Source organism: Streptomyces kronopolitis (assembly GCF_050953795.1).
Taxonomy (GTDB): Bacteria; Actinomycetota; Actinomycetes; order Streptomycetales; family Streptomycetaceae; genus Streptomyces; species Streptomyces kronopolitis_A.
On the sequence record NZ_CP191854.1, the window covers coordinates 1 to 107,138 of the forward strand.

Sequence of the window (107,138 nt, forward strand, 5' to 3'; positions counted from 1 at the left end):
ATGAGCGCTACTGATCTGTACGACGAGCTGACGCAGCACCTGTCCCAGGCCAAAGAGCGGTTCGCCGTCGAGGCAGAGGGCGCGGCCATGACCGTACTCAAGGGGGACGGGGTCTACCGGCACGTGCGCTGGGACTTCCCCACGGCGTCGTGGTCCTGGTGTGAGATCGTCACCTGGCCCCACGTGCTCGTCCTGCGCGGCGGCCTGGGCAGTTGGATGTTCACCGACACCGAGGACGTGACCGAGCTGTTCCGGCCGACGTCGACCTCGGAGCGGATCAACCCGCTGTACTGGGAGGGCAAGCTCGCCCCGGGCAGCGGCACGGCGCGCGTGTACTCGCCGGAACGAGCTGTCGCCCACATCCGCCAGACCGTCGCCGACCTGTCTGAAGCCTTCCCTGGTCTGGCCAGCGACGTCGACAGCGACCTTCTCGGTGGCAGGCCTGCGTGCGACCTCAGCAGCGAGGGTGGCCTACGAGCGGCTATCGCCGCGTTCGAGGAGATGCACGGATGCTCCTACGAAGGGCTGCATTTTGACGTGGAGAGCTGGGACCTCAAGCGGTTCGACCCCTGGTTCCTGCTGGCCTGCGTCGTGCTGCCCTGGGCCGTTGAACAGCTCGACGCTGCGCTCGTGCCCGCACGGTGACTATCGGGCCGGGCGGGAGACGCCGGACACGTAAGCGCCGATGCCCCGTCGCTGGATCACACCGCCGGGGATGACCTTCGCGTTCGAGGGTAGCTCGGGCACCTTGCGCTTGGCCCGCTGTGTCTGGTCACCGCCGATGAGGTGCCGGTTGTCGAGCAGCGCCTCGCAGTCCTGGTCGGCGACATCCTCGTACGGTCGGCGGCACGAGCGGCAGTACACCTCCAGGGCGTCAACGCGGGTGCCCTGCACGGTCGTGAACGAGCCGCGGAAGTCGGCGAGCTTCGCCACGCGGTCCTCGACCTTGATCTCGGCGGCGACGATCCAGACGTGCGCGAAGGAGTCTTCCGGCTCGTCGACGACAGCCGCCGACTCGCCAGATTCCTGCGGCAGGGCGAAGAGGTCGGCGAAGGGTTCCCATTCCAGTTGGTCGCAGACTAGTGGAGTCGAGGTCAGCACAGTGCGGGTCCTCCCGGCAGCGGTACATCAAATCGCGGCCGACCGTCAACGGCTGGCCTCGCTCTATGGACGGTTCCGCCGCGCCAGGCGTTACACCTCAGTCGTCTCCTGCCCGTTTGCCTACGACTGTTCGCAGGTGACGCTTGCCCGGATCACCTCGTCGCTGAGGCGGAGGGCCTTCGTCAAGCGTGCGGCCTGGGCTGCGGGAAGTTCACCGCTTTCCAACGCGCAGGCGCGGACGAGGTCCTGGGCCGCTTGGGTTTGCCGGGGCCTCAGTAGGTGGGTGAACCCAGGGACAGCCAGGCACTCGCGTGCGGCGTACCCGTCGGACGCCGTGATGGTTCGGCGGTGCAGCTCCTCGGCGACGCGATGTGCCGCTGGACCGTCGGACGTGTCGAGGAGGGTGAGGATGGTCAGGCCGAGGCGGGTGTCGAAGACGGTTGTCCCGGGGTCAGGCTGACGCTGGACGTAGTCGTCCACCATCTCTGAAAGGAGATCCGCGACGGGCCGGCGAATGGCCCTAAGGCACATGACTGCCAGGCAGGAGGTGACGGCTTGTTCCCAGGGTTCGCCGGGTGCTGTCTGGAACACGAGGTCGGCGGCACTGGCCGGCTCGCAGGCGAGCGTGGCGAGAACTGCGACTTGGCGGCCGTCGAGCATCCGCTGCCCGATGCCGCGGTGTTCTTCGATGTGGACCAAGGCGTCCGCCCAGCGGCCGGCGGTGGTCAGGGTGCGGGTGCCGTCGGCCAGGATGACCCGCCATAGCCAGGCGCGTACCTCATGGCGGTCGGTGTCGCTGGTGGTCAGGTCATGGGGGACGTGGATGTCCTCGAACTGGGCGTCGGCATCGTTGCTGATGGCGTCGTAGAGCGCGAGCAGGCGGTGACGGCCGTCGTCGGAATTGCCCGCTCGGATTTGCAGGCGGGCGAGGTTGACCACGGGTTCGAGCGCCCGGATCGCGGTCATGCCGGGAAGGGGGGCGGCGTGGAGGTAGGCGGCGGCGTGCTGGTGGCACATCTGCCGTGCGAGGTCGGGGAGCCCGATGTCGGAGGCGATGAGCGCAGCCTGGTTGTAGACCGCGGATGCCAGGCCCTGGTTCGCCTTGGTCACGGCGGTGTCGACGAGTTGGGCCAAGGCGTCCACGCGCTGGGGGAGGGGCAGGCAGGCGGGACGGAATCGGGAGATGAGTGGGAAGCGCTGAGCTATGTGGCCGTGCAGAGCCATGAGGTCCCCCGGGTGGTCGGATGGCGAGGTGCGAGCTGTGTGGGGTGCCCACCGGCGGGCGGCGGGCACCCCACACGCGACGGCTACTGCCAGGTGGCGAGGACCCGGTTCAGCGGGGTGTCGAGGAGGAAGGCCCCAGGCTGCTGCTCGACCGCGGGTCCGTCGAGCGGAAGGATCTGGAAGGTCGCTTCACGCCCGCGGTACTCGCGGTCCCAGGTGCGGATGGCGTCGGCGACCTTCGCGGCCAGTTCCTCGCTGCCGAGCCCGTGGCCGATGACGCCGAACTCCCAGAGCTTGCCGCCTTCCGGGGTCTTCTCATCCAGAAGGCGCCGCGCGAGGTAGGTGACCGCGCCCTTGTCCACGGCCGCCGTGGAGGATGGGTACGGGTCCTCGGCAAGCACCGTGCCCTTGGCGGCCTGCGGGAACAGCATCCGGATCAGGCCGGAGGGCAGAGAGCAGGAGACGAACAGCTCCATCCACTCGGGGCTTTCCATGGCGCGGACCTTCATGCCGGTCCACTCCTCGGTCCGCGGCTGGTCCAGAACCCCGGCGAGGGCGTCGGCGTCGATCTGCTGCCCGGCCGGGGCCTGGAGCCGTACGGTGCCGTCCGCGGTGAGAGGGACGATGCGCCGGTCATCGTCGGCGATGCCGCGCCGCAGCGGCATGAAGGTGTTCATCTGCGAGCCCGATGACACCCACCGGCCGTCGCGCTCCTCGTAGACGATGGAGCGCGAGACGCTGCCCTTGAGCCGCTGCGGGGTGACCAGCCGGCCGCCGGGAGCGAGTTGTTCGAGCCAGGCGTGCGGGATGCCGTGCGCGCCGACGGTGGCGATGATCCGGTCATACGGTGCGCCCTCGGCGTGGCCCAAGGCGCCGTCGCGGGTCACAGCCTCGACATTGGAGAAGCCGGCGGCGGCGAGGTGGGCGCGGGCTCCCTCGACCAGGTCGTCATCGACGTCGATGGTCGTGACGTGCCCGTCGGGGCCGACGAGGTGCCCGATCAGGGCGGCGTTGTAGCCGGTGCCGGCCCCGAGTTCGAGGATGCGTTCACCGGGCTGGGCCTGGAGCTGGTCCAGCATGAGGGCGACGACGCCGGGCTGCGAGGCGCAGGAGATCGACGTGCCGTCGGTGTCGTACTTGATGTTCACCGGCGCGTTGGCGTAGGCGTCGGCGAGCGGTGCGTCAGGGACGAACAGGTGCCGGGGCACGGTGCGCAGGGCGGCTTCGACCGCGGGAGTCCGGGCGTGGCCATCGCCCTGAATCTGGTCTACCAGGGCATTACGGAGCCGTTCGGCGTCGGCCTCGTGGGTGGTGAGCGTGTCAGTGTTCACCGCGCTGACGCTATCGGCCTCAGAGCCGGTTGCCGCTGCTGACGCGGTGTTGTCACTCGATCCCATGACTACCTCTCGTGCGATGTGGGACAGGGCGTGCTGGTCCTCGGTAGGCAGACCGGCACGGTTGGCGTGGAAGATCACGTGGTGCGCGATGACGGCGCGCAGACCGCGGGTCAGGTCGCCGTGGGCGGCGAGGTAGGCGAGGGTCGTTCCGGCCCGTTCGAAGGCGGCCACCCACTCGGTGCGACCATCGAGCGGGCCGCCCGTGCGGCACAGGCTGCGAGCCTCGGTGGACATCAGCGTCCGCATCGCCGGCGCCAGGTCGGCGGACCGGTCAGGGGCGAGAAGTCCGGCGCCGGGGCGCAGTGCGGATACCTTGGCCCATACGTCGCCCTGCTCGAACCAGTCGAGGTTCGCGGCTCGCATCAGGCTGCTCATCAGCAGGACGGCGGTCTCCCGACGACCCAGTCGTTTGGAGCCCGGCTGGTAGCCGAGGAGATGGCGGCAGTCCTCGTGGAAGAGGGCGTGCGCGGCGGCCATGGCGTCCGCACCACCGAATGCCTCGGTCTCCGGCTCGTAGATCCCGGTCGTCCAGGACTGCGCGATGCCTTCGGCGACAAGGTCGTCCAACAGTGCGTCCACGGTCGGTGACGAGCCGTCCGCCAGGTATCGCAGGGGCCAGGGCTGCTTGTTCATGAACCACCAGGCGGTGAGCTGCCCGTCCGCCTCGGCAGCGAGCAGCGCCGGGGCGACACGGTCGGTGATGGCGCGCTGGGCGGTCTGCCGGTCGGTGAACGTGATGTTGTGCTGGTGCCAGCGGTCGGGCGGCATCCGGTTCCTTTCGAGTCAGGCGATGAGCAGGCAGGCGTCCCAGGCGGTGCGGGGAGGCTCGGCGCTGCTCGCGGCGAGCAGTCCCAGGGCGGTTCCGGCGGCGCCATCGAGCAGGCCGGCTCCCGCTTCGCCGTCCACGAGCGAACCGGCTACCGCTTGCGGCGCTGCCCTGGATGGCAGCAATGCGGCCAGGAGAGCCGGGAGGGCGGCCCGGAGCTGGCCCGCGGTCGCAGGATCGGCGTCGGCGGCGGCGCGGACGGCTATGTGCGCGAGGCCGGCGAAGCCGTGGCAGAGCCCGTTGTCCGTGGTGGCGTGGACCTGGGCGGGATCGGTGAGAGCGGCCAGCAGGGCCGTCTCGGCCTCGGTCCGGCGGTCGGCGTCGTCCAGGACGAGTGCGGCGAGCTGCTGGGCGCGCGCCAGGCCCGCGGTGCCGTAGCACCATGAGGGTCGGCGGGGTGCGGTGGGCGAGAGTCGTCCGGCCCGCAGGTCATCCCGGGTGATCCAGTACGGCCACGCCGGGCCGCGCCCGGCATTCGTCTTCCACCGGTCGAGCCAGTCCAGGAGTGTGCGCATTGCCTGGTGGTGGCCGGTGACGATGGTGCCGCGGCGGGCGGCGAGCGCCAGCAGCGCGAGGACCGCGCCGACGCCGTGCGCCATACCGTGGTTGGCGTGCCCGCCGGGGAAGCGGTCGTCCGGTCGGCCGGACGGCCCGGTCGTCGCCCACCAGCCCGGCAGGCGCTCGCCGTCGTGGGTAACCGGGGCGGTCAGGCGCACGCAGTAGTCGAGGACGGCCCGCGTCACCGGGCCGGCCGGGTCGCGGCGCAGAAGGTAGGCGCCGTAGCCGCTCAGGCCCCGGATGGCGTCGAACTCGGCGAGCGCCGGAAGGTGCCCGGCGTCGATCCGGCGGTGTGCGGCGTCCAGCCGCCGCCGGACATCGGCGGTCACCTGCCGGTCCAGCAGGCGAAGCCCCCGCCGGTAGGAGCCTGGCAGACGATCGGCTGCGCAGGACAGAACGTGGGCAAGGGCCGGTGCTCCGTAGAAGGGGTGGCTGTCGGGGCCGCTGGTGAACGGCTGGCGGGTGGCGACGGTCAGCCAGTCGTGCGCGCGTTGCCAGGGACCGAGGTCCGCGGCGGCGCGCTCGATGTGCAGCAGGGCGATACCGGTTGGACCGAGGGCCAGATGTTGCCGGACGCCGTCGGAGGCGACTACTTCGGGTGCAGTGGCGGGGCAGGCGAGACGGTCGGCGATGGCGGAGGAGAGGGTGAGGGCGTGGTGGTCGTTCACCGTTGCCTCCCGGATCGGGCATTGAAGGCCAGGGCGGCGGCGCGGGCGAGGTAGAGGCAGATCTCTTCCTCGGGGAAGTTCACCGCGACGTGCCGGACGAAGTGGACGTGCAGCAGGGAGGTCAGCACGTCGTCCACGGCGATGCCTTCGGTGTGCGGCCCCGGCAGGTGGGGCCGGTATGCGGTGAGCGCGGCGGCGCGGTCCGCCCAGCCCGAGACGATCGCCTCGCCCCCGGGGACCGCGCGGAGGGCATCCCAGTTGCCGCTGGGGTCGGCGAGTTGCACGGCTTCGGCGAACTGCGGGCGAGGAACCGCCCCCGGCGCGGCCGGGGGGACGTGGTCGATCAGCCAGCGTGCGCCGGCCTGCGGGCTGCCGAGGAACGCGGAGACGATGGAGAGTGTGTGGGCGGCTACCAACGTGCGCTGCTGCGGACGGTTCGGCTGGGCGAGCTGATCGACGACGGCACGGGAGTCCGCCCGGAACACCTGCTCGGCGGCGTCCCAGGCGGGGCCAGCACCCCAGCGGCCCATCTCGCGGTAGGAGGTCGGGTAGCGCAAGTCCGCAAGCAGGCCGGCGGCACGCAGTTCGTCGGCCCACGCGCTCACCGTGCGGGCGGTGTCGGCGAAGCCGTCCGGGCTCGGCAGGGCGATGCGCAGCCGGAGGTGCTGGGCAGGATCGCGGAAGCGGATGAACCACCACTGCGGGCCGCCGAGGCGGCGGATGAGGTCAGGTACATGCCGGGTGAGCACGGCGTCCTGGCGCCGCAGGTCCCCGTACAGGGCCGCCAGCAGTACCGAGGAGACGGCGGGCGTCTGCATCTGGACCCGGGACAGCCTGCGGGCCGTGGTCGGCTCGGGAAGCGCCGGCCACGCAGTGGGCCGGACCGCTTTCAGGGGGACCACGATCTCGTGGCCCCGGCCCTCGCTCCATCCGTTCGCTTCCGGCAGGGCCGCCTCGGTGAGCACCGCGGAGGGAGTGCGGTCGAGGTGCTGGCGCAGCAGGCTCCGGTGAGCGGACTGGTCGAGATCGAGAAGGAGCCGCCGGTCGTCATGGACGAGGTGAACGTGCTGGGGCAGCCGACGACGGTCTCTCCACCCGCACAGCGCGGTGTCCCATTCGGCACCGGGACAGTCCCGGGCGGGCAGATCAGCCGTCTCCAGCCGCCAGCGCGCCGGAGCCAGCACGATGCGGCCGTAGCGCAGACGGGGCAGGAACGGCATCGCCGCCGCGACGCCCCAGTCGAAGACGGTCATCTGGGCGTACTGGGCACGGGAGATCTCGGTGAGGAACCGGGCCAGCGGCGGCGTGTGCAAAGTGAGGTTCAGCGCGTGCATCCCGACGGCTTCGACGCGGTGCCCGAGGCGCGGAGCGGCGAGGTACATGCGCCGGCCGTCGCAGGCCACCGCCAGGTCCGCCGGTGTGAGCACTGCGGCATCGGGGGCAGCACGGTGCTCTTGCAGGCTGATCACGAGCGGCAGGACGCGCGGGGCCCGGGTGACGTGGGCGCTGTCGGGAAGCAGCGGGGGAAAGGAGAGCTGGGCTGGGACCGTACCGTCGTCGGCCGTGGGCAGACCGGCTAACTCCCGGCTCAGCGCCTCACGGTCGGCCGGAGCGAGGACACTGAGGAAGCGGCCACAGGCCACCCCGGCGCCCCGCGTCACGCTCACGACTTCCACCATGAACTGCCCGCGCCGGACCGACTCCAGACTGGCGGAACGCAGTCGCAGACCTACCTCCAAGTGCGGCGGCACCCGTGGCATCTCCGGTCCCACGTCCAGCGCGGCCACGATCTCGTCGGTGAGCAGCACCTCGTCGTTTCCGTCGAGCGCGGCAGACTGTGCGAGCCGGACCAGCACGTCATCTCGGGGAGAGACCCGCCGCCGGCCGGCGCCCGTCGGAGCCCCGGGGTAGCCGTCGGGGTATCCGATGCCGCTGTCCGCGACGACCTCCAGCAGCGGCACCATCGTTCCGATGCCGTACCGCTCGTAGAACCGCTGGTGATACTCCCCCCATGCCCGCGGGCCGTACGGGCGGGCGCTGAGCCGGGCCAGGATCGTCGCGGCGCGCTCTGCCTCACGCGCCACCGACTCCGGAAGCGCCAGATGGGCGTCCAGGCGGAGATCGAGGGCGAGCGGGTGACGGCGGAGCCCCGGCATCATCTCCCTCATCCGAAGTGTTACGGCCTCCCGCCCGGCAGGAGTGCCGCACTCCTCCAGGCCGGAGCGGACGGTACGCAGCTCCTGCATCGTCTGAGCGAGGGGTGCAAGGGCACCCGCCTCGACTGCCTCAAGCTGCGTGAGGACGTGGCCGAGAGCGTCCGTCTCGGTGGCCGGCGCCTGGAGGTTGGTGATCAGTACGCGGCGCTGGACCAGACCGGCCAGCAGCCCGTGGACTCGCTCGGGCGCCACGGCCGGGAACTCGGACGCTAGCTTCTCGGCCAGCTCCCCGAACCGCACCGGTGCACCGGCTGAGCTGAGGACGAACCGCACCGGGGCCGTCAGCGCAATGGATGCCTCGACGGCTCGGCGTGCGTCGGGCGGCCCGTCGTCCTGGTAGGGGACGACCAGATGACCGTCGCGCTCGAAGGTCGCGTGGTTGGCGACGCCCGACAGGAGCGGCAGCAGCACACCGCTCTTCTCCAACTGGTCGACCAGCCGTGACAGCCACTCCGCGCTGGCACTTGCGACGGCCACGTGGTCCTCGCCCCAGACAGCACGGGGCTGGGCGCTGAAGGTGGCGGTGGCGACGCCTGCGAACAGGCCGAAGGGGGTGGGCCGGTGTCCCGCGCGCAGGAGATAGCGCGCGAGCGAGAGGCCGACTCGGCGTACGTCGCGCGCGGAGGGAGCGGCAGTCGCGCGCAGGGCCTCGGCCTGTTCGGCGAGGGCCGGACTGGCGTGACGCACTGCCTCAGCAAGCTCAGCGTCGTGCCAGAGCGCGCGAATCCAGGCAATGCGGCCGGCGGTGACCTCGGCCTGTTCATCGGCCATGAAGGACCGGTCGTCGAAGTCCGGGAAGGGGGCCTGGGCCACGGCCGGCCGGGCGACGGTGCGCACCAAGGCGGTCGCGCTGGCCCGGAACGCTGGGGTTAAAGCCACGGTTTACCTCTACCTCCTTGAACCGGTGACGGAGGGCGGCCGGTGCCGCCACGCCAACAGCGCGTGGCGGCACCGGCTCCCGGTCAGGACCAGACGGATTAGGCGACGTTGGTGGTGCAGGCGCCGCACGTGGTGCCGCAGTTGTCGTCGGTCAGATTGGTCAGACCGGCGGCGTCGGAGACCTCCAGCAGAGAGACATTCAGGTCGAACCCGTCCGACTTGGGTGCCGGCTCCTGGACCTGGGTGGTGCTCTGGGCGACGGGCTTCGTCATGACAACTCCAGTTGGCTCGTTGGATGTTGCGGACTGTGTGGTGCTGCCAGCACCCCAAAGGACGGAGCGTAGCCAGAGGGCTACACGCGTCGTTCAGGTTCTGGCCAACCCAGCTCTCTGATCGAGCTGGGAAGTTCTGTGGGCAGGTGCCGGACGACGGGACTGGCTCTCGTTGACTTCGAGGTCAGTCCCGTCGTCCGGCGCCGGGCCTTGGTCCAGGCCCGGCGCCGGGTGGTGCACCCGCCCGTCATCAGGGCCGTCACACACCATCTGACGGGCGGGCGGTTGAGCGGGCCGGCCGCGGCTCACCCACGAGTACGACCGGGGCGCGGTCAGGCGCCGCCTCCTCCTCCGCGGGGTGGTCTCAGATCTCGTGCACGGCACGGTGATCCTCATGACCAGGAGAAGGCCCCCGTCTCGGCACCGCGAGCCGATAGGCGCGCGGTGCAGGGGGTGCTGGTCAGACGCTCGCGGGCTGGGCCTTCGGGTGTGCCATGTACGCGTCGTTCATGGCCTCGTTGAATTCCGCGGCGTCTGAGTCATCCATCGTCTCCTCCGCCCGGAGGGAGCCGAACCGCTCCCAGTACCGTCGGCCGACCTCATGATCCATGATCCACTCGGCGACGAAGCGCAGCCGCCTCCCCGTGGTGATGCCCAACTTGTGCCGCAAGCTGAGGGCACAGAGCTGCTGGTTGGCATCCAGGATCTTCACGTACTCCTTGGTGTCCATGCCCGTCGGCGCCCATGATGCCGCGAGTTCGGGGTGGGAGGTCAGGTGCGTGAGACGGTTGATCTGGATCTGTGCGACAGCCACTTCGTTCAGCTGCCGCTGGTGCCGCTCCCTCTGCACAAGGCGGAGTGCGCCTACGGCGGCGACGGCGAAGATGGCGGTGGTCGAGAGCTTCATCGTGGTCCTTCCCTATGGTGTGTGACTGCTGGCGCGGTGGTGCGCGCCTTCTGGCCGTTCGCTTAGGCGGCCGGGAGCATTGCGCTGACGGGGCGAGCGAGGATGTCGGTCAACACGTCACCGTCGAGTTCGAGTCGGACGATGTGGTGGTCCGACTCCGTGAGCGGCACCTCGATCACATCGACGTCGAGCACCGCGGGGAGCAGGTCCCCTGTCGCGTAGATGCGGTCGACTCGTGCGTCAGGTCCGTGCGAAGCGCAGCCATTAACGGTGCGTGCCACGGCGGCAGCACAGCCCCCGCTGGCTGTGGACCAGTACCGGGCTACGTCCTCCAGCCCTGCCGTCCGCAGGGCCTCGTCCGGGCGGGTGTCCATCCGTCGCCGACCGTCCGGGCCGACGTACGATCGGTGGAGCCGGTGCGGCCGGTCCTGAATTTCGTCCAGCTTGGGCAGCGCGGGGTCCTTCGGGAGGCCCGGCTCCGGGTAGCTGTTGGTGTCGCCACCAAGCAGGGCCGGCAGCCGGTACGCCTCCCCATCGACGGCTGTCTGGTACTTGTCGGCCCAGGTTGAGAGCCATTCGGCCTCGGCCATCCGGTTGGTGGGCGAGGCGTAGTTGAGGTGGTAGGAGGCCACGGCCAGGGGCATGGAGTCGACGGGCGCCGGCCGGTAGCGGAGGGTGAGAGCTGTGGGCGGCTGCACCCACATCGGGCCGGTGTCCCAGGTCCGCACCGGCTGGAAGACGGCGGGGTCGGTGAAAATTGCGGTGCTCGACCTCGGGCCGAGCCAGCCGCGCATGCCCAGGATGCTCTCCAGCTCGTACAAGATCCGTTGCCCATCGGCGTCGGAGCCCCACATCTCCTGCCGCAGCACGAGGTGCGGGTTGAGCGAGCGCAGCCTTTCGTGCGCCTGAAACCGTGCGATGTGGCTGCCGCCGTTATGTTCAAGGTTCCAGCACAGGATGGTGATCTGCATGGGCGGTTCTCCAATTGTCGGGGATGGGCGAGGTCAAGCCGAGAGGAGCGCCGCGGCGGCGTCAGCCGGGCGGCTGAAGTCGACGGTTGCCAGCAGGTCGTCCACGGCCGTGGCCAGGCATGCTGTGTGCCACACCCGCAACGCGTAGTCGGGGCGGTGCACTGCCGCGGCTAGGACGGCCGTGCGCGCGATGAGGCTCGATATCTGTTGATGCGTGCTCGTAGGGGGAAGGGGGCCGGATCGGGTTCCTTCGACCAGGTGGTGTGCTGCCGCGACCAGCTGGTCGATCACCTTGTCCAGCGCCTCAGGCGTCGGCGTGAGGCGTGATTTCCACCAACTGCGGGCCCTGCGCACAGCTTCTCGGACCTCGTCGGTATGTAGGGACGGGTCCGATGCCAGCCGGGGAAGCTCCGTAGGCCTCTTCAGTCGCTGCACGGCTCCCCAGCGAGCCGTCAGCCGTTGGAACTCTCCGTGCTCCAGCAACCCCTCGTCAAACAGGGTGCGCATCGCGACAGCGAGCGGCGGCTGCGTGGTCACCAGGATGCGGCACAGCTCCTGCCGCCCCGGCAACGCGACACCGGGCGGGAAGACCCCCTTCCGAATGAACTCACGCACTGTTTCCGCTAGTTGGAATGGTCGGTCATCTCGGAGATCCCCGCCTGGAACTCGCACCCGGCGGTTGGCCTTCTGCTCGACAACGCTCGCCGCCGCGAGGTCGCTCAGGGCCAGGCGGATACTCGGGAGGGGGAGAGCGAGGTCTGCTGCGATCCGGCCCGGGGCCAGGACGGCGCCAGGGGGGTACGAGCCGTCCGTGATGCGCTTCTTGATTTGCTCTGCGACATCGGCGATCGACACCCACGGGGGCAGCGTTTCCGCCAGGGCACGAAGCAGCTCTCGTGCGTAGCCCGCCCGCACAACCAGCCCTTCGTACGACACCGCCGGCGCCTCAGGACGAGCAGTCGCCTTGATCAGCTCGGCCCACCGAGCCCGGTCTGCCGGAGAACCTGTCGCCGCTTCCTGGCGCCGCTCAGCATGCGGCACCCACACAGCGGCGTACTTGTCGAGGTCGGCGTGACCGTTCAACACGGACCCCGCAGAGGCCGCCGACTTCGCGCCGGCCACCCTTCCAAGCCGCAGCAGGTCATTGCGCAGCGCACGACGGGTGGCCGCAGTGTCCTCCGCCGACGAGCTGGGCTCGACTGCCTGATCCTTCTGCTCCAGCCCCTGGTGGCTCATGCTGCTGCCACCTGCGCACGGCGCTGCGCCGGGTCGATGGCTTGGCCGTCAGGCAGCAGTTCGCCGGTGTCGTCGAAGAGCAGAACCCCGTTGCACAACAGGCTCCAGCCCTGCTCCGGGTGGGGCGCCACGACGCGAGCGGCCTCCCGATTGGGCGATTCGGGCGGCGGGCACTGGGGCCGATGCTGGCACATAGAAGAACTCCGGGATCGGGGGTGTGGTTACGCCTTCGGGGTTGTCGCTGCCGGCCGACCCGCTTCAGGGCAGGGAGTGGCGGGTCGGCCAGCGCGCCGGGCACCCGGGGGTGGGGGCGCCGGTCTGGTTCCTCCCGACGGCCGGCCACCGGCCGGAGCCAGGAGGAAGGAGGTGCGCCGTTGTCTCCATCGGAGGCGACGACGAGGCGTGGTCTGGCTAGTCACCAGGAGCCGGTGCGCGGAGTAAACGAGGATGCGCAGCCGTCGTCGAGCTGGGTAACCGTGGCTGACGTGGGTGCCGTCGATGAGAGCGCGGGCGTGGGCGACCACAGCCATGGTCAGCGGGCACCGCCTAGCCCGATCCGTACAGATCGGCAGGAGATTGGCGATCACCGCTTCGACTGCCGCCATCTGGGAGCTGGCGTACAGGCCGCCGCCATCGTCCAGGGATTCGCGCGCCGCGAGGATCACTCGTCGAGCGTCCTCGAACACCATCTCGCGCTCATCGCCATGCACCGCGGCGGTAATGGCCTCCAGCAGGGTCGTCATTCCTCGTCGTCCCCCATCAGGTCGAGCACGGCGACGATCGCGAGGGCGTATTGACGCAAGTAGCGCAGCATCTGGTCCGGCGCCGGCCGTAGGTCTCGGAGAACGATCAGCCGCCGCAGCTCGTCGGTGGGGTAGATCGCGATGCGGTGCGGGGCGATTTGCAGGAGCAGGCGTGTGGCCCGGCGGAACCGTTCGGCGATCCGCGTCGCATCCTCGGGGGACAGCGGCGTAGTCCTGGGCGACCGTTGGCGGGGGGTGGGCAGACCCATCCTGGCTAAGAGGTTGTCGAGCTTCCTGCCCCCCGGCCCAGCGGGGCCAGGGCGGTCGCTGAGGACTTCTTCCACCATGGTGATCAGGTCTTCGGGGATGGCCTCGCAGGCGAGGGACCGGGACAGGGCGTGGGCGAGCCTGCGCTTCTTCACGTCATTCGCGGTGACCGGCCGCCTCTTCGGCGCGGTGGTCGGGACTCCGCCAGCGACGGCCATCAGGCCCTCCCAACATGGAGGATCGCCCACGTCGTCGTGCCGTGGTCACTCACGCCCCAGTCGCGTGCGATGACCGCGACGATGAACAGACCGCGGCCGGATTCGTCAGTGTCGTCCGCAAAGGCCATTTGAGCCGGTTCCGGGTTGCCGTCGGTCACCTCGACCCGCAGCTCCTCGTCGACGAGGACAACCGTCAGCGCGATGTTGTCCCCGCTGGCGTGCTGGATGGCATTGGTGACCAGTTCGGAGACGGTGAGCAAGGTGTCCGCTGCCGTGGGCCCGGCGATTTTCCACAGCCGCAGGTGAGCCGAGGTGATCCGGCGCATGCCTCCGACCCGGGCTTTGTCCGGCGCGAAGGACACCGTGAAACGGCGGGCAGCCTGGTGCTGCCGGTCCGCAGCGATCGATGCGACGGCGGCCGTGGCGGGGGTCATCGGTGACCTCCAGAGTGGGTGGCGTTGGGCGACACCCAGCCCGGAGCCCTGCTCGTGGTGCTCTGGCGCATTCCTGGCCTCGGCTCGTCGGAGGGTCTTGGGACTTTGCCGGCGCGGCCCGACTCCGGAGGTTTCCTGGGCTGGCCCTCGCAGGAGCCGGGACCGCGCACGAGTTCGGGGACACACGCCCCCAGTGGCCGACGGAGACAGGTTCCGGATCGGCTTCCGCAACTAGCTTGCCGCGCGCGCCAGTTAACATTCAATGGAATCCCCGAACGGGTACTCATTGGCAAGTGCCAGTTAGCGGGCAGGGGGTGTTGCAGAGGGGACAGGCCGTGCCAGACTCCCGACAGCGCCCTCTTTCTGACGGACAGGCACCCTGTTTGCAGGGACGTGGGCTTCGATCTAACGGACAGCGCACCGAAGTGAGGGGACAGGTGGCGGCGAGGCGAGGACCGACGTATCTGCGGGTCATGCTTGGCGAGGAGCTGCGTGAACTGCGTGAGCGGAAGAAGAGGCATGCCGAAGAATCGGCGGGGCCCGACGACGAGGTGGACTCCTACACCGCCGAGTCCGTCTCCACGAAGCTGGGCTTCTCTCGATCGAAGCTCAGTCGCGTGGAGGCCGGGGAGATCCCGTTGCCCAAGCTGGCGGACCTCGAAGCGCTACTGGACCAGTACGACGTCATAGAGCCCAATGACCGCGATGTCCTGCTCCAGATGCAGCGCGATTCGCTCAAGAGCGAACCCCTGACGACCTTCAGGAATGTGCTTCCATCCGGGATGCCGCGGTATCTCGGCCTTGAGCGTGAGTCCATCCGCATCCGGGGCTTCGAAAACAACGTGGTGCACGGCCTGCTCCAGGACAAGGGGTACGCGAACGCGCTCATGGATTCCGCCAAGATTGTGGAAGAGCGGACGACCGACGCGGTAGAGCGCAGCGTGCTGGCCCGCATGACGCGCAAGACCCTGTTGGACGGTGATCGCGAGGTACACATCATCCTGACCGAGAACACGCTGCGCACGAAGATCGGCAGCTCCGAGGTGATGCGCGCCCAGTACGCGGAGATCATTCGCCTCTGCGAGCGAGACAACGTCGAGGTGCAGATCATCCCCGAAACCCTGTCCACCTACCGTTCGGGATTCAGCTTCACGGTGTTGGAGTTCGATGAACTGGGTTCGGTCGTCCAGAGCGACGGCCACCGATCCATCACCATGTGGTCGAAGCCCTCCGATGTTGGGCAGTACCAGCGGCAGTTCGATGCCATGGTAAAGGCGGCGCCGGGGCCCTCCCAGACGCCGTCAATCCTGATGGAACTCGAAGAGAAACTGTGGAAATGACCCATCACACGAAGCCCGTTCCCTCCACGGAGTTCGCACCGGAAGGGTCGTGGTTCAAGTCGACCTACAGCGACCAGGGCGGTGGCAACTGCCTGGAGGTTGCCGACCGAGGTGCCAAGGTTGGCGTCCGTGACTCCAAGGACAAGAAGGGCCCGGCCCTGAGCTTTCCCCGCGCCACCTACACGGCGTTCATCGGCATGGTGAAGTCTGGCGATGCCGACGGCGTGGCCGACTAGCGGCCCCGTTCCTGTATCAAACGGATTGTGGCGTGGCCCTCCCCAGGGGTTTTGGGGAGGGCCACGCCACAATCCATTCATCGTGCCGCCCTGGTCACGGAGTCACAAGGGCGCACCCCGAGCATACGTGCGAAACGGATGTTGCCCCTTCGCCACGCGGAACGGGCGGTCGGAGATGGCTGGATCACCGCTCATCCGGCGTCGTGGCTCGGGCCTCCGCGACCGCTGCTCGGGCGGGGCCGCCGTACTGCGGGACCGTATCGAGCGGGTCGCTCGTCCCTACACCGTGGCGACGGTCATAGACCGTGTCGGCGGTATGGGAGCCGTCCGCCCACCGGCCGGCTCGGTTCCGCTCGGCGAGCGGAACGCCCTTCTCGGCCATGTCGGTGTTCGCACCGGCCCGCCAGGAGTGGGAGGTGACCTTCTTGCCGTCGATGTACGGCACCCCTGCCTGCTCAGCGATAAGTTGAAGGCGCTCATTGAGCGAGCCCGGCCGCATCCGGGTACCGCGCTTGCGGTTCGCCGGATAGGAACGGAGACCGCCCTTCACGGTCAGGGCCCGGAAGGTCGGCTGGTCGGGGCCATCCGCGCCGAGCTCGCGCAGCACAGCGAACCAGGCGCGGGCGCGGCGCACGAGCTGGAGGTCGGCGCGGTCGTTGATGAAGCGGCCGGCCCCCTTGCCCGCCTGGTCCGTCTTGGACGTGGCGGTGGTGACATGGATGCCGGTGTCGTAGATCCGCAGCCGCTTGTTGAGCTGGTCGGCCAGCTCGGACTCCCGGTGCAGGTTGGCGTAGGCGAGCACCACCAGGAACGCGTCCCGCTTGCCGATGTTCGTGCTCTCATCGATCGAGTCGAGAATCCGGACGGTGTACTCGATCGTGGCCGCAGCCGCCCGTTCAACCTCGCCGCCGGCCTTCACCCATTCCTTCTTCCAGGCGCGCAGGCGGCCCTTGAAGCGGCTGGGGTCGGGCCGGTAGTCCATCGGCTGATCGTTCCAGATGCGGGACATGTACTGACCGACGCTGTCCGGCTTGAACTCCCCGGCCTTACCCCGGCGGATGAGGTGCAGCCCGTACGAGGTGTACGTCGCAGTGGTGCACGGGTTGGCCAGCCTCGGCGGGTCCTGAGCCGCGCACCACTCCTCGAAGGCGCGGATCGTGGAGTCGCGGTTGACGATGGTGTTCTCTGCGAGGTCGGGCTCGTCCAGGTCGGCGACGTCCTCGGCGGACAGCCGGAAGTCCGCATCCGTCCAGGCGGGCCGCTGGTTCGCGAGGGGCGGCAGCTCGTTGGGCCCGAGCATGGTGTGCTGGGTGATCAGGTAGCGAGGTCCCCGTTCGGCCGCGGCCGGTCCGGCCTCGCCGTCCCGCACCAGCTCAGCGCGTACGACCTCGACCTCCGTACTCACATCTCCTCCGGCGGCTCGTACTCCGGGTGGTCGGGGTGGTCGATAAACGGCGTGGCGAACTGCTGCACGACCATGCGGAGCGGCCCCACCAGCGGGGCCTTCTCGTCGGCGATCTGCGCCTTGAGCAGGTTGACCAGCATCAGCTTGGCCAGGAGATCATCACGTGTGCGCTGCGGCTGGTTGCGGACGATGTGCATGGCCGTGGCCTGGTCCACGAAGTGCCCGGAGCCGGTCAGGATCGGCGCGAACACCCGGCCGCCCATCCCCTGCACGCCGAACCGGCGCGCGCCCGGCTCGGTCAGCTCCCACCAGCCGTGGGGGGCGAGGGCGCCGGCGGCCTCCAACTCCTCGGTGACGCGGGCCTCCAGGAAGGACGCCCACTCCGCGGCCGTCACCTCACCTTCGGCGGTCGGTCGCTCGGGTCGCTGCTCGGTCACCGCCGGGCCTCCGCGGGGAAGTCCGGGTGGTCCGCCCACCGCTTCGCCTCGTTGCGCATCCACTCCAGCTTGCGCACGGCACCGACGATGTCCTGCTTCTCCATGCACGCCTCGGCGTACCCCATCGCGTAGCCCAGGGCCTCGTGGAACAGCGGGGTCACCACCGGCGTCTCCGCCGCGCGCGCCCGCAAGAAGGAGTGCAGGGCGGCCAGTTGAGCGCTCATGTCCGCGTATGCATCGACGTTCGGCCGCTCGGGCGGCGAGAGGGGGGAGGGCGTGGCGGGGGCTGTCGTCGGCTCGGGCCGGTGGCCTTGGGGGCTGTATCCACGGCCGTTCACGCCTGCTGCTCCTGGTGGTTGACGGGGTTGGCGCACTCCGGCGAGGGCTCGCCCACGGGGGTGAGGCACGTGCGGCACAGGTCGAGCCCGAGGCCACCCAGCGGCGTGGCCGCGTCGCCCTGCGGGTCGAGGTCCGTGACCTTGATGCGGGTGCTGGTCTTCCCGTCGCCGCCGGGCAGATTCCCGTCGGCCATGACTCGGCCGAACGCCGCGACCCACTCTTCCGCGTCGGCCGGTTCCGGCAGGCTGTTCGGCACCGGCTTCATGACCGCGTACATCTCGACGGGGTGCTCGATGTGGCCGAGGTGTGCGAGGCGGTCGGCGGGCGGGACCGGCTGCTCCTGCCGGGCGACGCGTCCGTCGCGCTGCTCCGGCGTGGCCGGCCGCCAGGACGTCGGCGGGTGCTCCCACTCGCTCGCCCGGCCGGTGTTCATGCCCGTACCCATCGGCCGCTCCGCACGGTCATGCTCAGACCCGACATGCTCGTTCTCGCTCACGCGTTCCCCTCCCAGCAGGTACCGGTTATTCCAGGGAGAATACCCGGTAAGGGTGCCCTAAGTGATCTCTAGTCACCCCACCCTATCGGCCACCAGTGACATCCCGCGACCGAAACGCCTTACGACGTAACTCACCCTTACACCTACCCGATGACATAGGCTGGGATCAGTTCATCGGGTGAGTTCTGTCGGAAGGATCAGGATGCGATTGGTCATCGAGGGCGGATCGGCCGCTTTCGAGGAGAAGCTGCTCGCGCTCTTCGCCGAGCACCGCGACGAGCTGACCGTCGAGGCCGACCGGGAGTGGACCGTCGAGCGCGCGAAGGACTTCGTCCGCATCGCCACGCCGCCCGTCCGCACGCTCGTCAACGACGTGCTGTACGGCGGGGGATACCGCGCGGCGAGCGACCTGCGCGACATGGGCCGCGACCTCGCGGGCCCCTCCATCTCCCTGTCGAAAACCCTGACTAAGGGCGTGGTCGACGGGCTGTGGCCCAGCGGGATGCCCGCTCCCGTCACGGCGGACTACGGCCGCGAGAAGCCCCAGAACAAGAAGGTCGAGGGGTACCGGATGGCGGCCGAACTCGTCCCCGTCTTCACCGCCGCAGTGGAAGGCTGACCCCATGCAACAGGAGCACGAGCAGAGCAGCACCCCTTGGCGTTGCGAGGTGCCGTGGCACTCCCACACCGGGGCCGAGCGCGGCCCAACTTGCCGCCCAGACAGTGCCCTTCACCCCGAGCAAGAGCGAGACGAGCAGTGAACGACGACGACACCCTGAGCCACTTCGAGTACGACACGAAGCCGTTCACCACGACCGAGCTGGCCGCCATCATGGACTACCGAAAGGCCATCGACGGCATCCCCGAAGCGATCACGGAGACGGACCGGGCGGCGCTCGACACGGTGACGAAGGCGTTCGGCTCGGAGGCGTTCCGCAGCCTGGCCGCAGACCACTGCGACGCCCTCAACACCTGGTACCTCGCGCTCGACCAGGCCCTGGCGGAACTGCTTACCTGTACCACCGAGTCCACCACGTACAGCACCGCCGCCGCGCGGTTCCTGAAGGCCGCGGCCGAGGAGTACCACCCAGGCTCGGCGCCACTTCGAGCACACGCTGACAGTCTTCCTCCTCGCCCGGGACACCAGCCCTCTCACCGGGAACTACCCTCCGGCCACCAGCACCCTGAACCTGTCGATGCAGGCCCTGGAAGGCCCGGCGTGAGCTGACGTCCGCGCCCCCTGACCTGCAACTTCACACTCCAGCCCGCCGTGCGAGCAGCGGCGGGCTGACAACGCTCCGAAGGAACCAGACGCATGACGGACAACCTGCCGCACTACACCGACGACCCGCTGATGGACGAGCCGCGTCGCGAGCACCAATTGATCCTCGAACCGGTCGCCACGGGGAAGACGCTGTTCGGCGCCGACTCCAAGCGGTTCGCCGCCGGCTGCAAGGCGGGGGACTGGATGGACCCCAAGCACTACGACTACAACGGCCCCGCCGAGGGCTTCGACCTGCACATGCAGGACGTCCAGGCGAAGGTCCACGCGGAGACCGAAGCCGCGCGGGCCGGTGAGGATGAGCGCCCCAACGACAGCCCGGAGGCGTGACGTGGTCCGAATGAGCGAGGTAGAGGCCAGGCGCTACCCGAGCCTCCGAGCGCGCTTGGACGCTGCACGGAAGCCGGTGCAGCTCCCCAGCCAGCCGAGGAAGAGCGCACCCCGCAAGGCTCCGGCCAGCGCCCCGTCCACGTACGTGGTGTGGGACCAGGCGAAGGAGGTCGGCGGCACCGCCCACTGGGTGCTGAAGCTGCCCGCGATGGACCTCATCAACGCCAACGAGGTGAGGCGGTGGCACTGGGGGAAGGAGCGCCGGGTGGCCGCGAAGATACGAGAGGTCGCCGCCGTGCTGGCCCGGAAGGAAGGCGTCCCGCGGCTGGAGCGGGCGCGCGTCGTGTATGTCGTGCACCCGAAGGCCGGCACCCGGGTCTTCGACCCGTCGAACTGGTCCCTGACGGCGAAGGCCGCCGTGGACGGCCTCCAGGACGCCGGGGTGTTCGAGGACGATAACGCCGCGGTGGTCACAGGAGTTGACCCCCGTGCAGGGGAGCGCCAGAGCGGTGCACACATCATGATGTCGCTGGTCATCATCGACCAGGGGGAGGAGAACGCAGGTGCTTGACGAGAAGACCGCCTGGCAGCGCGCAGCAGGGGTGTTCGAGGAGTCGGGGCTCCGCACGCAGTTGGTACCCACGTACGCGGACGCACTTCTGGCGCTGCGGGATACGGAGATCGCATCGCGCCTGCGCGAGGCTGGGTTCACTGAGGCTGCGGCCCTGATCCAGCCGGACCCAGATCTGGTGGACGCCGCGTGGGGTGAGGAACCCGGCGAGGAACTGCCCGCGGACGATGCCACCGACGGGCCGCCCCCGCGTATCCGGATCTACGTCGGCATGGCCTCCATCGCGGGCAGCACGGAGACGTACGAGCTGGCCCCGGAGGAGGTACCCCCGGGGTGGCACCGCATGTCGGACGACCAGAAGGAGGCCGTCATGCAGCCGATCGTGAAAGGCCACATGGACAACGTGATCCAGGCCGGATGGGGAGAGGGCGAATGAGCACGTTGTCGCCGATGCAGCGACGCCCGGCGCCCGTAGACAACGGCGCGAAGTCCGCCGTGCCGCACGGTTCCCCGGCACTGTGGGGTGGGGAGCTGGCCGCCCTCTACCGGGACGCGTCGTTTCTCCGGAGCCCCAACACTCGTACGGACAAGCAGGCGCACGTTGCGGTGTTCTCCACGGGGCTGACCACCCGTGGGGGCGGGTCGTTGGGCGGCCTCGGGGCAGCCTGCGACCCGGGCAGGATCATGCTGAACGAGGACTTGTACTTCGAGGCGTGCCAGGTCGGGAAGCTGGCGCGCTGCCGGCGTCGGGCATGCCAGTCATTGTTCGCGGCGGCCGACCGGCAGCGGTCCGACCTGGAGCACATCCGGTCCTACTACCGGCTGGAGCAGCGGATCGGCGTGCGCGTAGACCTTGGTCTACGCATCCGCCACGACGGCCGCCCGGGAACCATCATCGACACCGACGGGCAGTACCTCGTCCTGCGTCGGGACGAGGAGAGCTACCCGGTCAAGGCCCACGCGACGTCAAGCATGGAGTACGAGGGCCCGGACGGCTGGGTGCCGGCCGTGCCGCTTCCCGACCCCTACGCCGCGGTGTAACGCTCCTGCGGGCCACTCCGTCTATCCCGTGCACGGCCCCCTGCGTCGGCGCCCGCCGACCCGTTGTTCATGCAGGGGGCTGTGCTCTGGGGAGACGATGAGCACAGCCACCGATACGCGCGCCGCTGTCCTGCGCGAGGCGTCCCTGACGATCTGCGGGCGCCGCGAGGGCAAGACGAAGGCCTGCACCTCCTGCCTGCGGAAGGCCGACGCCGCGGTCCGCATGGCCACCCGGCCGGACCTGAACACCGCCCTCCTTCCGCGGCTCGCTGACGTCATATGTGGGTCCGCCGGCCACCCGTGCCCTGACTGCTGGGAGAAGGCCACCACGCTCCTCCTGGAGCTGCGCCCGTGACGTTCGAGTTCGGCCCGCTGGTCCGCGCCCGTGTCGTGGTCGGCGACCGCGAGTTCACGGCGCAGAAGGCCATCGTCGGGGCCACGTGGGAGGACTTCCCCCTTGAGCTTCGAAGGACCGTCGTTCGCTGGCTCAAGGCCATGCTTCACAGCCACGACGCCGTGTGCATGTGGTGCGCGGGCCTCTCGATCAGTGAGCCGGTCGCCCCGTGCCGTACGTGCCCGCCTATCCGGTTGACCGTGTGGGACGGCGAGCGGGAGACCGAGTTCACCGACGATCAACTCTGTGGTTCTACCGATCAAGCCGGGTAGGCTTCAGCCACAACTACATCCCGGGTATCGGCCCGGACCCGCCGCGGCGCACGAGCAAGCGCCCTGGCGAACGCTCCGAATTCGACCAGAAGGGCATAGCTATGCCTCGCGCCTCCGTGATCTCTTCCGGCATCGGCATCTCCGTCTCGACGTGACGTGACGACCCCTCGACCTGGGGTTTTCGCCGTCATCCACGTCACGTCACTTCCCGGGAGACTGCTGTGCCTCCGCACGACTCGAAATTGGCGCGCGCCGCGCTGGGAGCCGCGAGCGCGTTCGGCTCGGCCTGCCGCTGGTGCTCGCGCCGCCGCTACGAGGTCGCCCCTGGGGCCGCGTCGGCGACCGTGACCGGCCTGTCGTGGCTTCATCACCTCGACGGCGTCAGCATCCCTGAGCACATCGTCTACGGGGCGGCCACGGTCGCCGCGGGCGCGCTCACTGCCGGGGGGCTGAAGTACAAGCACAAGGGCATCGCGACTGCCGGAGCCAGCGGCGCCGTCGTGATGGCCGACGCGTGGATCGGCGCCGGCCTCGGCCCGTCGGTGCCGTCCCTCCTCGCGAGCGCGCTGGTGACCGGCGGCGCGTACGTGCCGTACGTGCGCTGGCTGGTGAAGTCGCGTCAGGACCGGCTCGCGCTCCAGGTGAAGGCCGCCAAGGCGGGCGTCCTCGCCGAAGGCCTGGGCGACAACGTCCTCGCGCCCGGCCTCACGGGCTCGACGGCGGAGGAGACCGCGCTCCTGCGGGCCCTGGTCGCCCTGCTGTCCGTGCCCGCGGTCGACGTGACGTCCCTGGACTACACCCCGTTCGGGTGGCGGGCGGTCGTCGTTCTTCCCGCCGGCCGGAACACCTCCCCGCAGAAGGTCATCGCGCGCAAGGACCAGCTCGCGACGAACCTCGGGCTCGGCGGGAAGCTGCGCCTGGCGAAGGGGGAGAAGGACAACGAACTGATCGTCTCGCTGTACGAGTCCGACCCGCTCGCCGCGCCCATCCCGTGGCCCGGCCCGTCGACCAAGACGTGCCTGGACCCCGCGGTCCTCGGCATGGACGCGTTCGGACAGCCCGTGCTGGCCCCGCTCCTCTACAACCACGTCCTCATCGGCGGGTCGACGGACAACGGCAAGTCGGGCGTCCAGAGCGTGCTCATCGCCTACGCGGTCGCCTGCGAGGACGCCGAAGCGCTGCTCATCGACATGAAGCCCGGCGCCGTGGAGTTCGGGCCGTGGCGGGACAGTGCCCTCGCCCTCGCGGACACCCCGAGCCGGGCCATGCAGGTACTCAAGGGGGTGTGGTCCGAGGTCGAGCGCCGCGGTGCGCTGCTCGCCTCGCTGGGCGAGAAGAAGTGGATACCCGGCAAGCACGGCCCGGCGTGGTTCGTCTTCATCGACGAGCTGGCCGAGCTGGTCCGCCGCGTGCCGCAGGCCGCCAAGCTGATCGAGTCGCTGCTCCAGGTCGCTCGGTTCGTGGGCATCACCCTGGTGTGCGCCACTCAGTCGCCGTCGAACCGCGTGTTCGGCGGGTCCACCGACGGCCGCCAGCAGTACCAGCTCCGCATCGGGCTCGGCGCGAAGGAGTCCACCACCTCGAACCTAATCTTCGGCCCGGGGGCGTACGGCGACGGCTGGTGCCTCGACGAGTTGGACGCGCCCGGCAAGTTCCTGCGCTGGGACCGCGAGCACCAGGTCCCGGTCGAGGCCCGCGCGTTCTGGATGACCGAAGAGGACGTCGCGGCGACGAACCACCGCTACGCCCCGGCGGTGGAGAGCGAGGCCAGAGAGCACCCGGAGCACTCGCCGGACCCCGAGGACGACCCGACGCCTCCGAGGCCGCCCTCTGGCGGTCCTGGGGGCGGTCGCCCGGCGCCCCGCCCGGTGCTGCGTGCCGTGCCGACCTTCCCGGACGGTTCGGAGATCAGCGACGAGCGGCACCTCGCCCTGTGGCAGGCGATCGAGAAGGCGGGCCCGAAGGGCATCACGGTCGACGACCTGGTGGCGCTCGACCTGCCGCAGTTCGCTGCGCGTACGTCCGTGAACGGGCCGATGAGCCAGTGGAGGAAGAAGGGGTGGGTCGAGGAGGCGGGGAAGCAGGGCCGGGCGATGGCGTTCCGGACGGTGCCGCGGCGGCCGGTCGCGGAGCTGTCGACGGCGGAGGAGGAGGCCGAGCCGGTCAAGGTCGGCGGCTGAGCCGAAGCCCGTGACGCTATCCGTGCTCTGCGCGTAGAGACGGCCATACCGCCGGCCACGGGTGCAGACGTCCCCGCGGCCGGTGGCCTAGAAGCCTGGTGGGCGCAGTTGGTAGTCCGAGCACTTGCCGGGGTCTCCCCACGATGTCGTGTGCGCCTCCGTGCTCCCGCACCAGGGGCACGGGAGCACAGGGCGGCCCTGGGCGCCGTCGATGCCGCAGTGCCCGGCATCGCCGAACTCGGCACTGCTGTAGACGACGATGGCCTGGCGTCCGCAGGTACACAACTCCCCGGATGCGGCGCTGCGTTCCGTCGAGTCGGTCATGCCGGAAGTCTGCCAGAGGAGAGGGCAGTTCCTGCTCAGCGCCGTTGACGTCGTGGCATGATCTCGCCATGACCAAGGGGTGGGGAACAGGCGTGGCGTCCGCGCTGCTCGTGGGCGCGGCGGCGGTCAGCGTGACCGGGTGCGGCGGACAGGCCGACGCGGAGACCACGCAGCCGGCCGCGAGCGCGAGCCCGGCGAAGAAGGCCGCGAAGCCGGTGAAGGCGCAGTGGGACGAGACGATGGCCTGGTGGGAGACCCACGACATCGGGTGTCTCGGGGGAGCGGACGTCGAGGGCAACCCCGACGGCTGCGCGGTCCGCGTCCAGGACTTCGTGGACGACGTACGGAAGATCCGCAAGGCGATGAACCGGGATGCCGCGGCGCCGAAGGGTTTCTACACGGACGCGTACGTGATCGTCGACAAGCTGGAGACGTACGCGGGTACGCCGAGCGGGGAGGACGACACCGAAGGGTGGCTCGCCGCCCGGCCGTTGATCTGGATGCAGGGGCAGGCCCTCGATAAGTGGATCACGGCGCACCCGTTGCTGTAGCTCGGTCGTTAGGCAGCGCAGGGTCGTTAGGCAGCGCAGGGCGCGCCTGCGCCGCTCTTCCTATCAACCTTGAAAGAAGGTGTATCAACCTTGAAAGAAGAGATTGAAAAGCCCGAGGAGCGCAAAGCCGAGCGCAAAACCTATTCATTCGCTATTGACGTTCAGCACGCGTCCCGCTTTACGGCAATTCGCAAGAAACAGCGTCGAGCAATGGCGGACTGGGCGTCTGAATTGGCCCACAACAGCAAAGGGAAGATCACCCGCGCGACGGCCCGCCTGGAGGCGCGCCGTCGGCGGCCGGAGCTGTGGCCCACGCTGGACGAGTACGTGGAGCGTGCAGTGCGGCAGCGGCTGGCCGAGGACGACTTGGCCGGCCCGTGGGAGCCACTGACCCCTGCTGAGGTAGAGGCGGCGACGCTGTCCGGGCGGGGGATCGGCAAGAACTACCCGGGCTACCTGATCACCCGCGCCTACGATCTCCCTCCTTCGCTGGTCAGAGCGTTGCGGACGGCAGCAATCAGGGTGAGTGAAGGGCCGTTGGCGGAGCTGGAGGAGCTGGGCCTGCTGTACAACTCCCTCGACTACACGATGGAGGAGCAGGAGCAGCGGACCGAGCTGGTGGAGAAGGTGTTCTCCGCCCCGCGGATCGTTCGCCAGGCGCTGGAACGGTACGGTCCGTGGCCGCCGGACGAGAGGCCTCCCTCCGCACCTCCGGAAGACCCCAAGCCCTCGGCCGGGTGAGGGCCCTTCGGGGCAATTCTATCAACCTTGATACAAAGAACGGCGCAGCGCGCGCACAGATATAGGGGTCTCTAATTCGCTTCACTAACCCGCTCGTGTGCATTCTTTGATACGACTTGAATAGCGTCTCTCGTGAGGCTAAAAATGGTTTCAGGAATGCACCAGAGGAGGCGTCCCCCTTGCCTAGTTCCGTCCCGCCGCTCCCCAACCTCATCCGATACACCCGCTGGGACCAGGTCCCGGACGGCCTGCACACCAGGACCCAGCTCGGCCGGATGGACCCGCCGCTCAAGCCCGGCGCCGACCCGGTAGGTCAGGTGCTCTACCACGGCAACAGCTACGCCCCGTTGTACGAGGAGAGCGCCGCCGTGCCGAAGCGCCGCACCTCGCCCGCGCAGCGCGCCGTTCTCGACCGGGCGCGCGAGTTGCAGTACCAGTGCCGGCGGTGCGGCGTCATCGAGGAGGACCCGCTCGGCAAGGGCAGGTTCTGCGACCCGTGCCGGTACGCGATGACGATGTGGGGCCAGCACGAGCAGGCGCAGGCCCTTGCACGCGAGCTGGTCGCCGACCCGGCCGCTGTGCTCCTGGTCGTGGACGTCGAGCCCGACTCTCTCCCGGAGGCGCAGAGCGTCGCCGTGGTCTCTGTGTACGACAGCCAGGTCCTGTACGCCGCCTCGGCGGGGGAGGACGGCAGCCCCGAGCGCGCCGCGGTCCTCGACCGGCTCGATGCGCTCCTGGCGGGCCGCCGGGTGGTCGAGGAGCCCGACTTCATGGGTCCGTCCAGCCGCTACCCGCACGCCCTGCTGCGCCTGCCGAACTCCGGGCCGGTCACCTCAGGCCGGGACCCGCTGCACCCGTGGGCCGCGCCCTCCTCGGCGGCCAACGACTCCGTCACCCGGATCTGGGCCGGGTGGTTCGGCTGGACGGACCGCCACTCGTCAACGACCGCGTGCGCCCCCTGGGAGTGGAGCGGCGACCTGCCCATGCCGTGGTCGCGCTCCCTCGACCCGGCGGCCGACGGGCTGTCGATGGCCGGCCTGCTGCACCGGATCGCGGACGGCACCGAACCGGTGTGGGAGCGGGCCGCGTGGACGGTCGACGGCTACGGCGTCGGCCTGCCGGAGGTGAGCGCCTGATGTCGTCGCTTCGCATCATGGACTCCGACCCGGGCAAGGCCCGGCGCACGGCCGCCGCGGTGCAGCGGGCGCTGGAGGCGTCCCCCGAGGTCGTCGTCGGCAACGTCTCGGAGAGCCCCAACCACAGGGACGGCGGGCTCCGGGTCTTCATGGAGGTGCTGCTCCTGGAGGCCCCGGCCGCGCGCGGCAACGTGGACCAGGAGGTGACCGTCGAACGCACCGACCGGCCCCGGCGGCGCGCCTCCCGGCGCGAGTTGCCGCGCGGCTGACCGGGAGCCCGGGACGCAAGCACTGCTGGCCCCGCACTCTTCCCCGGCTCGCCACTCCCGGCGGGCGTTCCCCGAGGGAAAGAAGTGCACGCGCATGACCAACTGGACCCCGAAGCTCACCAACGTCGCCGGTGTCGACGGGACCTCCGGCACCGGTCGGTACGTCTCCGCCAACGGCATCTGTGTCTTCACCGCGCAGATCGTCGCGAAGAAGGAGACCGCGGCGGCCGACGCCGGCGGCTTCGGCCTGACCCTGCCCGTCCCGGCCGCGGCCGGCTGCCGCTACGTCTTCTCGGCCAGCCTCGACGGCCGAGACGCGGACAACGGCGTCTGGACCGGCGAGGCGCAGATCTACGCCGGATCGGACGGCACGAAGATCGACCGCATCCGGGTCACCGGCACCTCGAACGGCGCCGCAGTGCAGAACGTCGGCCACCTCTACGGTGACGCCGAGGGCGCGACCGAGGCGGAGATCATCACGGTGACGGGCTCGTACCCGACTGCCTGATCCCCCACGAGCGGCGGGGCCGACGGAGAAGTCTTCCGTCGGCCCCGCGGCCGTTTCAGGACTGGGGGGCGCGGCCGGCGGCGATGACGGTCGCGGTGAGGTCGTGGCACTCCTGATCGGTGAGGGTGAACCCCACCATCGGCCCGTGCTCGGGGAGTTGCGGCGCGGCAGGGATGCCCAGCTCGACCAGGCGCCGGGCATTGCTGGGGGAGAACCACGCGGTGAAGAGGCCATCGGGGTGCTGCGCCCACGTCGCCGTGGTGTAGAGGATGCCCGCGCGCCGCTCCAGGGCGAGGAGCAGCCGTTCGCTCGCCGCCTGGGGACCGTCCTTGACCGTGCGGCCGTCGATGATCGCGTCCTGACGGGCGTGAATGGCGTCCCAGTCCGGTTCGACGACGGTGGGCTTCGGCTCGGCCCAGTGGCAACGGATGCCGCGCGTCCACCGCAGTCGGCTGTCGCAGTCGGCGACGGACACCTTGATCTGGGACTCCTTGGACAGCTCCTCGGCGAAGCGGGCGCCGGTGCGCGCGTGGAGCAGGTCGTGGATGCCGCGGCTGCTGACGTACAGGGCGAGGAAGCAGCCGGCGGGGGTCGCGTCCAGGCCTTCCACGTGGATGTTCAGCATGAGGCGGTGGAGTGCCGGGTCCGTGTGCCGGTTCTCGGCGGCGCGCGCCTTCACGGTGTTCCAAGCCGCTTCGACGCTCGCCGCGGTGACGCGGCACGTCACCTCGATCGCGTCGGGGTCGCCGTACTCGGCCGCGGGCAGATGCCACCGCACGGCCTCCGGGGTCAGCGGCGTCAGCAGGTGCGGCGGCACGGTGTCGAGCATCGGGAGGGCCCTCTCAGGACGGCGGTGCACCAGCCTACGGAGGAGAAGACCGGATTGTGTACTCGGTCCGGATCGTGCGTGGAAGACTGGCCGTTCCACCGGACAGCAGCAGTGAAGGGCCCGCGATGACCGATCAGCCCCGTCTCTCCGAACTCCTGGGCGCCACGGACCGGGAGGCCGTGCTTGCCGAGGACTTCGCTTACGTCCTCGACCGGATCTCCGCGCTGGTCGGGTACGCCGAGGACGGGAACTGGCGCAGCGTGCACGAGAAGATCGGCTCCCTGAAGTCGGCGCTCGACACCTTCGACTACAAGATCAGCGAGCCAGTGACGTACGAGGACGGCGAAAAGGGCTCGGTGTACCGCGAGCCGATCGTGGACACGCACCGGACCGTGCAGCTCATCACCGCGTTCGCGCAGCGCAGCGGCGGGCGGCTCGGACCGACGCTGTTCCCCATCGCCAAGTTGGAGAACGAGCAGGCCGTCGCGCAGATCCGCGCCGACGAGGAGCGCAACCGCCGCTTCAAGCAGGACCTGTTCGGAGACGACGCCTGATGGCAGCGGTCCCGCGCCGGGCGGAGCGGCTGCGCAAGGTCGCCTGGAAGCTCACCGAGCAGTACGGACTGCCGCACAACGGGCAGATCGAAGCCGAGCTGGACGAGTACGCGCGGCCGAAGCGGTGGACGTTCTTCTGGCGGGACGGCCCTACCGAGACGCAGGTCCGGCGGGCGGCGGCGAAGCTCGACAAGGAGGCCCTGGACGAAGTCGGCTACCGGCGCGAGTACAGCGACACGGCGTACGCGGTCGCCGCGATCCGGTTCCTGCGCGAGGGCGAGCCTGGGGAGGACGCGTTCCACGCGGGCGTCAGCGTGTACGACGCCCGCTGGCTCCTGGACACGTTGAAGAACCCCGACCCGAGCGACGACCGTGAACGCGCCATGGCCGCGCGCCTGGTGAAAGCCTCCGAGCGTCACTCCTCGGCGTTCGGCGACGGTGACTCGATCTGTCGCGAGGCCACGGAGAAGGGGCTGTCACCGCTGCTGCGGGGCGAGGACGCGCCGCCTCTGTCGCCGATCGAGTTGCTGACCGATCGGTACGCCAGTGGCCGAGCGAGCGCCTTGTGGATGCGCAGGCTCATCCCGATGACCGCCCTGGAGGCGTTCGCTGCCGTCCAGGCGGACGAGAAGGCGTCGTCCGAGCACGTTACCGCCGCCCTTTCCCTGCTGCCCGAGCTGCACGCGGCGCTCGACACGGCGGCTGCGTCTCTTCAGGCCCGACTCTCTCCAGAAGAGCAGTGATCGCGCCGTAGAGTGACCGCAGGCCCGGTACCGCATCCCCCGTCGGTACCGGGCCACTTGCGTCGTTGAGCCTGGACCGAGGTGTAAGGCACGGCGGAAGGTGGGTTGAGCCTACTCGTCGCTGGTCTGCGTCACGGCTGCCGGCACGGCGCCGGTCGCGGCGATCCCCTCAGCGAGAGTGGCACCGAGGAACCCCCGGAACTTGGCCGGCGGGAGCACGTCGTCACGGACGAGTGCCCGTATGTGTGCGAAGCACTCTTGCGGGTCCGTCTCCAAGTACGCTTCGAACGCGGCGACGTCCACCTCGCTCTGCCACTGACGGATGTAGTCCAGGTAGCGGTCCGGCTCGGCGACGGCGGCCTCGGCGGGTTCTGCTTCGGCGAGCGCGGTGGTGACGGTGGCTACCATCCACCTGGCCGCGGCCTCGTCGATGGTGTCGGGCTTGAGCAGGGCGCCGGTGTTGGTGTAGTCGACGTAGAGACCGCGGAACTTCACGGCGTTGGTCCGGCGGGCGGACGTGATCACGGCCTCTGCAAGCTCTTCGAGGCTGGCCGGTACCTCTTCGGCGGTCATTGCCAGGACCAGGTGCGCGAACATCGCCTTCGCCTGGTGGTTGGTGAACGCCTTCTCAAAGTCGGGGCGGAACTCTTCGCGTTCGGTGGGGGACATGATGAGCAGCGTCATGCACAGAGCCGCTTTGCCGATCTCTTCGAGGGCCAGGGCGCCGATGGCAAACGACGTCGGCCACTGGTGCCCGTTGAGGACGGCCTGGGCGCTGGCGAGAAGGGCGCGCGCGTTCGTGAAGGACGCGGACGCGATGTCGACGACCGTGCGTGCCATCAGGTCCGGGTCGTCGGGGAGCTTCGCCATTCGGCAACTGTTGCAGGTGAGGGCCGATCGCAGCACCTCTTTTGCCAATTATGGTCGAGGGTGGCCAGTTGGCCCGAGAACCTGCCTACCGGCCCGGACGGGGCCACTACGCTGCCGCCATGACGCACCAGGACGACACTTTCGACGCGACCGACGAGGCCCCGGCGCGGCCCGGCGCGGCCCAGATGATTGGCAACGCGCTACGGGCGCTCCACATCGACCCTGACGGAGGCGGCGCCATCGAGCGCCCCGCCATCGCGGCCGGACGCCTCCTTGCCGCAGCCGAAATCCTCGCCCACACAACCGTGTCCGTCCCGGGCGACCCGGACGGCCAGCAGAGTACGGACGACCTGATGCACGGCTTCTACGGCACGCTCGTTGCGTTCAGTGCCGGGATGCCTGCGGGTGCCTCCGCGGCCCTGCGCGGCGCGCTCCTGGAGGACCGGCTCCGCCGCGCCGAGAAGCAGGCCGACCTCACCGGCGAAGAGGCCGACCAACTCGGCTCTGCGCTGAGCATCGCCCTCGCGGAGACCCGGCGGCTCCGTGCAAAGGGCGGCGTCCTCTGAGTCCCGCACGGATAGGGCCGATCACCGCCATTTGTGGCTGGTGACAGGGTTCTTGCCGGCGCCCCCAGTTGCTGCTCTACGGGACCGGATCGGTGCGCAGGGCGCTGGGGCGTACGGGGCGGCCGAGCAGGTTGAGGACCAGGCGGCGGTGCGCGGAGTGCAGGGTGCGCACCGCGGCGGGGCGCAGGCCGGGTGGGGGAGTGTTCTCGCCGTCACGGGGGCGGCCGGGCTGAGTGGGAATCCACAGGTGCCCGGGGTCGGTGCCCTGGAGGGAGGAGGCGATGATGCCGGCGCGCTGGCGCATCCATCGGCTCAGCACGCGGGCGGTGTCGGCGGACAGTGGGTGGGGGCCCTCGTCGAGGAGGATGCGCGGGGGGTTGTGCTGGAGCTGGACATCGTCGGTGTGGAGCTGTGCGAGCTGGGCGACGGTGTGGCTGGTGTCGGCGACGAGTGCGGCGAGGGCGGCGGTGCGCACGGCAACGGGGGCGGTGACGCCGCGGCGTTCGACGGCGAGGCGGCGGACGACCTGGTCGGCCTCGTCGGGGTCGAGGTGTTCGCCGGTGGTGTTCGGGGGGACTTCCAGGCGCCAGGGGGCGCCCAGGTACTCGGCGAAGACGTTGTAGGTGATGATCCGGACCCGGTCGGAGGCGGCGGCGGAGCGGGCGTTGGGGCCGGAGAGGGTGTTGCGGCGCCGTGTGCGCCCGGCTGCGGCGTCTTCGAGCCAGGCGTGGGCGCGGGGAAGTTCCATCAGCTCATCGGCGCTCAGCGTGACCCTTGCGCCCTCGGCGTTCTGGGCGTGCTCCAGGTACTCGGTGAGGAAGGTGCCGCGCACGCGCCGGGTCTCGTACGCGAACTGGCGGGAGCGCAGGTGTTCCAGGAAGGCGTCGATGGCGGCGAGGGCGGTCCTGGGCTGGGTCACGTCGGTCAGCGTACGCAGAGAGAGGCCTGGATGTTTTTGGTAACAGCAAACTAGCACCCGTCAGCCGCACGAAGGGCCCGTCGTCCGGGTGCGGCGTGAGCCATGGTTCGTGTCGGACCAATCCGGTCCAACTTGGTCCGGTACGGTCCGTCCCGGACCCTGAACCGGCCCGCAGGGAGGGGTAGGCCCGGCGGGTGTTTAGGCGCTAAGTTTGCTGTTACCAAAATCTGTGTGCACGCCCTGTGCCAGAGAAGAAGGCCCTCCGGTCGGGGGGCCTTCTTCGTGTCCGGGTCAGCGCAGAGCGGCGCGCGCCTTCTCCAGCTCGTCCGTGGTCACGGTGCCGGCGTCGCGCAGTCCCGCGGCCTCCCACGCGGCCTTCGCCTTCTCGGCGTTTCCGCCGGCGGCGTCCAGGAGGACGCCCTTGGCGATGTTCACCGCGATGACACCTTCGCCCACGTCCATGAGGTGGGCGACCATCCGCACGGTCTTCTGGCGGCCGACGGACTCGTTGTACCGGTACACCAGCACCCAGCGGCCGGTCAGCGACCGGGCCCGCTCGATCATCTGTCGGCCCCGGTCGGTCTCCTGCTGCTCGGTGCGGATCTCCTCGGCGCCGTCGGCTGTGCGCAGCGTCAGCAGACCGCGGCGGCTGGACTCCTCGATCTCGACCTTCTCCAGGAAGGCGACGAACTTCGCCGCGCTCTCCAAGCGCGCCACCTCCTGGGCGGCCTGGGCAGCGATCAGGTGCAGGTCCACGGCCAGGCCCTGCACCCGGCGGGCCCAGGGGGCTTCTTCTCCGGGCGGGCAGGGGCCGGCGGCCTGGGCGGCGGCGGTCACGAGGCTGTAGTCCACGCCTCCATCATCGCCGCTGCTGCGCGGCGCCGGCCGCGGCTTCCTCGTACCGGCACGCCGGGCAGACCGGGCGGGCGTTCGTGCCGTAGCGGGCGGTGAGCCCGCCGCAGGCCCGCACGCACGGGCCGACCTGCTTGGAGTAGCAGCCGAGTTGCGCTGCTGCGGATGCCGCGGGCGTTGAAAGGGGCACGCGCTTGGAGGCCTCGGTCATGCACTTGAATCTACGCCGAGGGTCTGACAGTGCCGCTCGACACAGCCCTGTTATCCGCGGCGACGAAGCCCCGGAGAGTACAAACAAAGGCGTTGGGGATCGGGCAGTCGGAAGCGCCTGGCGAAGCGATATCGCCAGACGCTTGGGTGGTGCCTGCGGAAGGGGGAAAGATCCTCCCGCAGGCCGGTCACTTCGAACTGGCGGCCAGAGCTATCCGGAGGCTTCTCCGGCTCCCCCTTCCTCCGTCGGCGTGATCCGCTTCGGCTTGGCTGGCTTGCTCCGCTTCGGCTTGGCCCGTTTCTTCCGGGGAACGAAGTTCACGCTGCGTATGCCGCGTCCAACGTTCCGCCAGAAGGCCCTTGCGATCTTGGCGGCTCCATCACTCCAGTTGGCGTGCTTGCGTGCCAGCTGGGAGCAGAAGAAGAGGTAGGCCAGCCAGGCGATCACCATCAGAGCAGCTAGGAGCACGACGGCCGAAAAGACGTTCATCGGGGGTCCGTCCGCTGCGACAGCCCCCGGCGTACGGCCGCGCAGCATCGTTAAGTGTTGCTCGCGGTCGAGACAAAGTTCGAGGCTTGTCTCGGAGGGCATCTGTCGACTCACTGAGCCCGATCGGCGGCCAGCGCCGGGAACCGGCGCGCCCTACCCCTCGTCGTCTTCACCTCTGCCACCGCCGCCAACCGCTGCTGTAACCCGTACCGAGGTGGAGCCGTCGTACTCGCAGACTGGGTGCTGCGCCTCGTTGGCTCGGATGCCCGGTGGGCCCTTGGCAACACGATCCGCACAGGTGGCTGGTTACAGCCTACCCCCGGGAGACGAATTTCCGGAGGGAAATCCTCCGCTTTTTCAGATGATCAGGCGATCAGTCCGCGGCGGCGGATACCGGGCTCGTAGACGGCCAGGAGGATGCCCTCCGCGCGGTCCGGAGACTTCATCCCGCGGGCCTTCATCTGCTTCTTGCTCTCCACGACGGAGTGCCCGCCGGCGTTGTTGCCGAGGTTCGGGGTGGTGAGCTGGATGCCGGCCTCGCGGTCGACGCGCAGGCGCAGGCGTCCGGAGCCGGTGGCGGGGTCGGGCTGGAGCAGCGCTCGCGTAGCGAGCCACATCTCATCCCTTTTGCGCCAGGGCCTCATGACGGCGCCCGGGTCGTCGCGGTCGGGGGCCTCGGAGACCATCACGCCGATGATCTCCGAGTCGTGCTTGCCGTTCTGGCCCCAGACTTCGAGCATCCCGACGGCGCCGTGGCCGAGGCCGTTCTTGTCCACCTTGACGTGCACCTTCGCGGTGGAGCCGAGGGCCTGCGCCAGACGCTCGGCGGCGTGGATCTCCTCCAGGATCTTCTTGGCGACCTTGACCTGGTTGTCGTTGGCGGCGCCGCTGGAGTGGTGGCGATGCTCGATGGCGTCGCCGACGATCCGGTAGATCGTGAATTCGTCGCCGCCATCAGCCGCAACGTCCACGCCGAGGCGGACCCAGGAGCCGCGCTTGACTGTGTGGGTGGCCTTCTCGCCTTCCAGACCGAGGTCGCACAGGCGCACCCAGCCGGGCCCGTTCGGGTCGTCGTTCTTCTGGGCGTCCTCGACCCAGGTGACGGGGATGACCTTGCCGCCGCCGCCCTTCGGGAAGCGCGCGAACACCTTCGCTTCGACGTACGGGTGGTCCTCCCCGTACTCCCGGATCGTGCGGTCCACCCAGTCCATGTCCGGCAGGTGGAGCGCGAGGGAGTGCTTCGGTACGCCCGCAGGGCAGTCGTTGCAGTAGGGGACGCGTTCCTTCGTGATGGCCGGGGAGTCGAACGTCGCGATCGGCACGGTGACGGTGGTCGGCTCCTCGGGGCTGTCCCCTTCGTCGCACAGGCCCTCGAACCAGGAGCGCGGGTCGTCCGCCGGCGGGTTGCCGATCGCGAGCAGCCTCGCGTCGCCCGTCAACAAGTTGTTCGTGCCGTTGCCGATGCCCCGCGCGATACCACCGGCCTCGTCCACGACGATCAAGAGCTTCGGCGTGCCGTGGATGCCCTGCATGGCCGCTTCGTCGCCCTCGGGCGCGGTGAATCCATACGCGACCACCACGTCGTTGCCGTAGTTGTCGGGCATCTTCCACTGGGTGGTGTCACACCATCCGGGCAGGCCAGCGCGGGCGACCGTCTTCCTGATGTGGGGCCACAACTGGTTCCTGACCTGCCGAAACCGGGTCGCGGTGGTGACGATGACCATCGTCCCGGCGGGGTTCACAGCCCCGGCCCACGCGACCAATCTTCCAGCGATCCAGGTCTTCCCGACGCCGAAACCCGCGGGGACCGCGATCCGCTTGTAGAAGGGGACCGCGTCCACGATCTCGCGCTGCTTGCTCCAGATCGACTCCCCCAACACGTCCTCGATGAACCCGGAGGGCGTGTCGTGCCACAGGCCGTACATGGTGCCGGTCTCGCGCTCGACCTCGGTGAGTACGTGCGCCAGGTCCGAGGGGTCGAGCGTCTTGATCGCTGCTCGGCGGGCCGGGACGGGTGCGCGGAGCAGCATGTCGGCGATGCTGGCGGCGTCGTTGGAGCGCACACCCTGGCGCTGCTCCTTGGAGGCGTGGGCGGCGGCCACGACGGGCGTGTGGGTGTTCGGGGCAGCCATGGAGGCACGGTGCACGGGTTTGGGCGTTACCGTCCCGGGGCGTGGGTCGGGGCTCGATCATGTGGCCATGGATTGGATATCCCCGGTCTCGGGTCTGGTCGGTGCTCTCATCGGCGGTGGGGTTTCGATGTACGGGACCCGGATGACGTTGAGCACGCAGTTGGACGCGCAGTATCGCCAGACGCATCTGGACTTGGAGAAGGCGGCTGCGGCGGAGCGGGGCCGCATCACGGATCTGCTGGCGCCACGCCTGGTGGCTCTCATCGATCATCTGCGGGAGTGGCAGGAGCGGCCCGCCACGGACCCCGAGAGACCGCACGCTCCTGAGTACGCGGGCTTTAACGCCGAGTGGCGTAGACGGTTGATGGATGCGCAGTTGGCAGCGCTGGAGATTCCTCGGGATGACGTCCGCGACCTGTTCACCGAGGCGTTCGAGAGTTTCCGGTGGTGGCGATCGAGCACCGCGGCGATCGATCCCCTCCACGGGCCTTTGGAGTCGATGGAGGACGTGATCGAGTACCTGGTCATGTGCTTGTTCGCGTTTCGGCGAGACGTTCCGGTGCCAGAGCCCACGGACGGGATGAAGATCGCCCGCAGAAGCTGGGAGGCATGGCGAGCTGAGATGCAGTAGCGGCTGCTGGAAGGCCTGCGGCCCCCGTCCGGTCTCGTGCCTCCGCTGCGGCCACCGGGGGGAGTTCGGTGGGAGCGACGCACGATCAGGGACGGGGGCCGGCGGTTGGAGGTGGGGCGGCCCCCGGGGGGGATGGGGGCCGCCCCGTGTGGGGTGGTGACCTACCTCGTGAGGGGTGACTGAAGTCCCTCACCGCCATAGACGGAGTGGCGCCTCCAGGCGTTACAGGTCTTCCGGAAGATTCTTCAGCGGGGGTTCACGACGCGGTGCACGACCGACACGTCGCGGTCGATGAACTCGGCGATCCGCGTGTATCCCCACTCGTACGGCGTGGCGTTGAGGACCAGGATCGCAGCGTCGCGGATCTCGACGGCCGCGGAGTGCCGGGCCTCTGCCGCCTCGTACGCCGCGGCGATCTGCGGCAGCTCCTCAGCGGCGCCCTTCAGGAACGGGACACCCGCGTCGCGGGCCGCGGCTGGCTGCTGGGGCCGCGGCGGAAGGTTGGCGTCCCGGGCGAGCCCGAGCGCTCGCTGCTGCACTCGCACCAGGCCCTGGCGGGAGATGCCGGCGGAGGCGTAGACGGCGCGAGCGGTGGTGTAGAAGGCGAGGCTGTTCAGCGCCTCATCGCGCTCGGGGAGCAGCGCGGCCTTCTCCTCCTCGGCCTGGTCCACGGCTTCGGCGGCCAGTCGCAGCCGCTCCTCGGGGCCAGCCGCGAGGGTGGCGAACTCCGCGCGGATCTCCTCGGACGCCGTTCGGCGGATCTCGTCGAAGTCGGGTCTCTCCACCGCGGCGACGCGGACACGGCCGCCGGCGGTGCGGACCGCTTCGTGGGCGGCCTCTAGGTGGGTGAGGGCGGCGTCGCGGCGTGCCTCGGCTTCCTCGTAGCGGGCCGCGAGGGTAGCGGCCTGGTCGAGGAGGTTGTCCGGGTGGGGGAGGCCTGCGTCCTGAGCGGCCTGGGCCCGGTCCCTGGGCCACGGGGCCGGGGTGTAGGGGTCCTTGAGCAGGCCGAGGGCGGCGCCTGCGATGCGCTTCATCTGGTTGTAGCCGATGCCGAAGCGTTTGTGCAGGTTGGGGCTGGGCTCGTACAGCGCGGAGGCGGCGATGAGCTGGTCACGCTCGCTCTTGATCGACGCGAGTTCCATGTACGCCTGATCGCGGAGTTCTTCGGCGTGGGTGCGGCGCTGGAATGGGTCGTTGATCCCTGCGAGTTCCCGGTCAACCTCGGTGGCTGCGTCGGTGCGGAGCTTGTCGTAGTTGATGGCGCTGCTCATGGCAGTGTCCCGTTTCCCGGGGCGCGCCCGCGGGCGCTGGTGGCAGGGGCCTCCCCTAGCCGTTCATCCTTCGGCGGAAACTGTACACCACCTCAAGAGGGCGGGTGCTCCAGGAAGGCTTGGTAGTCGGCCGCGCTGTGCAGGCGGGAGCGGGAGCCGTCCGGGCGCAGCACGTATTCGACACCCCCCGGATACGTGACGGGCATCTCGCCAGGGAGCAGCGGGCGCCGCACCTTCCAGCCGTGGCTGTAGGACTCGCGAGGGTGGTCCTCGAACCAGGAGTTGCACGTCGTGCAGGCGAGCAGCAAGTTGTGCGGCTGGTTGATCCACTCCTCGCGGGAGGAGCCCATGCCCCGGTTGACACGGTGGTGGATGGTCAGGCCGTTGGTGCTGTTGCAGCGGACGCAGCGTCCGGCGTCGCGATCGTGCACGAGCTGGCGGACGACGTCTGGGGGGCCGGTTCGGCGGCGGCGAGGTGCCACGGCAGGCTCTCCGTCCTGCTCCCGCGGCCGGGACGCCGGGGTGACGGCCGCGGGGGAGCGGCGGGAGCGAGGACGGGACCATGCACGTCGGCGGGGCTTAGCGTCCCGGCGCGGGCGCCGCGGTTTCCTGTTCGTCCTCCTGTCGCTCCCGGGCGGTGGCGAGGGCGTCGAGGAGTTCCACGGCGTAGCCGACGGGGACGTAGGCGACGTAGACACGGCCGACGCCCTTCGTGCCGAGGACGACTTCGTATTCGGCACCCGTCGAGTCGTCGTCGTAGGCGTAACTGCCGGGCCCGGCATCCTCCAGAGGTTCGTCGGCGCCGTCGAACCAGCCGATGCCGAACAGCTCGTCGACCCCTTCGGCGATCACGGCGTTGGGGACGTCGTCGAGTTCGATGGTGGCCCGGTGGTCGTTGTCCACACACACCTTGCCGTCGCCGAGGACGTTCGGGGAGTCGATGGTGAGGGTGACGGGGCAGCAGTAGGAGGGGGTCTTGGACGGGGCCAGACCGGGCAGGGCGAGGCCGAGCACGTTGACCGCGCGTTCGTGGGTCTGGTCGAAGGCGTCCTTCCATTCGAGGAGCGCCTTCTCGACTGCGGGCTTCATGGTGTTTCTCCGTTCGTCCGTCCCGGACTGGCCGCGCGGATGCGACCGCCCGGTGTGGAGCGGCTATGGCGGAGAAAGGTGCCGGCTGATCGTGCTTGCGTCCCGGGGTGAGGCCGCTTGCTGGCCGAGGTTCGTGCTGGTCACGACTCTGCCCGCAACCGGCCCACCAGGGGCCGTCACGGGCAGAGTTCGTCTTCTTCTTACGTCTGTGTTGGGTACTTCTTGTTTACATGCGCTCCAGCGCATCAGGCCTCATGCGGTGCAGCGCACGTGCCCAGATGCGCTGGAGCGCATGTGGATTTCGCCTCGTGCGCTGTGGCGCATGAGGAAACCCTCGTGCGCCACAGCGCACGAGGTGGTGAACCAGCAGGTCAGACGCGGTCCGCGCGCTCTCCGGTGAACCGGCCCGCGATGCGGGCGAACAGGGAGCGGCGGCGGGGCTTGCCGACGACGATGGCCGGCGCGACGGGCCGGGGCGTCGGGGCGCCTCTGACACCCTCCTGCCCGACGGTCGCCGTGGTGACGGCACCGGCCGGGAGCGGCCCCGCCTTGATGACGCCCGAGGGGATCTTGTCCGGCGCGGTGGCTGGCTCGCCGCTCCCCTTCCGCGCCTCGTCCGCGACGCCGACGCGGAGTCGCAGTGTGGCGCACCGGACCTCGAACTCGGTGGTGCCGCAGCCGGCATCGAGCACCTTTCGGCCGGTTGTGAGCCAGCGGGCGAAGGTTCCGGCGGAGATCCCGGCGGACGCAGCAGCCTGGGCCCGGCTCAGGTTCGCCTCAACGGCCTGGACAAGGGAGTCGACCAGCTCGGGCGTCAGCTTGGACGGGCGGCCACGGGTGGGCGAAGGGGTGTTTGTCATGCGCGGAACGTAGAGAGCCCGGGGGCCTAGTGTCGCCCCTTCACTGCGGCCCGGTGCCGGGGACGGTAGGGCGCGGCGGGCCGCATGGTGCACGGCCTCCGGGGCGCAGCGGGCGCTTCCGCAGCATGGAGGACCACCGTGCCCCGACCGTACGCCGACGCTGCCCCGGGGAGCCCGAGACTGCACCTCGTACCGGTCCGCCAGAAGGACGCGAAGGACTTCGTAGCCCTTTGGCACCGGCACCACCGGCCGCCGGCTGGGGCCGTGTTCAGCGTGGGCGCAGCCGATGACGACGGCGTGCTGCGCGCGGTCGCGATGGTGGGCCGCCCGGTGGCCCGGATGCTTGACAACGGCCAGACCTTGGAGGTCACCCGGACTGCGACCGACGGCACGGCCAATGCCAACTCACTGCTTTACGGCGCGGCGTGGCGGGCAGCGCGGGCTCTCGGTTACACGCGGCTGATCACGTACACGCAGGCCGGGGAGAGCGGCGCGAGCCTGCGCGGCGCCGGATGGCGCGTCCTCGCGCAGCGCCCGCCGCGGAGGGGCTGGGACTGCCGCAGCCGGCCCCGCACGTCCCGGGGCGTCGATCAGGTCGCGCGAACCCTGTGGGAAGCCCCTACCGGGCCGTGAGATACCCCGCTCGCCCGCATCAGTCACCGCGCGGTTCGGTAGCGGGCGATGAGCGCGGAGAGCTGAGGGTTGAACCCCTCGGCTTCCTGGAGCGCGGCTTCCGGCATCGGATCGTCCGCGACGTAGCCGAGGGCGGGACGCCCGGCGATGTGCCCACACAGGGCGTCGAGGCGGTCTAGGAGAGCGGCGCGCCGCTGCTGCTCCGGGGTGAGCGATCGGAGCCAGCGGAGGTGCCCCTGAGGCGTCCCCGGACGCGGAGGTAGGGCGCGGCGGATCGCGTCTGCCCGCTCGGCCAGGGTGTTCCACACAGGCAGGCGCAGGATCGCGACCAGATCGACCGCTTCCACGGTAGTGGCGCTCATGACCCCACGGTCGCAGGGGGCACTGACAACGCGGCGCACCCCGGACATCAAGTCAGTCGTCCGGGGTGCGCGCGGGGTGCAGGTGGATCAGCCGGTGCCGCCGATCAGGCCGCCGTTCCCTGATCCACCGCCCTCCGCACGGTGGGGCGCTGGTGTCGGCCCCGGGTCGGACGGGGTGGGTGTCGGATCGCCCTCTCCGCTGCCGCTGCTCGGCTCACACTCGGGGTCGAAGATGTTGCAGCTTGCCGACGGGGACGGGCCGGGGCTCGGGCTGCTGCCGTCGCTGCCGCCGAACGCGGCATATGCGGCGAGGACGGCCCCGATGACGAGCAGGGCGACGCCGACCACGAGGCCGACGAGCCGGCCGGAGGGCTTGGGCACGGACATGAGCGGGTGTTCCTTCCAGGCGGTTGCAGGACCGCCGGAGAGTGCACGGCCGGGCTGCCTTGTGGCGCGGCCTCACAGCGGCCCCACGGCTTCGCGGGCGCAGCGGGCCGCTGGTCTGCGCCTACGCTCGAAGGGTGAGCGATGAGACGATCCCCGAGCCAACGGAGGCGCGTCCCTGGCGGCAGCCCGAGGACGGGCCGGAGCCGAAGGTCACGACGTGGCCGCCCGGCGACCGCCCGGCGCTGCGGGTGTGGTCACACGGGAAGTGGCGGTACGCGCCGGTCATGGCTCGCCAGGACTGGGCCGATGGGCGGGTGTTCTACCAGTTGTCCGTCGACCTGACCGGGGGCACCTCGGTGACGGCGCGCATGTACCAGTGGCCGCAGCCTGGGCTGCGGGTGGCGCACGGAAGCAGTTCGGAGCCGGTGTCGGGCGCGGCGGCAGTGGCGCGCGGCGAGATGCCCCGTGCCCGGCCCCACCGACGAACAGAGGGGCCGGAAGGGCCTGCTGCTACAGGTTCGTGAACAGCAGCTCGGCGCAGCGGTAGCCGTTCCACAGGGTGTCGGTGAGCAGGGCGCGGACGCGGCGGCCGTCGATGGGCAGGTCGACGACGGAGCCGACGGGCGCCGAGTGGCGGAAGGTGATGACGCGCTCGGTGCCGAGCAGGGCGCTGGGGTTGCTGATGACGTACGTACGGATGGGGAGCTTGGCCATGGTGGCGAGCCTCCGGTGGGGAACGGTGCCCCTGGTGGGCACCCTCACCCCTTGAGCTGTTCTCCGGGCCGGTCGGACAGGACCGGCCCGGAGGAGGTCACCTCTTGCGGATGCTCGGCGGCCTCGGGGCCGGGGCGGCAGGCGCCTTGGGGCGGGCAGCCGGGGCCTTGGCGCCCGGTTGCTTGCCCGTGGGCGACTTGCCGTTCGTCGTGCCGCCCGGCTTCTTCGTCGTGGCCGAACGGTCGCCGCCCTGGTGGTGCGTGCCAGTGCCCGTCACCGCGCCGGAGCGCGAGACCGGGCAGCGCGGCGGAGAATCATCGTCGCCACCGCTGAGCACCACGGCGAACAGCGCCACGAACGCGATGACGACGGCTCCTATGGCGAGGCAACCGGCCGGGTTCGGGCGGCGGGATCTGTCGGAGCACACGAGGGGGGTGCCTTTCATTGAGAGAGGGAAGCGGGGCGGGGCCTACACGGACGGCTGCGCACCGGGGCCGGCGTGCGGGTCGGCCGCGGGGTGAGCTGCGCGGACACCTCCGTCATCCAGGCCCGGAACGCGTCGGGCACACCACAGCCGGCCCGGCGCGCTAGCGTCCACACCTGGTCGGCCGTCGCGAGTCCGGGCAGGCTGTTCGGGGACTCGGGGAGCACCGGCCCGGCGGGGAACCGCACGGTCAGGGCGGCGGCCACGTCGCGGGTGAACCAGACGGGTTCGCCGCAGCGCACGCGGGTGCGGACCTTGAAGCCGTCGTAGAGGAACACGCGGGTGATCGGCACGGCTGGTGTGTCCTTTCCGGGGCGCGGCAGCACCACGTAGACGGAGTGAGGGGGCGAATCCGCTACGCCCCGCCGCGCGGGGCGGCAGGGCGGGGAACCGCTGTTCAGAGCGCGTTGGGGCCTTCGACGGTGAACACGCCGGTCCTCAGGTCCACGAACAGGTGGGCGCCGTGAACGGGCCGGTCGACACCCGAGCGGGTAGCGAGGAGGTCGGTGAACCGTTCGTCCTGCTCGGCGAACTCGTCGTCTTCGCCCTCCTCCGGGAACTCGAACTCGTCGACGGAGCCGTCCGCGCGGTGGATGTAGTAGCTCTCCTCGGCCCAGCGGACGCTGCCGCCGTTCGAGTCGGTGACGAACTCGGCCTTGACGGCGTCAGGCTCAGAACCCTCCCAAGTCGGGTTCCACTCCCGCAGCAGCGCCAGCAACTCAGCGTCATCCCTGCGGCCCCCCTCCCGGGAGAACAGAGCCGCCACGGCGTACAGCTCCTCGCGGGTCCAGTCCTTGACCAGGGGGAGGACATGCTCCTCGTCGGCGAGGAACACCGGGTCGAGGCGGGCGAACGTGATGACGCCCGGGGCGTAGCGGGCCGGGGTCGGCATGCGAGTCGTACCGACGTCGATGGTGTCGCCAGGCAGGTTCATGCGGGGATTCCTTCGGGAAGTTCGGGCAGTTCGTATCCGGCGAACTCCAGCCTCGCAACGAGGTCGTTGGCGTCCAGTCCGCCGATGTCGTTGGACTCGGTGACGTACTCGGCGACGATGCGGAGGATGGCGGCCGGCTCAGGGTCCGGCCACTCCAGCTCGCGGCGCTTGAAGAACAGGCCGAAGTACGTGGCGTGGTGTTCTTCCTTGGGCCCGTGCGGGGCGAGATCGCACGTCACGTCCATGTCTGCGTCTTCGTCGCGGCCGGGCGCGCCGCACAGGGCGTCGGGCTCTTTCACGGGCTCTCCAGGGGCGCGCCCGGGGCGCAGCGTGGCCGCGCCCCGGGCGGGGCGGGTCAGCAGAAGTTGGCGCGGATGATCTCGGCTATGTCCTCGCCGACGGCGCGCAGCTCGTCCGGGTAGGACGGCGCACCGTCGGCGAGGTCGATGGTGACCCGCTTCCCGTCGGGGTCGTCGTGGAACGCCACCACCAGGTCGTCCCACTCGTCCACGAACACGCGCAGCGTGGGGACGTCGGGGCCCCAGAGCTTCCCGTACGCGCCGATGTACCCGGACTCGGAGCCCCAGCCCTCCCCGAGGACGGTCGCGGCCTCCCGGGCGTACTCGCTGATGGTGTACGCGTACTCGGTGCTGCGCGCGTCCTCGGCGGGCTCGGTGAACGGGGAGGGGATGACGACGCGGAGGGTGTCACCGACCTGCGGCCGATCGAAGTCGCCGATCTCCACCAGGGCCTCGGAGACGAACGAGCGCTCGAAGTCTTCCCCGTACGTCTGACCAGTCGGGGAGTCGGTGAAGTAGGCGGTCGTGTCCCAGGTGGCCCACGCCGGGCCGTCGTCGTACTCGGTGGTGACGCGGAAGCTGATCGCCGCCGGACGGCGCACCTTCGGCCGGTCGTCGAACCACTCCGTCAACGCGGAGCGGAGGTCTTCCAGGAGGGTGCCGTACTCGTACCGGGGCGGGGTGGCGTCCTCGGTCCACAGGCGCGCCTTGTGGCAATCGCCGCACGCCTTGAGGTCCAGGGTGTTGAGTTCCTTGCAGACGCAGCGCCACAGCAGGCCCGTGAAGGGTCCAAGGTCGGTGAGTGCGTGCTGCTGGGAGAGGAACGCGGCGCTCATCAGGCGGCCGAAGACCTTGGCGGCGAAGTTGCGCGGCATCGTTGCGGTGTTCACGGGGGTGTCCCTTCAAGGGGCCGACCGGCGCGCGGCCGGGCGGGGAGGAGGTTCAGGCGGGGAGGGCGACGAGCGCGGCGTCCAGCTCGGCGAGCAGCGGCCGGACGAACGTGTGGGCGAGCGGCATGTCCGCGTCGCGCCACGTGGGCCTGGACCGGATGGCCTGCCAGTGCTCTTCGGTCATCACGATGGCCGGGGCGTCCTCGCAGTCCGGCACGGTGCCGGGGGTGTGGGCGCCGGTGATGTCGACGTGGGCGCCATCGGGCCGGGTCACGACGACGTGGCCGATCCGGCACGGGCACTCGTCCTCGTCGACCCCGGTGCACATCGAGTCGTTGCCGAAACAGTCCGAGGTGAGTAGCGCGGTGGTAGGCCACCCGGTGACCTCGTGGAGCGCGAGAGCCAGGGCGTGGCACTGGCCGGTGGTGAACGCCTCCCGGGCGGCGTCATCCAGCCGGCCGGGGGTCACCTCGAAGGTCCGGTGCCACTGGCCGAGCACAGTGACCGGCTGGTCGGTGGGGAGGCCGAACGCCTCGGTGAGCGCGCTCATCACGGCGTCGAGCTGTTCGTCCGCCTCCAGGGCGTAGGTGAAGCGGTCTTCGTCGTAGGCGGGCAACTCGTTCTCCGGGATCTCTCCGTCGTCGTCGAAGTACGTGTTGAGGGCGACGCGGTGGGTGGCGTCCATCGCGCGGTAGTCGGCGATGGCGGCGTGGACGACGGCGACGGGGGTCAGGTTCGTGGTCATGACGTGGCGGTGCTCTGGGCGCGGGGCGTTGCGTCCGAGGCGTTCGCTGGCCCCGGGTCCGGGGCACGCGACTCGGCGAGACGGGCGGCCACGGCGCGAGCGACGGTCCCCAGGTACTGGGCGTGGCTTCCGGTGCGCTCGGCGAAACGCTCGTTGGCCAGGGCCATGAAGCGGTTGTTCGGGGCGCCGCTGGCGCTCAGGAGCGTGGAGAGCTGTTCGGGAGTCGCTCCGAGGAGATCCGTCGCCATCTCTGTGATGACGGGGTGGTCGGCGAGGGCCGTGACGGACTGGTCGAACGCGGGGGAAAGGACGGTGACGGGCACCCGGGGGGCTCCGATCAGGAGAGGCGCTGACGTGTGAGGCCCGGGAGAGTGCCGGGCGGGAGCGGCTTACGTCGCGCGCTCCCGCCCGGGGGCGTCAGGCGGCGCCGCGCGCGATGGCCTGGAGGTCGGCGAAGGTGAGTTCCGGCGCGGGGTTGGCGACGGCGACCGTGGCGTACTCGAAGGCGGCGCGCTCCTGAGCCGGCGTGGGGTCGTATGTGGAGCGCAGCTCCTCGATGGCGGGTGCCTCGTTCGCCAGGAACTCGAACCATGCGGAGTGCGGCCCCTCTGCCTCCCACCGCTCCTTCGCGAGGGACAGGGCGTGCCCGGCGCTCACGGCCTGTGGGAAGCCGTAGCGGGCCAGGCCCCGCGCGGCGAGCCGCTGTTCGACGACTTCCCAGTCGTGCCCGGCGCGGAGCTGCACCGTGCGCACGATGGAGTGCACCGGCAGGTCAGCCCACCGCTCGCCCGTCAGCGGCGAGTTGGAGTGGAAGAGCACCTGCCATGACCCGGGCGTCTTGTCGAGCGTGAGCGGGGCCCGCTCGTACACGAACGCCATCTCGTCGCGGGCCGCGTCGACCCGGGCCGCGTCCCACCGCTCGTTCAGCTCACCGCTGGCCGCGAGCCCGTCAAGGTACCGCCACGCCTTGAGCAGCGCTTCGGGCATCTCGGGGTTCGTCTCGCCGTCGTCGTCGCCGTACAGCGCCCCGGGCTCCGCGCCGATCTGCCTCCAGACCTCTACGGCGGTGAACCCCTCGTTGCCCTCCCAAGCGGTCGTGAACGCGTTCTCCTGGATGCTGTTGACGATGCGGTTCGCGGCCGGGTGGACCTCGGCGAACATCTCGGCGGCCGTGGCGTAGCGCTCCTGGCGGGCGCTCTCCGCCTGCGCCGCCTCGAACGCGGCCAGTTCGGCGGCGCGCTGCTGTGCCTCCGGGTGGGCGGCGACCTTGGCCTCGGCCTTGGCGCGGCACCGGTCGTGCAGGTTGGACAGGGGCCACCGCTCGGCGTCGCGCAGGGCGCGGAAGAACGTGTCGTTCTCCTGGTGGTTACGGGGCCGGATGCGGCGGTTGCACAGGGCGCGGCCGTCCTCGCCGAACGCGTGCCACAGCTCGAAGCTGGAGTTGGTGAAGGACCAGACCTTGGAGTCGTCCAGGTACGAGGTCCAGGAGGGAGGATTGGCGGACACAGTTGTCCCCTTTCTGGTTGGTTCGGAGCGTTTGTTGTCCGGCCGCTCACACCGTCCAACAAGGAAAACTGTACACCACACCAAGGCGCGATCAACAGGGAACGGCCACACCGACTTCCCGCAGATGCTCAGCCGCCGCGCCCAACGCCGCAAGCCGAGACAGGTACGCACCGCTCCACCCACACGTGCACCGGGCCACCGACGAACCGTCGTACATCTGCCCGCCCTTGCGCTCACGGCCACCGCCCAAGTAGCCCCGGTCCAACGGCCGGAACCAGCCCGAGGGCTCCGACGTGCGGGTGATGTGCCGCGCGGCCGGGGCACACAGCAGCCGCAGCGCGGCATCCACCACGGCGGCCACGTCCCAGTCGTCCCACTGCGACCCCTCCAGCCGGGCCGACAACTCCACCCCCGCGTCGGAGGTGGCCGTGAGCCGGCCGTCGGGCCACACCCGCACGGACGCGCCAGGCACGCTCCACCCCACCGACCCGTCCGACTGCCGGGGCACCCCCATGGCGTGCGTACGCGTCATCTCGGCCACCAGCCGCACCGACGCCGGAGCAATGTCCGGGTTCCGGTAGTCGGCGGCGGCCGGGGCGTGCTTGGCGAGCGCGGCCAGCCACGCCCCGGCATACGAGTACGCGGCCGGGCGCAGCGTCACCAGGGCGGCGCGCGCCCCGTCGCCCGCCCGGACGGCGGCCCGTACGAACTCTCGCCCGGGGGTGCTCGCGTACTTCCTCATCCGCACCGGGCCGTGCGGCGTGGCGTGCTCGGTCGTCTCACGGTCGGTGAGCAGCAGCAGGGCAGGCATGAACGTCTCCTTCAAGGTGGTCGCCGGGGCCCCGGCCGTAACCGCTGGCGGGGGTCTCTCGTTTACCCCGGCCGAAGGCCGGGGGCGGATCAGCGGACGTGAACGCGGGCCCGGTCGAGGAACGCGGCGCGCTCCTCCGGGCCGATCTCACGGAAGTGGGCGCAGAAGGTCACCGGCCCGTCGCCGACCTCCGGGTACCGGTGCACGACCAGCGTCCCGCCCGGGAAGTGCTCGGACGGCTCGGTGATCTGGAAAACGATCCGGCTCCTGCCCATGCGGCGCACCCACGCGTAGGTGATGCCGTCGTGGTCGGGCACGGCGAACCGGGCCGGACCGATGCTCAGCCGGTAGCGGGTGCATGCCGTCGGCGCCCCGGGGTGGTCGTGCTCGCCCTTCCAGTGCCCGCACCGGGCGCAGCACGGGGTGAGCGGCGGACGCTCGCACGGCTCGGCGAGGAACATCGGGCCCAGGACCCCGGGCACCATGCCCGCGCTCTGCCCGAACGTGAAGCGCACGGTGCCGTCCGGCTCCAGGGCGGCGGCGCCCCGGGAGTGGAGCGCGGACGCGAGCAGCGAGCGGAGCAGCGCGCCGGATACCGGTACCGCGGCGCCCTCGCGGTCAGCGTTGCTCAGCGCGTACGCCGTGCCGGTCGCGTCGAGGGGACGGCCGATCGCATGCGGCGCATCGACCTGGGGGACGGTGGCGGTGGTCATGTCCGGTTCCTTCCTGGCGGGTGCGCCCCGGGCCGGCTGCCGGGCACCGGGGCGCAGCGGGGGAGTTGGTCAGGGCTCTTCGCGGCGCAGCGTGACGCGGTGCGCTTCCTCGCGCCCCCGGTCGTACTGCTCGCTCAGTCCGTCGGGGAACGACGTGGTGACGCTCTGCCGGTACTCGGCGGCGCCGAGGGCGTACGCGGCCTGTCCGGCGGTGTGCGGCGCGTCGTCAGCACCCCAGACCGCCCACGGCCACATGCCGCCGAGGAGGTACCGGCCATGCGCGTCCGGCACCACGATGACGATGCGGCCCAACGCGTCGAAGTCGTCGGTCCACTGGAGCGTCAGGGTGCCGTCGGCGGAGAACGCGTAGCTCATGCACAGGTCGTCGCGGGCGACGTCGGCGGCGACCTGGCCGACGGTCTCCCTGGTGAACAGGTGCGGGGTGTCATCGAGCCACAGGGACGTGATGGGCAGTCCGACGTACGGGCCGAGTCCGGTCTCCGCGATGGTGAAGAGCTGGATACTCAGGCGCGTTCCGTCCTCGTACGTGGCGTGCGGCATGGGCGGGATGCTGGTCATGGAGTGTCGGTTCCTTCCGGACGGCGGGGAGGGTGCCAGGTGGCGGGGGCTTGCGGCCCGGGGCGCGGGAGGGTGCGCCCCGGGCCGGCTGCCGGGCTCAGCGGCGGCTCATGGCGCCACGGGAGCGGCGGGGAACGCGGGCGGCCGGGCGGGACGCCGGGCCAGCCGGGTCGGCACGCGCGTGCTCCGGCTCCGGCTCTTCCTGCGCTTCGGGCAGCACGGGCGGGGCGTAGCGGGTGAGGATGCGGCCGATGGCGGCGGCGGCATTCGCGTCGTCGCTGAACAGGTCCCGTTCCCAGTATTCGAACGGCAGGCCCCGGCGCTTCTCGATCTCGCCGAGGTACCCGAGGTCTCCCCATTCGGCGCCGAGGGGGAAGGCGGACAGGCACGTCCAGCCGTAGCCGTTCAGCGTCTCCGGGTCTATCTCCGTGACGACGATGTGCCCCCACGGGGAGTGGAAGACGATGCACGGCGACTTGTCGGGCGCGGGGCGCGGCGTACGGGGCTCCAGGGCCCGCAGCACGCGCGCCCCCGGGTAGAAGGCGTGGCCGCGCAACTTGCGCTGCGCCTCGAACATCGGCATGTCGGACAGGGGGTGGAAGCGGGGGATGCGCACGGGCGTTCCGTTCTGTGGGGCGGGGCCCGGGGCGTTCGTGCCCCGGGCCGGCTGCGGGTCAGCGGCGGGGCGGGACCGGGGTGTAGTGGTGGGTGGCGGCCAGCCATTCAGCGGGCGTGCGGGTGTCCCGGTCGTAGGTGCCGACGTTCTTGAATCCGTCGTCCGTGATGCGGTACTCCTCCACGCCCCACGGGCGGTCGATGGCGACGATCAGGGAGCCGTCGTCGTCGCGGGCGAACGCGGGCTCGACGTTCACCGTCTCGGTGGCCACGGCGATCTGCCGGGCCAGTTCAGCCTTCGCGGCCTTGAGGGTCTTGCCGCGCCCGAACATGAAGCGGCTCAAGGTGACGCGCCACAGCTCACTGCCGACTCGGGAGGGGCGTTGCACGGCGATGTTGGGCAGGGGGATGGAGACGGTCTCAACGGACACGGACATGGGAGTGCCTTTCAGGGTGTGAGGGAAGCGAAGGGTGCGGGGCGCGGCGCGGGTGCCGCGCCCCGGGGCTGTACCGGGTCAGGAGGCGGCGGGGGTGAGCGCGGGGCGCTCCAGGTGGATGTGCGTCGGCCAGAGGCGACGGGCGCCGTACGTGGCCTTGGCGTACGCGTGCGCGTCCTCGATCAGGTCCTCGGTGATGCGCCGGTTGAGCGTGGGCGCCATGCCCTTGTGCGTGCCGTCGAGGATGCGGACGACGATCTTCGACCGGCCGCCGTTGTTGATGAAGTGCAGCCGCGTCACCGTTCCTTCGACGTATGCGCGGTCGACCTGCCACCACACCCAGCCCTTGGCGTCGTCAGGGGCAGGGATCGGCCGCCGGCCCGGGGACTTCACGGGCTCCGGCGCGGGCTCCGGCTCCGGGGCGGGCGCGGCCTCGAATGCTGGGTCGGGCTCGATTGCGCTCAGGTCGAACCAGGACTCGAAGTCGTCCAGATCCAGCCCGACGGGGGCCGGGGGCAGGGCGGACGGGCCGGGGGCGACGCGCAGCGTCAGGGCGTCGCCGGTCTCCGGGCGGCGCAGATCGGCCAGATCGTTCAGGAAGTAGCTGAGTCGGATGCACGGGTAGCTGAGGTTGTCCCGCTCCGTACCGTCGGCGTACCGGGTCACGGTGCTCGTGGTGTTGCCCCACTCGATGCGGGAGCCGAAGGGATGTGCGGTGAACCGCACTTCGGTCACGCGGCCGGGCCGGTCGGCGTAGAGGTTGCGCATCTCGGTCACGGCGGCGTCCAGGAGGAAAGCGGCGGGGTCGGACAGGTCGAACCGGGGGAGTCCGGCGGCGTCCGCGTCCCGCTCGAAGTCGCCGAGGATGCACAGCACCTTGAGGTTCGAGCGGTCCCACTGGCCACCGGGGTAGCAGTGGTGGCCGGTCTCCCCTGCCTCGAACGCCAGGTCCAGGAGCGCGGGGCGCTCGGCTTCCGGGGTGTCCGGGTGCAGCGCACGGGCACGGGCATACGTCGACAGGGCGAACAGGTGGGTGCGGGGGTTCAACACGGCGGTCTCTCCGGAGTGTGAAGCGGAAGGGAGCGGGGCCCGGGACGCCGTGGCGCGCCCCGGGCAGGGCGGTCAGCGGCGGTGCGGCTTCGCGTCCGGGTCGGTGCCGTCACACGAGCCGTACACGCCCGGGTCGCCGCGCCACTCGATTCCGATGAAGCATCCAGGCCGGCCCACGGTCGCTCCGGCGTTCGCGCCGTTGTACGTGCCGGTGAGCGACGCGAGGAGCAGCAGCAGGACAGCGGCCACGACGCCAGCCAGGGCGGCGCGCATCTGGCGCCGGGTGATGTGCGGACGGATCATCAGTCGTCTCCGTTCGAGGGAGGGTGGGGCGCGGCGGGAGGGCCGCGCCCCGGTGGGCGGGCGTCAGCGGGCGTGCTCGGCACACGCGTAGATCGGGATGTACCGGTCGGCGTGCGCGGCCTTGACGAAGCGGTCCAGGGCTCCGGGCTCACCGCACGGCGGGTAGCCGAACTGAGTGGTGGTCCCCATCGGTTCGCCCGTGATGCCGTTGGAGTAGGGCACGGCGCGCCACGTCGCGCCGCACGGCCGGTGCGTGTAGTGCGGGACGTTGTTCGGGTCGGTCGTCACGTCGATGACGTCGGCGGGGGCGGCGGCGGGGTCGCGGGGAACGGTGACCATGTCGGGCACGGCGGATCGTCCTGTCTGGTAGCAGGGGGAGGGGGCCGGGCGGCGAGAGGGGGGAGTTGTGTCGGCCGCCCGGCCGGATCGCGGGGCGCGGTGCGCTCTACGCGGCGGTGACGTACTGGGCGGCGACGAACGGCGCGGTGCGGTTGTACTTGCTCGCCCCGGCGATCAGCGCGGGGTCCGTCACGCGGTAGACGTTCACCTTGATCCAGCGGCCCTTGGGGTGGCCCTTGCACGGCGCGGTGCGCTTGCGGGTCTGGCGCGGCTGGTGGCCGTGGTTCGCGGTCCGGTACTCGCTCACGATGTACCGCCCGGCCCATGACCCGTACTTCTGGATGTCCTCGGCGTCCATGCCGATGCGGGTCAGGAAGTCGCTCACCTTCACACGCTGCGTGGAGTCGCGGTGCGCCCGGTTCTCAGTGCGGCGGGTACGGAGCCGGGCGGCGGCGGCCCGGCGGCGGGTACGGCGTTCAGCGGCAGCAGACACAGAGGTCCCCTTGGTTCCGGAGCGTGGGGCGCGCCGGTTGCTCGTTCCGGCGCCGCCCTCTCGGTCGGTGTGAGCACCACACTACACGACCACGAACCAAACTGACAACCAACACAAGACGATAGGGCGGGGCGCTCCTATAAGGGTCAGTGCACGGCGGGATTCAGGTGGAGTGTTGACACTCGCTCATTGGCGTGGTGTACAGTTCATCTCGTTGGACGGCACGAGCGAGCCGCACAACATCAACGCTCCGAACCCATCCAGAAGGGGACAACTGTGTCCGTCAGCCTGGCAAAGTCCTCCGACGCCCCCGGCACCGAAAACATCGAGTCCCTGTACATCACCATCACCCAGCTCCCCGACGGCCGTATCAACGCCGTCACCGTCGCGGACCTGGAACCGTGGGACGACACCACACTCCTCAGTGACTCCCGCAACACCGTGTGGACCACGCCCATCCCCGAGTACGAGGGCGACCCCGCCAGCGCGATCAAGGTTCTCGACCTGGCCCACTCCCGTACCTACCGGCACGAGAACGGCGGCGAGTGGAGCGAGGGGGAACGCGTCGCCCACGCCTTCTACGCCCAGCACAACGCGGAGCGCGCCACCCTGCGAAGCATCGAAGCCCACATCATCCGGGCCGGCCACCTGGACGTGACCACCGGCGTGGTCCAATGCCAGGGCTACGGGCTGACCATCGTCACCGGCAACTGCTACGGCGGGCAGCACGACGTGTTCCAGCGCGCCGACGGAACATGGCAGATCGCCATGCAGGACTGCACGTCCTACGACGGCTGGTACGTCTTCCCCGGCACGCTCGCCCCTGCCACCGCCTCACCGCGCGCCGTCGCCGCCGCGATCCTCGCCCACGTCTACGACGGCTGCGAGATGCGCGGTGAACTGCGCCCCCTCGCCCGCCTCCGCGTCGCCTTCGTCCAGTGGCGCAGCACTCCGCACTGGAAGAACTTCAAGTACCGCGCCCGGCACCGCTTCGACCGCTACCGCCGCCGAGTCACCGCCCGCGTCCCTCGCGGCTGACGCCCCGGTCCGGGCGCGCCGCCCCCGACGCGTCCGGACCGGCCCCGGTGCACCGCGCCCCGCACTGCGCCCGTCCTCGCCCCGCCGGACGCAGTGCGGCGCCCGGTACACCGGGCCGGCATACGGCCCCAGACCCCCCGCGCGCACGCGTAGGACGGTCTCACCGGTTCCACGAACACCCCTTTGTGCTGGTCAGAGCAGTGCACCCCGTCTCACGGGTGACCGACGCTCCGGCGCGCTTCTCTCCCCTTCGTCCTTCTCCGGGAGTTCTCTGTGTCTGCTGTCCGTAATGACGTCCGTACCGCCCAGTTCCGGCCCCTCACCGACCCGTCCGAGGTGACGTTCGCCGCGTACTCGAAGACGGTGTTCGCCCCCGCGTGGAACCTCGTTCCCGACGTGCCCCACACGACGGTGGTGTCCGGCGCGTTCCTCCGTGCCCTTCTGATCGACGCTATCCGTTGCTCGGGTGCCGTGGCGGTCGATGACCTGTCCCGCACGGTGGCGTTCACGTATGCCGCCGGGATGCGCGACCACGCCACGTTCGAGTGCCGCCCCATGCCCACGCCCCGTACGCCGATCTGCGGTGAGTGCGGCCAGTGGGAGAGCGAGCACAGGAATCCCAACGCGACGTGCTGCGACAAGTTCGACGTGGAACCGCGCCCCGACTCCGCGTCGAACCCCCTGTGCGCCAAGTGCGATCAGCCGTTCTTGCACCACGGACGCCGATTCGCCGTCGCGTGCCGCGCCTTCTACCGGAAGTGAGCTGGCCGCCGACTCCGCATCGTTCCGCGGCGCCGTGTCGCGGAGCGGTGCGGGGGCCGACGGTGCCCCCATCCCACCTACGACCGTTGGAGGTCACCCATGTCCAGCACCACCCCTGACGACCGCGAGCGCCCCGTCACGCGGCGGGAGTTCCGCACCCTGGCATTCCTGACGGCGGGCGCGTTCTTCGCCACCGCTCTCGCGCTGTTCTGCCTCCTGGCCCTGGAGATCAGGGGCTGACCCGGCGGCCGGCCGGGGCGCGCTCTCCCGCCGCCCCGGCCCGCTTCCCCGCTCCCGCCGCTTCCCGCCCTCGGCCGTGCCCCCCGTCGTCACGGCTGTGCGCAGGGCGCGCCGTAAGGGCGTCCCCCGGGCCACCATGCGCCCGCCATCCCACCTTCCTTGCTTGGAGTATCGCCGTGCCTGTTCTCCCCCCGACCGTGCTTCCCCTCGTTCCCTCCGCGTTTGCGACCGGTGACCGCATCACGCATCAGGCGTGCACCCTGGAGCGGCTTTCCTCTGGCAACTGGGCGTGCGTGAAGTGCGGCCCCCCGTCCGCGCCGAAGGCCGACGCCCGCATCCGTGAGCTGTTCGTGGCCCCCGAGTGCCTGGACACCCTTGGCGTTCCGATGTTCTCCCCGGCGAACGTCCCGGCCGACATGCCGCTCCCCGGGCGCCCGGTGGCCGAGGGGGAGAGCCCGTTCGAGGAGGGCAGCCCGTACCTGTTCTGCTCGACCGGCAACGAGCGCCCCACCTACCTCGCGGGTGTACCGGCATCCGAGCTCGGCCCGTGGGGGCCCGCTCAGTTCGCCCTTATCGCAAAGGGCAGCCGGGTGCGGGGCGATGAGTTCGAGGTGTCCATCACTGAGACGGGGACGGTGTACCTCCGCATCCCCGGCGGCGCGGTGACGCTCGCATACGTCCCGGCGGAACTCCCGACCGAGTCCGAGACGGTCGCAATTCTCTCGTACTCCGTGCTGCTCCACGCCTTCCCGCCGGTCGTCACGGTCATCGATCTGTCGTGACGCCGCCCGGCGGGGGCGTTCGCTCCCAGTGTGCCCCCGCCGGCCCGCATCCCCCTTCCCCGTTCCGTAAGCACCCGGAGGACTCCGCCATGACCACCGCCGTTGCCGTCGACCATCGCACCATGCTGCTGGCGCTCAGGGCCGCCATACGCACCGCGAGGCAGAACCCGGAGCCGTCGACCCTCGGCGCGCTCTCCCGGGCCCTGCTGGCGCTCCCCACGGAGTCGTTCCACTGGAGCCTCGAAGACGGTCATCAGCGGGTGCTCAAGGCGGTCGAGTTCGCCGAGGGCAGTCAGCTCTTCCCGCGCATCGACCACATGGACGACGCCGTGACTGACCTGACCCGGATGGTGCCGAGCTGGACGCCCGCGTACGCGACGGTGGCGATGGCGGACACCCTGCGGCTCCTGGCCGTGTGCCACGACCGTCGGGCCGACATGGAGGATCGCCCGCTCGATCCCTGGTCACGGGCGGCCGAAGCGGGCACGCGCCTGGTCGCCATCATGCTGCGCCGTACCGATGCCCGGCCCGCTGACGCCCTGATGGTGCGCACGGCCGCAGAGTTCGCCGCGCGGATGCGGATGGCCGTCGCCTCCGGCGCTGTGTTGGGAGCGTCCAATCTCGCCAGTGAGGCCGCACGCGTCTACCGGCTGTTCCCCATAGGGCCCCGTATGCCGTTCGAGAACGGTGGCTCGCCCGGATGGACGCGGCGCGTCGGCGGCACCACCTACCGGTTCGAGCTGCTGGGCGTCGACTGGCACCACCCGGACTACCCGCACGGTCGGGTGGAGGTCCGCATCCCCGGCTCGTACGAGGTCGTCCGATCGTTCACGCTCACCGCCCGCACGAGCCGCAAGGCGATCGACCGCTTCGTCAGCTCCCTGTGATTCCCCCGGCGGGGCGTGCCGTCCGTGCGCCCCGCCGGCCCCCGCACTCCATTCCCCACTTCGTGAGCCCTATGGAGGACTCGACCATGACCACCGCCGTCCGCACCGCCCTGTACCCCCTGATCACCGCCGGGCAGTCCGCCGTACGCGACACCGAGCGCCGCGCCACCCCCGAGGCGCTGCGCACCATCGACGGGGTCCTGTGCTCTCTCCCCGTCAACGAGATGGACGACCAGGCGGACCGCATCCTTCACGCCGCGATACGGGCCGTGTCGCTCGCCGAGGACGCCGAGGAGTGGACGCTCCTGACCGACGTGGAGGAAGGCGTGTCCCGGTTCCTGCATGAGCCGGACGGCGCCACGATGGAACACCCCGCCGTGCGGGCCCTCGTGCTCCTCACTTCCCAGTGCGGCAACCGCTACGGCGTCCTCGTCGAGGACCCGGTCGAACTCCGCGCGTGGCAGGCCTCGCCGGAGCGGCAGGCCTGGAACCGCGCCTTCCTGCTCGGGCTGGAAGCGCTGCGGGAGCTGGGGGCCGCGATCAACGGTTCGGCCAACAGGCGCGCCCTGGACAAGGCCATGACCGAGTTCCTGACCTCCGTACGCCGCGCCATCCCGTACGCGGCCCTGTACGAGGCGCGGCGGGCCCTGGTGGAGGCCGCGCGCGCCTACGGCCTGTTCGTCATCGGGATGCGTCAGCCCATGCCGACGAACGGCCGGTGGGAGTGGGCGCGTCGCATCGGCTCTGCGACGTACCTGTTCGAGGTCGAGTTCCCGCACATGGACGGCGACCCGTACGGCGCCGTCGCCGTCCGGAGGATCGCCGAGGACGGTACGGGCGCCCCGGTGCGGTACATCCCGCTCGGCCCCGACGAGGAGCGCCGCCGCGCCGTCACCGAAGCCCAGTACCGCATCTGACCGCCCGCCGGCCGGGGGGCTTCCTGTCTCCGCCCCGGCCGCTCCACCCGGAGGGAACTCCCGTGCTCTACCTGCCCAAGAACGTTCACGTCTGGTTCGTGCCGCGCTCCGACCGTGCCCTTCACCGGCTGCTGATCGAGGCCGAAGAGCTCGACGGCGTCACCCTGGTCGACGTGCCGCGCGGTCGTGACGGTGCTGCGGAGCTTCCGCACATCAGCGTCACCGACCCCGTGCTCCTCGGCTCCAGCTCCGGCCACTTGCGCCGCCCCAAGGAGTGGGCCGCGAGCACCATCCGCTTCCGCATGGCGACCACGGGCGGCACCGGCGCTTCCCCGGCGTACCGACTGCGCGAGTCGACGCGCGTGTACGAGGTTCCGGCCGCTGAGCTGGGCGACATGGCCGAGTTGCTGCGCCGCGCGGGCAATGAGCAGCGGGTCGTGAGCGTGCCCGTGCCGCCGTGGGTCGCCTACGTCCGCTGAGCCCCGCCGCCCCGGGGCGCTCGTTCCCCGGGGCCGGCCCGGCGCTTCCTTCCCTCGGCCGTGCCCATCACGGCCGTGAGCAGGGCGCACCGTGCCCCGCCGTACCGAACCTGACCAGGAGAACCACCGTGTCCGTTGCCACCCTGTCCGCGCCGCCCGCCCGGTCGGCCCAGTTCCCCCCGCCGGCCGTCCCCCTGCACTTCGCCGACGGCGACCGCTACAAGTGGACGCACACCGGAGACGTGTGGACCCGCACCGCAGGGGTGTGGGTGCCTTCGTCGCAGGACGACCCGCGCGATGACGGCACGGGCACCTGGACCGACGTGGAGGTGAGCGAGAGCCTGAGCCGTGCCGTTGAGAGTTGGGACGTGCGGAAGAGGTTCGTGCCCGCCGAGCCGCACGGCACCCTGCCGGGCAGAGTCCTCGCGCAGCCGCTCTTCCCTGGCCTGTTCGCGCTGCCGCCCGTCCGTGACGCCGCCCAGTACGTGCTCGACCACCAGGGCGCCGGGCTCGTGCCGCTGCGGGAGCTGGTGGCCAGGCACGACGAGGACAGCGCGTACGACATTGCCGCCGTCATCAGCGGTACGGCGATGACGGACGTGCTGACGACGATGGTTGCCGAGCACTTCCGCGCACGGGCGACGTACGACGAAGCCGCGGGAAGGGTGTACGTCCACTACCTGCGTCCGGCGGAACAGCCGGGCACCGTGAAGTGCCTGCACGTGTTCGTGCTCGCCGCGCCCCTGGCGGAGGCGTAGCCATGTCGAACGTCAAGGAGCGGGACGACGTCGGCGACGTGCTTTTTCGGGAGTTCGGCGAGTACGTGAATGCCCTGGTCGAGGCGGGCGAGCCGTGGAAAGAGGTCTGGCACGTCAAAGCGTGGCTGCCGGACACCCGGCTGCGGTGGCTGCACGGCCGCTTTCAGCTCGCCCGCGAGATGGCCGGACTCGTCGGCGTCCGGCTCACCGACGCGCAGATGACGGAGGAGCAGGAAGTGCGCATGGCCCACCTGGAGATGATCCCGGGCGGCGTGCCGAAGCCGTTCCCCTCCGATGGCTGAAGCCCCCAGCTACAGCCCCGGCGACCGCGCTCGGTGGGCGGCTGGCGTGGTCGCCGCCCGGCACGAACTCGCCCGCCGGCTGCACGGCACCGTCCAGTTCGGCACGTTCGTCGAGACCCGGAACGCCCGGGTGCTCGTCGCCTACGGCGCCCGGCCCAACGTGCTGCGCCTGACCGTCTCCCGCTTCGACGGCGCCGCGGCGCCCGTGTCCGTGGAGATGTACGTCGACCAGGCCGACGTCTCCGTTCTGGCCGCCGTCGTGCGCGCCGTGTCCCGGCCCTGGCGGCGGGCCCGTGCGGGCGCCCTGTTCCTCCGCCTCACCGAACCCTTCCAGCGAAAGCAGGCCTGACCATGACCAACAGCGTTCCCCGCACCGTTCTGCCCTCCGTCAGTTTGGCGGCCCGGGTGACGACGCTCCTCGCCCGCACCTTCCCCGAGTACGTCCCCGGGGTGGAGTACGAGGGGTTCCGCGTCGAATCGCTCGACACCCGCGAGCCGCGCCGCATGTTCGTCCGGTGGCACGGCGGCACGCCTACCCGCCCGGTGTGGACGCACGGGCCCGCCCTCGGCCGTGAGAAGTACAGGGCTCAGATCGCCGAAGTCCTCACCCGCGAGGGATACGCGGTGACGTGCGTCCCGGGCCGGATGGACGTGTACGTGAGCGACCGGCCGCACGACACCGCCGGCCCCCGGTTCGCTCCCGTGGCCAACGATGTGCCGTTCACCGGCCCGTGGCTGGTCATGGACTTGTGGACCCGCGCGCACGTCGCGTTCGCCGACACCGAGGAGGAGGCCGCGGCGGAGGCGATGCGCGCCGAGCGGCGCCACGTCCTCACCGACGCCCGCATGGTCACCGCACCGGAGCTGTGGGACTTCCTGGAGGGGGCGGACGCGGTCTTGGGCGACGGGCTGACGTGGCTTCGCCGGGAGGTCCACAACGTGGTGCGGCACACCGCGCCCGTGCGGCACGAGCGCATCGACGCCGTGGTCGACGTCGCGAACGCGCTGCGGCGCGGTGACAGATGCTCGGCGGAAGGCCGGTTGGTCGGGTACGAGAGGCCGTACCCGAGCGCGGGGGAGGACCGGCCGGACATGTACTCGGTGCACTGGGTGCCCAAGTCCGCTGCTCCGGCAGTCGGGTACTTCCCGGGCGCGGGATGGCAGCGGGGGCCGGAGGTCGCCACGGCGATCACGCTGCTGATCGAGGCGGGGCTCACGCCCGTGCGCTACGGCGAGTCCATCGGCGGAGGTTCGGTCATGTGCGAGGCGGACGGGTTCATGGTGAGCGCGGCCGACCCGTCGGACCTGCGGGTGCCGGGCATCCACATCGACGGCATCGGGAGCCCGTCGGCGGATCAGACGGCGCGCGCGCCCGAGGTGTTGCGCGCAGCCAGTTGGCGCGTCGAGGGCGACCGGGGGTGGCCCGGCGCGTGGACGGCATTCCCGCCGGCCGAGTAGCGCGGTGCGGGGTGGTCGGGAGGGTCCGGAGGAAAATTCCGGGCCCTCCCCCACCTCCACCCCTTGGCCTGGTGTACAGTTTTCTTTGTTGGACGGCGCGAGCGAGCCGCACAACGAACGCTCCGAAACGACCAGAAAGGGGACACCCATGTCCTCTCCCACCACCATGCCGTTCACTGCCGCGGCCGTCATGGACGCCGCCCGCACGGTCCTCGGCACCGGATGGATGACTTTCCCCGCCCACAACGGGCGCATCGAGGGAACCGTCCGTTCCCACCACGGGCACGACGTCTCCGTACTCGGCGCCGAGCGCGGGTTCCTCTTCACGGTCGGGCTCCTGCCCGACGGCACGCGGTACGAGCGGGCGACCGCCCCCGGGGCGCAGACTGCCGCCGCGTACGGCAGTGCCCTTGCCAACCTGATCACCCGGGACCACATCCCCGCGCACAACGCCCGTAGCGCCTCGCGGCTGCATGTCGGCAAGCTGCGCGCCGCCTTGGTCCACGAGTCGGCAACCCACTGGGAGTTCGGCGCGGCAACGACCACGTGGAAGGTGCCCGGCGGCGGCCGTGGGCGCCACCACACCCGCCCGCACCCCCGTGGCGCCGGTGATCCGCCCGGCGGCCCTGCCGCCGAATCGTGGCTGCGCCTGAACGGCCTCAGCGCCGATCAGGCCGTGACGGTTCTCCGCGCGATCCAGACCGGCAACCGGGACAAGCGGCAGCGTCAGCCGGTGTACGGCGGCCTCGCGCAGCGGATGAAAGCAGCGGCCCCCGGCCTTCGGCCCATCGACACCTACAACTGGCCCAGCCTCGGCGGGAAGTGCACCACGTCCCTGTGCGTCGATGACGTGGTCAAGGTGGAGCTCCACTACGGCGGGCGGCCCGACGCCGTGAACGTCATCGTCACGGGCTCCGTCGACAACCAGCTCCGGGCCGCCCGCGCGCTCTGACCCCGTACGGCCGCCGCTCCTCCCCGGGCGCGGCGGCCGTCCCCTCACCCCGGCATTGGCCAGGTGTACAGAATTCCTCTTTGGCCGACACGAGCGAGTCGGCCCCCACGCTCCGCCCAACCAGAAGGGCACCACCATGACCAGCCCCGGCGTACTTGCCGCTCTGCCCACCAGGCTCCGCAGAGAAGCGCAGCGGAAGGCCGAGCAGCGGCGCATCCGCGATGCGCGAAGACTCGCCACCATTGAGCGCGCGGCCACACGCATGACCATGAACAAGCTGCGCACCAAGGCCGATGGCGTACGGCGCGAGGCGGCCGAGCAAGACACGTTGAGTCCGCTGTACCCACCGACGGCCAAGGTCCGGAAGGACAGGGAGGAGTTCAGTCGCCTCGCGGACGCTATGGCCGTAGCGAGCGCGCATGGTGCAGCCGCCCAGGTCGCGTACGAGTCCGCGGAGCTGGAACACGCCTGGTTCCGGCGCAAAGCGGCCAAGGAGGACGCCGGCGGCAGTGCGATCGCCGCCGAGCTGGCTCACGGTCTGCGCGACGTCGTCGCCCCTGGGTACGCCGTGACTCAGCTGTGGCGGCGTGAGCCGGGCAAACCCATGGAAGTGATCGACACCCACTTGGTGAGCAGGAGCCGGGCGCGGTCCCTGATCAGTGCATGGTTCAGGTCCTCCGACGGGTGGGTACTGCGCGACTCCGACGACCGGCTGTTCGTCGCCACACCCACGATGGTGCTGGAGCTGGTTCCCACCGACATGGCGCCCCCGCAGACCGAAGCAGACGTGCTGCGGGCCGCTCTGGAGTCGTACGGCTTCCCCGCCTTCGACGACAGCGAGGGCGGATTCACCTGTCTCGCGGTTCCGCTGGACCCGAGCACAGCGGAGATCGACGTCTACCGGGGCACGCACCTGCGGATCTCCTCGGGGGAGCACGCCGACCGCGTCGCGTCCCTCCATGACGAGGTCTGGGGCGCTTCGGTCTACGGCGCCGACGGCGATTACGTGACCACGCTCGACGCCGCCCCGGCCGGCTCGACTGTCGCTGAGGACTCCGCGTTCTGCGCCGGGCGCGTCGCCGCGTACGCCGCCCTGGTCACCCCGAAATAGCCCCGGAGCGCCGCATTGCCCGCCCGCTTCTCGGCACGGGCGGGGAGGTGCGGAACCCCGGTTCCCCCTGTCCCAGAACACCGAGAGGTCACCATGCCCACCACCGTTCCCATCGCCCCTGACGACGCGGTCTTGTCCGCCTGCGAGGACATCGGCGTTGCCGCCTTCTTCGATCCCGGAGACCGCGTGATCTTCGCGCACCCGACCGACGTTCCGCAGTCGGAGGCGCTGAACGGCATGCACATCATGATCGCCATCGAGGAGGCGACGTTGCCCAGCTCCGAGGCGCCGCCAATGCGTGTGTCCGCCTGGGTGCCGGACGGGCCACCCGACTTCTGCGAACTCGGCACCGTCTACGCCTCGGACGGGGGACACCCGGTCGCCGAGGAAGCCGCCCGCTGCGCGCGGGCCGCCGCCGACTGGCTCGCGGGGCGCATGGCCGGCCTCCTGCTGCTGGAAGCACTCGCCGAGTACGGCATCACCCCGGGCAACGGCCTGTCCATCACCTACTCCAGCCACAGCGACACCTACGACGTACTCCTGCCGCTCCCACGCGCCGGGTACGCCCGGCTGGTCATCGCCGACCGGGACGGCTCTGTCAGGCACGTCCCTGCCGCGCACACCGGCTGGAGCATCACCCTGCACGACGAGCACGGTGAACTGGTCGGGGACCCGGTGCACATCTCGGGGGACGGCACTCCCCTGGACTGCGCCGAGGACTCTGCCGCCACCGCAGCGTTCATCGCCGACTTCATCACCGCCCCCGTCTCCCGGCACTGCGACTGCTACGCCCAGGACGGGCACTGGCGGCGGCACGACCGCGAGTGCAACCGGTACACCGCCCCGCGCGCCGTGCGGAGCGCGGCATGACCGCCGCGGCGCAGTGCACCGTGCACCGGGTGCCGGACCGGCGCGGCACTCACACCGCGGCTCTGCCCCTGCCGCCGTGCGGCGGCGGCACGGAGTTCGGCGTCTGGGAGGAGGGCGCCGGCGGGTTCGTCTACACCGCCGACTGCGCCACCGACGCCGGGAACTGGGCCGTCGACCTCTTCGCCGAGGACCCCGAGGCAGAGCTGTCCGTCAAGGCGATCTGCCGGGACCACGCGGAACAGCCGGCCGACTCCTGCGAGGACTGCTACGGCGACGCGGACAACTCGCCGTGATCACCCGCCTGGAGACGTGGTGGTCCGTCGGCGTGACCAGCTTCGCCCAGGACAACGGCTACGCCGAGTCCGAGGTCCCGCGGGAGCTGATCGGGTACGTCACCGCGTCCGTCACCGACATCAAGGCCCTGGACGAGGCCGAGGGCTGGGCATACGACGGCGGCCTGACCCATCTCCAGGTCCGCGACGGGCGAGTGCACATGGCGCTCGCCTTCCGCCTGGAGGTGGAGCGCGAAGCGTGGGCCGCCGTCCGGGGCCTGGACCCGCGCGGCCCGGTCCGCCTCGACTTCGCCGAGCACATCGCCCGCGAGCTGATCGGCCTGCCGTCCGTGTGCGAGACCGACGCGGTGATGACCGCGCGGTTCGCCGCCGGCCGCGGGCCCACCAGCCGCACCTGGACGTGGCAGGACCGCCACCCCGACGCCCGTGATCTCGGGCCCCCCATCCACCTCCCGGCCGTTCCCGGCCGGGCCCCCAGGAAGACGAACTCATGACGCTCACACCGACCGGCGCGCGCATCCTCAACGCCAACGAGAACGGCATGGTCTCCGGACACGCCGCAGCGCTCGCCAAACTCGAAGCCGACGACCTGGTCATCCCGCACCGCGACGAGGGCGGCACCCACCGGATGACCGAGGCCGGGTGGGCGGCCCTGGACGCCTGGCGCCAGGCGCACCCCGAGCGCGGCACCGGCTCGGACCTGCCGCCGATCCCGCCGAAGCTCCCCGCCAAGCAGCACGAGGCGGTGCTCACCGCCGCGCGGCGCCCAGACCAGCTCGTTGCCGGACGCGACGACCGGGCCTACTGGAAGGGCGAGACCTGGTTCAACGGGCGCACGCTCGCTGGGGTCCACGCCGCCGGGTACGCCGCACCGTTCCCGCAGCCGTGGCACCGCGGTGACACCAACTGGGGGACGAGCGTGGGCGGCTCGCTGCATCTGACTCCGGCTGGCCGCGCGTACGCCAGGGTGCGCGGGAACATCAAGGTGGACCGCCGCAAGGTGGTGATCATCGCGTGCGGTTTCGAGAAGCGCCCGATCCCCGAGGGCCAGCGGCACGGCTGGCCCGCCGGGGAGCTTTACACCGGGGGCTATCACCGCTCGCTCCGGCTCGCGGCCGACGCCCTGACCCATCCCGACCTGATCCTCATAGCGTCCGCGATCCACGGGCTCGTCCCGCTCGACCGTCCGCTGCACCCGTACGACGTGACCCTCGGCGACGAGCGGGCGATCACCGTCGAGAAGATGGCCGGGCACACCGCCGGCTGCGGCCTGTTCGACGCTGACGTGGTCTTCCTCGGCGGTCAGGAGTACACCGGGCTGCTGCGCCCGTCCGTCCCGCACCTGCTGGCCCCGCTGACCGGCGGGATGGGCGAGCACCGCGGGCAGTGCAAGCAGGCCCGGGAGGACTCCACGGTGCGCGAGATGTGGTGGAAGCAGGCCGCGGCGCTCTTCGAGGAGCACCATCCCGCTCAGTGACCAAGCCGCCGTTCAGGCATCCTGTCACCACCGACGAGAGGACCGCCCGCCGCGAAGGCCGAGGATATCCGCCTGAGCTACACCAACCCCGTCACCGGGGAGAGGGCGTCGCGTGACGCGGGACGCCAATACGTCGAACTCGACGGTGTGCTCCTCGTCGTGAAGCACTTCTACCGCAGCCGTACCCCGGACTGGTCCGCTGAGGCGTTCACCGATCACCTGAAGAGCAGCGCTCACGTCGAATGGGCGAAGGCCGGCAACGCGTTCGGCTTCGCACACATCCGCCGCCGGGAGCTGCTGGAGCAGATCGCCGCATGCGTCGGGACCGAGGAGTGGACGCAGAAGCGGGCCGCGTGGCTGGCCGTGCCGCGCGACCGGTGGGCGCCCCGCCGGTACACCATCGAGCGGCGGGGCGTGGGGGACTGGTGGGCGGTCCCCAGGTACCCGCAGAGAGACCGAGTGCTTGGCCCGTACCTGAGTGGGGAGACGGCGCGCGCCGACCTGGGCGATGCGGCGAACTGATCCGGGGCGACGGTCCGGTAGGCGTCCGTACGGTTGCAGGGCCCCTCCTGTCCACGCCCAGCGGACAGTACGACGGCCCCAGGTGATGAACCTGGGGCCCGTCGTCGTACAAGCCCTTCCAGGGGTGGACCTATGGTTGTCAGTGGCATGCCGTACTTTTCGCTCATGCAGATACGATCCGTGCTGTCCGCCGCTCTCTCCACGGTGGTGGCAGCCACGACCCTGACGGCCATGGCCAGCCCCGCCCAGGCCGCCAGCAATGCGCAGACCTGCTCTCCGCAGGTCACCATGCGGGGCTACTCCGACGCCCTCGACAAGACCACGTACGAGGGTGCACTCGTCGGCGACCTCTCCTCACTCGCCACGGACCGCCGCGGCCACCTCTTCGCCCTGTCGGACAGGTCGAAGATCTTCGCTCTGGACGACCGGCTCCGGCCGGCCGGGGTCACGTCGCTGGCGGACGAGAACGGCAACGCACTGGACTCCGAAGGCCTGGCCATCGAACGCAACGGTGACTTCTTGATCACCAGCGAACTGGAGCCGTCCGTCCGCCGTTTCGACCAGCGCGGCCGGCTCCTCGGCCGCCTGCCGGTGCCCGACAACTTCCGCGTCGCTCCAGCCGGGCACGGCATCCTGAACCGAACCCTGGAAGGCCTGACGCTCGATCATGGCGGCCGGACGCTCGTCGCCGCGATGGAGGGCTGGCTGACCACCGACGGCGTGACCACCCGCCGGTTCCAGACGTGGGAGCGGCATGGTCGCCACGACTTCCGTCTGGCTCGGCAGTGGGCGTACACCGCGGAGCCTGGCTACGGAATCTCGGAGATTGCGGCCACAGGTGACGGCCGCTACTTGGTGCTGGAACGGTCTTTCGCGGTGAACGTCGGGTGGACGGCGAAGTTGTATTTGGCCGACCCGCGGCGAGCGACCGACATCAGCGACGTGCAGGCCCTGGCCGACGACGAGCCAGAGGTTCGGTTTGCGCAGCGCACGCTGCTGGCGGATCTGAGCGGCACCTGCCCGTCGCTCGGCGCGGTGTCGCATATCCCGAACCAGGCGAATCCGCTGATCGGCAATGTCGAAGGCATCGTCGTGGTCTGCCGGGAGCACGGCGGCCGGCTGCGGCTGCGGCTGACGACAGACGACGGCGAGAGTGCCAGCGAGATCACGCGGCTCTACGACGTGACGGTGCGTCTGCCGCACTGAGTGCCAGCGCGTTGAACGCAGCGGAGCCCCGGACGGTACGTCCGGGGCTCCGTGCTGTTGCGGGTGTCAGGCCAGGAGGAACGCTCCGGCGGTCGCGGCGCCGAGGGACGCGCCGGCCACGGTCTGGGCGATGGTGTGGTAGGTCAGCGCCACACGGGACCAGCACACGGCCGCGGTGAGGCTGTAGGCGAGCAGCCACCATGGGGAGTGGACGACGGCGAGCATCGCGACGACGGCGGAGGCGACAGCGCTGTCCACGCTGATCTTCCAGACGGTGTTGATGGTCAGGAGCCCGATGGTCATGGCCCACAGGGCAAGCATCGCGATGAGGATGCCGGTAGGCGCATGGCCAAGGACCATGACGAGGGACCCGAGGCCGATGGACGCCAGGATGACGACGAAGATGGGAAGCCGCTTCGTGCGGTCCACGACGTGTCTGTCGCCCCACGTTCCTCGTTTGCGCTCCCACTCGATGTAGGCCGCAGGGATAATGCCCGCGCACAGTGCACCGAGCAGGCCCCAAGGGATGCCGGTCCAGTCGCCAGCGGCTGCGACGCCTATGCCCAGCATGCCGGCCAGCAAGACGTTGCGGGGCTGGAATATGTCGGTGACGGTCCGGGCCGCCGTGGTGGTGGTCATGCGGTTGCTCCTGTGCTGGCGAGCAGGTGCTGCGCCTGGGCGTGGTCGGTCTTCTCGTACGCGGCAGCGACGCGGCGCAGCCACGCAACTTCACCGTCCTGGTCGGTGGCCGGCTCTTGCTCGAATGCGGCGACGGGCCCTTCGGGAGCTCCGTCGCTCTTCGCGGCGAGCGCAGCCTTGATCCATTGCGCCTGTGCGGCTGGGCCACGGCCAGCGGCCTCCTGGGCGGCAGCCATGAGGCCGTCGGGCACGTAGTGCCGGAGTTTCTCAATCGCGTCGGCCATGTCGTGTACCCAGCGGTCGAGTTGCAGGTTGGCGTCGACGTCACGGCGGGTGAGTTCTTCACGCCGGGACCGTGGTGTCTCCATGGGGATGGTGGGGAAGGCGTCCATCAGCTCCCACCACATCGGGTAGATGCGGACGAGAGAGAACCAGGAGCGGGTGCGGATCAAGCCCTGTTCGAAGGCGGGGATTGACACCCCGAGCGCGAAGAACACGAACAGCAGTTGCTGCATGGCCTCGGTGCCGGCGTCGAAGTCGTAGGCGAAGGTGTGGGTTGGCGGTTCGGCGATCCAGTACCACATGGTGAGCATGCGGCCGAAGCTGTACAAGACGCCGAGGATCATCGCTACCGCCATCATGCCGAGGCCGACGCGGAGCAGCTTGCGGTCTTCCCGTCGGAAGGCGCCCGCCCACTGGTAGAGGCAGATTGCCGAGGCGGAGCCCAAGTAGATGTAGAAGGCGGTCATGTAGGCAGTGGCGCCCCACTGGCCGGCGTGGTCGGAGACGAACTTGTCGCTCGGGTGCGACCGATCGACGATTGTGAAGAACATGATCGTCATCAGTGAGCCGGCGGCCAAGGCGGTCTTCGTGGCGACGCGCTGGATGAAGCGAGCCACCTGGACGGCGCGTGCCATGTCCCCGTCGGGTGGGTACTGCCCGTACACGGCCACGATGTAGTACATGATCGCGAGGATTGCCATGCCCGCCGAGCAGTGCTTGAGCAGGACGGAAGCGTCGGTGATCTGGCTGTGGTTGAGGACGGTCCGTACGTACTCAGTCTTGCTCCACAGGGCAATGGCGAAGCCGAGGAAGCACATCCACAGGGAGCGGCGGCGAGCGTCGGAGCCACCGAGTGTTCGCCAGATGGCGACAGCGGTCATCAGGGCGGCTACGGCGTAGCCGGTTATGTCGAGCACGGGTGTCCTTGCGTCTACGGGCGGCGGAGCCGGCGGAGGATACGGCTACGGAGGCCGCGGCCACCTGCGGGGTGAGAGAGGGTGTCGCCGAGGCGGGCAAGCATGTCGTCGCTGGTGACGCTGCGCGCCAGGTGAGGGACTATGGATGCGCCGAGTTCAGCGATCCTCTCCTCCGTGGTGTTGTAGTTGGCGCGGGCCTGGACGGTGGCGCCGGCCGGGATGACGCGCCCTACGAGATCCGCGCCGAAAACAGGGAGGAGTTCCGCGAGTGCTGATGCATCGAGGTGGGTGCCGTGCCGGAACCAAGAGTGCATGAGTTCGTGCAGCTTCACGTGCTCGGTCTGGTACCTGGTGGGACGGTTGCGGTGCAGCAGGATCTCGAACTCGGGTGTGGCGATACGCAGACCGCAGGCGGTCTTCGCGGTGACCAGTTGCTCGGGGATCTCGTGAAAGATGAGCGAGACCCCGCGGTCCTCCTCCATGTTCTTCCGAAGCTGCTCAACGGAGAACGGGTGGGGGATACGGAGGCCGACCAGGCCGGCTTCGCACTGCTCGGTCAGCTCGCGCAGGGACATCCGGACCTCATCTTGTGCCACCCGCGCGGCGCGCGGTATCGAAAGGGTGGCCGATTGTAACGAGCGTTAGCGAACACGGGGTGCGCTGCTGGTCTCGTCTGCGGCCTGCTCCGCGCGGCGGCGCTTCTCCTTGTCGACGAGGCTGAGCGCGAGCTGCAAGAGGTCCGCGGGAACGCCGGCGTCGCTGATGCCCCGTCCGGCCAGGCCGGTGATGACACCGGAGCGCTTCTCTGCGAGGAACTGCAATCCGGCGACGACGTCCGCTTCGACCTCGGACTCGTCCTTGAAGTAACGCCAGTCCACCCCAAAGCCGAGACCGAGAGCACGCAAGGTCTCCTCGCTGACGTCAGTGACCTCACCGCGCAGGATGTTCGAGAAGTGGCTGTGTGAGAGCGAACCGCCTGCGTCCTTGACCCGTTTGGCGAAGGTTCTTCCTGAGACTTCCTGGTCCGGGAAGGTCTCGGCCAGCATGAACCTGACCTTGTCTTGCAGCGTCTTCGGCTCAGGCGCCGGAGTTCCATCCCCGCCGTTCATCCCCGGCCCCCACTCCCCATGATTCTGCTGACTCTCCGTATCGGGCGGATGTCTCTTGCCCCCTGCCCCCTTCGTTCGAGGGTCGCGTCAGTTTATCGGCATTTTGCAACCTGACGATCAGGTCCACAGGTTCACAAATGTGGTATTCCACGCACTGACGGGTACCGGCTTGCGGATGCGCGGATAGTGACTGTTAACTCGGTTGAACAGCGCACGATGCCCGCTCGGGCGAACTGGGGCAACCGCACCTCAGCAGCATTCGGCGCCACGAGGGGACGGGGAAGAGATCTGTGAACACGCCGCCGGAGCCCTGGGCTCCGCCCAACGCCGTTCAGGACACGCACACGGGCTCGACGACGCTTTCCGCCGACCGCCATGCACTTCTCCCCAACAAGCCAGCCCTGCCTGCTGGGTTGGCGATCACCCGTCGTAGCCGCTTCGCGGTGAAGGCCGAAGGCTCGGCCTCGATTCAGGCCCGGACCGTGGTGCGCAGTGTGCTGGCCCTCATGGTCGGCACTGGTGGCTCCGCAGAGCTGACTGCCCGTCGAATTGAGAACTGCCTCGCCGAGCTCGTCGCCATCGCCTACACCCGCACCCGTGGTGAGGACATGCTGTGTGAGGTCTGGATGGACGGCGAGCACGTGTTCATTTCCGTGGAGCATGACGAAGCGCTCCCCCTGCACCCGGACCAAACCACCGTGGGCCTGAACGTCGTGAAGACCGTCGCAGACGACTACGGCACCCACATCAACGGAACGATCCATCAGACGTGGGCTGCGATCCGCCCCGTCTGATCGCAGGTGTTCCCCAGGGGAACACGTCACACTAGGCCGCCACAGCCCAGATCGGCAGCGGCACCGGCCGGTCAGGGTCCGAGACGTCCCAGCCCCTCCAAGCAGGGTCGATGATCTCGCCCGTCTCCCGATCAACCGCACCCTTCGGTACCAGGGGCCCCCTGTCCGCGAGCCCCCGAGCCGCCTTCAGACTCCGCATCAGCAGTCGCCACGCCCGGTAGAGCAGGCGCTCCTTCTGGTGCCGCTTCCGGCGTCGGTGCCCAGCTCCTCGTGTCCCGCGCTGGCTCGCCGCGGCGTTCAGAGCCTCTTCATCAGCCTCGACTCCGACCTCCCCTGCGAGTACCGGAGCCAGGTAGAACAGGTCCTCCAGCTCGAAGACCAGGCCGTCAGCGAGCAGGAGTTTCAGGTGCCGGCCTACGGTTGTCCGGTGGAACCCGGATACCTCCGTCAGTTCCTTGGCGGTGCGCCCCTCTGCTTCGTCCAGGATCGTCAGCAGGCGGGCTCCGGTGGTGCCGTGGCCGTACCTGTGGAAGGCGTCGTGGCCGATGAGCTGGCTGAGACTCCTAGTGTCTGTGTGCACGACTGGGACAGGGCTCCTGCCCCCCCTGGTGTCTGCGGATGAGGGGTGTACCGGTGCCGCACACTCCTGCTTCGCCCACTCGGGGAGGCACAGACGCCACTGGGACGCCCGGTCGGAACCACCGCCCGAGAGCTTCAACTGGAGCCAACCGTCCTCCTCGATCCGGCGGTTACTGGCGGCGGCGGTCGCCTTCGAGCAACCCATCTCCTCCGCGAGGCGCCGCACCGAGATGTCGTGGTCGAGCCCCCCAGACTTCTCGCACTCGCGCAGCCGTACGGTCAGGTTCTTGAGGTCGGTGTCCAGGCCCCCACGGCAAGGCCACGGCGAGCGCTCCACGGCTTGGCGGAGCCGGTCAACGCTCTCCCATGCACTGTGGCGACACGAGATGGCTGGCCGATCGGCCACGAACTCGCGGGCCTTGAGCAGCATCCCGGTGAGCTTGCCCTCGGCGTACTCCGGTCCCTTGCGGGCGCGCAGCAGCCGGGCCCACTCGCCGCCGGCCGTCGGTGTGTAGATCAGGGCCTGGTGAAAGTCCGCGGGGCTCCACTCGCGGCCCGATTGAGACGCGGCTACCGCGAGGGCCATCGTGACTCTGTAGCCCGCTTCTGACTCGTTGTGCCCGGCATAGAGACCCTCGACGTCGCCCTCCAGGAGCAGCTGCTTCATCTGCTCGGACAGGCCCTTTGTCAGGGCCGGGTCAACCTTGAGGGCGGTCCGTCGCCGATGCTGCCGAGATGTCTCGGCGATGGTCGCGCGATTCATTTGTCGGCGCGTCGGCCGGATGGACTGGCCGCGCGCAGGGACATGGGGCATCATGACTCCGTGCTCTTGGGGTCTCCCGAGGGCACAAAAAGGCCCTCGGTAACGGGGGTTCGGGATGAACCGGGTGAAATCGCACTCACATGCGAGGAGCCAACGGGCCTATGCCAAGGCCCGAGTAACGAAGCGGCCGAAAGCTCGACGCCACATCGAGTTCACGGCCTGGAGACGGTTCGGCTGCGCCCGCTGCCAACGGGAACGCCCTTCCACCTCCGCGCAAGCAGGGACTAGGTCACAACGACCTCCACAGGGGGAGAGACGGACAGAGCGCGGATGCCACGGTCGCCGAATGCGTAAGGCAGACCTCCGTCGAGGGGGACAGGCAAAGACCAGACTGAAGACCAACGAACGCATGAGGGCCCACCGGATGCCGGCGCACGACGCGCCACCCGGTGGGCCTATCTGTTGTTGCGTGATCCCGCCCGGGGGCGGGTACATTGGTCCTCATAGAGACCAGTCCTCTTGCTAGGTCTCCCAGATGGGCCCCGCCAGGTGCTCGCTGCAAGGTTTCCAGGCCTTATTTTGCAGCGCAGCGGCGGGGCTTTTCCGGTTCTTATGGTCTTGTGGTGATACCGCCGCCCGGAGGGCCCCGAAGGGGACACACATGATCGCGACAGTAATCGTGGGGACAGAGTAGACCTTCCAGTCCCCCTCTCGGGTGCATCTTGACTGGCGCGCCGGGCCGTGTCGGTGACGACGTGTCATGATCGGCGCCGCTCGTACGCCGTGGTGGCGTTGTCGGCCTGGTACTCGCACAGCTCCATGTCGCCGTGGTACGCGATGGGGATGTCTTCCTGTGTGTCCCAAAGAGCCCAGGGAAGTTCCTGCCCCTTGTGGCGCTGGCGGTCCTGGGGCCGATAGCGCGCCACGTACCGCGGCGTCGGCCGCGGGTGAGGCGGGAGCCTGCCTGCGTCCTCGAACAGCCCGGTGAGCCGGCGCTCGGTGTCGGGAGAGGCAGGCAGCGGATCGCCGCTATTGGGGGACGCAGAGGCAGGAAACGGCCACTCGTTGGTGTTGAGGCCGGCTGCCAGCAGCTCGGGGAGCGGGGTCCTGGACCGGCGGGCTAGGAGGTACGTCGTCTGCTCCTGGCGCGTGCCCGTACGACGCTCGCCGAGCGCGACGTGCACGGCCTTCAGCTCCTCCGCGAGCTGGCATGCCTGTTCTTCGCGCCCAACTCGGCGCGCGGCCTCAAGGGCCTCGATCGTCTGTGACCGCCACGCGGTGACTGATTCCTCGGCCGCCATCTGTTCGTCCCTGAGTCGAAGCAACGGGCGGGGCAGGCCTACCCGTAGGTCGTTCCGCAGCCCACGATGCCCGAACGGCGAGCATCGGTGAAGCGGTCTGCGGCTCTTCGCATCCCAACCGGACAGGGACAGCGCGACCAGGTCGACGTCGATCGTGGCGCCAGGGCTCCCGGTCACGAACGCTGCCCGTCGAGCCGCACTTGCGGCAGCCGGTGTCGACGAACACGCTTGAACAGGACCGAGCCTTGTGGGCTGCGGGACACCGTGATCGTGCCGCTGCGGCGGCCGGCGCGGAGCACCTTGCCCACCTCAACGGCCGGCAGGCCGATCAGCTTCGCGCTCTCATCGGCGCGCAGCCAAGTCTCGTACGGCAGCCGGTTGATCTGGTCAGCCAGGCGGGCACTGTGCACAGCCCCCTCCCCTTCACTTCTGGTGTGCCGGTTGCTCATCCCGGCGCCATGGTTTGCCCACACACCATAGTGCACACCACGGCAAAGGTCACGAACTCGGAGAGGTGAGGCATGGCTGGCGGGATTCGGGTTATGCGCTCCCTGGAGACACGGTCTACTCAGTAACGGTTCCGCAACAGCAGGGTGGCCTGTTAACCCCACACGTGCAGGCGGCATATGACGGTTCATCCGCTATTGCAACGTTCCGAACCGGGATGAACGCTCTGACGCTGCGTCAATGCCGCAATTGCCCCGAAGAAGCGTTTTTCGATCTCTCGTGCGAATCGATGCTGGCGAACATGTCCGCGCCTGTCGGAAGATTGCGTATCAGAGCCGATCAAGACGGGGGAGCGATCCGGAATGCCCGAGACGCGCAGCGCGAGCGGAAACACGTCGTGCAACGGCGACCTCGGGCATCCTCTGGAGATTGCCGCAGCCGCAGCGGCGAAGGACCCCACCAACAAGGCGGCCCTCGCCGAGCTGTTCGACGGGCTGTACGAGCCGGTCGTCCGGTTCATGCAGGCGCGCATCCAAGACCCTGCCACGGCTGAGGACTTGGCGCAGGAAGTCTTTGTGAAGATTGTGCAGAAGATCGACAACTACAGCGGGGGCGGCGTCTTCGCGTGGGTGTGGGCGATCTCGCGCAACGTCTACAACGACTACTTCCGCCCGATGAAGAACCGCGGCTTCGAGCAGCCCACCGGCGAGATGTGGCACCTCGATGCGCCGAGCACCGATATGGGGCCCGAGGAACTGGCCGAGTGGGAGGAGCTGCGCCGAGCCATCAAGGGCAAACTGGACAAACTCCCTGACCAGCAGCACATGGTTCTCACGCTTCGCATCACGTGCGGGTACTCCACTGCGGAGACTGCGGAGATCATGGGCAAACCAGTGGGTACCATTCGCGTGTTGCAGTGCCGAGCACTGGCCAAGCTGCGGAAGCTGATGCCTGAGGGCGGCAGCAGTCTGGCAACGTTTCTGTTGTCTGCTACCGAAGCGCAGCGGGGAGACGATGTAATAAGCGCAGCGCCCGTGATGCTGAGGGAGAGAGACGATGCTGGGTCTAGGGGATAGCGCCGTCGCAGGCCAGCTTGATAGCTGCCTGTCCGGCGACGCAGAGCCTGACAGCCCTGCGATACGCGGCATGGTCACGGCTGCTGCGGCTCTCGCCCCGCGGCGTCCCGTCAGTGAGGGGGCCCGTCAGCGTGCCTTCGCGGCCATGATGCGCGAAGCCGACCGGCGCGCGCGTCCGCTGACCGCCGAGCACTCCGAGGATCTTGCCGACCCCGGCATGCACGCCCGTGTGGCTCAAGTCGGCCCCGGCATGCAGATGCGCGTCGCCGACATCGAAGAGATCAGCGACGAACGCTTTGAGCAGATCGCGGCCAAGTTCGCTGACCGCATGCGACGCGGCGCTCCGGACCGCAAGCAGTGAGCGAGCGGGTCCGGGAATTCCAGGTCTACGAAGATGACATAGAGACAGACTGCCTGGTCTTTGAGAACACCGAAACTGGCATCACAGCAATCATCCTGCGGCCGAGCCAGTCCTTCGACAACGCGGTCAAAGCGGTACTTCGCCTCTGCCCAGAGTTGAGCCTTTCGCGCGTCCAGGACCTGGTGCGTACGAACTGCCGGAACATCATCGAGATGAACGAGCGGCTGGGCGTCGACCAGAACGTGCCCCGGTTCGAGGCCGCGCCCGACGCCGGCGTCATAGCGCCCGCCCCGGCCAAGACCAATGGTGCTCGCCGCCGGCCCCGGCCCCCGCGCTGGGCGCGCATCGCCGCCGTGGCTGCGCCTGCTCTGGTGGGCGGCGTTGTCCTCGCCAACTTGCTCCACCCCGCCTCCCCCAAGGGAGCTCCTACGACTACGGCAGCCCCGTCCGTCAGTCAGGAGGACAAGGTGAGCCAGGAGGACAAGGCCGCCAGCACGTACAAGGACCCTGCCTTCAAGAAGATCGCCGAGGGTGGTCGGATGAAGTGCGACCCGATGGGCGCGTACGAGGCGAAGTGCGTGGACCAGGACGGCAAGGTCCTGTTGAGCGAGGCGTCCGTGGGGACCTCGACCGCTTTCACGTTCTCCTACGGCTACGAGAAGGTCGGCCTCCGGCTCTTCCCCGACGTCGACTCCGCCTCTGCATGGAGCGCAGAGGAGGGGAACCGAGACCTGTACCAGAACGTGAAGCAGCACGGCCGCGTCGTGCTGTGGGGAACGGACGCCAAGCGCATCAAGGCGTGGGAGCAGCCCTTCCTCGACGACGAGCGGCGTGCCCGCGACCGGCGCGGAGCTCACCCCGCGGCCTTTGCTGGCGAGCCTCAGCCGCCAATCGCCTCCGCGCCCCTTCCCTACCGGCTCGCCATCCTGGCGTTCGGCACGCTTGGCGTCACCGAAGAATCGGTTCAGCGGGCCGTTCACAGTGATGACGTGCAGTCATTTCAGCTCCTCCAAGCTGTGCAGCTCGTGCTGGGCAACGCGGATCTGGGGCAGCTCGGGACTGTCCCCTCCGGCGGCAACGATGCAGTCGCCGTGGTACTGGACGCCAGCGCTCGGCCCACAGAGCCCTCCCTCCCGGCAGCCGATACGACGTCGGTCACCCCTCCGTTGGCCGTAGGACCCGGCCCGACGGCTCCGACCACTGCAACGGAACCTGTGGCGGAGCCGAAGGCGAGCACGACGGCTTCGACGAAGCCCGAGACGAGCGACACCAAGCCGCCGGTAACGCAGCCGGAGCAACCCACCAGTCCGCCCGTCACACCGTCCGAGCCGACTGCCCCCGTACCCGCGGGCCCCAATCCGACTGACCCGGCGCCCGCGGACCGCGAGCCATGCGGCCCGACTCCACCCGTGCCCCCGACCTCCGTCGACCCGGCGCCAGTTGTCGAAGACCCGGTGAGCGATCCGGCCGCCGGCGACGACCAGCAGGACGTGCAGCAGCCGGAAATGCCTCCGGCCCCTCCCGTGCAGGAGGAGCCGGAGGACGACGGCTTGGGCATGGACACCCTGCCCACTGCCTGGGCCGCTTAGAACGGCGGGGTGGGCTGGCTGGCGCCGCTGTTCCACGGATCGCCGGCCGGTGCTCCTCCCGTAGGGGCCGCGGCCCTCTGGCCAGACACCTTGGTCACCTTCGCAGTGGCGCGCGTCAGCGACGGCCCCACCTCGTCCACGTCCAGCTCGTAGACGGTTCGCTTCACCCCCTCCCGGTCCTCGTAGGAACGCTGCTTCAGGCGTCCCTGAGCGATGACCCGCATGCCGCGCAGGAGGGATTCGGCGGCGTTCTCCGCGGCCTGCCGCCAGACCGAACAGGACAGGAACAGCGCCTCGCCGTCCTTCCACTCGTTGGTCTGCCGGTCGAAGGTGCGCGGGGTGGACGCGATGCGGAACTTCGCGACCGCGGAGCCGGAGGGGGTGAAGCGCAGCTCGGGGTCGTCGACCAGATTGCCGACGACGGTGATGACGGTCTCGCCTGCCACGGAGGGCCTTTCAGAATGGGGCCGACCCGCTCAGCGCGGGCAGGCCGAGGGGGTCAGGAGAAGAGGAGCCGCCAGGTCAGCGGACCGGGCAGGCCGTCCGCGTCGCCCTTGAGCTGGGAGTGGGCGAGCTGAAAATCGCGGACGTTCTGGCGGTCCGCATCGCTCCACTTGGGCCCGGGGCCCGAGGTGTAGTGCTTGCCGTAGCCCTTCTTCACGAGCTGCTTGCCGAGCAAGGTGATGTAGCTGTTGTTCTTGCCCGGCCCGAAGTAACTCGCGCCGGGGAACGGCGGCATCGGCTTCGGGGCGCTGCCGCCGCCCGAGCCGGTGGACCCGCCGGTGACCTTCGCCTTGGCCAGGGTCAGCAGCTTGGCGAAGTTGATGTTGCCCGGATCGCCATGCACGTTCTCAGGGACGTGGGCGTGCCCGCACCAGCCGCGGAAGCTGTTCCACGCGGAGAACGACAGGCGGGCGTTGGTCTTGCCGTACGAGGACGGGTAGGCGAGCCACGTCGAGGGGCCGGTGAGCGGGATGCCATTGTTCTTGTTCTGCCAGGCCATGAACCCGGCCAGGCTGTCCAGGGCCCAGTCCGGCGCGGCCGGCCAGTAGATGTAGTCCTCGCCGGCCTTGGCGCCGTTCCACGACTTCGCGTGCTTGGGGTCGCACGTCCCGACCAGCTCGATCTGGATGCAGTTGAGCGTGTTCGTCTCGACGCCGCCGGCCGCGTTCACCAGGGCTCGGGCGGAGCGGGTGAAGCTGTAGTGCTGGTAGAAGTCCAGGCGCTTCTTCGCGAAGTTCGGCTTCGCGGTGATGTTCGGGGCCTCGGCGCCATTGCCGTACGACGGCAGCGAGGTGCCCTCGGTGGTGTGAATGACGCCGCAGTTCGGCTTGATCACGTCGCCCTCGTAGCGGGACGAGTAGTCGTACGCCCGGGACGCCCCGGCGTAGTAGTTGACGGTCACGATTCCTCCGGTGCTGGTGAGCAGGGAGGGAGAACCGTGCGCGCCCGGGGGTGCTTGCGTCCCGGGCTCAGCCGTCGGACGGAACGTCGTACGGGTCCTGGTCGTCGTCGGGGTACTGGAGGGCGTGCAGCGTCTCGGTGAGGCGGGTCGCGAGGTCGGCGGCCGGCCCGGTGTGCTCGACCGCGACCGGGCCGCCCGCGGCGCCCGTCAGCTCGACCTCCAGGTGGTCTTCCTTGCCGTACTGCTTGCGGTGCTGCCGCTCCAGGTACCAGGCGGCAGCGCGCCAGTCGGGGGGCGTCGTGATGGTCTCTTCCAGCACTTTGCCGGAGTTCGGATCGAACTTGCGATGGGTGGTGACGATGCCGCCGCGGCTGGCCCGGCGGATGTCGAGCGCGGCCGACAGTGCGGCGGCGGAGCGGGCTCGCTCGACCTTCTCGAAGAACTCCACGAACACGTCGAGTTCGGGGTCCGGGTCGGCGCCGGCCGACCGGCCGACGGCTTCGGTGCGGCCGTAGGCCATCCATCGCAGGAACGTTGCGCGGGAGATGCCCGCATGGACGGCCGCCAGATCGATGGCGAGCCCGGCGCGGCTGGCCTCGATCAGGCGCGCTTCGACCTCCGGTGTGAGGAGTCGGGCGCGCGCCGGGGTGTCGGAGCGGCGGACTTTGCGGCGGGGCATGGCGGGGACCGTAGATCAGCTTGGCGGCTACCGTCCTGGGCTGAACATGTGGCCGCAGGCGGGGCAGCACACCCCGGCCGCACGCTCGTTGTCGCCCGTGTCGCTGAATCCGTCGTCGGTGAAGTCGTCGCCGCGCTGAACATCCCTGTCCTGGTCGCCGGAGTCCGGGCCCTGGGGTAGGCCCTCGGGGTCGACCTGGCGCAGCAGCTCCTCCATCTCGTCGTCGGAGATGCACAGGGAGTCGAACAGCTCGGTGTCGGATGTCGCGAGGTCTTCCAGGATCTCGGCGAGTGGACCTGGGCTCCATCCGCCCGCGGCGCCAAGGCGGTTGAGGAGGATCAGGACGGCGTGGGCCTGGCGGTCGTTCTGGGAGGCCCAGCCGCGGGTGACGGGGATGAGCCACCCTCCGTCGTCGTCGACCAGGAGGCCATGTGGAAGGGGTTCCCCTCGGGTCTGCATCTCGATCAGGGCTATGCGGCGTCCGTGCCCGGAGATGACCAGGCCCGTGCGTTCGTCCACGACGGGCGTCTCGATGAAGCCGTGGTCCTGGATAGACGCGATGATCCGCTCTACCTCGTGCTTCTTCGGGTTGACCGGGTCCGGGGGCAGATCGGTGAGCGGGATGTACGTGATGTGGCGGGGGGCTTGCAGGGGGCTCACGGCTGCTCCAGTCGCGCAGCTCGGGCCGAGGGATGAGGAGCGGCCGGCGATCAGCGAGCCCGCGGACTTCAACCGCGGCATCCCAGCTCGCTACCGGGACATGCCGTCATGGCCGGATCGTTCGGCCGCTCCTCGGCCGACGTTGTCCACATGTCCGGACGGGACAACATCGGGGCCTGAGCTGGGCTTTCCGGTGGGTGCGCGTTCCGCCGGGCTCTTCTCGGGCCGGGCGGAACATTGGCTGACCGAACGGGTTGTGTCGCGTGCGCGGTACTCGCAGACGGCTTTGACCTGGTGTACAGTCCACTTCGTTGGCTGCACGAGCAAGCAGCCACGCCAGGTCTGGTGTAACGAATTTGGCCCTCACTCCGTCCATAGCGGCGAAGGCCACCGGCACCAGACTTCACGCTCCAAAGCCGGTACGAGCAAACCGGCGAACCAGAAGGGTCACCAGAGATGTCCATGCAGTCCGAAGAGCAGGACAACCCCGCCGTTGATGTGGGCGATCTGGCGCTGAGAGCGGCCGTGGCCTACCGCGTGAAGACTCGGGTCGCTGAAATCTGCGATCCGCTGATCGAGGCCAACGCCGAGCACATCAAGACGACGAAGGGCCTGCGCAGCACCGAAGCCGAGATGCCTCTCGACAGCGGCGGGACCATGCCGGTCGGCGCGTTCACCCGTTCCCTGTCCAAGCCCAAGTTCGTCGTCGAGGACGACAAGAAGGTGCTGGACTACGCGGACGAGCTGGGCGAAACGGAGTACGTAGTGCGCCCCGCCTTCCTCAAGAACCTGCTGAGCCGACTGTGCTACGACCCCAAGACGCGCGCCGTCATCGACTCCACCACGGGCGAGCTGGTCCCGGGCATCGGATACGACCCCGGCGGTGTCACCACGAGCGTCAGCCCCAAGTGGAACAAGGCCGGCACTGAGGCCCTGGACACCCGGCTGGGCTTCATCGACCTGGCCCTGGAGAACCTGCCCGAGCTGACCGCGGGCGACTTCCTCACAGTGCTGGAGGCAGGCCAATGAACGCTCCCGCCTCGACCGCCTGACCTCTTCGCTCGGCCTGCCCACCTCGCGCTCCGCGGGGGCGCGGGCACACCTCCGCAAGGAAACCTCGTGATCTCCAGCGACACCCGCCTGCGGCTGATCGACCAAGCCACCGACCAGCTCGGAGGCAGCGTCAGCCCGCCAGCCCTCTGCCTGTTCGTCCGGCATCTGCGCCGCGGCGACCTTGACGTCAGCGATTGGCACCGTTGCGCCGATCTCGCTTCCTCGGGCGCCCTGACGCACCACCAGGCACGAGCCGTGGCGCACCAGCTCGTCAAAGCGGGTTTGCTCGACCGCCGCGTTGTGCCCCGTCGCCGACGTGGTGACAAGCAGCACGTCGAGTACCGCCTCAACCTCCCGCAGAAGCAGGAGGCCTCTCAGTGAGCACACACCTCGCCGAAGACCTTGACGAGCAGTACGAGATCGTGGCCGGCCGCAAGGCCCCGTTCACCATGGTCCCGGACTGGATCACGCTGCACGACAAGCTCGACCCGCAGGCGAAAGCTCTGTACGCCGTGCTCGCGATGCACGTGAACGTGTCCAAGAAGGACGGCGTCGCCTGGCCGAAACGTCTGAGCATGGCGGAGATTCTGGGCTGGACCCGCGAGCAGTCCCCGGACAAGTACCTCCAACAGCTCGAAGCCGAGGGGGCCATCGATACGGAGGAGTTCACCCGGCCCACTGGCGCTCGGGGCAAGCGGTACTACGTGCACCAGACTCCGCCGTCTGGCTACACCGGCCCCACGACGGTGGCCGAGTGGTACAAGCGCCGCCGTGAAGCCTTGGACGCGGCTGGTCCAACGCCAAAACCGGGCCGCCCGCGCAAGGACGCCTCCGAGCTGAGGGCCGCGAAGGCAGCCCCGGCGAAGGAGACCACTGCCGCAAAGTCTGCGGACGAGAAGCCGGCCAAGAAGACCGCTGCGAAGAAGACGGCCGCCAAGGAGAAGACGCCCGAGGAACTGGCCCTCGCCAAGAAGGCGCAGGACGGGGCGGACAAGTGGTGGACGACAGCCAAGGAGCTGGCCGACAAGAAGAAGATGAAGCCGCTCATGGGCAGCAAGCGACAGCAGAGCGGCTACTTCCTCAACCTGCGGACGAAGATTCGTGACGCGCTCGATGCCGGGTACGACTCCCGGGTCATCTGGCAGGCCTTGCACCAGCTTGGCGAGTGGTCACCTGCCAAGCGGGAGTGGGAGACCGCCCTTGCGCAACTGAACGGCGTGCCCGTTCCTCGCCGCGGCGGCGGTGGCCGCGCGCCCATCTTCACCAACTCGCAGTGGAGTCAGGGCGAATCCGAGACGGGGAACACCCCGCCTGCACAGCCGACTCCGGCCGCCCCAGACCTTGGGGTGTTCGGCATCCAGTCCGATGACGCCGCCTGATCAGCCGCCCGAAGAGAGGAGGAACGACGACATGTCGCTTACCCTGCCCGCCCCATCCACGGCCCTCGAAAGCCGGGAGCCCACACGCGCCCCGGTGACCGCCATAGCTGGCATCCTGCGCCGTCGCGGCCTCGACCCGAGCAAGGCAGCATTCACCGAGGACCGGCCGGACAGCACCGAGGACTACCAGCGCGAGGTGTACCGGCAGGCCTGGGTGAACTCTCTCGCCCTGTCCGGGCACGCCGAGTACGCCCGATTCACACTCGACTCGCTCGACGAAGAACAGTTCCCCCAGCACCTTCGCGACTACGTCGGTCAGCTCGTGGCAGCGCGCCGCCACAACCGGGCACAGGCGAAGCTCGATCCCGAGGACCGCCGGATACTCCGGCCGAACATCCTCAACCTGATCGCCGCCGGAGGTGTCGGCGCCGGCAAGACGGTGGCTGCCGCGGCGGCCGGGGCGTTCGCCGTCGAGTGCGGCATGATGGCGCGCTTCGTCTCCCACTCGATGTACCTCTCATGGCTCCAGCCGGACAACGCGCCGGCCGGGCTCACCAAGGTTCAGGTCCGGGAACGCTACGAGCGCTGCGACCTGCTGGTCGTAGACGACCTGTGTAACGAGATGGACCAGTACGCCACGAACCACGTACGCACCAACACGTCCGACCTGATCACCTCCCGGATCAACTCCGGCCGGGCAACGCTCTTCACGACCAACCTCAATTCCGACCAGGTGGCCGCGGTGCTCGGCGAACGGCTCGCTTCGCGCGTCGGCAACCGTGCGGCTGTGCTCCGCATGGTTGGTGACGACCGGCGAAAGCCGCAAAGGTGGTAGAAGTCGCGATTTCGCGTGGATAGCGAGGAACCGTCACAGCTCAGGGGGCACAGGTGATCTAGGCTGTCGGCGACCGGGCGCTCACGAGCGAGAGCGCACCGGAACGACGCTCCGGGAGGACATCACTGTGGCCCCATCCTCGTTTCTTGCCGACAAGTCCGAGGCAGAAGTCCGTGCCGCCGAGCGGGTCCTCAAGGGAGGCACCTGGGCGATCACTGCGGGGGCAGTCCTGTTCAGCGTGCTGACCGTGACCCCGCTCGTCGAGTCCGTCACGCCGGCCGACTGGCAGTGGACCGCCCCGATCCTGCCGATCGTCGTGGACGCGGCGGTCGTCATCGTGATTCAACTCGACTCCGTCATCTCGCGACTCGGTGGCAACGGCGGTGCGTGGCCGGCGCTCCTGCGCTGGATGACCGGCTTCATGACGCTCCTGCTCAACGTCGGGAACTCCGCCCTGCACCACGACTGGGTCGGTGTCGCTGTGCACTCCACCGCCCCGTTGCTCCTGATCGTCACTGCGGAGGCGAGTCTTTCGTACCGTCGCGCCATCAGTGCCGCGCTGGCGCGCATCGAGAGCGAGAGGGCTGCGGCCGTCGAGCGCCAGCGTCAGGAGCGCGAGGCCGCAGCGAAGCGCCTGCGCGACGAGCAGCAGCGAGAGCGTGACAAGCAGGAAGCCGCGGAGCAGAAGAAGCGTGAGCACGATGAGCGCATCGCCCGCGAGGCGGCCCAGCGTGAGGAAGAGCGGCTGCGTCAGGAGCGCGAGCACCAGTTGGCTATGGAGAAGGAGCGCGGCGAGCGCGAGGCGGCCGAGCGCAAGGACGCCGCCGACCGGGAGGAAGCCCGCCTTCGTGCGCAGCGCGAGTACGACCTGCGTATGGAGAGCGAGCGGGCGGAGCGTCAAGCCCGCGTGGACAAGGAGAAGGCGGACCGCGAGGAGCGTGATCGTATCCGGGAGGCGGACGAGCGCCGCCGCCGGGAGGAGCGCGAGGAGAAGGAACGCCTCGCTGCCCAGACGCCGCAGCCTGCCAGGGTCTCGCCGGCCAAGGCTTCTTCCGCACAGCCCGTCAACGCGAAGCTTCCGCGGCCGGCGCGAGCCGTCGAAGCGGTGGTCATGGCGAACGAGTTCTCGGGGATGACGCAGTCCGACGCTGAGCTTGCCCTCTTCGAGTTGTACCGGGCTGCTCGTGATGCGAACGACTTCGCCGACTGGGAGAAGGACAACCCGCTGTTCGCGCCTGGCGGCGAGTTCTGCGGCAGCAACCTCGGCCGCCGCCTAGGCCGTACGGATGCCGCTGGCCGGAAGAACGTGAAGCCCAAGTTCGAGCGGTGGTACCTGGAGAGCAAGGAGCAGGCGCAGGAGAAGGAACTGGTCGGCGTGAGCTGATTCGTATCTTCCGCTTCTGTGACGGCGGGCGCCTCGTATTCTCGGGGCGCTCGCCGTCGTCGTATCGACACCAGTGAACGGACTGACCTCATGGACCCCTCACGCCAGGCTGCTGAAGCGCGGCTTCTCGCCGCCGGCCATGCGCGCGAGGTCGCGGACTTCGCCCGCGGCATCGTTGGCGACTCCTCCAGCGACGCGGCTGCGGCCGACCGCATCCGTGCGGCCCGGCGGCTGCGGCTGCTGAGCCTCCAGGTACTGAACTGGACTGTCCGCGCCGAGGTGCTGGACGGAACGCCGTGGCCCGAGCTGGCCGCCGCTCTCGGCCGCGATGAAGAGGCACTGCGCGTGGAGTTCGAGGCCGGCACGCTCCACTGGGCAAAGGACAACGACGCCGACCTGGAGCAGCCGGAGCAGATTCTCGCCACGGCTTCGGCCCTTGACGCCTGGTACGAGCGGCACGCTGACGATCTGCTCGATCCGGCCACCCAAGCACCGGTTTCCAGTCTCTTCACACCCCCGAACGCCTAGCCAAGGTGGTAAACTGTAAACCACGCCAAAGGGGGATGTAAGGCCTCCTGAAGGCGCACCATGCCCCGGCACGAGCGAGCCGGGGCGTGAACGCTCCGAACCAACCAGGAAGGCATCACCGTGGCCGGACGCGTCGCCCCCGAGCGCCAGAGAACGACCATCACACCCAACGGGCACCCGTCATGGCCCATGCTCCTCCTCGCGGGGACGGAGAAGTCCGGCAAGTCCTACGAGGCCGCCAAGTTCTCCGGAAGCGACCTGATCGGCCGGACCTTCTGGGTCGAGATCGGCGAGGGCGAGGGCCACCACTACGGGTCTGTCCCGGGCGCCCGCTACGAGCTGGTTCCGCACGATGGCGGCTTCCTGGACCTCCTTGACGCCATCCGTTGGGCCGCCTGGCAGCCCCGCGGCGAGGACGGCAAGCCGAACGCGATCGTCCTGGACTCGGCGAGCATCCTGTGGGATCTCGTCGGTGACGAACAGGCCGTGATCGCCCGCCAGCGCGCCGCCCTTCGGGCTGCGCGGCAGAAGCTGCCCGCTCCTGAGCCGAGTGACTACACCATCACCAGCGACCAGTGGAACGTGGCCAAGCGGCGATGGGGCATGGTGATCGACGCTCTGCGCCATCACGACGGACCGGTCATCATCTGCGCGCGCATGGATGAGGTCACCCTGTTCGACGCAGCCGGGCAGCCGACCAAAGACCGCACGTGGAAGATCCAGGCAGAGCGGAAGCTTCCCTTCGAGGTCACGGGCACGGTCCAGCTCCGCGGGTACCGGCGGGCGTTCCTGACCGGGATGCGCAGCCTGCGCCTCAACATCGACCCGGACGCGACCGTCCCGTACCCAGGGTTCTCCCTCGACAAGCTGATGCGAGATCTCGGCCTGCACGAGCTGCCCACCGCTCAGCGCACCTACGTGGCCCCGCGGCCCGAGGCCTACATCGAGGAGCACGCCGCCGAGGTAGAGCGGCTCGCCGTACGGACATCCCGCTCGCGCGACGCTCGCCGGCAGGCGGCACAGGGACAACTGCCCGACGCCGAAGAGGTCTCCACTGCCATCCGGACCGCCTTTGAGTCCGACGGTGACCGGCGCACGGAGCTGGTCAAGGTGCGGTCCCACTACGGGGCGAGCGTGCTGGCCGAGGTCAGGGTGAACACTCCTTGGGGGCACACGGACGCCAACTCGGCCATCGACACGGCGCTCACCCACCTTCCCCAGCCCGCCCCGGCCGGCTCTTCCCGTCCGACGAAGCCGCAGGCCTCGCGCCAGCCTCAGCAGCCGACGCCACCGGAGCAGCCACAGCAGCTCAACCCGAAGGAGATCGAGAAGTACCTCATCGACGCCCTACGCGAACCGGAGAAGGGCCGCGCGCTACTCACTGGGCTTCAGGAGCAGTGCGGTCCGGGCCCGCTGCGGCAGACCGTCGTGAAGACCGAGTGGGGCACGATGGAAGCGAACTCGGCGATCAAGCTGGCGCTCCTCGCCATCGACGACCGGCTCAAGTCGGCGGCCCCCGAGCATCCGTCCGCCCCTGCCGCCCCGCCCGCCGAGCCGCCCCCGCCGCCCGGACCCGCCCCGGCGACTCCCCAGCGCCCTCGCGCGCAGATGACGGCTGAGGAGCGGGCTTTCGCCAACTCGCTCGCGGAGGCGGAGTTCCAGGCGCAGATGCTCGGTGTGAACAGCATGGATTTCCTTGACGAGCTGCTGCCCGAGAACGCGACGAGCATTGAGCAGATCCGCGGAGGCTCGCGGCTCCTCGACCATGTCCGGACGCACCGCCCCCAGGTGCTGGAAGCGCTGCGGAGTCAGGGGATGACAGTGGCGGCGGACGAGTACGCGAAGTTCGGCGAGCGGGTGCCTGCGCGGGGCATCAAGGAGTTCATCAAGAAGGTTCTCCAGCCGCGATGACGGGTGACGTGGCGTGCCGGGTGCTGGAGGGGGCGAACGGGATCTCCGCGGCCCGGCACGGGCGCGGCTTCACGTCACGTCACGTCACGCCATGAGGCCCACAAAGACCATCCAGCTCGGGTGCGCGCCCGGGGCTGCCGGTCCGTTCGGGTCCGCGTACCCACCAGCCGCAGAAGGGTACGGCCCACCGAAGGTACGGGGTACGGGGTACGGCGGCGGCAAGGTACGGGGTGCGGGGTACGGCCGACCTGCCCGGGTACGCCGCCCGAAGGTACGGGGTACGGGGTACGGGGTACGGGGTACGGGGTACGGGGTACGGCCCCGGGTGCGCGCACACGCAGGCCGCGGGCGAGGGTACGGCTCCGAGGTGTTCCCCAGGGGAACACCTCAGCCGGCCGTCGGCACGACGCGGACCACGGCACCGCGGCCGAGAGCCCGGCGGGCGGGTACGTACCTCTGACCTGCACGTATGCGGCCGTACCCAGGAGGCGGCCTGCGCGTACCCGAACCCGTACCCGTGCTGCTCCCCGTACCCGTACCCGATCCCATCCGCTAGGCCGTACCCCCGCACCCCGTACCCCCGCACCCCGTACCCCACGCGCGGCCGAGCCCCGTACCCCGCCCGGCCGTCACGGCGTACCCCCGTACCCCAGCGGCGGGGGTACGGGGGTACGGGCGAAAACGAGAGAGGGCGTACCCACTGGGGTACGCCCTCCGCTGCGATCGAGCCGCGCTACGCGCCGGCGCTCTCCTCGCGCTGCCTCTTCCGCTCGGCCGCCGCTGCGGCGGCGCGGTCCTGGTCGGCCTGCTGCTCCTCGCGCACCAACTCCAAGAAGCGCTCGGGGTACTCGTCGGCGAGGCGCCGACGAGCACGGGCCCGCGGGTTCGACTCCGGGGGGAGGTGGCCGCGGCGCGCGATCAGGGCCGCGGCGACGTTGTGCAGGAGCTGGCTCTCGTGGTCCGCCCGAGCACGGAACGCGTCGAGGCGCGCCCGGCGAGCGTTGTTGCTCTCGCCCTCCGGCGCCGGAACGAACTTCTCCGGGGCCTTCACCAGGTCGGGGATCAGCCGCCGAGCCTTGCGGGCAAGCTCCGGGGAGCGGATGGCATACGCGGCAACCTGGTCCACGTCCCCGTGCACCTGGTCGTAGATGAAGGCGGCGAGCGCCTGGCCGAACTGCCGGTTGGTCAGCGCGCGGTAGGCGTCGATCTGCTCGCGCACCTTGGCCGGGTCCGGCTCCGTCCACTGATCTCGCTCGGGCTTGGCCTGGCCGCTCTGCTGCGTTGCCGCCATACCGGCTGGCCCTCCTGAAGTTGCTCGTGGCCGGCCGGTGCCGACATGGGGTGCAGGGCGAGGTGGCCGCCGTGCGACCGATCCCCCCGCGGGCCGGATCGTCCCGGGTAGCAGCCAGTACCCGGCCATCTTGGCGCTCTTCCTCGCGGCTACGCTCCGGGTCACCAGAAGATGGACCAGGAACCGCGTGGATGCTTCCTTCGGCGGTGAGATCGGCGGCACGACGGCCACCTCGATGCGGATGATACCCGTGCAGCCCCCGCAGAGCCGCACGCTGCGGCGTTATCCGGCCGCTGTAGGCGATTTCCGGCTAGTGGCGGACTCGATGGCCGGAGCGACGCGGGTCGGCTTCCAGATCAGGTCGTAGGCGCTCTGGGATGCGGCCAGGAGACCGACGAACGTGGCGAGGGTCGGCACGCCGTGCTGGAACTGCTCCAGGCCGCCGACCGAGACGACGGTGACGACGCCGGCGATCAGCGCGGAGGCCACGGCGACGACCTTCTTCATGGGGGCAGACCATCGCGGCTGCTGGACTACGGCGGTGAGGAGCGGCAGTAGGGCGCCGACGGCGGAGCCCGTGGCGATCGAGTCGAGTGTGGACGACATGGTGAGTTCCCGTCTGTCGGTGGGAGGGACGACGGGACCCTGCACCCGGGCCGGGCCTTACGTCGCGGCCACGTTCACCGGCCGCCGTCGTCGAGGTCCGCGGCGATCTCCTCCGGCGGCTCAGGGGCGGGCCGGGCCAGGGACCGGGCGACCAGGCCGCGCAGATCGCGGATGTACTCCAGAGCCGCAGCCTTCCAGCGGCGGTCCTTGCGCTGCTCCTCCTGGAGCTCGCGGACCTCGCGCGTCAGCTCCAGGTGCCCGGCCTCCAGCATGGTGACCCGGTCGACGGTCTGCGCGTGCATGGTGCGTTCCTGGTCGAGGAGCACCGACTGTTGATCGAGCATGCCGCGCTGCTGGTCGAGCAGCGAGGAGAAGCCCGCGGTCACGGTCTTCATCGCCTCGACGTACGTCTGGCCCTCGGTGGCCTCGGCGGTCAGCTTGGCCTTCACGGTCTCCACGCGTTCGTCGGTCTCGCCTCTGCGCTTGACCTGCCGGTAGCTGAAGAAGGCGCCAGTAATGACGCCGAGGGCACCGAAGGCGGGAGCGAAGACGGGCGCCGCGGAGTTCAGCCAGTCCATGGCGCCTCCTCGTGGTGAATGGATTGGGTGCGCGGGAGCCGGGGCCGTATAGCCCGCGGCTCCCCGCAGCCCGCACGTTGCACTACTGGATTCGCTTACGTCCTCGGGTACCGGGCGTCAGGGGGCCACGGGCAAGGGCGACGAGGAGACGACGCCGGCCGCGGCGTTCCACCCCTTTCGGATCGCGTCGAGGATCAGGTCATCTGTGACGGCCGCCGCCATGAGCGCCGGGTCGGGTGCCCCTGCGGCAGCCGCGGCGATGAGGAGACTCGGGGACACGACCAGGCCCGGTGTCATGGAGGCAGCCATCGCCTCGCTGGGGCTGAGCGCAGTACGGGCGAGGCTTATCCGCAGTGGGTAGCCCGGGGTGTCCGGGCTCTCCATCAGTACCTCTCTGGCCACCACGGCGATGCCCATGCGGATGCGTGGCAGTAAAGATGCCTCGCAGGCCAGCGCGCACATGGCGGTGAGGGAGAGCGGGAGTGTGGGCATGGCAGAGCGCCTTTCTACTTGGTGTAGGTCACTCGGAGCTTGGGAGGGTTGGTCTGGCCGTAGCCGCGGGCGCGGCCGTAGTACGTCGAGGACGTGCTGTTGGGATCGAGGGCGATGCCGCGCCACGACGTGGAGTCGAACACCGTCGTGATGTCGACCCATTTGCCTTCGTTGCGGGCCCAGGAGATGGTCTTGGACTCCGAATCGGAGGAGAAGGCGGAAGGCCGTGACGTGTGCTTGTGGGCCTTGATGACCGCTTTGCCGCCGCTGTTCGAGTACCAATGGTCGAAGTACAGATAGATCTCGGCTTTGATGATCGTGGCGCCGACCAGGTCTGTGCCGAGTGCGGACGGGAAGCCGATCAGGGAGGCTTGGACGCCGTTCGTGGAGCTGTAGTAGCCCTGGTAGCAGGAGTTGCCCCAGTAGCTGTTGTAGGCGCCGCGGTTGGCGTACGACCCGCTCCAGGTCGCCGAGTACGTCTTGGTGTACTTCTGCACCGGCGGGGTGGTGGAGCCGCCGCCAGTGTTGTATCCGCCGGTCTCCGGGATGTGCGGTCCGATGTCCTCGACGTAGAACTTGCCGAGCGACGTGGAGGCTCCGTAGAGAGCGATGGTCTGGCCGCTCGGTCCGAAAGCGTTCACGAAGGTGATGAGCATTCGCTTCGTACCCGCGCCCAGGTCGCTTCCGGGGACGATGTGTTCCAGTCGGGTCGTGAACGAGTTGCCCACGGCCATGGGCCAGATGGCGATGTGCAGTTGTGGGCTGGTGATGGTGGGCGCGCCACTCCCGCCGTTGCGCAGTCGTAGCTGGAGTTCGCCGCCCGCGGCCGACGGGTTGGCTCGGACCTCGAACACGATCCGGTACATGCGCGTTGGGTCGATGTCGACGCTCAGCTCCACGAATCCCAGCTCGCTGCCTGAGGCCGTGACCGTGCTGGCTTGGTAGTCGATGGCGAGGATGCCGCGCGGCAGTTGGTCGAGGTACGTCGTCCAGTCGGCGCCGCCGACAGCGAAGCCTTCGGCGACAGTCAGGCGTTGGAAGCCGGCACCGCCGTCCTGGTCGATGGTGGCCACCGGCAGACCGTCGGTGCTGAGCGTCAGGTAGTTCGGTCGGCCGGTCATCAGCGCCACGGCCTCTTCGCCGGCGTCATCGAAGAGTTGCAGGCCCTGCGGGCTGATTTCCGCGCGGGCCCCAGCGGCGCCGGACGCCATGACGACCCGGCAGGCAAGGTTGTCGTACTGCACGGTGCCCGCGGTGCCGTCTACCGTCGAGCAGGCGAGGCGGAGCTGCGTGGTGCCCGTTGGTGCCGCATCCGTGGGCAGGCCGGTGATGCGCGTCCACGCGCCCTTGACTGCGACACCGTCCCCGGTGGTGATGGTGCTGTACCCGAGAACGTTGCCCAATGCGTCCAGCCACTGGCCGTACAGGCTGATCCGGATGCCGTTCCAGTCGGCCGAGGCCCGGTAGTCCATGGCGAGCCACAGCTTCTGTCCGGGCACGGCGGGAAGGGTCGCGAGAGTCATGAACCGGGTGACCGCGGTGGCGTTTACGGCCGAGACCTGGAGGGCCCGTGCAGTTCCGTTGCCCGGCGTGACGATGGACCAGTACGGGCTCCCAGCCACCCTCTGGTCGGAGACAGCACCCTCGAAGCTGGGGTCGGCGATGATGTTGCCGTCGGTGCCGATGGACAGCCGGTCGGCAGTGAGCGACCCAGCCTTGATGTGGGTGGCATCGATGCTGCCGGCGAGGATCTTGGTGGCGGTCACCGCGTTCGCGGCCAGCTTGTCGGCAGTTACGGACAACGCGGCCAGCTTGTCCGCCGTGATCGCCAAGGCCGCGATCTTCTCCGCAGTGATGCCGAGCGCGACGATCTTCTCGGCCGTCACCGAGTTCACGGCAAGTTCCATGGCGCTGATCGACCCGGCGACGACCATGCCGGCCGCGACGACCGTGCGGGCCTCGACGTTGTCGAACCACACTCGCCCGACTGAGGCTTCCGACGCCTCGACGCGCAGGGAGGCGCCCACCGTCCCAGCCGGGGCCTGTACCTGAGCCTGGGCACGCGCCCAGGGGCCGCCGAGCACCAGAGGCGCGGTGGCGACGCCGTACCCGAGGACCCTGCCGTCGGCGTCGTCGTACCGAAGGAACAGCTTCGCGGCCGAGCCGTCAAAGTCGGCAGACGCCTTGGAGTCGAAGGCAAGGAAGTGCCGCTCGTCAGGTAGCACTCGCAGGTAGGCGAGTTGGAGGCTGCGCCACTCCTTGACGGCGTTCGTGCTGTCGACGGACAGGGCGGTCGGGCTGTTGTTGCCGGGTGTGGCGAGAGTCCACTCCGGGTGGTCGACGATGAGCTGCGTGGTCTGCGGCCCCTCGAAGCTGGGGTCAGGAGCGAGGTTGCCAGCGCCGAGTGCAAGCTGGTCGGCGCCTATGGCGCCGAGCTTCACCTTGGCCGCCGAGACGGCCTGTTCAGCGAGCTTCGTCTCGGTGATGATCCCGTCGATCAGGTCCTTCGGCACGGCCTGGCGTGGGGTGCCTTCCACGACGGTGGAGGCGAGGCCGGTGAGCGCCGCGGTGTTCGCGGCGACGAGACAGACCCATACGGCGTCGTAGCCCTCGATCGCGATGGTCACGGTGCCGCCGAGCGGAGCGGTGATCGTGGCGACCTGTGTGCTTACGTCCGGTGTGAAGTCGGCGGCCGTGCCGACGTGGACTTGGACGAGCGAGAAGTCGGACGGTGACTCGTATGCGTCGTCCCATTCGCCATCCCAGCTCACGAGGAGCCCGGCGAGGACCGCTTCGAGGGCGGGAGGCGTGGGAGTGGGCGGCGGGGCTGTGTTGACGGGGACCAGGGCGACGCCGCCGTCGGGCTGGACGCCGACACTGCCCTTGAGGGTGCCTTCGTCGTCGTAGATGTCGAGAGAGCCGCCGCCCTCGATCGATGTGAAGCCGGCCTGCGTGGAGCGTTCGAGGGCCTGGAGCCGACGGTCGTAGTCGGCCAGCATTTGCGCGAAGCGCTGCGCATCCGACTGGTTGTCCAGGTAGTTCGCCATGGCCGCGGATGCTGGGGTCCGTGATCGGCTTGCGTCTCGGGCTGCTGTTCCCCAGGGGAACAGCAGCGGCTGGCTCAGTAGACGAACTGGTCCGAGCGCTTCAGGGTGAGGGTGCAGAAGTCGTCTGGGCTCAGCTCGTCGCTGATGATGCGGTGCCAGATCGCGACGTCTCCGACCCACGGCACGTGGACCTGGACGAGGATGTCGTCGCCCAGGGACCAGCTCCCGAAGCGGGCGTTGGGGTGATTGCGGATCTGCACCGCGGGGATCTGCAACGCCTGGCTACGGCCCGCCAGCTCTCGGTGTCCCCTCGTACGCAGCGCCGAAGCGGAGGAAAGAGTCTTGTCCACGACGGTGGCGACGCGGCGTAGTCGACCCCGCCGGCGGTCGAGGTCGGTGACCTGCGCTCGCTTCATCTTCTGCCCTTCGCCTTTGCCGAGGACGATGACTTCGTTGGCGTACTCGTCGCCCAGGCCCTCCGGCTTGGCGATGGCGGTGACGTTCTCGCCGTCGGCGAACCTCAAGTCCGACCGCTTCCGGCCGAGCCGGGGCTTGCCGAGCCGGATGCGGTGCTCGATCTGGTTGCTGGTGCTGTCCACCCAGGCGTGTGTCTCGATCCAGTCGAAGGGCTGATCGCGGGTGAGGGAGTCGAGTGTCTGTCCGCAGTCCGGGTTGTTCCACCAGGCCAGTTCCCACGGGTCAGTGCCGTCCGCGGCGCCCAGTTTTTCGCCCAGGTCGTGACTGTCGATCTTGAGGCCGATGTTGCCGAGAGGACGCGACTGGACGTGGTTCCACACGTTGCGGAAGGCGTCGTACACGTCGACCCTGGGCCCGCCGTAGGGTTTCGGCGGCTTGGGGACCTTCTGCTTGCCCTTCTTGCCGTCCACCCATCCGTCGTGATTCTTGTCCTTGCCGGCGTACGGGTCCTTTGGCGTGATCAGCTTCCCCGAGATCAGGTAGCTCTCATACGGGATGCCCTGCGGGTAGCAGGAGAAGCCCTCGCACGCGATGGTGTACTTCGCCGCGTCGTAGTTCGTCTTGGTGACGATGCCGCCCCAGCGAATGTGGCCGTCGACTTCGGCGTACAGCTTGGTGCCCCATTCCTGGAGGAGCGGGGCACCGTCCGAGCCGATCATGCGGGCGTACTCGGGCTCGATGGTGCCGCTCATCGACCCGGGGCCGGAGAGGTCGCGCTTTGGGTTGGATGACAGCGCGAAGGGCACGTCCCAGTCGAGGATCGTCTCGTCGAGCGCGCGTTGGGCGATGAACCGCCAGCCCTCGGGCATCAGATTGCATCCTCTGCCGGGTCCTCCACGAACTCGATGTCGAGGAAGACCGCGGATCCGCCGTCGGCCTCCAGGACGCCGGTGTAGCCGCTCTCCCCAGCGCCGACCAGGAGGGTATCCACGACCGTGCCGCGCATGGCCGAAGGGATCGATAGGGTGCCGCCGCCGACGAAGGTGTGCCGTTGGGTGTTGCCGGTGTAGTCGCAGTGGAAGCGGACTTCGGATGTCTTGAGCGAACCGAGCTGCACGGTGAGTCGGCCGTAGGAGTCCTTCTGGTTGCGCTGGTCAAGCTGGGCCCACGTCCCCATGAGGGTCGCGGACGTCGCCCACTCGGGGATCTCGATGTCCCAGCGGGCCCCGTTGGGGAACTCCTCCCACGATGGGTACTTCACGTTGCCGACTTCGTCCGGGGTGTCCCACGTTCCGCGGAGCGCCCGCACGACGCGGCGTCGGCGCGGGTTCGCCATCTCCCGCATGTCCTTGATCATCGCCTGCGTGATGGTGCTCGTGTTGGCAGGGATGTCGATGCGGGCGAGGGTGATCGCGCTGTCGTTTGGCCGGACCTGCTTGACCCGGGTCGTTGTCTTCGGGACGTTCGAGATGACCCGCGTGAAGACGTACGGGCCGTTCGCCGGGTCGGAGGGCTGGGGCCACGTCTCGCCGTAGCTGTATGGATTCTCGATGCGCGCCACGATCAGGTCGGATCTGGCCGCTGCGCCGGTGGCCGCCACGTTCACCTGGTCCGCCGTCGGGAGCCGGGCCGCGTATGCCTGATACTTCGCGCCGGCAGCTCGGTTGAGAACGGCGCACGCTCCGGTCATGACCTGTACGGCTGCGCCCGGAGTGGCCAGGGACTTCACCTGGAGATCGGAGTTCCCGATGATGCCCTCGGCTCCTGCGAAGGCGGCGTAGGCGAGGAGGCGGGCAACTTCGCTGGAGTGCTCCGCTTCTCCTTCGGTGAACCACGGCACTGAATCCCACGGCATTTCGGTGTCCTCCGCTGCTCGGTGATGGGCAGCGGGACTGTTCCCCAGGGGAACACCTTGTGTCGCGGGGTGGCCGCGGCATCTGTTCCCCGGGGGAACAGCTCGTCAGAGGTAGGCGTACGCGTCGCGCCAGGCGACGGTCATGTACGACATACCGGTGACGTCGGAGCCCCGGAGCACCAGGTCTTGCCGGCCGGTCGGCAGCAGCAGTTCGGGGAGCTTCGGCGAGGCGCGGGTGAGGTTGCCTGCCACGGAGGCCGAGCCGTTGCGAAGCACGGTCAGAGCCCATGACCGCGAGTCGATGATGACGCGCTCACCCACCGCGAGAGTGAGGTCGAGGCCCACGGTCCACTTCCCGACGAGTTCGCACGACGGCTTCGTGACGGGGCCGTAGATCGTAATGACGGCCGGTGTGGGTCGAGTGCCTCTGACCAGGAATTCGCCCGGCACCTTCGTGGCCCCCTGGCCGGTCATTTTGAGCGGTGTCGTCAGTGGCCCCTTGAGGCCCCGGTGGGGCGCCGGGTTCATCGTGACCGTGGCGACCTGCTCCACGTCGTCGTACGCGATCCCATCCACGGAGACGAAATTCGCGACGACTGCGGTGTAGCCCTGCCGCGTGAGGCGGTTGGGTGCCGGGGCGGCCTTGCGCGGACGCCCGTAGAAGCGGCGCGCTCGGCCGCCCTGCGTGGTTCGCAGTACGGCCGGGGTGCCGAAGCGTCTGCGGACGGCCTGGGCGTCCCATGCCTGTTCCAGGGCGGAGAGCGCGTCGAGGTTCGCACCGTGCCGGCCGAGGCGCGTGGGCGAGGCGTCCACGGTGTCGACACCGATCTCGAAGTTGATGGTTGCCTTGCCTCGGAAGTCCTGCCCGAGCCGAACGCCGTCCCGCCGTGGGTTCGGGGTATCGCCCGAGTCCACGTCCTCATAGGTGATCTCGTACGGGGTCGGGTCGAGCAGGTAGTAGCCGCTGCTGAAGGTCCCGAAGGTGAAGTTGGCAGCCGGATAGATGCCGTTGCTGCTGTAGGAGAGGTTCCATTCGCCCTCAGCCAGTGGCATGTGCGCCTCCTCGGCGGATACGGCGCAGCTCGAACAGGGCATCGCCCAGGGCTTCGCTCGGGGACATGGGGGTGCCGGCCATGGTCAGGTTGAGGTCTCCGCCGACGAGCGGGGTGTTCCCCGCGGGAACAGCGGCGCGGGGGGCCGACAGGGAGCGCACGGACTGGGCTCGGTTGAGAGCAACTGCCCCATTTGCGTACTGCTTCAGTGCTCGCCCGGGGTAAACGACGGTCCCGCCGAAGAACTGGGCGACGGTGTCGAGGATTTCTTCCGAGCGCTTGCGCTTGGACGGGGCCAGCGGGATGTACGCCTCGCCGGGGTAGGTCTCCGGCTCCGCCCACAGGCGCATCTCGCCAGCCCTTGCAATCTGGGCGATGTGCCGCTCGGCTCCGTTCGCGAACGCCCTCACGCGGCCGGTCATGCTGCGGATGCCACCGTCGGCGTACTTCACGATCCCGCCGTCGGCGTGGCCGGAGACGACGGAGGGCTTGCCCTCGGAGTTGTACTTGACCGTGACGGTGACGGTCCTGCCGGTCAGGTTGTTGATGCGCTGCTGGATCGCCTGGACCTGGGCGATTGGCGTCCTGTTCGGTGCCGTGATCTCGATCTTCTTGCCCTTGAGGTCTTTGACCTTGTAGCCGAGGCTCTTGATCTCCTCCTGGGCGAGCTTGGTCGGCGCCTCCATCTTCAGCTTCTTGCCGGCCGGCAGGCCCGCGACCCGGTTACGAATGCCAGTCAGGTCGGTGGTCGCCTGCTTGACCAGCGTCTGCACGGTGATCTTCTTGCTGCCCGGGGCCCGGGACAGGTCGCCCACGAGCGCAGCCAGGTTCGACCTCGCCGCGCCGGTGGGCGCGGAGATGGTGACCTTCTTGCCGCCAGGCAGCTTGGTGACCTCAAAGCCGAGGTTCTGCAACGCGGCGATGGCGCCGGCTGTCGGGGTGGCCACGGTGATGGTCTTGCTCTTGGGCAGGTTGAGGAGCTTGGTGGACAGGCTGAGGATGTCGGCCGTGGTCTTCTCCATGCCGTTGGCCTGGAGCAGGACGGACACGGAGGACGGGATCAGGCCCATCTGGTTGGCGAGGCCTGCGGCCTGGTCCTTGGTGAGTCCTAGGTCCGTGCCGTACTTGATCGCCGCGTCCCTTGCCTTCTGGACCTCCCCCTCGGCCTTCTTCATCGCCTCAGGGAGGCTGATCTCGTTGGCCTTGGCCATCTCGAAGGCAGCGTTCGCCGCGTCGAGCGAGGAGTCCCGCAGCTCGGTCAGGTGAGAGTTGTAGTCCTGGCCGGCCCGGGTAGCAGTCCGCAGGCTGCCGTCGTGGTTGATCAGCTCCGCCCCGGCGTTCTTCAGCTCGGTGGTATTGGCCTTGATGGCGTCGTTCACCGACAGAACCGCCGCGTTAACCCGGGTCTGCGCGTCGTGGAAGGACTGGGTGCCGCCCGTCAATTCGTCCAAGGCACGCTTCAGGGAGCTCACGCGGCTGTCGGCGGTCGCCGTCGAGCTGGACATGCCCTCGACCGCGGTCTTCAGTCTGGTGAAGGAGTCGGTACCCGCGTTGCCGCTGGTGCTGGTGGCGTCGGCGAACTCTTTCTGCTTCTTCTTGCCCTCCTCCAGCTCGCCGCTCATGGCCGCGAGGCCGTCGGCGGCGTCCTTATAGCGCTGGCCCTTGTCCGAGTAGACCTGTTTGGTCGCCTTGCCGCCGGCCACGTCCTCCCAGATCTTGTTGGCCTCGGCAACCTTGCGGAGCTGCTTCTCCAGCGTTTCGAGGCCGTCGCCCTCGTCGAGGTACGCGCTCGTCAGTTGCTTCAGGCTGACGTGCGCGTCGCGCATCTTGTCGACGAGCTTGCCCTTGCCGTCCGCAATCTCGGTGTCCTGGAGAAGCTGTGCGGCCTGGGCGCGAACGTTGGCGTCAATCGCGCCGTTGGAGTCACGCAGGGCCTGGGCGAGAGAGCTGATGCGCTCCTTGTGCGCTTCGGTGGCGCGAGCGGATCTTTCCTGACTACTGGCCCACAGGCCGACCGTGATGGTGGCGGCGGCGAGGACTGCGGCCAGGGGCCCACCCAGTGCGGTGACGATGCCGCCCGCCGCGGTGCGCAGGCCTCCGGCCGCGACACCGACGGCCCGCATTGATCCCGACAGCCGCCCGCCACTGCTCGCCGCGGTGGTGTACGCGGTGCCCATGCGCTGCCACAACGAAGCCTGGGTGGGCACACCCGCCGCCGTGGTGGTGGAGACGGTGCCCACGTTGCGGATCGAGGTGACGAGCCCCTGGACCTTGCCGGAGATGCTGGTGACGACCTTCAGCATCAGCAGGGTGCCGAGGAAGGCACCGAGAGCGGTCCCGGCCCCGGGGACCACGTTCATCAGCCCGTTGAAGATGTTCAGCAGGCCGTTCAGTGCGGATAGGAGGGTTCCAAGCCCGATGCCGGCGGAGGACAGGGACGCGAAGGCACTCGCGATGTTGGAGACCAGCCCGATGACTGCCGGTCCGACCGAGCTGCCGATGGCGTTGAGGAAGGCGCCGACCGCGGGCATCAGTTCCGTGCGGATCTGACGGATCAGGTCGGTGATGCCGTTGTCCTTGGACATTCGGCCGAGGCCTCGAACCAGGTCACCAATCAGAGCGTTCAGCTCGTGGAATGTGGGGGCCGCGTCGCTGAACATCTTCTTCATCGACACTTGCCCTTGGGCAGAGTTCGCCCAGCGGGAGAACCGGCCCATGGCTCCTTCGAGGCCGTCGAGGAGCGCGTTGCCTGCGTCCTGTCCGGCCCGTCCGACGCCGGCCAGGCCCTTGCCCAGGTCGAGTGTTGTCCGGCCGAGTTGCTTGGCCTTCTCCGCGGCGTGGTCGAGGAACTTGCCGAGCGAGCCGGTTTCGCGACCCGCCTGCGCGGAGGCCCGCAGCCAGAGGGTGAACTTCTCCCCGCCCTCAGCAACGCGCTCGACGAACGGGCCGGAGGCAACGAGGAAGTTGCCAGCCGCGGCGGCCAGGTTGGCGACGCCGTCGGTGACGTTGCCGATGACCTTGCTATTGGTCTTGGCGACCGTCTTGAAGTCTTTGGCGAACGGGCCGCTCTGCATGGCCTGCGCGCCGCGCTTGGCCAGGTTGCCCATCTGCCCGGCGGCGTCCCCGAGGGACGACTTCAGCAGCGGCAGGACCGCGGTGGACAGAGGCTTGACCTCGTCCGCGATCTTCGAGAAGAAACGTTCCTGTACGGACTGCTTCAGTTTGCGCCACTCGCCGCTGAGGCTGGCGACGGTCTTGACGGTGGCGCGGGCCGACGTCGACAGGCCCTTGAGGGACTGGTCGAGCGCCTGCTGTTGTGCCTTGGTGAGCTTGGTGCCCTCAGCGAGCTGGGACTGTGCCTTGAGGGTCTGCTTCAAGGCCTCGCCGAAGCCCCCGAACGCGACCTTGGTCGCGATGGCCGCGGTGCCGGCGGCGACGATCAGCCCGGGTATGGCGCCCAGGACGCCGACGGCGGGCGCCGCTGCGGAGACAAGCGCGGTGAGCCCGGCGCCGTACTGGGTGAGGGCGGCGATGGCCGGTTGCGCGAGCGAGACGATCGCGCCCAGGGCAAGCGACCTCAGCCGACCGCGACCGCTCCGGCCGCGTCCCGATCCGCCGATGTCGAAGGGGACGTTGACCGGGTTCTGGTCAGCCTCACCCTGGGCGCGGCCCAGCAGGCTCCGGATGCGGCTGAGCAGTCCGCCGCCGCCCGTGGTGCTGTCGTCGTCGGGCCGAACGGGCACACGGACGTCGTTGTCTGCGACCCGGCGGGCTACTTCCTCCAGCTCGCCGCGGAGCCCGTCCCGGTCGACGCGGACGATGACCTTCGCGGTGAGCCCCGCGGAGGCGTCCTTCACCGCCCTCTTGAGGCGCTTCCGCAGGCCCTTGTCGTCGACCTCGATCTTGACCTTGGCAGCCAAGCCTTCTGCGGCCGTCTCGACCTTCGTCCGCAGCTCGCGGGCGAAGCCGTCGAGTACCGCGACGACCGTGACTTCGAGACGGCCGGCCTGCAAGCCCTCAGACACTGGGGCGCACCATTCCTCTTCGGGCGGCAGCCGCGAGCATCTTGCGGTGGCCGTTCAGTGGGGCGGGCTGCTGCGCCGGCGAGCTGTTCCCCTGGGGAACAGCCGGGGCCGTGTCGTACGGGCGATTGATCGTCCGAGGATCTTCACGGCGCCTGTCGGAGGCGAGCAGTGAGATTTCCTCGATGAGCTGCACCAGGAGTTCGGTGTGCACCGTCCAGCCGCCGATCGGCGACGAGGTGGTCCGCGACTCTTCGGGCAGGCCGTCGAGGAGGACCGTCAGTCGTCGGAGGCCGATGAAGCCGGGCTGTCCTGGACGGAGCCAGAGCCCTCGGGCGTCGAGCTGGTGGTACCGGCTGAGGTCGGACTCGACATCTCCCCATCGCTCGCGGAGGAGTCGGCCGACCTGAAGAGCTTTCCCAGGTCCACCCCGTAGACGGCGACGAGGGCCTTGGTCAGGCGGACGTAGTCGCCGATGGACGGGCGGACGCCCTTGAACTCGCGATAGGTCTCCTCGCCGAGGAGTGCCAGGTAGATGTCCTTGACCGCACCGTAGAACCGGGCGGGGAGCTGGGGCCGGCGGAACAGCATCTCGACCACTTCCCCGGTGGTTGTGCTGCCGTCCTCGGCATTCACGATGTCGCCCAGGACCCCCATGAGGTCCAGCTCTTCCGTGAAGAGCGGGTCGAGGCAGTCGGCCGGGATCTCCGCCGGGAAGATGAACTGCTCACCGCGCAGGAGCACGGGGATGCCGTGAGGGTACTGAACCTCGCGGCGCTCAGCGTCGAGGTCGATAACGAAGGTCATGAGCCGGTCCTCCCGGGTGGGTGTCGAAGCCCGGGGAACGTAGAGAGACCGGTGTGCTTGCGTCTCGGGCTCGGTGCGGGAGAGCGGGAGCCGGCTCCCTTCTATCAACCTTGATAGAAGGGAGCCGGCTGTCCGGACTGTTCCCCTGGGGAACAGGTGGGCCGACTTTCCCGGCATGTGCCAGCAGCCCAGAGGTGTCTGACGGATAGCCTCTACCTCGACAACATCTCCCACCTATCTGAGAGACATCTGTGGCAAACGAACTTCGCCGCCAGAAGAGGACGGCAGGTAACAGGGCAAAGGGCGACAAGGGTGGCGCCGGCGCTAAGCCTTCCGTACCAGCACCCGCCGCGGCGCCGCCCCCCCCCAAGTTCTTCCAGATGCCGACCGCCGCTGCGGAGAACGGCGACGCCCTTGAGCTAGACGTAGCCGATATCAGCGCAAACCCGTACAACGACCGCGACTTGGGTGACGTCAGTCAACTCGGCGACAGCATCAAGCGCGACGGGCTGCTCCAGGACATCGCCGTGATGCACACGGCCGTGTTCGCCAAGCACTACCCGGAAGCGGCCGAAGGCATCACGACGAAGTACGTGCTGGCGTTCGGCGAGCGCCGCTGGCGGGCTCACATCGTCATCGGTGAGCCGAAAATCCAAGCGATCCTCCGCGACGACGTCGCGGACCGCATTCGCAGGGTCCTCTTCATCGAGAACTTCCACCGCAAGCAGCTCTCGCCCATTGAGGAGGCACGGAAGTTCAAGCGACTCAACGTCGAAGAGGGCATGAGCTATCGCGAGATTGTGGAGGAGCTGCATCTCGGGGGACCGAACCACGTCGCACGACGCTTGGAGCTGCTGAAGCTGCCCACGGCGCTTCAGGAGATCGTCGGCACCGAGGATGGCCCGGGTGTCACTGTTGCCCGAAACCTCCTGGCGAAGCTGGCCGACCCTGACGACCAGATCGCCGCGTGGGAGCTCATCCGCGACAACGACCTGACGGTGAACGCGGCCGTCCAAGCCATCCGGGACAGGACATCCGATTGCGCCCCGGAAGACGAGTCGGAGAACGTACCAGAGGACGATTCGGCTCCTGTGGACGAGGCGAAGCCGGCGACGGGGCAACCCGGGGAGGCGGAAGCCGACGCGGAACAGCCTAAAGACCAGGAGAAGGCGGCCTCTGCCGAGAACGGCTCAGCGAAGAACGGCGACGACCGCCCGGCCGCTACTCCTGCACCGCGCAAGAACGTGGGCGGAAAGGTCACCGCCGCAGACAAGGACACCGTCGAACGCAACCACGCCTCCGCGGACCGAGACTCGGCCTGCCAGGGCCTGGTCTCCGCAGACCAGAAGCTGTCTGTGGAGCAGCACAACGCGCTGTACGCCCGCACCCTGCTCGCTCCCATGCAGCAGAGCGCCGCACGTACTCGCGCCCATCGATGGCTGCGCGAGGCAGAGCGCGCAGAGTTCACCATCAGCGACACCGACTCCTACTTCGAAGCCGTACTGTCGTCGGGCAAGGCCGAGCTGATCAACCGGGTCACGCTCGCGACTGCCCTCGCAGCGGGTGAGATCCGGGCACGCGACGGGCGCCGGCAGTGGGACCGTACGGACGCCGAGCACGTTGGCCTGCTCATCGAAACCACGGGGTACGTCCCTGAGACTGCCTGGGAACGCGCCCAGCTCACCAAGCACGACATCGCGTTCCCCGGCGCTGAGAACGACCCTGACCCCGAGCCCATCAACTGACTGGACCACGATGTCTTCAAAGACCCTTCCGCGGCGCAATCTGCGCCCCGGCAACCGGAACTGGCCACTGCTCATGGCTGCGTTCATCATCACCGGCGGCAGTGCCAAGACGAGCTCCATCGTCATGCTGGCCACAACGCTGGCTCTGCGCGGATACAAGGTGCGAATCTTCGACTTCGATCACCAGCGGAGTGCCAGCCACATCATGTGCGCGATGGACGAGCTGCCTGCTGGGCACGGAACCATCTACGACTTGATGCACGGCGCGGAACTGGAAGCCTGCACAGTGCAGGGCCGCTACCTGGCTGTTCCCGCAGAAACGAACCCGGACAACCCGGCTGAGATCCTGGAGCCTGCCGAGTACGAGCCCATCAAGAACCTGAAGATCGTCCCGGGTTCACGGAATGTCAAGAACTTCGACACGGAGACCACTCAGGAGGGCAACGAGCAGCTCATCATGTGGTTCCGTGAGCTGTGTGACTCCTACGACGGTGACGACGACGTGTGGCTTCTCGACCTTCCGGCGTCGCTGTCCAAGCTGGTCGTCTCGGCGCTCATCCCCTTCCAAGAGGACGACGAGATTGTGCCGCCGGTACTGGTGACGAGCAAGGAAGAGACCGATCTCAAAGCGACGTTCGAGGAACTGGCTGAGATGCGGTCGCAGCAGAACAAGAACAAGCGCGGGCGGAGCCGTAGAGTCGAGCCCACCGTCCGGCACATCCTCATGGCCGGTACCCCCACCCCGGGCCACCCAGATCCGGAAGGCGACATGACGATCGCTTCCATGGAGGCGACCTACGGCGAACACTTCGAGTTGCACAAGGTCCGGTACAACCGTCCTGTGCGGCAGCAGCACCGCCGCCAGGCGCCCGTGCACACGTTCGCCCAGCGCAACGCCGCGGCGATCGAGGACTACGCCAAGGTGGCCACGGCTCTCGGATTCAATGATCTGATCCCCGGCTGACGCAGCGCGAACAACGACAAGGCCCGTACCGATCGTGGAAGTCCGCAGCTCCCACGCCCAGTACGGGCCTTCCGTCGTACATGCTCCAGGTTACGCGGCGTCAGCGAAACTGGGGTCGTTGGTGATCAAATACCAGGCGTCGGCGTCGTCACCACCCTGCACGGCCAGGCGCAGAGGCAGGACCGCCTCCTTCGCCTTCTGGAGGTCGGTCTGTACGCCTTCCATCTGCATGGCGCGGGGGATGACGTAGCGGTACAGCTTGGCGCCGTCTATGACCTCGATGACGGCGGCGACCTCCGAGCGTCCGCCGATCCGCGGCGGGGTGAACTTGTAGTGCTTCGGCGGGGTGCCGGTGCCGCCGGCCGGGGTGATCTCGGTGATCGTGCCGCCGCCGAAGACGGCCTTGAAGTTCTTCGCGTTCCACTGCTGGAGATCGACCTCAATGGTCGCCGAGTCGGAGGTCTGGAATGTGCGGGACGGGAAGTCCGTCTGCGCGCTCTTGACCTGTTCGAACTGGGGCTCCTCGTTGAACTTGAGCGAATCCTCGGTGGTCAGGCCCACCGAGTACCAGCCTTCCGGCATGGGGATCGCGGCGTCCGCCGGCGCCGCGGTGCCGACTGGGGCAAGCCACAGCCGGGTGCGGGCAGGAACGACGATCTGTTGTGCGTTGGTGATCTCGCCAGCCATGGCGTTCTCTCCTCGTGACCAGGTGTTGGGGCCGGGTCACGATGGAGAGAGCGGCCGGTTAGCGTCCCGGGCTCAGTACGGCAGTGGGCAGGGAAGCAGGGGGCGGGAGTTTCTGGCGTCGAGGAGGAGGCGGGCGATGCGCTGCTTGAGGAAGTGCTGCTCGATGGCCGTCCGGGTGTCGAAGCAGGCGCGCGGCGGGGGCAGCAGATGCCTGATCGCGCGGATCGGAATGGTGACGGTCCGCGTCGCCCTGCTCTGCCAGGAGGGTGCCAGGAAGGGCGTGTCGTCCGGCTCGCGGTCGAAGCCGACCTTGGTGATGTGGCCGATCGTGGTCCAAGCGTCGGACTCGCGGAGGTTCGTGCCGATGGGTGCGGTGTGCGCGACGGCGCCGGTGGAGTTGAAGGTCACGGTGTCTCCGGGGTGGGGTGGAGGGAGATGAGCAGGCCCATGACCCAACGTGGCTGGCCGTTCTCCAGTGGAGATTCGAGCAGGACGCCCGAGGGCTGCACGTGGCTGACGACCGGCTGGCCGTGGGGCGGGGCGTGCTCGGGGAGTTCCTTCGCGGCGAGGGCGCAGACCTTGAGGATTCGGGACATGGCGGCTGGTCCGGGCCAGCCGCCTGGGTCGCCGTACAGCTCCAGGGAGACTTCCGGCTGGGTGAGCCACGTGAGGTCGCCGAGGTTGCCGCCGGGGCCGAGCGCGACGCGCAGGTGCGGCCAGGGGGCTTCCCTGGCGCCGGAGACGCGGCCCGGCCCGCCGAGCACTTCCTGAACCTTCGGGTGATCGGCGAGCCAGGCCAGTACGGCAGCCACCGGGTCGGCGTCAGCGACGGCGTAGGCGTCCACGGTCAGCCGCGTTCCCGGGCGACGTAGCCGTTGGCGCGGAGTTGGCGGGCGTAGTCCGGCGAGAGGTTGGCGGTGTCGCCGGGCTTGAAGTCCTGTCCCTGGATGCGCAGGTGATGGGCGAAGGTGACCTTCTGCGGCTTCTGGCCGGCTCGCAGCGCGGGGCCGAGGACTGTCTCGGTGGCAGCGTCGGCGATGGTGGTTGGGGCCTCCGGCTCGGGGGCTGTGGCGGCGGTCTTCCGGGCGGTGGTGTTCGTCATGGGCCGGAGAGTGCAGCCCGCGGCGGCTTAGTGTCGCCCGCTCCTCTCGGTGTTCCCCGGGGGAACAGTCAACGGCGGGCGGCGACGGCCGCGGTGGCGCGCGCCATGTAGTAGGCGCCCTTCGCTTCCAGGTTGCCGGGGTAGACGGTGCCGATCTCCGCGGGGATGACCCACTCTCCTTCGGCGACGACCTTCACCGTGAGGGTGCTGCCGGTGACGATGGCGGGCAGCGTACGAATGTTGCGGGAGATGCCGTCGGGGATGCTGCGGGCGTGGCAGCGGCAGTTCTTCAGGTTGGCGACCGCGCGGCTGGATTCGTCCCGGGGCTCCTTCATGTAGGTCAGGGCACCGACGCCGCGGTGTTCGCGGTCCCACCTCATGGAGTTGATTTTGAAGCGGAGGTTGCCGGGTACCTCCTGGCCGTGAGCGGCGACGTGGGTGGGCCGGACCTTGTCGTCGGCCACGGTGATCCACTGCTTCGTGGGCGGGGCGAACACCTTGGCCTGCCGCTCGACTTCCCGGCCGATCTCGTGGATCTTCGGCGCGATCAGCGCAGCCAGTTCCTGCTCCAGGGTCGGGTTCATGGTGAACTTCGCCATCAGGGAACCTCCGGGGGGTTCCGCGTAGCGGTGACCGCGATGTAGTCGGCAGCACCGTAGCCGGGCACCTTCTTCAGCAGGGCCGTGACAATCGTCCAGGTGAGGGTGCCGTCGCCGAGGACATCCCCGGGTTCGAGAGGCCACGCGGCGGGGTCGGCACGTAGGGTCCACGATCCGTCGGTCTGTTCGGCCGCCGCGCCGGGCCAGGTGCCGCGGGGCTCAGGCCGGGCACCTGGCGGGGGTGGGACGGGGACACCGTGCGCGTCCCGGCTCCAGGGGTGGGCCAGGACGTACGCGGTCAAGTTGCGGTCCGGCAGGAGGACGGCCATGGTCAGCCTCTTCCGGTGACGACGAGTGCCTTGGTGATCCCCGTGTGGACTGCGACGACGTACGACGAGAACGCCGCGGAGGTGCTCTTCCGGTACGAGTTGTAGAGGTCTGCCATGGGTGTCCTGTCTGGTCAGCCGGGGTTACCAGCGGCTGTAGCGGCGTCCGCGTCCGTATGGCCAGGGCGCGGCGGGGGTGACGGCGATGGGGCGGTAGAGCCGCTTGCGGTAGCCCGAGAGGGAGTCCAGCGTGGGCAGGGCGCCTGGCTGGCCGGCCACTGGAGCAGAGTCGTAGCTGATCGACTGGCCTTCCGCGGACACGGACGTGACGCGGCGTTCCCCCTCTGCGGAGGACGGACTATTGCGGATGCGCTCGGAGGCGTGCGCCACGACGTACGCACGGATCGGGTCTTCGACCGCGGCGTCCAGGCCCACGAGGAGCTGCACGGTATACGTGTCGCGGTCGTCCAGGTTGGCGACGTGGCTGATTACGGTGGTGACGTCGTCGAAGTGCTGGATCGGCCATGCCTGCGGGTCGTCGAGGTCGTAGCCGAACAGCGGGGTCACCTCCAGCAGCGTGCGCGGCTGCGGGATCAACGGCCGTCCCAGGTATGCCTCTACGTCCGCCTGGGCCTTGGCGATGGCGTCGCGGTACTCCTCGCGCTGCGCCGCGGTGATCGGCAAGGAGACGCCCAGTTCACTGGCGATGTCCTCGGCGGAGGCGATCAGGGCCGTACCGAGTGGAAGGTCAGCGCGGACCGTGCGGTCGGTGGCGGGTGTCTGGTCCTTGCCGGGAATGAAGGTGACGGCGCACCAGTACCGGCCGTCGGGGAGGTTGTCGGGGAGCGTGAACCGGTACACGGTCGCGCGCAGCCGCACGGCCGGCCCGGAGGTCGCTACGACGGCGCCGCTACGGTCGGGAGTCGCATACAGGTCGATTCGGCTGACCTGCCCTCCGGATGGGTCCGGATCGCACCAGGCACCAGCCCAGACGGGTCGGTAGTCGTACACCGCCACCGGATGTCCCCTTACTCGCTGTCCGCGGACGCGGAGAGCTGCGCGCGGAGCCGGGCGATTACGCGCTCGGCCTGGTCGCGGCGCAGCTCGGCGCCGATCGGAACGAGGAGACGGGTGGTCGGGGTGTTGTAGGCGCCCATGCCGACGTGTTCGACCAGGCGGACGGTGCAGCGCAGAGAGCCGCCGTGCGGCATGACGGGGACGAACACGCCGTCCGGGTTCGCCGGGGGCTCGCCGGTGGCGTCATCCACGATGCGGTCGCCCATCTTCGCGGGCAGGAGCTGCTGCGCCGTCGTGAGCGGCACCGGCTCCGGGATCGGCTCCGGGGTGCGGGGAGGGGCGAGTGGTGCGACGTCGGGGATCTTCGTCTCGGTGTCGGCTGGGGCTGCCTTGTCCTCGACGATCTCCGGCATGGGCGGCTCGGTCGCTGCGGGCGTGTTGTCCTCGGGGGCGGTTGTCTCCGGGGTCGTGGCCTCGGTGTCGTCTGAGGCGGTCTTGCGGGTGCGGGGTGGCACAGGGTCCTCCTGCCGGTGTACGGGCGTTGGCGGAGGAACCCTGAACCCCGCGAGGGGCTTACGTCGCGGGCATCACGGCGCGCCCCGGGCGCTCACGCGTACGTGAACCCTCCCGTCTTGCTGACGGCCCCTGCTTCGTCGCCGATGACTACGTTGACGGCTCCGGCCGCGCCTGCGGGGGCGGTGACCTGG

132 protein-coding genes and 1 pseudogene (1 of these 133 running past the window's edge) are annotated in these 107,138 nt (G+C 69.5%); 55 read left to right on the forward strand and 78 right to left on the reverse strand.

Annotated elements, in window-relative coordinates; all coding sequences use genetic code 11:
• A complete protein-coding gene (locus tag ACQP17_RS34275) occupies positions 1-645 on the forward strand; it encodes a hypothetical protein (protein WP_433860166.1) in 645 nt (214 codons plus the stop codon).
• Here the strand turns inward: ACQP17_RS34275 and ACQP17_RS34280 are convergent, their stop codons facing one another.
• The 12 genes from ACQP17_RS34280 to ACQP17_RS34335 all read right to left on the reverse strand — a co-directional run bounded on the left by ACQP17_RS34280 (position 646) and on the right by ACQP17_RS34335 (position 13,917).
• Positions 646-1,101: a hypothetical protein gene (locus ACQP17_RS34280; protein ID WP_433860167.1), complete on the reverse strand. Its 456-nt coding sequence runs from the start codon at positions 1,099-1,101 to the stop codon at positions 646-648.
• Between the two features lie 120 nt (positions 1,102-1,221).
• On the reverse strand, positions 1,222-2,325 hold the full coding sequence (locus ACQP17_RS34285) for a hypothetical protein (RefSeq protein ID WP_433860168.1): 1,104 nt from the start codon (positions 2,323-2,325) through the stop codon (positions 1,222-1,224).
• 83 nt (positions 2,326-2,408) lie between these two features.
• Positions 2,409-4,490 carry a methyltransferase, FxLD system gene (gene fxlM, locus ACQP17_RS34290; RefSeq protein ID WP_433860169.1) on the reverse strand — a complete coding sequence of 694 codons (2,082 nt, stop codon included), beginning with the start codon at positions 4,488-4,490 and terminating at the stop codon, positions 2,409-2,411.
• 15 nt (positions 4,491-4,505) lie between these two features.
• Entirely contained in the window at positions 4,506-5,774 is a 1,269-nt protein-coding gene (locus ACQP17_RS34295) for a lanthionine synthetase C family protein (RefSeq protein WP_433860170.1), read from the reverse strand.
• Positions 5,771-8,761, reverse strand: a complete 2,991-nt coding sequence (locus tag ACQP17_RS34300) for a lantibiotic dehydratase (protein ID WP_433860256.1) — start codon at positions 8,759-8,761, stop codon at positions 5,771-5,773. The genes ACQP17_RS34295 and ACQP17_RS34300 overlap by 4 nt, the downstream gene beginning before the upstream one ends.
• Before the next feature lie 206 nt (positions 8,762-8,967).
• Positions 8,968-9,141, reverse strand: coding sequence for an FxLD family lanthipeptide (locus tag ACQP17_RS34305; RefSeq protein ID WP_433860171.1), 174 nt, complete (start codon positions 9,139-9,141; stop codon positions 8,968-8,970).
• A gap of 460 nt (positions 9,142-9,601) precedes the next feature.
• Positions 9,602-10,048 (reverse strand): DUF6082 family protein, encoded by a 447-nt coding sequence (locus tag ACQP17_RS34310; protein ID WP_433860172.1) that lies wholly within the window; start codon positions 10,046-10,048, stop codon positions 9,602-9,604.
• 62 nt (positions 10,049-10,110) lie between these two features.
• Entirely contained in the window at positions 10,111-11,019 is a 909-nt protein-coding gene (locus ACQP17_RS34315; RefSeq protein WP_433860173.1) for an endonuclease/exonuclease/phosphatase family protein, read from the reverse strand.
• 33 nt (positions 11,020-11,052) lie between these two features.
• Positions 11,053-12,255: a GntR family transcriptional regulator gene (locus tag ACQP17_RS34320; RefSeq protein WP_433860174.1), complete on the reverse strand. Its 1,203-nt coding sequence runs from the start codon at positions 12,253-12,255 to the stop codon at positions 11,053-11,055.
• Positions 12,252-12,449, reverse strand: coding sequence for a DUF5999 family protein (locus ACQP17_RS34325; RefSeq protein ID WP_433860175.1), 198 nt, complete (start codon positions 12,447-12,449; stop codon positions 12,252-12,254). The genes ACQP17_RS34320 and ACQP17_RS34325 overlap by 4 nt, the downstream gene beginning before the upstream one ends.
• Before the next feature lie 545 nt (positions 12,450-12,994).
• Positions 12,995-13,483 (reverse strand): hypothetical protein, encoded by a 489-nt coding sequence (locus tag ACQP17_RS34330; RefSeq protein ID WP_433860176.1) that lies wholly within the window; start codon positions 13,481-13,483, stop codon positions 12,995-12,997.
• Positions 13,483-13,917, reverse strand: coding sequence for an ATP-binding protein (locus ACQP17_RS34335; RefSeq protein ID WP_433860177.1), 435 nt, complete (start codon positions 13,915-13,917; stop codon positions 13,483-13,485). The genes ACQP17_RS34330 and ACQP17_RS34335 overlap by 1 nt, the downstream gene beginning before the upstream one ends.
• A 473-nt stretch (positions 13,918-14,390) precedes the next feature.
• Between ACQP17_RS34335 and ACQP17_RS34340 the strand changes: the two genes are divergently transcribed.
• Both ACQP17_RS34340 and ACQP17_RS34345 read left to right on the forward strand, forming a co-directional pair.
• Positions 14,391-15,257 (forward strand): helix-turn-helix domain-containing protein, encoded by an 867-nt coding sequence (locus ACQP17_RS34340; protein WP_433860178.1) that lies wholly within the window; start codon positions 14,391-14,393, stop codon positions 15,255-15,257.
• Positions 15,254-15,493, forward strand: a complete 240-nt coding sequence (locus ACQP17_RS34345; RefSeq protein WP_433860179.1) for a DUF397 domain-containing protein — start codon at positions 15,254-15,256, stop codon at positions 15,491-15,493. The genes ACQP17_RS34340 and ACQP17_RS34345 overlap by 4 nt, the downstream gene beginning before the upstream one ends.
• 184 nt (positions 15,494-15,677) lie before the next feature.
• Here the strand turns inward: ACQP17_RS34345 and ACQP17_RS34350 are convergent, their stop codons facing one another.
• From ACQP17_RS34350 to ACQP17_RS34365, 4 genes are read right to left on the reverse strand one after another with little or no spacing between them, the layout of a single operon-like run.
• Entirely contained in the window at positions 15,678-16,898 is a 1,221-nt protein-coding gene (locus ACQP17_RS34350; RefSeq protein ID WP_433860180.1) for a tyrosine-type recombinase/integrase, read from the reverse strand.
• On the reverse strand, positions 16,895-17,335 hold the full coding sequence (locus ACQP17_RS34355; RefSeq protein WP_433860181.1) for a DUF6221 family protein: 441 nt from the start codon (positions 17,333-17,335) through the stop codon (positions 16,895-16,897). The genes ACQP17_RS34350 and ACQP17_RS34355 overlap by 4 nt, the downstream gene beginning before the upstream one ends.
• A complete protein-coding gene (locus ACQP17_RS34360; protein WP_433860182.1) occupies positions 17,332-17,673 on the reverse strand; it encodes a hypothetical protein in 342 nt (113 codons plus the stop codon). Before ACQP17_RS34360 ends, ACQP17_RS34355 begins: the two co-directional genes overlap by 4 nt.
• Complete coding sequence (locus ACQP17_RS34365) at positions 17,670-18,170, reverse strand: hypothetical protein (protein ID WP_433860183.1); 501 nt, start codon at positions 18,168-18,170, stop codon at positions 17,670-17,672. The genes ACQP17_RS34360 and ACQP17_RS34365 overlap by 4 nt, the downstream gene beginning before the upstream one ends.
• Before the next feature lie 202 nt (positions 18,171-18,372).
• Here ACQP17_RS34365 and ACQP17_RS34370 point away from each other — a divergent pair, with 202 nt between their 5' ends.
• The 9 genes from ACQP17_RS34370 (at position 18,373) to ACQP17_RS34410 (ending at position 24,240) form a co-directional block, all read left to right on the forward strand.
• A complete protein-coding gene (locus ACQP17_RS34370) occupies positions 18,373-18,789 on the forward strand; it encodes a hypothetical protein (RefSeq protein ID WP_433860184.1) in 417 nt (138 codons plus the stop codon).
• Positions 18,790-18,927: 138 nt separating this feature from the next.
• A complete protein-coding gene (locus tag ACQP17_RS34375; RefSeq protein ID WP_433860185.1) occupies positions 18,928-19,398 on the forward strand; it encodes a hypothetical protein in 471 nt (156 codons plus the stop codon).
• An 87-nt stretch (positions 19,399-19,485) separates the two neighbouring features.
• Entirely contained in the window at positions 19,486-19,782 is a 297-nt protein-coding gene (locus tag ACQP17_RS34380; RefSeq protein WP_433860186.1) for a hypothetical protein, read from the forward strand.
• Between the two features lie 55 nt (positions 19,783-19,837).
• Positions 19,838-20,353 carry a hypothetical protein gene (locus ACQP17_RS34385; RefSeq protein ID WP_433860187.1) on the forward strand — a complete coding sequence of 172 codons (516 nt, stop codon included), beginning with the start codon at positions 19,838-19,840 and terminating at the stop codon, positions 20,351-20,353.
• The gene (locus tag ACQP17_RS34390) at positions 20,346-20,789 is read left to right on the forward strand and encodes a hypothetical protein (protein ID WP_433860188.1); all 444 of its coding nucleotides are present in this window, start codon (positions 20,346-20,348) and stop codon (positions 20,787-20,789) included. The genes ACQP17_RS34385 and ACQP17_RS34390 overlap by 8 nt, the downstream gene beginning before the upstream one ends.
• The gene (locus ACQP17_RS34395; RefSeq protein ID WP_433860189.1) at positions 20,786-21,394 is read left to right on the forward strand and encodes a hypothetical protein; all 609 of its coding nucleotides are present in this window, start codon (positions 20,786-20,788) and stop codon (positions 21,392-21,394) included. Before ACQP17_RS34390 ends, ACQP17_RS34395 begins: the two co-directional genes overlap by 4 nt.
• 97 nt (positions 21,395-21,491) lie before the next feature.
• Complete coding sequence (locus ACQP17_RS34400; RefSeq protein ID WP_433860190.1) at positions 21,492-21,749, forward strand: hypothetical protein; 258 nt, start codon at positions 21,492-21,494, stop codon at positions 21,747-21,749.
• Positions 21,746-22,060: a hypothetical protein gene (locus tag ACQP17_RS34405; protein ID WP_433860191.1), complete on the forward strand. Its 315-nt coding sequence runs from the start codon at positions 21,746-21,748 to the stop codon at positions 22,058-22,060. Before ACQP17_RS34400 ends, ACQP17_RS34405 begins: the two co-directional genes overlap by 4 nt.
• Before the next feature lie 221 nt (positions 22,061-22,281).
• Complete coding sequence (locus ACQP17_RS34410) at positions 22,282-24,240, forward strand: FtsK/SpoIIIE domain-containing protein (protein WP_433860192.1); 1,959 nt, start codon at positions 22,282-22,284, stop codon at positions 24,238-24,240.
• 87 nt (positions 24,241-24,327) lie between these two features.
• Here the strand turns inward: ACQP17_RS34410 and ACQP17_RS34415 are convergent, their stop codons facing one another.
• A complete protein-coding gene (locus ACQP17_RS34415; protein ID WP_433860193.1) occupies positions 24,328-24,564 on the reverse strand; it encodes a hypothetical protein in 237 nt (78 codons plus the stop codon).
• Positions 24,565-24,632: 68 nt separating this feature from the next.
• On the opposite strand from ACQP17_RS34415, the gene ACQP17_RS34420 reads away from it, so the two are divergent.
• From ACQP17_RS34420 to ACQP17_RS34440, 5 genes are all read left to right on the forward strand, one after another.
• On the forward strand, positions 24,633-25,115 hold the full coding sequence (locus ACQP17_RS34420) for a hypothetical protein (RefSeq protein ID WP_433860194.1): 483 nt from the start codon (positions 24,633-24,635) through the stop codon (positions 25,113-25,115).
• A gap of 90 nt (positions 25,116-25,205) precedes the next feature.
• Complete coding sequence (locus ACQP17_RS34425; RefSeq protein ID WP_433860195.1) at positions 25,206-25,856, forward strand: hypothetical protein; 651 nt, start codon at positions 25,206-25,208, stop codon at positions 25,854-25,856.
• 179 nt (positions 25,857-26,035) lie between these two features.
• Positions 26,036-26,992, forward strand: a complete 957-nt coding sequence (locus tag ACQP17_RS34430) for a hypothetical protein (RefSeq protein ID WP_433860196.1) — start codon at positions 26,036-26,038, stop codon at positions 26,990-26,992.
• Positions 26,992-27,261 carry a hypothetical protein gene (locus ACQP17_RS34435; RefSeq protein ID WP_433860197.1) on the forward strand — a complete coding sequence of 90 codons (270 nt, stop codon included), beginning with the start codon at positions 26,992-26,994 and terminating at the stop codon, positions 27,259-27,261. The genes ACQP17_RS34430 and ACQP17_RS34435 overlap by 1 nt, the downstream gene beginning before the upstream one ends.
• A gap of 94 nt (positions 27,262-27,355) precedes the next feature.
• Positions 27,356-27,769: a hypothetical protein gene (locus ACQP17_RS34440; RefSeq protein ID WP_433860198.1), complete on the forward strand. Its 414-nt coding sequence runs from the start codon at positions 27,356-27,358 to the stop codon at positions 27,767-27,769.
• 55 nt (positions 27,770-27,824) lie between these two features.
• Here ACQP17_RS34440 and ACQP17_RS34445 read toward each other — a convergent pair whose 3' ends face one another.
• Positions 27,825-28,598 carry a hypothetical protein gene (locus ACQP17_RS34445; RefSeq protein WP_433860199.1) on the reverse strand — a complete coding sequence of 258 codons (774 nt, stop codon included), beginning with the start codon at positions 28,596-28,598 and terminating at the stop codon, positions 27,825-27,827.
• A gap of 125 nt (positions 28,599-28,723) precedes the next feature.
• Between ACQP17_RS34445 and ACQP17_RS34450 the strand changes: the two genes are divergently transcribed.
• Both ACQP17_RS34450 and ACQP17_RS34455 read left to right on the forward strand, forming a co-directional pair.
• The gene (locus ACQP17_RS34450) at positions 28,724-29,152 is read left to right on the forward strand and encodes a hypothetical protein (RefSeq protein WP_433860200.1); all 429 of its coding nucleotides are present in this window, start codon (positions 28,724-28,726) and stop codon (positions 29,150-29,152) included.
• Positions 29,152-29,895 (forward strand): hypothetical protein, encoded by a 744-nt coding sequence (locus ACQP17_RS34455; protein ID WP_433860201.1) that lies wholly within the window; start codon positions 29,152-29,154, stop codon positions 29,893-29,895. The genes ACQP17_RS34450 and ACQP17_RS34455 overlap by 1 nt, the downstream gene beginning before the upstream one ends.
• A gap of 111 nt (positions 29,896-30,006) precedes the next feature.
• Here the strand turns inward: ACQP17_RS34455 and ACQP17_RS34460 are convergent, their stop codons facing one another.
• Positions 30,007-30,765, reverse strand: coding sequence for an AbiV family abortive infection protein (locus tag ACQP17_RS34460; RefSeq protein ID WP_433860202.1), 759 nt, complete (start codon positions 30,763-30,765; stop codon positions 30,007-30,009).
• Positions 30,766-30,884: 119 nt separating this feature from the next.
• Here ACQP17_RS34460 and ACQP17_RS34465 point away from each other — a divergent pair, with 119 nt between their 5' ends.
• Positions 30,885-31,331 (forward strand): hypothetical protein, encoded by a 447-nt coding sequence (locus tag ACQP17_RS34465; protein WP_433860203.1) that lies wholly within the window; start codon positions 30,885-30,887, stop codon positions 31,329-31,331.
• A gap of 76 nt (positions 31,332-31,407) precedes the next feature.
• Here ACQP17_RS34465 and ACQP17_RS34470 read toward each other — a convergent pair whose 3' ends face one another.
• The 5 genes from ACQP17_RS34470 to ACQP17_RS34490 form a co-directional block, all read right to left on the reverse strand.
• Positions 31,408-32,250 carry a hypothetical protein gene (locus tag ACQP17_RS34470; protein WP_433860204.1) on the reverse strand — a complete coding sequence of 281 codons (843 nt, stop codon included), beginning with the start codon at positions 32,248-32,250 and terminating at the stop codon, positions 31,408-31,410.
• A 291-nt stretch (positions 32,251-32,541) separates the two neighbouring features.
• Positions 32,542-33,102, reverse strand: coding sequence for a hypothetical protein (locus ACQP17_RS34475; RefSeq protein ID WP_433860205.1), 561 nt, complete (start codon positions 33,100-33,102; stop codon positions 32,542-32,544).
• A 7-nt stretch (positions 33,103-33,109) separates the two neighbouring features.
• Positions 33,110-33,313 (reverse strand): hypothetical protein, encoded by a 204-nt coding sequence (locus ACQP17_RS34480; protein ID WP_433860206.1) that lies wholly within the window; start codon positions 33,311-33,313, stop codon positions 33,110-33,112.
• Positions 33,314-33,523: 210 nt separating this feature from the next.
• The gene (locus tag ACQP17_RS34485) at positions 33,524-33,904 is read right to left on the reverse strand and encodes a hypothetical protein (protein WP_433860207.1); all 381 of its coding nucleotides are present in this window, start codon (positions 33,902-33,904) and stop codon (positions 33,524-33,526) included.
• Positions 33,905-34,167: 263 nt separating this feature from the next.
• Positions 34,168-35,934: a hypothetical protein gene (locus ACQP17_RS34490; RefSeq protein WP_433860208.1), complete on the reverse strand. Its 1,767-nt coding sequence runs from the start codon at positions 35,932-35,934 to the stop codon at positions 34,168-34,170.
• A 67-nt stretch (positions 35,935-36,001) separates the two neighbouring features.
• On the opposite strand from ACQP17_RS34490, the gene ACQP17_RS34495 reads away from it, so the two are divergent.
• The gene (locus ACQP17_RS34495; protein WP_433860209.1) at positions 36,002-36,565 is read left to right on the forward strand and encodes a hypothetical protein; all 564 of its coding nucleotides are present in this window, start codon (positions 36,002-36,004) and stop codon (positions 36,563-36,565) included.
• Between the two features lie 245 nt (positions 36,566-36,810).
• Here the strand turns inward: ACQP17_RS34495 and ACQP17_RS34500 are convergent, their stop codons facing one another.
• From ACQP17_RS34500 to ACQP17_RS34515, 4 genes are all read right to left on the reverse strand, one after another.
• A complete protein-coding gene (locus ACQP17_RS34500) occupies positions 36,811-37,836 on the reverse strand; it encodes a hypothetical protein (protein WP_433860210.1) in 1,026 nt (341 codons plus the stop codon).
• 92 nt (positions 37,837-37,928) lie between these two features.
• Positions 37,929-38,267, reverse strand: a complete 339-nt coding sequence (locus tag ACQP17_RS34505) for a hypothetical protein (RefSeq protein WP_433860211.1) — start codon at positions 38,265-38,267, stop codon at positions 37,929-37,931.
• 148 nt (positions 38,268-38,415) lie between these two features.
• Positions 38,416-38,925: a hypothetical protein gene (locus tag ACQP17_RS34510; protein WP_433860212.1), complete on the reverse strand. Its 510-nt coding sequence runs from the start codon at positions 38,923-38,925 to the stop codon at positions 38,416-38,418.
• Positions 38,926-39,296: 371 nt separating this feature from the next.
• Positions 39,297-39,785 (reverse strand): hypothetical protein, encoded by a 489-nt coding sequence (locus ACQP17_RS34515; protein WP_433860213.1) that lies wholly within the window; start codon positions 39,783-39,785, stop codon positions 39,297-39,299.
• A gap of 138 nt (positions 39,786-39,923) precedes the next feature.
• On the opposite strand from ACQP17_RS34515, the gene ACQP17_RS34520 reads away from it, so the two are divergent.
• Positions 39,924-40,418 (forward strand): XF1762 family protein, encoded by a 495-nt coding sequence (locus ACQP17_RS34520; protein WP_433860214.1) that lies wholly within the window; start codon positions 39,924-39,926, stop codon positions 40,416-40,418.
• A gap of 23 nt (positions 40,419-40,441) precedes the next feature.
• Here ACQP17_RS34520 and ACQP17_RS34525 read toward each other — a convergent pair whose 3' ends face one another.
• Together ACQP17_RS34525 and ACQP17_RS34530 are read right to left on the reverse strand one after the other, a co-directional pair.
• Positions 40,442-40,780: a hypothetical protein gene (locus tag ACQP17_RS34525; RefSeq protein ID WP_433860215.1), complete on the reverse strand. Its 339-nt coding sequence runs from the start codon at positions 40,778-40,780 to the stop codon at positions 40,442-40,444.
• Positions 40,781-40,867: 87 nt separating this feature from the next.
• Positions 40,868-41,167 (reverse strand): hypothetical protein, encoded by a 300-nt coding sequence (locus ACQP17_RS34530; RefSeq protein ID WP_433860216.1) that lies wholly within the window; start codon positions 41,165-41,167, stop codon positions 40,868-40,870.
• Between the two features lie 134 nt (positions 41,168-41,301).
• On the opposite strand from ACQP17_RS34530, the gene ACQP17_RS34535 reads away from it, so the two are divergent.
• Entirely contained in the window at positions 41,302-41,691 is a 390-nt protein-coding gene (locus tag ACQP17_RS34535) for a hypothetical protein (RefSeq protein WP_433860217.1), read from the forward strand.
• Here ACQP17_RS34535 and ACQP17_RS34540 read toward each other — a convergent pair.
• The 18 genes from ACQP17_RS34540 to ACQP17_RS34625 form a co-directional block, all read right to left on the reverse strand.
• Complete coding sequence (locus ACQP17_RS34540; protein ID WP_433860218.1) at positions 41,678-41,881, reverse strand: hypothetical protein; 204 nt, start codon at positions 41,879-41,881, stop codon at positions 41,678-41,680. The genes ACQP17_RS34535 and ACQP17_RS34540 overlap by 14 nt on opposite strands.
• Positions 41,882-41,978: 97 nt before the next feature.
• Positions 41,979-42,326, reverse strand: a complete 348-nt coding sequence (locus tag ACQP17_RS34545) for a hypothetical protein (protein ID WP_433860219.1) — start codon at positions 42,324-42,326, stop codon at positions 41,979-41,981.
• On the reverse strand, positions 42,323-42,658 hold the full coding sequence (locus ACQP17_RS34550; protein ID WP_433860220.1) for a hypothetical protein: 336 nt from the start codon (positions 42,656-42,658) through the stop codon (positions 42,323-42,325). The genes ACQP17_RS34545 and ACQP17_RS34550 overlap by 4 nt, the downstream gene beginning before the upstream one ends.
• A 104-nt stretch (positions 42,659-42,762) precedes the next feature.
• A complete protein-coding gene (locus tag ACQP17_RS34555; RefSeq protein ID WP_433860221.1) occupies positions 42,763-43,299 on the reverse strand; it encodes a hypothetical protein in 537 nt (178 codons plus the stop codon).
• Positions 43,296-43,598: a hypothetical protein gene (locus ACQP17_RS34560; RefSeq protein WP_433860222.1), complete on the reverse strand. Its 303-nt coding sequence runs from the start codon at positions 43,596-43,598 to the stop codon at positions 43,296-43,298. Before ACQP17_RS34560 ends, ACQP17_RS34555 begins: the two co-directional genes overlap by 4 nt.
• Positions 43,599-43,654: 56 nt before the next feature.
• Entirely contained in the window at positions 43,655-44,488 is an 834-nt protein-coding gene (locus ACQP17_RS34565) for a hypothetical protein (protein ID WP_433860223.1), read from the reverse strand.
• A gap of 52 nt (positions 44,489-44,540) precedes the next feature.
• On the reverse strand, positions 44,541-45,233 hold the full coding sequence (locus ACQP17_RS34570; RefSeq protein WP_433860224.1) for a hypothetical protein: 693 nt from the start codon (positions 45,231-45,233) through the stop codon (positions 44,541-44,543).
• Complete coding sequence (locus ACQP17_RS34575) at positions 45,230-45,556, reverse strand: hypothetical protein (protein WP_433860225.1); 327 nt, start codon at positions 45,554-45,556, stop codon at positions 45,230-45,232. The genes ACQP17_RS34570 and ACQP17_RS34575 overlap by 4 nt, the downstream gene beginning before the upstream one ends.
• A 94-nt stretch (positions 45,557-45,650) precedes the next feature.
• Positions 45,651-46,739, reverse strand: a complete 1,089-nt coding sequence (locus ACQP17_RS34580; RefSeq protein ID WP_433860226.1) for a hypothetical protein — start codon at positions 46,737-46,739, stop codon at positions 45,651-45,653.
• A gap of 91 nt (positions 46,740-46,830) precedes the next feature.
• Positions 46,831-47,550 (reverse strand): hypothetical protein, encoded by a 720-nt coding sequence (locus tag ACQP17_RS34585; RefSeq protein WP_433860227.1) that lies wholly within the window; start codon positions 47,548-47,550, stop codon positions 46,831-46,833.
• Positions 47,551-47,639: 89 nt separating this feature from the next.
• Positions 47,640-48,263, reverse strand: a complete 624-nt coding sequence (locus ACQP17_RS34590; protein WP_433860228.1) for a hypothetical protein — start codon at positions 48,261-48,263, stop codon at positions 47,640-47,642.
• Positions 48,264-48,332: 69 nt separating this feature from the next.
• Complete coding sequence (locus ACQP17_RS34595; RefSeq protein WP_433860229.1) at positions 48,333-48,842, reverse strand: hypothetical protein; 510 nt, start codon at positions 48,840-48,842, stop codon at positions 48,333-48,335.
• Between the two features lie 97 nt (positions 48,843-48,939).
• Positions 48,940-49,458, reverse strand: coding sequence for a hypothetical protein (locus ACQP17_RS34600; protein WP_433860230.1), 519 nt, complete (start codon positions 49,456-49,458; stop codon positions 48,940-48,942).
• A 58-nt stretch (positions 49,459-49,516) separates the two neighbouring features.
• Positions 49,517-49,894, reverse strand: coding sequence for a hypothetical protein (locus ACQP17_RS34605; RefSeq protein ID WP_433860231.1), 378 nt, complete (start codon positions 49,892-49,894; stop codon positions 49,517-49,519).
• Between the two features lie 78 nt (positions 49,895-49,972).
• A complete protein-coding gene (locus ACQP17_RS34610) occupies positions 49,973-50,944 on the reverse strand; it encodes a hypothetical protein (RefSeq protein ID WP_433860232.1) in 972 nt (323 codons plus the stop codon).
• A gap of 72 nt (positions 50,945-51,016) precedes the next feature.
• Positions 51,017-51,247 (reverse strand): hypothetical protein, encoded by a 231-nt coding sequence (locus ACQP17_RS34615; RefSeq protein WP_433860233.1) that lies wholly within the window; start codon positions 51,245-51,247, stop codon positions 51,017-51,019.
• Positions 51,248-51,310: 63 nt separating this feature from the next.
• Complete coding sequence (locus tag ACQP17_RS34620) at positions 51,311-51,595, reverse strand: hypothetical protein (RefSeq protein ID WP_433860234.1); 285 nt, start codon at positions 51,593-51,595, stop codon at positions 51,311-51,313.
• Between the two features lie 97 nt (positions 51,596-51,692).
• Positions 51,693-52,079 (reverse strand): hypothetical protein, encoded by a 387-nt coding sequence (locus ACQP17_RS34625; protein ID WP_433860235.1) that lies wholly within the window; start codon positions 52,077-52,079, stop codon positions 51,693-51,695.
• 276 nt (positions 52,080-52,355) lie between these two features.
• Between ACQP17_RS34625 and ACQP17_RS34630 the strand changes: the two genes are divergently transcribed.
• The 19 genes from ACQP17_RS34630 (at position 52,356) to ACQP17_RS34720 (ending at position 66,133) form a co-directional block, all read left to right on the forward strand.
• Positions 52,356-53,117, forward strand: a complete 762-nt coding sequence (locus ACQP17_RS34630; protein WP_433860236.1) for a hypothetical protein — start codon at positions 52,356-52,358, stop codon at positions 53,115-53,117.
• A gap of 273 nt (positions 53,118-53,390) precedes the next feature.
• Positions 53,391-53,879 carry a hypothetical protein gene (locus ACQP17_RS34635; RefSeq protein WP_433860237.1) on the forward strand — a complete coding sequence of 163 codons (489 nt, stop codon included), beginning with the start codon at positions 53,391-53,393 and terminating at the stop codon, positions 53,877-53,879.
• 99 nt (positions 53,880-53,978) lie between these two features.
• A complete protein-coding gene (locus tag ACQP17_RS34640; protein ID WP_433860238.1) occupies positions 53,979-54,119 on the forward strand; it encodes a hypothetical protein in 141 nt (46 codons plus the stop codon).
• A gap of 176 nt (positions 54,120-54,295) precedes the next feature.
• Positions 54,296-54,901: a hypothetical protein gene (locus ACQP17_RS34645; protein WP_433860239.1), complete on the forward strand. Its 606-nt coding sequence runs from the start codon at positions 54,296-54,298 to the stop codon at positions 54,899-54,901.
• 89 nt (positions 54,902-54,990) lie between these two features.
• Positions 54,991-55,788, forward strand: coding sequence for a hypothetical protein (locus tag ACQP17_RS34650; protein ID WP_433860240.1), 798 nt, complete (start codon positions 54,991-54,993; stop codon positions 55,786-55,788).
• An 86-nt stretch (positions 55,789-55,874) separates the two neighbouring features.
• Entirely contained in the window at positions 55,875-56,705 is an 831-nt protein-coding gene (locus ACQP17_RS34655) for a hypothetical protein (RefSeq protein ID WP_433860241.1), read from the forward strand.
• 62 nt (positions 56,706-56,767) lie between these two features.
• A complete protein-coding gene (locus ACQP17_RS34660; RefSeq protein ID WP_433860242.1) occupies positions 56,768-57,184 on the forward strand; it encodes a hypothetical protein in 417 nt (138 codons plus the stop codon).
• A 128-nt stretch (positions 57,185-57,312) separates the two neighbouring features.
• The gene (locus tag ACQP17_RS34665) at positions 57,313-57,942 is read left to right on the forward strand and encodes a hypothetical protein (protein WP_433860243.1); all 630 of its coding nucleotides are present in this window, start codon (positions 57,313-57,315) and stop codon (positions 57,940-57,942) included.
• A gap of 2 nt (positions 57,943-57,944) precedes the next feature.
• Positions 57,945-58,244, forward strand: coding sequence for a hypothetical protein (locus ACQP17_RS34670; protein WP_433860244.1), 300 nt, complete (start codon positions 57,945-57,947; stop codon positions 58,242-58,244).
• Positions 58,237-58,593 carry a hypothetical protein gene (locus ACQP17_RS34675; RefSeq protein ID WP_433860245.1) on the forward strand — a complete coding sequence of 119 codons (357 nt, stop codon included), beginning with the start codon at positions 58,237-58,239 and terminating at the stop codon, positions 58,591-58,593. Before ACQP17_RS34670 ends, ACQP17_RS34675 begins: the two co-directional genes overlap by 8 nt.
• Positions 58,594-58,595: 2 nt before the next feature.
• Complete coding sequence (locus ACQP17_RS34680) at positions 58,596-59,702, forward strand: hypothetical protein (protein ID WP_433860246.1); 1,107 nt, start codon at positions 58,596-58,598, stop codon at positions 59,700-59,702.
• A gap of 148 nt (positions 59,703-59,850) precedes the next feature.
• A complete protein-coding gene (locus ACQP17_RS34685; protein ID WP_433860247.1) occupies positions 59,851-60,654 on the forward strand; it encodes a hypothetical protein in 804 nt (267 codons plus the stop codon).
• Positions 60,655-60,790: 136 nt separating this feature from the next.
• Entirely contained in the window at positions 60,791-61,765 is a 975-nt protein-coding gene (locus ACQP17_RS34690; RefSeq protein WP_433860248.1) for a hypothetical protein, read from the forward strand.
• A 93-nt stretch (positions 61,766-61,858) separates the two neighbouring features.
• Positions 61,859-62,635: a hypothetical protein gene (locus ACQP17_RS34695; protein ID WP_433860249.1), complete on the forward strand. Its 777-nt coding sequence runs from the start codon at positions 61,859-61,861 to the stop codon at positions 62,633-62,635.
• Positions 62,632-62,928, forward strand: coding sequence for a hypothetical protein (locus ACQP17_RS34700; RefSeq protein ID WP_433860250.1), 297 nt, complete (start codon positions 62,632-62,634; stop codon positions 62,926-62,928). The genes ACQP17_RS34695 and ACQP17_RS34700 overlap by 4 nt, the downstream gene beginning before the upstream one ends.
• Complete coding sequence (locus ACQP17_RS34705; protein ID WP_433860251.1) at positions 62,925-63,422, forward strand: hypothetical protein; 498 nt, start codon at positions 62,925-62,927, stop codon at positions 63,420-63,422. Before ACQP17_RS34700 ends, ACQP17_RS34705 begins: the two co-directional genes overlap by 4 nt.
• Positions 63,419-64,405 carry a DUF6884 domain-containing protein gene (locus ACQP17_RS34710; protein ID WP_433860252.1) on the forward strand — a complete coding sequence of 329 codons (987 nt, stop codon included), beginning with the start codon at positions 63,419-63,421 and terminating at the stop codon, positions 64,403-64,405. Before ACQP17_RS34705 ends, ACQP17_RS34710 begins: the two co-directional genes overlap by 4 nt.
• A 147-nt stretch (positions 64,406-64,552) precedes the next feature.
• Positions 64,553-64,927, forward strand: coding sequence for a hypothetical protein (locus ACQP17_RS34715; protein ID WP_433860253.1), 375 nt, complete (start codon positions 64,553-64,555; stop codon positions 64,925-64,927).
• A 165-nt stretch (positions 64,928-65,092) separates the two neighbouring features.
• Positions 65,093-66,133 carry an esterase-like activity of phytase family protein gene (locus tag ACQP17_RS34720; RefSeq protein WP_433860254.1) on the forward strand — a complete coding sequence of 347 codons (1,041 nt, stop codon included), beginning with the start codon at positions 65,093-65,095 and terminating at the stop codon, positions 66,131-66,133.
• A 66-nt stretch (positions 66,134-66,199) separates the two neighbouring features.
• On the opposite strand, the gene ACQP17_RS34725 is transcribed toward ACQP17_RS34720, so the two are convergent.
• The 4 genes from ACQP17_RS34725 to ACQP17_RS34740 form a co-directional block, all read right to left on the reverse strand.
• On the reverse strand, positions 66,200-66,772 hold the full coding sequence (locus tag ACQP17_RS34725; RefSeq protein ID WP_433860255.1) for a hypothetical protein: 573 nt from the start codon (positions 66,770-66,772) through the stop codon (positions 66,200-66,202).
• Positions 66,769-67,935: an MAB_1171c family putative transporter gene (locus ACQP17_RS34730; RefSeq protein WP_433860257.1), complete on the reverse strand. Its 1,167-nt coding sequence runs from the start codon at positions 67,933-67,935 to the stop codon at positions 66,769-66,771. The genes ACQP17_RS34725 and ACQP17_RS34730 overlap by 4 nt, the downstream gene beginning before the upstream one ends.
• A 50-nt stretch (positions 67,936-67,985) precedes the next feature.
• On the reverse strand, positions 67,986-68,546 hold the full coding sequence (locus ACQP17_RS34735; protein ID WP_433860114.1) for a toxin: 561 nt from the start codon (positions 68,544-68,546) through the stop codon (positions 67,986-67,988).
• A gap of 66 nt (positions 68,547-68,612) precedes the next feature.
• On the reverse strand, positions 68,613-69,017 hold the full coding sequence (locus ACQP17_RS34740) for a hypothetical protein (protein WP_433860115.1): 405 nt from the start codon (positions 69,015-69,017) through the stop codon (positions 68,613-68,615).
• 353 nt (positions 69,018-69,370) lie between these two features.
• Between ACQP17_RS34740 and ACQP17_RS34745 the strand changes: the two genes are divergently transcribed.
• A complete protein-coding gene (locus ACQP17_RS34745; RefSeq protein ID WP_433860116.1) occupies positions 69,371-69,874 on the forward strand; it encodes a hypothetical protein in 504 nt (167 codons plus the stop codon).
• Positions 69,875-69,905: 31 nt separating this feature from the next.
• Here the strand turns inward: ACQP17_RS34745 and ACQP17_RS34750 are convergent, their stop codons facing one another.
• The 3 genes from ACQP17_RS34750 to ACQP17_RS34760 all read right to left on the reverse strand — a co-directional run bounded on the left by ACQP17_RS34750 (position 69,906) and on the right by ACQP17_RS34760 (position 72,966).
• Positions 69,906-71,120 (reverse strand): helix-turn-helix domain-containing protein, encoded by a 1,215-nt coding sequence (locus tag ACQP17_RS34750; RefSeq protein ID WP_433860117.1) that lies wholly within the window; start codon positions 71,118-71,120, stop codon positions 69,906-69,908.
• 854 nt (positions 71,121-71,974) lie between these two features.
• The gene (locus tag ACQP17_RS34755; protein WP_433860118.1) at positions 71,975-72,517 is read right to left on the reverse strand and encodes a hypothetical protein; all 543 of its coding nucleotides are present in this window, start codon (positions 72,515-72,517) and stop codon (positions 71,975-71,977) included.
• Positions 72,518-72,690: 173 nt separating this feature from the next.
• Entirely contained in the window at positions 72,691-72,966 is a 276-nt protein-coding gene (locus ACQP17_RS34760) for a hypothetical protein (protein WP_433860119.1), read from the reverse strand.
• 360 nt (positions 72,967-73,326) lie between these two features.
• Here ACQP17_RS34760 and ACQP17_RS34765 point away from each other — a divergent pair, with 360 nt between their 5' ends.
• The 3 genes from ACQP17_RS34765 (at position 73,327) to ACQP17_RS34775 (ending at position 75,990) form a co-directional block, all read left to right on the forward strand.
• Positions 73,327-74,040, forward strand: coding sequence for an RNA polymerase sigma factor (locus ACQP17_RS34765; RefSeq protein WP_433860120.1), 714 nt, complete (start codon positions 73,327-73,329; stop codon positions 74,038-74,040).
• Positions 74,041-74,185: 145 nt separating this feature from the next.
• Positions 74,186-74,401: a hypothetical protein gene (locus ACQP17_RS34770; protein ID WP_433860121.1), complete on the forward strand. Its 216-nt coding sequence runs from the start codon at positions 74,186-74,188 to the stop codon at positions 74,399-74,401.
• Positions 74,398-75,990, forward strand: coding sequence for a hypothetical protein (locus tag ACQP17_RS34775; protein WP_433860123.1), 1,593 nt, complete (start codon positions 74,398-74,400; stop codon positions 75,988-75,990). Before ACQP17_RS34770 ends, ACQP17_RS34775 begins: the two co-directional genes overlap by 4 nt.
• 83 nt (positions 75,991-76,073) lie before the next feature.
• Here ACQP17_RS34775 and ACQP17_RS34780 read toward each other — a convergent pair.
• The 4 genes and pseudogenes from ACQP17_RS34780 to ACQP17_RS34795 form a co-directional block, all read right to left on the reverse strand.
• A pseudogene (locus tag ACQP17_RS34780) lies at positions 76,074-76,436 on the reverse strand (single-stranded DNA-binding protein); the annotation flags it as partial.
• A 53-nt stretch (positions 76,437-76,489) separates the two neighbouring features.
• Positions 76,490-77,395: a peptidoglycan-binding protein gene (locus ACQP17_RS34785; protein ID WP_433860124.1), complete on the reverse strand. Its 906-nt coding sequence runs from the start codon at positions 77,393-77,395 to the stop codon at positions 76,490-76,492.
• A gap of 67 nt (positions 77,396-77,462) precedes the next feature.
• On the reverse strand, positions 77,463-78,074 hold the full coding sequence (locus ACQP17_RS34790) for a hypothetical protein (protein WP_433860125.1): 612 nt from the start codon (positions 78,072-78,074) through the stop codon (positions 77,463-77,465).
• Between the two features lie 27 nt (positions 78,075-78,101).
• Entirely contained in the window at positions 78,102-78,734 is a 633-nt protein-coding gene (locus tag ACQP17_RS34795; RefSeq protein ID WP_433860126.1) for a ParB N-terminal domain-containing protein, read from the reverse strand.
• Between the two features lie 456 nt (positions 78,735-79,190).
• Here ACQP17_RS34795 and ACQP17_RS34800 point away from each other — a divergent pair, with 456 nt between their 5' ends.
• From ACQP17_RS34800 to ACQP17_RS34830, 7 genes are all read left to right on the forward strand, one after another.
• The gene (locus ACQP17_RS34800; protein ID WP_433860127.1) at positions 79,191-79,763 is read left to right on the forward strand and encodes a hypothetical protein; all 573 of its coding nucleotides are present in this window, start codon (positions 79,191-79,193) and stop codon (positions 79,761-79,763) included.
• Positions 79,764-79,853: 90 nt separating this feature from the next.
• Positions 79,854-80,168 carry a hypothetical protein gene (locus ACQP17_RS34805; RefSeq protein ID WP_433860128.1) on the forward strand — a complete coding sequence of 105 codons (315 nt, stop codon included), beginning with the start codon at positions 79,854-79,856 and terminating at the stop codon, positions 80,166-80,168.
• Positions 80,165-81,166 carry a hypothetical protein gene (locus ACQP17_RS34810; RefSeq protein WP_433860129.1) on the forward strand — a complete coding sequence of 334 codons (1,002 nt, stop codon included), beginning with the start codon at positions 80,165-80,167 and terminating at the stop codon, positions 81,164-81,166. The genes ACQP17_RS34805 and ACQP17_RS34810 overlap by 4 nt, the downstream gene beginning before the upstream one ends.
• 94 nt (positions 81,167-81,260) lie before the next feature.
• Entirely contained in the window at positions 81,261-82,001 is a 741-nt protein-coding gene (locus ACQP17_RS34815; protein ID WP_433860130.1) for an ATP-binding protein, read from the forward strand.
• Positions 82,002-82,128: 127 nt separating this feature from the next.
• Positions 82,129-83,385, forward strand: a complete 1,257-nt coding sequence (locus ACQP17_RS34820; protein WP_433860131.1) for a DUF2637 domain-containing protein — start codon at positions 82,129-82,131, stop codon at positions 83,383-83,385.
• A gap of 90 nt (positions 83,386-83,475) precedes the next feature.
• Positions 83,476-83,913 (forward strand): hypothetical protein, encoded by a 438-nt coding sequence (locus ACQP17_RS34825; protein WP_433860132.1) that lies wholly within the window; start codon positions 83,476-83,478, stop codon positions 83,911-83,913.
• A 120-nt stretch (positions 83,914-84,033) separates the two neighbouring features.
• Positions 84,034-85,824 (forward strand): hypothetical protein, encoded by a 1,791-nt coding sequence (locus ACQP17_RS34830; protein ID WP_433860133.1) that lies wholly within the window; start codon positions 84,034-84,036, stop codon positions 85,822-85,824.
• Positions 85,825-86,557: 733 nt separating this feature from the next.
• Here ACQP17_RS34830 and ACQP17_RS34835 read toward each other — a convergent pair.
• From ACQP17_RS34835 to ACQP17_RS34880, 10 genes are all read right to left on the reverse strand, one after another.
• Positions 86,558-87,115, reverse strand: a complete 558-nt coding sequence (locus ACQP17_RS34835) for a hypothetical protein (protein ID WP_400072145.1) — start codon at positions 87,113-87,115, stop codon at positions 86,558-86,560.
• A 282-nt stretch (positions 87,116-87,397) separates the two neighbouring features.
• Positions 87,398-87,721 carry a hypothetical protein gene (locus ACQP17_RS34840; protein ID WP_433860134.1) on the reverse strand — a complete coding sequence of 108 codons (324 nt, stop codon included), beginning with the start codon at positions 87,719-87,721 and terminating at the stop codon, positions 87,398-87,400.
• Positions 87,722-87,795: 74 nt separating this feature from the next.
• A complete protein-coding gene (locus ACQP17_RS34845; protein WP_433860135.1) occupies positions 87,796-88,299 on the reverse strand; it encodes a hypothetical protein in 504 nt (167 codons plus the stop codon).
• Positions 88,300-88,416: 117 nt separating this feature from the next.
• The gene (locus ACQP17_RS34850) at positions 88,417-88,716 is read right to left on the reverse strand and encodes a hypothetical protein (protein WP_433860136.1); all 300 of its coding nucleotides are present in this window, start codon (positions 88,714-88,716) and stop codon (positions 88,417-88,419) included.
• A gap of 89 nt (positions 88,717-88,805) precedes the next feature.
• A complete protein-coding gene (locus ACQP17_RS34855; RefSeq protein WP_433860137.1) occupies positions 88,806-91,838 on the reverse strand; it encodes a hypothetical protein in 3,033 nt (1,010 codons plus the stop codon).
• A gap of 74 nt (positions 91,839-91,912) precedes the next feature.
• Positions 91,913-93,124 carry a hypothetical protein gene (locus tag ACQP17_RS34860; RefSeq protein WP_433860138.1) on the reverse strand — a complete coding sequence of 404 codons (1,212 nt, stop codon included), beginning with the start codon at positions 93,122-93,124 and terminating at the stop codon, positions 91,913-91,915.
• Positions 93,124-94,110, reverse strand: a complete 987-nt coding sequence (locus tag ACQP17_RS34865) for a hypothetical protein (RefSeq protein ID WP_433860139.1) — start codon at positions 94,108-94,110, stop codon at positions 93,124-93,126. The genes ACQP17_RS34860 and ACQP17_RS34865 overlap by 1 nt, the downstream gene beginning before the upstream one ends.
• A gap of 105 nt (positions 94,111-94,215) precedes the next feature.
• A complete protein-coding gene (locus tag ACQP17_RS34870; protein WP_433860140.1) occupies positions 94,216-95,163 on the reverse strand; it encodes a hypothetical protein in 948 nt (315 codons plus the stop codon).
• A complete protein-coding gene (locus tag ACQP17_RS34875) occupies positions 95,150-99,187 on the reverse strand; it encodes a hypothetical protein (protein ID WP_433860141.1) in 4,038 nt (1,345 codons plus the stop codon). Before ACQP17_RS34875 ends, ACQP17_RS34870 begins: the two co-directional genes overlap by 14 nt.
• Positions 99,188-99,463: 276 nt before the next feature.
• Entirely contained in the window at positions 99,464-99,991 is a 528-nt protein-coding gene (locus tag ACQP17_RS34880; protein WP_433860142.1) for a hypothetical protein, read from the reverse strand.
• Positions 99,992-100,371: 380 nt separating this feature from the next.
• Between ACQP17_RS34880 and ACQP17_RS34885 the strand changes: the two genes are divergently transcribed.
• Both ACQP17_RS34885 and ACQP17_RS34890 read left to right on the forward strand, forming a co-directional pair.
• The gene (locus ACQP17_RS34885) at positions 100,372-101,736 is read left to right on the forward strand and encodes a ParB/RepB/Spo0J family partition protein (RefSeq protein ID WP_433860143.1); all 1,365 of its coding nucleotides are present in this window, start codon (positions 100,372-100,374) and stop codon (positions 101,734-101,736) included.
• Between the two features lie 73 nt (positions 101,737-101,809).
• Positions 101,810-102,700 carry a ParA family protein gene (locus ACQP17_RS34890; protein WP_433860144.1) on the forward strand — a complete coding sequence of 297 codons (891 nt, stop codon included), beginning with the start codon at positions 101,810-101,812 and terminating at the stop codon, positions 102,698-102,700.
• A gap of 90 nt (positions 102,701-102,790) precedes the next feature.
• Here ACQP17_RS34890 and ACQP17_RS34895 read toward each other — a convergent pair whose 3' ends face one another.
• From ACQP17_RS34895 to ACQP17_RS34935, 9 genes are all read right to left on the reverse strand, one after another.
• Positions 102,791-103,387 (reverse strand): hypothetical protein, encoded by a 597-nt coding sequence (locus ACQP17_RS34895; RefSeq protein ID WP_433860145.1) that lies wholly within the window; start codon positions 103,385-103,387, stop codon positions 102,791-102,793.
• Positions 103,388-103,459: 72 nt separating this feature from the next.
• Positions 103,460-103,795: a hypothetical protein gene (locus ACQP17_RS34900; RefSeq protein ID WP_433860146.1), complete on the reverse strand. Its 336-nt coding sequence runs from the start codon at positions 103,793-103,795 to the stop codon at positions 103,460-103,462.
• On the reverse strand, positions 103,792-104,232 hold the full coding sequence (locus ACQP17_RS34905) for a hypothetical protein (RefSeq protein WP_433860147.1): 441 nt from the start codon (positions 104,230-104,232) through the stop codon (positions 103,792-103,794). Before ACQP17_RS34905 ends, ACQP17_RS34900 begins: the two co-directional genes overlap by 4 nt.
• Positions 104,233-104,234: 2 nt before the next feature.
• The gene (locus tag ACQP17_RS34910) at positions 104,235-104,489 is read right to left on the reverse strand and encodes a hypothetical protein (RefSeq protein ID WP_433860148.1); all 255 of its coding nucleotides are present in this window, start codon (positions 104,487-104,489) and stop codon (positions 104,235-104,237) included.
• Between the two features lie 68 nt (positions 104,490-104,557).
• Positions 104,558-105,088, reverse strand: a complete 531-nt coding sequence (locus tag ACQP17_RS34915) for a hypothetical protein (RefSeq protein ID WP_433860149.1) — start codon at positions 105,086-105,088, stop codon at positions 104,558-104,560.
• A complete protein-coding gene (locus ACQP17_RS34920) occupies positions 105,088-105,417 on the reverse strand; it encodes a hypothetical protein (RefSeq protein WP_433860150.1) in 330 nt (109 codons plus the stop codon). The genes ACQP17_RS34915 and ACQP17_RS34920 overlap by 1 nt, the downstream gene beginning before the upstream one ends.
• Before the next feature lie 141 nt (positions 105,418-105,558).
• Positions 105,559-106,431 (reverse strand): hypothetical protein, encoded by an 873-nt coding sequence (locus ACQP17_RS34925; protein ID WP_433860151.1) that lies wholly within the window; start codon positions 106,429-106,431, stop codon positions 105,559-105,561.
• Between the two features lie 11 nt (positions 106,432-106,442).
• The gene (locus ACQP17_RS34930; protein ID WP_433860152.1) at positions 106,443-106,946 is read right to left on the reverse strand and encodes a hypothetical protein; all 504 of its coding nucleotides are present in this window, start codon (positions 106,944-106,946) and stop codon (positions 106,443-106,445) included.
• 92 nt (positions 106,947-107,038) lie between these two features.
• Positions 107,039-107,138 carry the 3' end of an IPT/TIG domain-containing protein gene (locus ACQP17_RS34935; RefSeq protein WP_433860153.1) on the reverse strand. Its footprint extends 383 nt past the window's final position, so only the last 100 of its 483 coding nucleotides appear in the window; the start codon falls outside the window, past its right edge — the gene reads right to left on this strand; the stop codon is at positions 107,039-107,041.

What these genes read in the sequence shown, in the direction of transcription:
- ACQP17_RS34275 (WP_433860166.1), top strand. Translation starts at nt 1, where the DNA reads ATGAGCGCTACTGATCTGTACGACGAGCTGACGCAGCACCTGTCCCAG.
- ACQP17_RS34285 (WP_433860168.1), bottom strand. Translation starts at nt 2,325, where the DNA reads ATGGCTCTGCACGGCCACATAGCTCAGCGCTTCCCACTCATCTCCCGA.
- fxlM (WP_433860169.1), bottom strand. Translation starts at nt 4,490, where the DNA reads ATGCCGCCCGACCGCTGGCACCAGCACAACATCACGTTCACCGACCGG.
- ACQP17_RS34300 (WP_433860256.1), bottom strand. Translation starts at nt 8,761, where the DNA reads ATGGCCGATGAACAGGCCGAGGTCACCGCCGGCCGCATTGCCTGGATT.
- ACQP17_RS34305 (WP_433860171.1), bottom strand. Translation starts at nt 9,141, where the DNA reads ATGACGAAGCCCGTCGCCCAGAGCACCACCCAGGTCCAGGAGCCGGCA.
- ACQP17_RS34310 (WP_433860172.1), bottom strand. Translation starts at nt 10,048, where the DNA reads ATGAAGCTCTCGACCACCGCCATCTTCGCCGTCGCCGCCGTAGGCGCA.
- ACQP17_RS34315 (WP_433860173.1), bottom strand. Translation starts at nt 11,019, where the DNA reads ATGCAGATCACCATCCTGTGCTGGAACCTTGAACATAACGGCGGCAGC.
- ACQP17_RS34320 (WP_433860174.1), bottom strand. Translation starts at nt 12,255, where the DNA reads ATGAGCCACCAGGGGCTGGAGCAGAAGGATCAGGCAGTCGAGCCCAGC.
- ACQP17_RS34325 (WP_433860175.1), bottom strand. Translation starts at nt 12,449, where the DNA reads ATGTGCCAGCATCGGCCCCAGTGCCCGCCGCCCGAATCGCCCAATCGG.
- ACQP17_RS34330 (WP_433860176.1), bottom strand. Translation starts at nt 13,483, where the DNA reads ATGGCCGTCGCTGGCGGAGTCCCGACCACCGCGCCGAAGAGGCGGCCG.
- ACQP17_RS34335 (WP_433860177.1), bottom strand. Translation starts at nt 13,917, where the DNA reads ATGACCCCCGCCACGGCCGCCGTCGCATCGATCGCTGCGGACCGGCAG.
- ACQP17_RS34340 (WP_433860178.1), top strand. Translation starts at nt 14,391, where the DNA reads ATGCTTGGCGAGGAGCTGCGTGAACTGCGTGAGCGGAAGAAGAGGCAT.
- ACQP17_RS34345 (WP_433860179.1), top strand. Translation starts at nt 15,254, where the DNA reads ATGACCCATCACACGAAGCCCGTTCCCTCCACGGAGTTCGCACCGGAA.
- ACQP17_RS34370 (WP_433860184.1), top strand. Translation starts at nt 18,373, where the DNA reads ATGCGATTGGTCATCGAGGGCGGATCGGCCGCTTTCGAGGAGAAGCTG.
- ACQP17_RS34380 (WP_433860186.1), top strand. Translation starts at nt 19,486, where the DNA reads ATGACGGACAACCTGCCGCACTACACCGACGACCCGCTGATGGACGAG.
- ACQP17_RS34395 (WP_433860189.1), top strand. Translation starts at nt 20,786, where the DNA reads ATGAGCACGTTGTCGCCGATGCAGCGACGCCCGGCGCCCGTAGACAAC.
- ACQP17_RS34400 (WP_433860190.1), top strand. Translation starts at nt 21,492, where the DNA reads ATGAGCACAGCCACCGATACGCGCGCCGCTGTCCTGCGCGAGGCGTCC.
- ACQP17_RS34415 (WP_433860193.1), bottom strand. Translation starts at nt 24,564, where the DNA reads ATGACCGACTCGACGGAACGCAGCGCCGCATCCGGGGAGTTGTGTACC.
- ACQP17_RS34420 (WP_433860194.1), top strand. Translation starts at nt 24,633, where the DNA reads ATGACCAAGGGGTGGGGAACAGGCGTGGCGTCCGCGCTGCTCGTGGGC.
- ACQP17_RS34435 (WP_433860197.1), top strand. Translation starts at nt 26,992, where the DNA reads ATGTCGTCGCTTCGCATCATGGACTCCGACCCGGGCAAGGCCCGGCGC.
- ACQP17_RS34440 (WP_433860198.1), top strand. Translation starts at nt 27,356, where the DNA reads ATGACCAACTGGACCCCGAAGCTCACCAACGTCGCCGGTGTCGACGGG.
- ACQP17_RS34445 (WP_433860199.1), bottom strand. Translation starts at nt 28,598, where the DNA reads ATGCTCGACACCGTGCCGCCGCACCTGCTGACGCCGCTGACCCCGGAG.
- ACQP17_RS34450 (WP_433860200.1), top strand. Translation starts at nt 28,724, where the DNA reads ATGACCGATCAGCCCCGTCTCTCCGAACTCCTGGGCGCCACGGACCGG.
- ACQP17_RS34455 (WP_433860201.1), top strand. Translation starts at nt 29,152, where the DNA reads ATGGCAGCGGTCCCGCGCCGGGCGGAGCGGCTGCGCAAGGTCGCCTGG.
- ACQP17_RS34460 (WP_433860202.1), bottom strand. Translation starts at nt 30,765, where the DNA reads ATGGCGAAGCTCCCCGACGACCCGGACCTGATGGCACGCACGGTCGTC.
- ACQP17_RS34465 (WP_433860203.1), top strand. Translation starts at nt 30,885, where the DNA reads ATGACGCACCAGGACGACACTTTCGACGCGACCGACGAGGCCCCGGCG.
- ACQP17_RS34480 (WP_433860206.1), bottom strand. Translation starts at nt 33,313, where the DNA reads ATGACCGAGGCCTCCAAGCGCGTGCCCCTTTCAACGCCCGCGGCATCC.
- ACQP17_RS34485 (WP_433860207.1), bottom strand. Translation starts at nt 33,904, where the DNA reads ATGCCCTCCGAGACAAGCCTCGAACTTTGTCTCGACCGCGAGCAACAC.
- ACQP17_RS34490 (WP_433860208.1), bottom strand. Translation starts at nt 35,934, where the DNA reads ATGGCTGCCCCGAACACCCACACGCCCGTCGTGGCCGCCGCCCACGCC.
- ACQP17_RS34495 (WP_433860209.1), top strand. Translation starts at nt 36,002, where the DNA reads ATGGATTGGATATCCCCGGTCTCGGGTCTGGTCGGTGCTCTCATCGGC.
- ACQP17_RS34500 (WP_433860210.1), bottom strand. Translation starts at nt 37,836, where the DNA reads ATGAGCAGCGCCATCAACTACGACAAGCTCCGCACCGACGCAGCCACC.
- ACQP17_RS34510 (WP_433860212.1), bottom strand. Translation starts at nt 38,925, where the DNA reads ATGAAGCCCGCAGTCGAGAAGGCGCTCCTCGAATGGAAGGACGCCTTC.
- ACQP17_RS34515 (WP_433860213.1), bottom strand. Translation starts at nt 39,785, where the DNA reads ATGACAAACACCCCTTCGCCCACCCGTGGCCGCCCGTCCAAGCTGACG.
- ACQP17_RS34525 (WP_433860215.1), bottom strand. Translation starts at nt 40,780, where the DNA reads ATGAGCGCCACTACCGTGGAAGCGGTCGATCTGGTCGCGATCCTGCGC.
- ACQP17_RS34530 (WP_433860216.1), bottom strand. Translation starts at nt 41,167, where the DNA reads ATGTCCGTGCCCAAGCCCTCCGGCCGGCTCGTCGGCCTCGTGGTCGGC.
- ACQP17_RS34540 (WP_433860218.1), bottom strand. Translation starts at nt 41,881, where the DNA reads ATGGCCAAGCTCCCCATCCGTACGTACGTCATCAGCAACCCCAGCGCC.
- ACQP17_RS34545 (WP_433860219.1), bottom strand. Translation starts at nt 42,326, where the DNA reads ATGAAAGGCACCCCCCTCGTGTGCTCCGACAGATCCCGCCGCCCGAAC.
- ACQP17_RS34555 (WP_433860221.1), bottom strand. Translation starts at nt 43,299, where the DNA reads ATGAACCTGCCTGGCGACACCATCGACGTCGGTACGACTCGCATGCCG.
- ACQP17_RS34570 (WP_433860224.1), bottom strand. Translation starts at nt 45,233, where the DNA reads ATGACCACGAACCTGACCCCCGTCGCCGTCGTCCACGCCGCCATCGCC.
- ACQP17_RS34585 (WP_433860227.1), bottom strand. Translation starts at nt 47,550, where the DNA reads ATGCCTGCCCTGCTGCTGCTCACCGACCGTGAGACGACCGAGCACGCC.
- ACQP17_RS34590 (WP_433860228.1), bottom strand. Translation starts at nt 48,263, where the DNA reads ATGACCACCGCCACCGTCCCCCAGGTCGATGCGCCGCATGCGATCGGC.
- ACQP17_RS34595 (WP_433860229.1), bottom strand. Translation starts at nt 48,842, where the DNA reads ATGACCAGCATCCCGCCCATGCCGCACGCCACGTACGAGGACGGAACG.
- ACQP17_RS34605 (WP_433860231.1), bottom strand. Translation starts at nt 49,894, where the DNA reads ATGTCCGTGTCCGTTGAGACCGTCTCCATCCCCCTGCCCAACATCGCC.
- ACQP17_RS34615 (WP_433860233.1), bottom strand. Translation starts at nt 51,247, where the DNA reads ATGATCCGTCCGCACATCACCCGGCGCCAGATGCGCGCCGCCCTGGCT.
- ACQP17_RS34640 (WP_433860238.1), top strand. Translation starts at nt 53,979, where the DNA reads ATGTCCAGCACCACCCCTGACGACCGCGAGCGCCCCGTCACGCGGCGG.
- ACQP17_RS34650 (WP_433860240.1), top strand. Translation starts at nt 54,991, where the DNA reads ATGACCACCGCCGTTGCCGTCGACCATCGCACCATGCTGCTGGCGCTC.
- ACQP17_RS34655 (WP_433860241.1), top strand. Translation starts at nt 55,875, where the DNA reads ATGACCACCGCCGTCCGCACCGCCCTGTACCCCCTGATCACCGCCGGG.
- ACQP17_RS34670 (WP_433860244.1), top strand. Translation starts at nt 57,945, where the DNA reads ATGTCGAACGTCAAGGAGCGGGACGACGTCGGCGACGTGCTTTTTCGG.
- ACQP17_RS34675 (WP_433860245.1), top strand. Translation starts at nt 58,237, where the DNA reads ATGGCTGAAGCCCCCAGCTACAGCCCCGGCGACCGCGCTCGGTGGGCG.
- ACQP17_RS34680 (WP_433860246.1), top strand. Translation starts at nt 58,596, where the DNA reads ATGACCAACAGCGTTCCCCGCACCGTTCTGCCCTCCGTCAGTTTGGCG.
- ACQP17_RS34685 (WP_433860247.1), top strand. Translation starts at nt 59,851, where the DNA reads ATGTCCTCTCCCACCACCATGCCGTTCACTGCCGCGGCCGTCATGGAC.
- ACQP17_RS34690 (WP_433860248.1), top strand. Translation starts at nt 60,791, where the DNA reads ATGACCAGCCCCGGCGTACTTGCCGCTCTGCCCACCAGGCTCCGCAGA.
- ACQP17_RS34695 (WP_433860249.1), top strand. Translation starts at nt 61,859, where the DNA reads ATGCCCACCACCGTTCCCATCGCCCCTGACGACGCGGTCTTGTCCGCC.
- ACQP17_RS34700 (WP_433860250.1), top strand. Translation starts at nt 62,632, where the DNA reads ATGACCGCCGCGGCGCAGTGCACCGTGCACCGGGTGCCGGACCGGCGC.
- ACQP17_RS34710 (WP_433860252.1), top strand. Translation starts at nt 63,419, where the DNA reads ATGACGCTCACACCGACCGGCGCGCGCATCCTCAACGCCAACGAGAAC.
- ACQP17_RS34720 (WP_433860254.1), top strand. Translation starts at nt 65,093, where the DNA reads ATGCAGATACGATCCGTGCTGTCCGCCGCTCTCTCCACGGTGGTGGCA.
- ACQP17_RS34725 (WP_433860255.1), bottom strand. Translation starts at nt 66,772, where the DNA reads ATGACCACCACCACGGCGGCCCGGACCGTCACCGACATATTCCAGCCC.
- ACQP17_RS34730 (WP_433860257.1), bottom strand. Translation starts at nt 67,935, where the DNA reads ATGACCGCTGTCGCCATCTGGCGAACACTCGGTGGCTCCGACGCTCGC.
- ACQP17_RS34735 (WP_433860114.1), bottom strand. Translation starts at nt 68,546, where the DNA reads ATGTCCCTGCGCGAGCTGACCGAGCAGTGCGAAGCCGGCCTGGTCGGC.
- ACQP17_RS34740 (WP_433860115.1), bottom strand. Translation starts at nt 69,017, where the DNA reads ATGCTGGCCGAGACCTTCCCGGACCAGGAAGTCTCAGGAAGAACCTTC.
- ACQP17_RS34750 (WP_433860117.1), bottom strand. Translation starts at nt 71,120, where the DNA reads ATGAAGCAGCTGCTCCTGGAGGGCGACGTCGAGGGTCTCTATGCCGGG.
- ACQP17_RS34755 (WP_433860118.1), bottom strand. Translation starts at nt 72,517, where the DNA reads ATGGCGGCCGAGGAATCAGTCACCGCGTGGCGGTCACAGACGATCGAG.
- ACQP17_RS34760 (WP_433860119.1), bottom strand. Translation starts at nt 72,966, where the DNA reads ATGAGCAACCGGCACACCAGAAGTGAAGGGGAGGGGGCTGTGCACAGT.
- ACQP17_RS34765 (WP_433860120.1), top strand. Translation starts at nt 73,327, where the DNA reads ATGCCCGAGACGCGCAGCGCGAGCGGAAACACGTCGTGCAACGGCGAC.
- ACQP17_RS34770 (WP_433860121.1), top strand. Translation starts at nt 74,186, where the DNA reads ATGATGCGCGAAGCCGACCGGCGCGCGCGTCCGCTGACCGCCGAGCAC.
- ACQP17_RS34790 (WP_433860125.1), bottom strand. Translation starts at nt 78,074, where the DNA reads ATGCCCCGCCGCAAAGTCCGCCGCTCCGACACCCCGGCGCGCGCCCGA.
- ACQP17_RS34800 (WP_433860127.1), top strand. Translation starts at nt 79,191, where the DNA reads ATGTCCATGCAGTCCGAAGAGCAGGACAACCCCGCCGTTGATGTGGGC.
- ACQP17_RS34825 (WP_433860132.1), top strand. Translation starts at nt 83,476, where the DNA reads ATGGACCCCTCACGCCAGGCTGCTGAAGCGCGGCTTCTCGCCGCCGGC.
- ACQP17_RS34835 (WP_400072145.1), bottom strand. Translation starts at nt 87,115, where the DNA reads ATGGCGGCAACGCAGCAGAGCGGCCAGGCCAAGCCCGAGCGAGATCAG.
- ACQP17_RS34840 (WP_433860134.1), bottom strand. Translation starts at nt 87,721, where the DNA reads ATGTCGTCCACACTCGACTCGATCGCCACGGGCTCCGCCGTCGGCGCC.
- ACQP17_RS34845 (WP_433860135.1), bottom strand. Translation starts at nt 88,299, where the DNA reads ATGGACTGGCTGAACTCCGCGGCGCCCGTCTTCGCTCCCGCCTTCGGT.
- ACQP17_RS34850 (WP_433860136.1), bottom strand. Translation starts at nt 88,716, where the DNA reads ATGGGCATCGCCGTGGTGGCCAGAGAGGTACTGATGGAGAGCCCGGAC.
- ACQP17_RS34855 (WP_433860137.1), bottom strand. Translation starts at nt 91,838, where the DNA reads ATGGCGAACTACCTGGACAACCAGTCGGATGCGCAGCGCTTCGCGCAA.
- ACQP17_RS34860 (WP_433860138.1), bottom strand. Translation starts at nt 93,124, where the DNA reads ATGCCCGAGGGCTGGCGGTTCATCGCCCAACGCGCGCTCGACGAGACG.
- ACQP17_RS34865 (WP_433860139.1), bottom strand. Translation starts at nt 94,110, where the DNA reads ATGCCGTGGGATTCAGTGCCGTGGTTCACCGAAGGAGAAGCGGAGCAC.
- ACQP17_RS34870 (WP_433860140.1), bottom strand. Translation starts at nt 95,163, where the DNA reads ATGCCACTGGCTGAGGGCGAATGGAACCTCTCCTACAGCAGCAACGGC.
- ACQP17_RS34880 (WP_433860142.1), bottom strand. Translation starts at nt 99,991, where the DNA reads ATGACCTTCGTTATCGACCTCGACGCTGAGCGCCGCGAGGTTCAGTAC.
- ACQP17_RS34885 (WP_433860143.1), top strand. Translation starts at nt 100,372, where the DNA reads ATGCCGACCGCCGCTGCGGAGAACGGCGACGCCCTTGAGCTAGACGTA.
- ACQP17_RS34890 (WP_433860144.1), top strand. Translation starts at nt 101,810, where the DNA reads ATGGCTGCGTTCATCATCACCGGCGGCAGTGCCAAGACGAGCTCCATC.
- ACQP17_RS34895 (WP_433860145.1), bottom strand. Translation starts at nt 103,387, where the DNA reads ATGGCTGGCGAGATCACCAACGCACAACAGATCGTCGTTCCTGCCCGC.
- ACQP17_RS34910 (WP_433860148.1), bottom strand. Translation starts at nt 104,489, where the DNA reads ATGACGAACACCACCGCCCGGAAGACCGCCGCCACAGCCCCCGAGCCG.
- ACQP17_RS34915 (WP_433860149.1), bottom strand. Translation starts at nt 105,088, where the DNA reads ATGGCGAAGTTCACCATGAACCCGACCCTGGAGCAGGAACTGGCTGCG.
- ACQP17_RS34920 (WP_433860150.1), bottom strand. Translation starts at nt 105,417, where the DNA reads ATGGCCGTCCTCCTGCCGGACCGCAACTTGACCGCGTACGTCCTGGCC.